A 112368-nucleotide genomic window follows, 5' to 3' on the forward strand; every position below is an offset into this window, starting at 1 on the left:
CCCCCCCCCCCCCCCCCCCCCCCCCCCCCCCCCCCCCCCCCCCCCCCCCCCCCCCCCCCCCCCCCCCCCCCCCCCCCCCCCCCCCCCCCCCCCCCCCCCCCCCCCCCCCCCCCCCCCCCCCCCCCACTGCTCTCCCCGGGCCGGCCCGTGACCCCGGCCGCCACCGGACGCAGGAGGAAGCCCGTGACCGAGCGATCGCGCCGCGGCCCCGGTGCGCGCACCTGGGCGGACGGCGGAGCCGCAGCTGCGGCTGATCACCCGCCGCGGCGAGTTCGCTCCCGCGGCCCGGTAGCTACGAGGACGACGTCGTCGCCTACGCGACCCTCGTGGCCACCCGCCCGGCCTGACCGGCGGCCCGAACCGCGGTGCGCCCTGCGCCTCACTCACGCGAAACGGGTGGCCGACCAAGTGGCCGGCCACCCGTTTGGCAGTTCTCTGCTGGATCAGCGGCGGCGGCTGAAGCGGTCGAACAGCCGCTTGAGCAGGTTGGCCTTGACGAGTCCGGACACGAGTCCCATGGCTGATCTCCTCGATCTCTCGACGGCAGACGCCCTCGGCTCCTACCCCGTTCGCCCAGTGGTCATGTGGGCTCCCCGGACCGTCCGGTCGACGGCGGGTGCCCGCCGGGCCGGACCGGGCCGGTCGGTTCCGCGGCGCCGTGCCTCCCCGTCCTAGACTGGCTGCACGACGGACGAGTCGGCTGGGCGGTCGCGTCGGCGGGGGAGACCCCGTCGCCGAGGAACGTCCGGGCTCCACAGGGCAGGGTGGTCGTTAACAGCGACCCGGGGTGACCCGCGGGACAGTGCCACAGAGAACAGACCGCCAGCGGTTCGCCGCTGGTAAGGGTGAAACGGCGGTGTAAGAGACCACCGCACACCGGGTGACCGGTGTGGCTCGGTAAACCCCACCCGGAGCAAGGTCAAGAAGGGACGACGGTTCGCCGTCGTCCTGCGCAGGCGTTCGAGGGCGGCCCGCCCGATGCCTGCGGGTAGACCGCTGGAGCCTGCCGGCAACGGCAGGCCTAGATGGATGACCGCCCATCGGGAGGCCGTGAGGCACCCGTGGACAGAACCCGGCGTACAGGCCGACTCGTCCGTCGCCTCACGCCGCCGCGTCGGCCACCGGCTGCCGCAGGATCGTCCTGAGCCTGGCGGGGTCCGTGCGCCGGGGGTCGCTGAGGTAGATCTCGTGGTGCCTGCCGGTCATCCGCAGCCCGCGGGACGGGATGACGTCGTGGTGCATGGCGTGCAGGACCGGGCCCTCGGCGTCGTAGGGCCCCACGTGCAGGGTCTGCACGCACAGCCCCTCCCCGAGCCGCTCGAGGCGCACCCGGTCCGGTGCCGGCGCCCGGCCGCGGGCAGCCGCCGTGCGCGCACGCTCGACGTCGTCGGCACCCAGCCAGTCGGGGACCAGGAGCAGCAGGGTCCAGTCCCACCGGCTCTTGTCCCGTGCCGTGGTGAAGGTGGACATGTCCTCCGCCCACCACAGCGCCTCCAGCGGCGGCACGGTGTAGTCGCGGCCCAGGTCCTGCTTGCTGGCGAACTTCAGCTGGTAGGCCACCGGATAGATGGAGGTGACCGCCTCCTGGTAGGCCGGCGAGCTGTTCGGATCGCCGTGCCCGTCGATCATCAGGTACTGCAGCGGCGGCACGTCGACGACGGCGAACTCGCCATGGGGGGCGGTGTAGGCGTCGATCCGCTTCTTCAGGTCGACCTTCATCGTGGCTGCTCCCGCCCCATCGACTCGTCCGGCGTCGTCAGGTCAGGCGCAGGCGTAGCACGCGGTACCCCACCCCGGCCAGGACGACCGCACAGCCGGCGGCGACGACCGTGGCGGGCAGGGTGACGACGAGGATCACGCAGCCGAGGGCGCCGACGACCTGCAGGAGCCGGGGCCAGCGGCGTCGCTCCGCCGACTGGGTGAAGGCGGCGACGTTGGCGACCAGGTAGTAGAGCAGCACGCCGAACGAGGAGAAGCCGATCGCCTCGCGAAGGTCGACGGTGAGCACGAGCGCGCTGACCACGAGCGCGAGGACGACCTCCGCCCGGTGCGGCACCCGGTAGCGGGGGTGCACCGCCGCCAGCGCCGACGGCAGGTCCGCCTCGCGGGCCATGGCCAGGGTGGTCCGGCCGATCCCGGCGATCAGCGCCAGCAGGGCACCCAGCGCTGCCGCGGCGGCACCGACGCGGATCACCGGTCCGGCCCAGGCGTACCCGGCGCCGGCGGCGGTAGCCAGCGGGTCCGCCGTCCCGGCGATGCCCACCGGTCCGAGTGCGGTCAGCAGCGTTCCCGCGACGACGGCGTAGACGACGACCGCGAGGCCCAGGGCCAAGGGGATCGCCCGGGGAATGGTCCGCTCCGGGTCGCGCACCTCCTCGCCCATCGTGGCGATCCGCGCGTAACCGGCGAAGGCGAAGAACAGCAGCCCCGCCGACTGGAGCACTCCGTACCAGCCCTGCTCGCCGTCCCAGGAGGTCAGCCCGGATGCGTCGGGCTCCCCACCGAGCAGCGCCGCCGCCACTCCGATGCCGAGCGCCAGCACCACCACGACGAGCAGGACCCGGGTGAGCCCGGCCGTCCGCGTGATCCCGTGGTAGTTCACGGCGGCCAGCGCCAGGACGGCTGCCACCGCAAGGGGCCGCTGCCAGGCGGCGGGCACGGTGTAGGCGGCGAAAGTGAGCGCCATCGCGGCGCAGCTGGCCGTCTTCCCCACGACGAAGCACCAGCCGGCGAGGAAGCCCCACCACTCGCCCAGCCGCTCGCGGCCGTAGACGTAGGTGCCGCCCGAGGCGGGGTACTGGGCGGCCAGTTGCGCCGAGGAGGTCGCGTTGCAGTACGCGACCAGAGCGGCCAGCGCGAGGCCCACCAGGAGCCCGGAGCCGGCCGCCTCTGCGGCCGGCGTGAACGCCGCGAACACACCGGCGCCGAGCATCGAGCCGAGACCGATGACGACGGCGTCGGCTGTCCCCAGCCGTCGGTTCAGGCCCGGTTGCGTGTCCATGGTCTCCCGTCCGAGCGCGCCTCCCGGCGTGCCCCCGCGCCGCACCGTACGAGACAGGGTGCACGTGGGGGATGACCCGCGGGTGAACGGTCGGGGTTGCGGTCCCTGAGCTGCTCCGGGGAGCCGGGTGGACCGAGGCTCCGGCGGGACGGGCGGCAGCGGCGGGGTGGCCGGGGCGACCGGCGATGTCCTGCCGAACCGGCGGTCGTCCCCGTGCGAGGGTGGCGCCGTGATCGGCACGTGTCCGGCTGGCGCCCGGTGACCGCAGTCGTGGTCGCAGTGGCGGTGGGAGCCGGCCTGCTCGTCGGCGCCGTGGTCAACCGGGCCGCGGCGGCCTTCCCGTGGGACGGCGCCGGAACGCGGGCCACGACGGCCGTGCGGCGACCGGCCCTCGAACTCGCGACGGCTGCGGTGTTCGCGCTCGTCGCCCTCCGCTTCGGCGCGGCCTGGGAGCTGCCCGCGTTCCTCGCCGGTGCAGGCGCGGGCGTGCTCCTGGCGGTGATCGACGTGCACCACCGGCTGCTGCCCGACAGGGTGGTGGTGCCCGCGCTCCTGACCGGCGGGCTGCTCCTCACCGGGGCGGCGGTCGCGGACGGGCGCTGGGACGACCTGCTGCGGGCCGGTCTCGGCGCGGGCGTGCTCTTCGGCGTGTTCCTGGTCCTGGCGCTGATCTCCCCGAGCGCTCTGGGCATGGGCGACGTCAAGCTCGCGGCCCTGCTCGGGCTGTACCTGGGCTGGCTCGGCTGGGACGCCGTGCTGCTGGGCGCGGCGGCGGGGTTCGTCGTCCAGGCGGTGCTGGCCCTCCTGCTCCTGGCCACGCGCCGCGTCGGCTTGCGCGGGGAACTGCCCTTCGGACCCGCGATGCTCCTCGGCGCGGCGGTCGCGGTCGGCTGGAGCGGCACGATCCTGGGCTGACCCTTTCCGCTCACTGAGCGTGAGATGCGAACCCGGGGGTCACCCGTCGGACGGGCCGGTGTCCCTGGACCGGGCGAAAGTGGCTCAAGTCACGCCCCGGGGCGTTCGACAACCCCTCCCAGCAGCCGCAGGGCCGGATCACCCGATCCGTGCCGGACGGCCGACACCTCAGGGAGCGCCTCATGATCAACGCCTACGCCGCCATCGCCAGCCTCGTCGCCTTCGCCCAGGACCGCCTCAAGCAGGACGAGAAGGGCGCCACCGCCGTCGAGTACGGCCTCATGGTCGGCCTGATCGCCGTCGTGATCATCTTCACCGTGTCTGCGCTCGGCGGGCAGCTCAACGGGCTGTTCGAGTCGGTGAGCGACGCGCTCCCCGGTGGCGAGGCCCCCGCGGCGGAGTGACCTCCACCTGCACCTGACGCGGCTGTGACGGCGCAGCGGCCCCTTTCCCGGGGCCGCTGCGCCGCGGCACGAGGAGAGGCGGTGAGCACGGGATGGACGGACGTCTGCGCGACGAGCGCGGTGCCAGCGCGGTGGAGTTCGCCCTCATCGTTCCGCTGCTGCTCGTGCTCGTGATCGGCATCGTCGAGTTCGGCCACGCCTTCCAGGTGCAGGGCACCCTCTCGGCGGCCGCCCGTGAGGGCGTGCGGGCCATGGCCCTGCGCAACGACCCGGTGGACGCACGAGCCGTCGCCCGCAACGCCGCCTCCTCGCTGAACCCGGCGATCACCGACGACCAGATCCACATCGAGATCGTCGACGGCACGGGAGACACCTGCCCCACCACCGGCGCCGGCGACACCGCCGTCCGCCTCACCATCACCTATCCCAAGCCGTATCTCACCGGCTTCTTCGGCTCGGACATCGAGCTCACCGGAACGGGGGTCATGCGATGCAACGGCTGACCGCCCGCATCTCCCGCCGGCTCGACGACGAGCGCGGCGCCACCGCGGTCGTCTTCGCGCTCCTGCTCGTGCCGATGCTCGGCTTCGCCGCCATCGCCGTCGACGTCGGCGCCCTGTACGCGGAGCGGGCCCGACTCCAGGTGGCCGCCGACGCGGCGGCCATCGCCGTGGCCCAGGACTGCTCCCGCGGCAACTGCGGCGACATGCTGGCGACGGCGCAGGAGCTGATCACCCACAACGACCCCGAGGGCACGGCCGGCATGCCCGTCCTCAGCAGCGACCCGCTCAGCGTCACCGTCACCGGCGGCGCCCCCAAGGAGCACTGGTTCGCGCCGGTCATCGGGCACGACTCCAGCCAGGTCTCGGCCACCGCGACCGTGGGCTGGGGCGCCCCCAGCGGGGGGACGGCGGTGCTGCCGCTGACCTTCTCGTGGTGCTCGTTCAAGGCGCAGACCGGCGGCGGACTGCCGTCGACCGAGACGCCCCAGACGATCATGTTCAGCAAGTCCGACGGCGTCGGCGGATGCACCGGCCCGTCCGGGAACTTCGTGCCCGGCGGGTTCGGCTGGGTCGTGCCCGATGCGGGCCGGTGCCACGCCACCTCCGCGATCGGCGAGCGGCTCGTCTCCGACACGGGCGTCTCGCTGCCCGCCGGCTGCAGCGAGGCCGACCTCACCGGGTGGCTGGGCCGGACGGTCCTGCTGCCGCTGTTCGACGAGTACGGGGCCGGCGGGAGCAACGGCTGGTACCGGGTCTACGGCTACGCCGCCTTCACGCTGACCGGCTACGCGGTCAACGGCTCCATCAAGAGCGGCAACAAGGTGTGCGGTCCCGGCACCAACTCCAGCGACCGCTGCGTGACCGGCTACTACACCCGCTTCGTCGAGCTGTCCGACGCCTGGGACTACAGCCCGGACGCGCCCCAGCTCGGCGCTTCGATCCTCCGACTGATCCGATAGGGGCGCCCACTCGTGAGACGTCGATTCCTGGCCGCCGTGGCGGCCCTCCTCCTCGTCGTCGCCGGCACCGTCGTCCTCCTGGGCTACGTGCGCGGCGCCGAGAACCGCGCGTTCGCCGGTGTGCGCACCGTCGAGGTGCTGGTGGCCGACGCCCTCATCCCCGCCGGGACCCCGGGCACGGCCCTGTCCGAGCTGGTGCGCCGCGAGGTGCTCCCGGCCAAGGCGGCGCTGCCCGGCCGCGTCACCGATCTCGCCGCGCTGGCCGACGGCGTGGCCAGCGTCGACCTGCAGCCGGGCGAGCAGCTGCTGGCCAGCCGCTTCCCGCGTCCCGACGAGCTGCCGGCACCCGGCACGGTGCCGGTACCGGAGGGCCTCCAGGAGGTCAGCATCCTGCTGGAACCCCAGCGCGCCGTCGGCGGCCGGCTGGCCGCCGGGGACGAGGTCGGCGTGCTGATCTCCCGGTCGGATCTGACGGCGACGCACGCGGTCCTGCACTTCGTCCTGGTCACCCAGATCCAGGGCGCCCCGGCAGCCGCCGTCGAGGCGGGGACGGAGACGGCATCGGCCGCCAGCACCCCCGCACCGGCCGGCAGCCTCATGATCACCCTCGCGGTCACCGCGGCCCAGGCCGAGGCCGTCGTCTGGGGGGCCGAGCACGGCTCCGTGTGGCTCTCGCTCGAACCCGAGGGCGCCGGCACCGGCGGCACGCAGGTGCTGACCCCGGACAACATCTACGGAAAGGCCTACTCATGAGCCGCGTCGTACTGGCCGGAGCGGCCGAGGACCTGATCCTGCGGGTGAAGCTGGCCACGGACGGCGACGTGCACGTCCTGCCGCCGGGGCGGCTGCCCAGCGATCCCGCCCGCCTGTTCGAGCAGTTGGTCGACGACGAGCTGCCCGACGTGCTGCTGGTCGGCCCGCACGTCCCGGCGCAGGAGGTCCTCGGCCTGGCGAGCCGGCTCGACGTCCAGTCGCCGGGGATCACCGTCGTGCTGATGGCCGACCCGTCGCCGGACATGTGGCAGGCGGCCATGCGCGCCGGCATCCGTGACCTGCTGCCGCCGGAGGCCGGCGTCGAGGAGATCGCGGCGGCCGTGGAGCGGGCGGGACGCGCCGCCGCCGGGCGACGGCGGGTGCTGCGGCCGGCCAGCGAGACCGACCGCTACGCCGGCCGGGTCATCACCATCGCCTCGCCCAAGGGCGGGGTCGGCAAGACGACGGTGTCGACCAACCTGGCGATCGGGCTGACCGCCGCGGCTCCGCAGTCGACGGTGCTGGTCGACCTCGACGTGCAGTTCGGCGACGTGGCGTCGGCCCTGGGTCTGGTGCCCGAGTACACGCTCCCCGACGCCGTCCACGGCCCGGCGAGCGAGGACACGATGGTCCTCAAGACCTTCCTCACCCAGCACCCCAGCGGCCTGTACGCCGTCTGCGGCGCGGAGTCGCCTGCCGCCGGGGACACGGTCAGCGGAGACGACGTCACCCGGCTCCTGGCCTCCCTGGCCCGCGAGTTCCGGTACGTCGTCGTCGACACCGCCCCCGGCCTGTCGGACCAGACGCTGGCTGCGCTGGACCGCGCCTCCGACGTCGTCATGCTCACGAGCATGGACGTGCCCGGCGTCCGTGGGCTGCGCAAGGAGCTCGACGTGCTGCGGGAGCTGGCCATGATCCCGGCGGGGCGGCACGTCGTCATGAACTTCGCCGACCCCAAGGGCGGGCTGACGGTGCGCGACGTGGAGACGACGATCGGCACCGGTGTGGACGTCGTCCTGCCGCGGTCGAAGACCGTGCCGGCCTCGACCAACCAGGGCGTCCCCATCCTGGCCAGTGGTGGCCGCCGCGACCCGATGGTGCGCGAGCTGCGCCGGCTGGTGTCCCGCTTCGCGGCGACTCCGCTGATGAAGACCGGTCGCTACCGGGCCAAGCACCGGGCTGCGTCGTGAACCTCGCCCAGCGGCTGGAGGCCGCGCGGGGAGGGCCCGGGACGGCCTCCGCCGCGGACCACCCGGTGGCGGCAGCATCACCGGTGGCCGCGGCGCCCGCGGTGGCCCCCGGCCGCGCCCTGCCCAAGCCCCGTGCTGTCGTGGCACCGGCGTCCGGGCCGCCGACCGATGCGCTGGCCCGGCTCAAGGACCGGGTCGGCAAGGCGCTGTTCGAGCGCATGGGCAGCCGGATGAACGACCCCTCGATGGCCGAGGACGCCCTGCGTGCGGTGGTGCTCAGCGAGCTCGACGAGGTGGTCGAGGAGGAGAACGTCCCGCTCAGCAGCGAGGAGCGTCAGCGGCTGACCGCCGAACTGGCCGACGACGTGCTCGGGTACGGACCCCTGCAGCGGCTGCTGGACGACGACGCGGTCAGCGAAATCATGGTCAACGGGCCGGACGCCATCTACGTGGAGCGCAGCGGCCGGCTGGAGCGCACCGCCACGCGGTTCACCTCCGAGGAGCACCTCCGGCGGGTCATCGACCGCATCGTCTCCCGGGTGGGACGACGGATCGACGAGTCCTCCCCGCTGGTCGACGCCCGGCTCGCGGACGGCTCCCGCGTGAACGCGATCATCCCGCCCCTGGCCTTCAGCGGCTCCACGCTCACCATCCGCAAGTTCTCCAAGGACCCGTTCACCGTCGAGGACCTGATCAACTTCGGGACCCTCTCGCCGGAGATGGCCGAGCTCCTGAACGCCTGTGTCGAGGCGCGGCTGAACGTGATCGTCTCCGGCGGTACCGGTACCGGGAAGACGACGCTGCTCAACGTGCTCTCCTCGTTCATCCCCGAGGGCGAGCGGATCGTCACCATCGAGGACGCGGTGGAGCTTCAGCTCCAGCAGGACCACGTCGTCCGGCTCGAGTCCCGGCCGCCCAACATCGAGGGCAAGGGCGCCATCAGCATCCGCGACCTGGTCCGCAACTCCCTCCGCATGCGGCCCGACCGCATCGTGGTGGGCGAGTGCCGCGGCGGGGAGTCGCTGGACATGCTCCAGGCGATGAACACCGGCCACGACGGCTCGCTGTCCACCGTCCACGCCAACACCCCTCGCGACGCGATCGCGCGGTTGGAGACCCTGGTGCTCATGGCCGGCATGGACCTGCCGCTGCGCGCCATCCGCGAGCAGATCGCCTCGGCCGTCGACGTCGTCGTCCAGATCACCCGGCTGCGCGACGGCACCCGCCGCGTCACCCACGTGACCGAGGTCCAGGGCATGGAGGGCGAGACGGTGACCCTGCAGGACGCCTTCCTCTTCGACTACGCCGCCGGCGTGGACGCGCACGGCAGGTTCCTCGGCAAGCCCGTGCCCACCGGGGTCCGCCCCCGGTTCACCGACAAGTTCGACGACCTCGGCATCAGGGTCTCGCCGCGTGTCTTCGGTGCTGTCGTGCCGGCCGCGGCCACGAGGTGGTGACCGTGTCCACGGTCCTCCTCGCCCTCGGCACGGGCGCGTTCGCGGCGGCGGCACTGATCGTGACCCTCGTCGTCCTCCCGGCCGGCCCGTCGCGGGTGCCGCTGAGCCGGCTCGACCCGTCGATGGCGCCCCCCACGTCGGCGCTGGCCGGTGCGGGTGCCGCCGCCGGAGCGGCCGTGGAGAAGGCGCTTCTCAAGCGGGGCCGGCTGGCCGCCGGCGCGGCGGCGCTGGATCGCGCCGGCATGTCGACGACGCTGCCGAACTTCGTCCTCGCCGTCGGGCTCACCACGGTCCTCGGCATGGTGATCGGCGCCCTGCTCGGTGGCCCGCTGCTGGCGCTGCTCGCCCTGGCGCTCGTCCCGTTCGGCGCCAAGCTGCTGCTCGGCTTCCGCGCGGGCAGGCGGCAGGCCGCCTTCGCCGACCAGCTCGACGACTCGCTCCAGCTGATGGCGAGCAGCCTGCGTGCGGGGCACAGCCTGCTGCGGGCGGTCGACTCGGTGTCGCACGAGGCCGAGTCGCCGACGTCGGAGGAGTTCTCCCGGATCGTCAACGAGACCCGCGTGGGCCGCGACCTCAACGACGCCCTGGACGAGGTCGCCGCGCGGATGGGCAGCGACGACTTCACCTGGGTCGCGCAGGCGATCGCCATCCACCGCGAGGTCGGCGGCAACCTCGCCGAGGTCCTCGACGCGGTCGGCACCACCATCCGCGAGCGCAACGCCATCCGCCGCCAGGTGAAGGCGCTGTCGGCCGAGGGCAAGCTCTCGGCGACCGTCCTGATGGCGCTGCCCTTCGGCGTGACCGGATTCCTCTCGGTCACCAACCCGGAGTACCTGGCGAAGTTCACCGAGAGCGTCGTCGGCTACGGGATGCTGGCGGCGGCGGCCGTGATGCTCCTCGTCGGGGCCCTGTGGCTCAAGAAGACCGTGGCGATCACGTTCTGATGACCACCGTTCCCGTTCCCGTGCTCCTCGCCGCGGTCGCCGTCTGCGCTGCGCTGCCGGTGCTGGGCTGGTCGCTGTTCTCCGGCGCGGGCGCCGCGAGCGTCCAGGCCCGCGAGAACCTCGTGCGCGGCATCGTGGCGCCCGGCCCGACCGGTTCGGTGGTCCGGACCGGTCCTGGCCCGCTGTCCCGACTCGTCCGGGGGCTGACCCCGCGCGGGACGGTCACCCGGCTGGACCGCCTGGCCGGCCGGGCAGGCCGGCCGGCGGCGTGGCCGGTGCCCAAGCTGGTGGCGGCCAAGCTCGTCCTGGGCCTGGTGGCGGCGGCTGTCGGGTTGTTCGTCGCGGCGTCCTCCCCGGGTCCGCTGACCGGCGGCGTCGCGATCCTCGGAACCGTCGTCTGCTACTTCCTCCCCGAGTTGCTGCTGTACAGCCGCGGGCAGGAGCGGCAGGAGGCGATCGCCCTCGAACTGGCCGACACGCTCGACCAGATGACGATCGCCGTGGAGGCGGGACTCGGTTTCGAGTCAGCCATGGCGCGGGCCGGCGACAACGGCAAGGGCCCGCTCGCCGAGGAGCTGGTCCGCACCCTGCAGGACATCGCCGTCGGCCAGCCGCGGCGGGACGCCTATCTGGCGCTCGCGGAGCGAACTGGGGTGGCCGACCTGCGCCGGTTCATCCGGGCCGTCGTGCAGGCCGACCAGTACGGCGTCTCCATCGCCGACGTGCTGCGCACCCAGGCGGCCGAGATGCGGCTCAAGCGGCGTCAGCGCGCCGAGGAGAAGGCGATGCAGATCCCCGTGAAGGTGATCTTCCCGCTCATCCTGTGCATCCTGCCGACGCTCTTCATCGTGCTGCTCGGCCCGGCTGTCATGGACATCGCCGAGGCCTTCAGCGGCTGACCACGGGACGTCGGCCGACGGCTCGGGACGACACCACCAGGTGCCGTCCCGAGCCGTCGCGGACGTCAGCCGGTGGAGCGGGGCTGGGCGGGGTTGGTCGGGTCGCCCTGGGACGGCGGGTTCATGGCGGGCCCGGTGGTCGCCTCGGACACCTTGGACCCCCCGGCCGCGTGCTGCGGATCGTCGGCGGCGGGCGCGGCCGGGTCGCCACCGGAGGGCTGCGCGCCCTCCTTCAGCGACGCCAGCCGGTTCTTCATGGTCTGCACCACCTGGATGCGGTTCGCGTGCCCCTGTTCGTAGTCGAGCAACGTCTGGAGGCCCTCGGCGTCCAAGGTCCGGATCCGCGAGGTCAGGGCTCCCGCCGGCAGCTGGTCGTAGTCGGGAATCGGCAACTGGTCGTGCTCGGTCATGCCAGGCGCCTACCCCCGGCCCCTGCCATCGACACCGGGTGTGAGGTCCGGGTCGGTGGGTAGGCGGCGAACACGACGACGTCGCGGTCCGCACAGCGGCCGCCACGTCTCCGAGATCTACCGAGGAGTTGCCTCCCCACCATGAACGTGTCCTTCCTGGAGCCGGTCTTCGCCGCCCCCGGTCCGTACGCCACCGTCTGCGCCGACGTCACCCACACCACCGAGAACGCCGACGCCGAGCTCGAGCTGCGCGTCCGGGCCCTCGCCGAGCAACTCACCGAACAGGGCGCTCCCGAAGCCGTCGTCGAGGCGGTGCGCGGACGGCTGCTCGAGGGCAACGACGGCGGCGAGGCAGGCACGCTCCGTGGACGGGCCGTCGTCGCCGCCGCCGACGGGTCGGTCGTCCTCGACGAGGTTCTGGCCGACGCCCCGGCGCAGGAGTTCGCCTCCTGGTCGCCGCACCCCGACGTCCTGCCGCTGCTGCGCCAGCTCGCCGCGCGGATCCCGCACATCGTCGTGATCGCCGATCGCGTCGGCGCCGACATCATCACCGTCAGCGACTCCGGTCAGCCGGCGGAGGTTGACCAGGTGGAGGGCGACGACTTCCACATGCGCAAGGTGAAGGTCGGCGGCTGGGCGCACAACACCTACATGCACACCGCCGAGAACCAGTGGGAGGAGAACCTCGGGCGGGTGGCCGACGCGGTCGACGCGCTGATCCGCCGCCAGCCCGTGCGCTTCGTCCTCGTCGCCGGCGACGTGCGGGCCCGCCAGATCTTCTCCGACAAGGCGGCCGCCGCGTGGGCGGATCTCGTGGTCTCCATCGAGGAGGGCGGACGCGCGGCGGGCGCCGACCGCGAACCCGTGACCCGGCGGACCGCCGAGCTCGTCGCCGAGCACGAGGCCCGGGACATCGCGCGGGCGGTCGAGCAGATCCAGGCCGCCGGCGCCCACGGACTCGCGGTCACCGGTACGCCGGCCGTCGTGGAGGCGCTGCGCAAGGGCCAGGTCGAGACCCTGCTGCTCGCCGATCCGTTCGACGCCGACGCCACGCTGCTGGTGGGCAACGGCCCCCTGGAGCTGGGCGTCGACCAGCACGACATGGACGCACTCGGGGTGCACGGCCAGGTGGTCCCGGCCACCAGTGCCCTCGTCGCCGCGGCCGTGGCCTCCGCCGCCGGTCTGGTCGTCGTGCCGCAGGCCGCGCTCCCGGAGCAGTCGGTCGCCGCCGTCCTCCGCTACACCGACGACTCGACGTCGTCGAACCAGTGACCCCGCACCATCCGCAGAAGGAGATCCCGTGACCGACCCGCACCAGGCCGCCACCTCGCCCGGCACCGACGAGGGTGACATCGAGCGCCGCGCGGCGCTCGCCGAGTCCCTGGGCAAGGAGGTGTGGCCGGCCGACCGCGACCAGCTCATCGCCAAGGCCCAGGAGGGCACCCCGCCCGACCGCGTGCTCGCCGACCTGCGCCGGCTCCCCGCCGGCGAGCAGTTCGAGAACATCCAGGACGTCGCCCGCGCCCTGGGCATCGGCACCGAGCAGCAGCGGTTCTGACGTGACCACGCAGAAGGAGCCGAGCCCCGAGGCCCTGGCCAACGTGACGGAGGCCAACATCGGGAGCCGGGCCGAACTCCTGCCCGAGGAGTCCGACCTGCGGGGCAGCGGCATGGAGCAGGTGGCCGCCGAGATCATCCTCGCCGAGTCGGAGGAGCGGACGGTCAACACCGATCCCGACGACGCCCAGGGCGGCCACCGGCAGTCGGCCGAGACCGCCGACCAGCCCTGACGGCACGAGAGCAGGCGCCGGCATTCTTCGCCGGCTTCGAGGAGTCGCGGGTCGACGTCGGCGACGGCGTCGACCTGCGGGTCCGGGTGGGCGGTGGCGGCCCACCGGTGGTGCTGCTGCACGGGCATCCGCGCACGCACACGACCTGGCACCGGGTGGCGCCCCTGCTCGTCGCCGCCGGGCACACCGTCGTCTGCCCCGACCTGCGCGGCTACGGCCGGAGCGCCACGCCGCCGTCCACACCGGACCACGCCCCGTACTCGAAGCGGGCCCTGGCCGGCGACGTCGTCGCGCTGATGCGGGCGCTCGGCCACCAGCGGTTCGCCGTCGTCGGCCACGACCGCGGCAGCTACGTCGCCCTGCGGACGGCGTTGGACCACCCGGAGGCCGTCACGCACCTGGCCGCGCTCGACTGCATCCCGATCGTCGAGCACCTGGAACGCGCCGACGCCCGCTTCGCCACCGCCTGGTGGCACTGGTTCTTCTTCGCCCAGCCCGGGAAGCCCGAACGGGCCATCTCCGCCGATCCCGAGGCCTGGTACGGCTCCTCGGCCCCCGGGCGGGCGGAGGCCATGGGGGAGGAGAACCACGCCGACCACCTCGCCGCCATCCGCGACCCGGCCACCGTGCACGCCATGCTCGAGGACTACCGCGCCGGGCTCGGCGTCGACCGGGCGGCCGACGAGGCGGACCGCGCGGCCGGTCGCCGGGTCGGCTGCCCGACGCTGGTGCTGTGGTCCGCCCGGGACGACCTGGAGGAGCTGGTCGGCGACCCGCTGCGGATCTGGGCGGACTGGACGACCGACCTGCGCGGCGGCGGGCCCCTCGACAGCGGGCACCACATGGCCGAGGAGGCCCCGCAGGAGCTGGCGGCCGCGCTGATCCCGTTCCTGGCGGGCTGAGCACGATCGGGTGAGCGTCGATGTGATCATGGCCGGCCGCCCGGGTAGGGCGAGGAGCGACACCCGAGGAGGAGAGGTCATGCCGAAGACCACGAAGAAGGGCGACGCCAAGAAGTCGGAGCTGCCCAGCACGCTGCAGCGGTCGCCGAAGAAGGCCCAGCGCACCTTCGCCAAGGCGCACGACTCCGCCGTCGACGAGTACGGCGACGAGCGGCGCGCCAACCAGGTCGCGTGGGCCGCGGTGAAGCACTCCTTCGAGAAGGTGGGCGACCACTGGGAGCGCAAGGAGAAGGGCAAGAAGGGCCCCTCGGACGCGCAGGCCAAGGGTGGCCGGGACACGAACCGGGAGACCAAGGGCGGGGTGGACGCCAACGCGTCCAAGTCCCACCTCTACGACCTGGCCAAGAAGCTGGACATCTCGGGCCGGTCGACGATGAAGAAGAAGCAGCTGGTCGACGCGATCCAGAAGGCCAGCACCAAGAAGACCGCGGACGCCCGCACCAAGAAGTCGAAGAAGTAGCCGAACCCGGCCGGCCGCTGCGGCGGTCAGCCGGCCGGGATGAGGACGAGCTCGGTCTGCCGGCGGTCGAGGTACTCGACACCGGCCGTGGTCAGCGCGATGCCCTGCTCCAGGCCCATGCGGACGCACTGCCCGCCCCATTCGGGCACCGGACGGCGGACGGCCAGTTCCAGGGCGTAGACGGTGTCGGTGTGCACCGCGTACTCCCCGGCGCCGGGGAGGTCGCCCTGGTCGTCCCAGTGGCCGATGGCCGGCCCCGCGCCGTGGCCGTGCGCGCCCACCGGGTGGGAGTAGACGTCGGCGTCGATGCCCTCGGCGGCCGCGGCGGACCGCGCGGCCGCCAGCACCTCGTTGCCCGTCCGGCCGGGCAGCAGTTCCGTGGTGGTGAGGTCCTGCATCCGGTTGCCCGCGTCGAGCAGTTCGCCGAGGCCGTCGGGGGCTGCGCGTTCACCCGGGCGCAGCACGTAGGCGTTGCGCTGGGTGTCGGTGTGCAACCCGAGGCTGGTCAGCCCGATGTCGCAGTGCACCAGGTCGCCCGGCTGGACGACGGCGTCGTAGGCGACCGCGGGCAGCAGCGCCCCGCTCTGCTCGACCAGCGGGACGCCGGCCCGCTGCAGGGTCACCGACGGCTGGAACCAGGGCTCGACACCCAGGTCGTGCAACCGCTGGCGCAGCCACCAGGCGAGGTCGATCGCCGTCGTGCTCCCGGGGACGACGGCGGTGGTGAAGGCTTCCGCGATCACGTCGTGGGCGAGCCGGTTGAGCGCGTGCAGGGCGGCGATCTCCTCCGGCAGCCGGGTCTCCAGCCAGCCGACCACCAGCCGTTCGGCCGGCACCAGGCGATCGGCGTGGTGGCCCAGGGCCTCGACCAGCTGCCCGTGCTCGGTGTGCGACAGGCCGTCGGCGAGCGCGAAGTCGGCCGACACGTCGACGCCGATCCGAGCCGGCCGTGCCTGGTCGACGAAGCGCCGCACCTCGTCCCACTCGGTCGCGGCACCGGCCGCCTCCTCGGCCGCAGCAGGCACGAACTGGCCGACGGGGTAGCGCGAGACCGCGACCGGGGTGACGCCGTCGTCGCTGCGGTGCAGCAGCAGCACGGTGCGCCGCCGGGCCGACAGCCAGGCCGCCGGCAGCAGGGTGGCCAGCACCGGGTCCTCGTTGTACTCCCGCCCGGCCACGATCCACAGGTCGATGCCGGCGCCGTCCATGAGGTCGGGGAGCAGGTCCAGCAGCCGCTGGGTCAGCCACCGGTCGCGGACGGCGGCCTGCTCGCGCAGCGGCAGGGGCACCGTCCGCGTCGGGTCGGGCTGGGCGGGGGACACGCCCTCAGCGAATCAGAGATCCGCCGAACCCACCGCTCGGGAGGTCCCCGGCCGTGCGACCGGGCCGGCCGCGTGCCCGCGCTGCCAGGTCGCCGCCTCCGCGAGGGTTGCGCGAGACCTCGGCCGGTCCGCGAGGGCGACGCGGTCGCGGCCGCTGCGCTTCGCGACGTACATGGCGGCATCGGCGCGGTCGACCAGCCGCCAGAGCGCCGCGACCGGGTCCTCGCCCTCCACCGGCCGCGCGACGGCGATCCCGACCGAGGCGGTCACCGCGTGGCCGTCCTCGCTGCGGGCACCGGCGACCGCCAGGCGGAGCCGTTCGGCGAGCCGGCGTCCCTCCGCGACGACGCCCACCGAGCCGAGGACCACGAGTTCCTCCCCGCCGGTCCGGGCCAGCAGGTCCGCCGGGCGGACGGCGCCGGACAGCGACCGGGCCACCGCGCGCAGGACCGAGTCGCCGACCGCGTGCCCGAACTCGTCGTTGAGCCGCTTGAAGTGGTCCAGGTCCAGCACCATGGCGCTGAGCTGGGCGCCGTCGCGTCGGGCCTGGCGCCACAGCCGGGGCGCCTGCTCGACCAGGTACCGGCGGTTGTACAGGCCGGTCAGCTCGTCCTGGTGGCTGATGGTCTCGGTGGCCACGAGCAGCCGCTGCACCCGGCGCCGGAGCAGGAACACCCCCATCGCGGCGGCGTTCAGGGTGCCGGCGCTCACCCCGGCCTGGACGACGAGACCCACGGCGCTGTCGTAGCTGGGCCACAGGGCAGCCAGGCAGATCCCGGTCGTCGCCACCATGTGCACGCACAGCGGCCGCAACGGGAGGAACCAGGCGCCGGCGAGTGCGGGGAACAGCAGCATGAGCGGTGTCGCGTAGCGCAGCGGGTCCTGGATGCAGAGCACGACGACCAGGTAGATGACGTCGCCCAGGAGCACCAGCCCGAAGGTGTAGGCCGGCCCGACCCGGCCGCGGTACGCCAGGTGCCCGGACAGTGCGAACAGCAGCAGCATGGTGGACGCGTAGGCCCACCGGCCGGCACCGTCGCGCAGGACCCCGTCGACGAGGAGGTTCAGCGACCCCATCAGCGCGCCGATCAGCAGGAGCGCCGCCAGGCAGAGCGCGGCCACCCGGGAGTCCAGCCCGGCGGGTCGACGCTGCTCGCTCTCCTCCTCAGCGGCACGGACGTGGGCAGCGGGCAGGAGCGGGCCGATCACTGCAGCAGGATGCCGTACCGCTCCGCATTTCGGGGATCTCCCTGCGTCATGTCCGGTCGGCCGGACCCTGCCCTCGGTGGAAGAGTGGGGGAACGACCAGCTGGAGGAGGCACGCATGGCCGAAGGGCCCTGGTTCTACTGCCTGAAGCACCGCGCCGTCGAGGACCGGGACGGCTGCGCCGAGCGGCACCGGCTCGGCCCGTACGCCACGCGCGAGGAGGCCGAGCGCGCGCTCGCCTCGGTCGCCGAGCGGGAGGAGCAGATCGAGGAGGAGAACCGGAAGTGGGAGGGCGACTGACGGTCGCACCCCGGCCCCCTGGATGATCGGTGCGGGTGCTGGGCCGTCCGGCGCCGCGGAAGGGGCTGACGTGACCGAAGGTCGTGCGGTGGAGGAACTGGTCGTCGGGATTCTCGGGGGCACCGGGCCGCAGGGCCGGGGGCTCGGCGTCCGCCTGGCCGCCGCGGGTCAGCGGATCCTGCTGGGCTCGCGCGATGCCGAACGCGCCGCCGAGGTGGCCGCAGAGATCGCCACCCGTGCGGCGACCGCCGCGGCCGGCGTCGAGGTCTCCGTGCAGGGCGGCTCCAACGCCGACGTGGCCGGTGCCGCCGACCTGGTGATCATCGCCGTTCCGTTCGCCGGCCACGCCGCGACCGTGGCCGAGCTCGCCGCGCCGCTGGCCGGCAAGATCGTCGTCGACTGCGTCGTCCCCATGGGGTTCGACGAGCTCGGCGCCTACGTGCTCGACGTCGAGGAGGGCAGCGTGGCGCAGCAGGCGGCCGCGCTGCTGCCCGACTCGCACGTGGTCGGGGCGTTCCACCACCTCTCGGCCCGGCTGCTCGAGGACCTGTCCAAGCCGACGATCGACGGCGACGTGATGGTCGTCGGGGACGACCGCACCTCCATGGACACCGTGCAGGCGCTCGCCGGCCGGTTGCCGGGGATGCGCGGCATCTACGCCGGGCGGCTGCGCAACGCCCGCCAGGTCGAGGCGCTGACGGTCAACCTGGTGTCGGTGAACCGCCGCTACAAGGTGCACGCCGGCATCCGGGTCACCGACGTCTGATCCGGCCGCGGCGATGACGGCCGACGAGCTGCGGGCGGTGCAGCTCGGCCGCCCGGGCTGGGGCAGGAAGGGCTACTCCACCGTGGAGGTGGAAGCCTTCCTGAGGCGTGCGGTCGAGGCCCTGACCGCGCTCGCCCTGCGGCGTGCTCCGCAGCTGACCGCGGACGAGGTGCGCGATGTCCGGTTCCGCACGGAGCCGTTCGGCCGCGGCCGGGGTTACGACGAGGACCAGGTCGACGCCCTGCTCGACCGGCTCGAGCACACCCTCCGCGCGGCGACGGCCTGACGCGCCGGTCGTCCGGGTCGCGTGGGACCGCAGCGGTCAGCAGCCGTCCGGCCGGCACCAGCCCAGGGACGTGGCGACGATGGCCGCCCCCACGATGGCCACGGAGGCGATGCCGGTGACCCAGTACAGGGCGACGGTGTGCCGCTCGGCCCAGTTGATGGCGTACGGGTGGCTCGCCCGGAGCCGGGCCCGGGTCACGATGCCGTCGAGCTCGGTGACCGGGGTGCCGGTCGCGTAGGCGAGCGACCGCAGCTGGGCGGAGTCCCAGTGCAGACCGTCCAGCCGCAGCAGCGCCCGCCCGTCCGCGTCCAGGAAGGACAGCAGCGTCGTGTCCGGAGCGCGCAGGCGCCGGTAGCAGGGGACGACCAGCACCGAGGCGATCGCGTCGTGCGGCACCCGGCGCACCACGCCGAGGAGGTTGCGCTTGAGCAGTGCGCCGTCCGCGGTGCGCACGTGGGCGAGCCGGAAGAAGAGCAGCAGCAGGACGCCGGCGACGGCCAGCGTGCCGCCGATGCTGACGACGTGGACCACCCAGGAGGTCCGGCCCTCGGACACGTTGCGCGCGGTGATCCCGATGGAGAAGGGCGCGTTGACCAGCACCGCCCACAGGTAGGCCCGCCCCGACGGCCGCAGCAGCGGGATGTCCGCCTCGCGGCCGGCCACGTCCTCGGTGGTCACGTCCGCGACGCTAGGAGGCGGAGTCGCGCGCCCGCGTACGCCCGCCGCCAGGACTACTCGAAGGAGTGGACGGACTCGCCGCTCGGTGCGGGGACGAGTGGTGCGCGGTACTCGACCTCATGCTCACCGGCGCGCTGCTCGCGGTCCGGTGGCCCCGGCTCGTCCTGCTCCACGCGCCGGTGGCGCTGGCGATCCTCGCCGTCAACCTGGCCGGCGCCGACTGCCCCCTCACCGATCTCGAGCTGGCGCTGCGGGAACGTGCCGGGCGGAGCCCTACGAGGGCGGCTTCCTCGGGCACTACGTCTTCGCACCGCTCGGGCTCGACGTCCGCGCCGCCGAGACGCAGCTGGGGGTGTACGGGACGGCGATCGGGTTGAACGCCATCGGCTACGGGCTGAGCGGCTACTCGAAGGAGTGCTCGGGGCCGGGGAAGGCGCCGCCGCGCACGTCGTCGGCGAACTCCTGCGCCGCGCGCAGCAGCTCGCCGCGCAGGTCGGCGTACTTCTTGACGAACCTCGGCACCCGGCCACCGTTGAGCCCGGCCATGTCCGGCCACACCAGCACCTGGGCGTCGCAGTCCACCCCGGCGCCGATGCCGATCGTGGGGATGGACAGCTCCTTGGTCACCTCGGCGGCGATCGCCGCGGGCACCATCTCCAGGACGACGGCGAACGCGCCGGCCTCCTGCACCGCCCGGGCGTCGGCGAGCAGCCGCTCGGCACCGGCCCCGCGGCCCTGCACCCGGAACCCGCCGAGGGCGTGCTCGCTCTGCGGCGTGAACCCGATGTGCGCCATGACCGGCATGCCGGCGTCGTGCAGCAGGCGGATCTGCGGGGCCACGCGGACGCCGCCCTCGAGCTTGACCGCCTGCGCACCGCCCTCCTTCATCATCCGGACGGCGGTGTCGAACGCCTGCTGCGGGCTCGACTCGTAGGAGCCGAAGGGCAGGTCGGCCACGATCAGCGCGCGCGTGGTGGAGCGGGTGACGGCCTTGGTCATCAGCAGGAGGTCCTCGACCGTCACCGGCACCGTGCTGCTGTGCCCGAGGACGACGTTGCCCGAGGAGTCACCGACGAGCATGACCGGGATGCCGGCCTCCTCGAAGATGGCCGCGCTGTAGGTGTCGTAGGCGGTGAGCATCGCCCACTTCTCGCCCCGCTCCTTGGCCGACTGCAGGTGGTGGATGCGCACCCGCGACGTCGACTTGCCGCCGTACAGCACCGACTCCGTCATTCCTGAGCTCCTTCGCGCACGTTCGGCAGGGTCTCCCGCCACCGGTTGGTCACGGGCAGCCGCCGGTCGCGGCCGAACGCCTTGAGGCTGATCTTGGTACCGGGAGCCGACTGGCGGCGCTTGAACTCCGCCGTGTCGATCAACCGCAGCACGCGGGCCACGATGTCGGGGTCGTGGCCGCGCTCCAGCAGCTCCGCCATGCCGAGGTCGCGGTCGACGTAGTCGGCGATGACCGCGTCCAGCACCTCGTAGGAGGGCAGTGAGTCGCTGTCGACCTGCCCGGGGGCGAGCTCGGCCGAGGGCGGCTTGTCGATCGAGTTCTGCGGGATCGGCTCGGTCTCGCCGCGGTCGCGGGCGTGCGCGTTGCGCCAGCGGGCCAGATCCCAGACCAGGGTCTTGGGCACGTCCTTGATCGGCGCGAACCCGCCGGCCGCGTCGCCGTAGAGCGTGGAGTAGCCGACGGCCACCTCGCTCTTGTTGGACGTGGCCAGCAGCAGGTGCCCGTGCTGGTTGGACAGCCCCATGAGCAGGGTGCCGCGCACCCGCGCCTGCAGGTTCTCCGCGGCCACGCCGGACAGCTCGACCGACGCCTCGTACGCGTCGACCATCGGCCCGATCGGGACGACCGAGTAGTGCATGCCCAGGCGGCGGGCGGAGTCCTCGGCGTCGGACAGCGAGTGCTCGCTGGACCACTTCGACGGCAACCCGACCCCGTGCACCCGGTCGGCGCCCAGGGCGTCGACGGCGAGCGCGGCGACGACGGCCGAGTCGATGCCCCCGGACATGCCGAGCACGACCGAGGGCATGCCGTTCTTGTCGATGAAGTCGCGCAGGCCGAGGACCAGCGCGCGCCACACCTCCTCGCAGTCGCTGAGCGGCTCGACCACCGTCGAGGGGCGCCGGTCGAACGCGGGCACCGGCTGCTCGGACACGACGTGCCGGGTGACGGTCATCGGCCCGACGCGGCCCTCGATGCGCTCCGGCACGGACGACGGGTCCAGGTCGAGGTCGACGGTCGCCAGGTGCTCGACGAACTGGGGGGAGCGGGCCAGCAGCGTGCCGTCGGGGGCGACGGCCATCGAGTCGCCGTCGAAGACCAGCTCGTCCTGACCACCGACCTGGTTGCAGTAGAGGATCGCCGCGCGCGCCTCGGCTGCGCGGCGGCGGACCAGCGGCAGCCGCAGGTCGTCCTTGGCCCGCTCGTACGGCGAGGCGTTGGGGGAGACGACCAGGTCGACCCCGGCCTGCCCGGCGACCCCGCAGGGACCGCCCTCCACCCAGAGGTCCTCGCACACGGTCAGCGCGACGTCGACGCCGTGCAGTCGCACCACCGGCAGCTCGGTGCCGGGCACGAAGTACCGCGCCTCGTCGAAGACGCCGTAGTTGGGCAGGTGCCGCTTGTAGTACCGGGCGACGACCTCGCCGCCGAACAGGAGCGCCGCGGCGTTGCGCGGTGCCCCCCGGCGCGGGTTGGCGTCCCCCGGGCGGTCCTCGTCGGCCGGGATCTGGTCGACCGGGGCCGGCCCTGCGCCCTGCGTGTGCGCGAGGTACCCGACGACGACGGCGATCCCGCCCAGCCCCCGGTCGGCGAGGGTGGCCGCCAGCTCGACCAGCGTGCGCTCGCTGGCGCGCGCGAAGGACTCCCGCAGGACGAGGTCTTCCGGCGGGTAGCCGGTCAGCGTCATCTCGGGGAAGACCACGAGGTGCGCGTCCTCCGCGGCCGCCGCGGCGGTCCACCGCACCACGAGGTCGCTGTTGCCCTGGAGGTCGCCGACCCGGGTGTCCACCTGGGCCATCGCCACCCGCATCTGCACCGGCCGTTGATCGCTCACGCCGCACAGTCTGGTCTCGGGGCCGGGCGGACGGCCAGGCGGGCACCTGTCCGGATGATCACGCTGACATCGGGCGGCCGGGCCGGGGCCAGCGCACGACACGCGGGCCCGCCAGGGGGATTGGCCGTGTACGGCTCCCTCCGAGGGGGCAGGCTGGGGACGCCCCGGCAGCGACGTCACATCCCGGAAACGAGCGGACGCGATCATGGCGAGCATGGATCGACAGCAGGAGTTCGTCCTGCGCACCCTGGAAGAGCGCGACATCCGGTTCGTGCGGCTCTGGTTCACCGACGTCTCGGGCTACCTCAAGGCGGTGGCGGTGGCGCCGGCGGAGATCGAGGCGGCCTTCGCCGAGGGCATCGGCTTCGACGGCTCGGCCATCGAGGGCTTCGCTCGCGTCTACGAGTCCGACATGCTCGCCAAGCCCGACCCCGGCACCTTCCAGGTGATGCCCGGCCGCGAGGGCCGGGCCAGCGACACCGCGCGGATGTTCTGCGACATCACGCTGCCCGACGGCTCGCCGTCGTGGGCCGATCCGCGGCACGTGCTGCGCCGGGCCCTGGCGAAGGCCTCGGACATGGGCTTCACCTTCTACACGCACCCCGAGATCGAGTTCTTCCTGCTCAAGGACCTGCCCTCGGACGGCACGCCGCCCCAGCCGGCCGACAACGGTGGCTACTTCGACCTGTCCACGCACAACGTGGCGCACGACTTCCGCCGGGAGGCGGTCTTCGCGCTCGAGGCCATGGGCATCTCGGTGGAGTTCAGCCACCACGAGGTCGCTCCCGGCCAGCAGGAGATCGACCTGCGCTACGCCGACGCCCTGTCGATGGCGGACAACATCATGACGCTGCGGCACGTCGTCCGGGAGGTGGCGCTGGCGCAGGGGGTGCACGCCACGTTCATGCCCAAGCCGTTCACCGAGCTCGCCGGCTCGGCGATGCACACCCACCTCTCGCTGTTCGAGGGCGACCGCAACGCCTTCCACGACCCGGCCGACCCGATGCGGCTGTCGACGACGGGCAAGCAGTTCATCGCCGGGCTGCTCACCCACGCCCGCGAGATGACCGCGGTCACCAACCAGACGGTGAACTCCTACCGACGGCTGCTGGCCGGGACGGAGGCCCCGACCGCGGCCACCTGGGGCCGGGCCAACCGCTCGGCGCTCGTGCGGCTGCCCGAGTACAAGCCCAGCAAGGCGCAGTCGGCCCGTGTGGAGGTCCGCTCGCCGGACTCCGCCTGCAACCCCTACCTCACCTTCGCCATGCTGCTCGCCGCGGGGCTGAAGGGCATCGAGCAGGGGTACGAGCTGCCTCAGGAGGCAGAGGACGACGTGTGGTCGCTCACCGACACCGAGCGCCGCGCCGCCGGCTACGAGGACCTGCCGGTCTCCCTCGGCGAGGCGCTGAGCGCGATGCAGAGCAGCGAGCTGGTGGCCGAGACCCTGGGCGAGCACGTGTTCGAGTTCTTCCTCCGCAACAAGTGGGAGGAGTTCAACTCCTACCGGCGCAACGTGACGCCCTTCGAGCTGCAGCGCTACCTGCCGGGCCTATGAACGCGGAAGCGCGGTCGGTCAGCGGAGGGCGATGCTGCCGACGACGCCGCCGGTGACGCACAGGCCGGTGTCCGGCTCCTGCGTGGTCATCCGCAGCGTCGCTCCTCCGCCGTCGAGGCGGAGGTAGAGCGTCCCCGTGCCCGCCCGAACGGGTGCCCGGACCTCCTCGCCGGGGCCCAGCGAGACGGTGAGGGAGCCGTCGCGGTCGGCGGCGTAGCGCAGCTCCGCCGTCCACTCGGCATCCGGCAGAGGCCCCTGCAGCGCGACCGCCGTGGCGTCGTCCGCGCCGATGGTCCAGCCGCAGCCGGGAACGGGGCCGTCGACCACGCGCGGGCCGGGGACGACCTGGGCCGGCCGCAGCCGTCCCGTGTCGTCGAGCATGCGCAGCTCGGTCGTCCAGGGCGCGAACGGCGGCCGGTCGTCCAGCGACGCGAACATCCGCGAGCTCCGGTTGGCCGGAGCACTCAGCCCCCACATCACGTCGGTCGGTACGGCCTGGTCCAGCAGCGGCTCCGGTCCGGCAGCAGCCAGCGAGGCGCGGGCGGTGTCCAGGTAGTCCCCGGTCCCTTGCTCCTGCCACGCCCGGTTGTGGCTGACCGTGGACACCACCGAGCCCAGGACGAAGCCCGCGGTCAGGACGACGACGACCGGCACGTGCCACCGGCGCCCGCTCCGCGGACCCCCGTCCCCGCCCTGGACCCCGGGGCGCGGGCGCCGGGCGGGGAGCGACGCCAGCAGCGCGATGGCGGCGGGGAGCACCACGGCTTCGGCCGGGAAGTAGCGGTACGCCAAGGGGAGCACGTGACCCCATCCGGCGCCCGACCGCCCGAGCGCGGCCATGAGCAGACCGGACCCGACGGTTCCGACCACCAGCGCCCAGACGGCCACCGCGCCCCGCAGACGGATCGACGTCCACACGCACGCGAGCAACGCCGCCGTTCCGCCGATCACCACCGCCCACGTCGGCGGCCAGGCCACCGGCGCACCCGCGCCGGACTCCCAGGTGAACGGACCGCCCAGGACTGCCGGTGCCAGCCCCTCGAAGCCGGTGGCGACGGTCCGGAGGACCTCACCGGCATCGCCGTCGTACATCGGGTCGCCCGTGCGCGTCTGCAGGTACGTGACCGCCCAGACGCCGAGCACCAGGACCGTGCCCGACCACAGCACCCAGCCGCGGCGCAGCGAGTCGCGGATCGGGGCGCGCGAGCCGTCCCGGAGCAGGACGACGGCGACCACGGCGAACGCGATCGGCGGCAGCAGCACCGCCTTGATGTAGAAGGCGAGCGCGAAGGCGACGGCCACCGTGCCGCTGACCGCGTGACGGCGGCGTCCGGTCTGCACCAGTCGCACGGCGTCGGCCACCAGCCAGGCCAGCCCGATCTGCAGGGGCATGGAGTTGAGGGCCGCCACCCACCAGGACGTCGAGCCCAGCGTCACGGGGCTGAACAGGCCGACGGTCAGCGGCACGAGCAGCACCGGGCGGTTCCCGAGCAGCACCCACAGCATCCGCAGCAGCGCCACCGACGCCAGCGCCTGCAGGACGATCAACGAGGTCGCGGCCGGCCACCACTCCAGCGGCGCCACGCGCTCGACCACCCCGCCGACGAACAAGGCGCCCGGCATGAGGTGACCGATGAAGTCGTAGAGCAGGAACGACGGGGACCACAGCGGGTACCGGTCGGCGAGGTCGAGGAGGCTGAGGTCGTCGGCGTAGTAGTGCCGTTGGGCGACCAGCCAGCCGCGCAGCCCCAGCTGGGAGACGATCAGCAGCGCCGCCACCCACAGCACCCAGCGGCCGCCCACGCGCGACCTCGGCGGGGGAGCGGTGACCGCCAGCCCGGTGTCCCGGGCCCGGGTGAGGGATGCGCCGCCGGTCACCTCGGCACTGCCTCGCCGACGACGCCCGCCTGGACGCACAGTGTGAGGCCGGGCGTCTGCGAGGTGATCTGCAGCGTCGACCCCTCGCCGGGCACCCGCACGAAGACGGTGTTGCTGCCCGCTGCGACCTCGGCGCGGACGGGCTCGCCCGGACCGAGCGCGACGGTGATCGAGCCCGCCCGGTCGGCGGTGTAGTCCAGCCGTGCCGTCCAGTCCCAGAGGACCGCCGCGCCGTCGAGTGCGATCGCGGTCCCGGCCCCGGGAGCGACCGGCCATCCGCAGGCCGGATCCGGCCCCGCGGCGAGGGGATAGCCGGGGACCACGTCCGCGGGGCGCAGGTTCCCGGCCTCGTCGAGCACCCGCAGCTCGCTGGTCCAGCTGGTGAAGGGAGGACGGTCCTCCAGCGGCGACAGCATCACCGAGAACAGGTTCGTCGGGTACGCCAGCGGCGGGATGATGTCCTCGGGGAACTGCTGATCGAGCATGGGAGCCGAGCCGGCGGCGGCCAGCGACTCGCGGGCGACCGCCAGGTACTCGCCCGTGCGGTCGGCCTGCCACGCCCGGGCCTGCTCGAGCGTGGACATCACCGCGGCGACCACGAACGCCAGCGTGGCCACGGCGGTGATCCCCACGGCCAGCGGCCTCCGTCCTGCCCGGCCCCCGGTACCTCCGTCGCCGGTGCCTCCGCCGCCGGTGCCTCCGTCGCCACGACGAGGCGGCAGCGTGGCCAGCAGCGCGCCGGCGACGGGGAGCAGCACGGCCTCGACGGGGAAGTAACGGCAGGCCAGGGGGGCGACGCTGCCCAGGCCGAGCCCCCCGCGCCCGATGCCCGCCAGCACCAGCCCCGCGGTCGGCACGACGAGGAACAGCGCCCACACGGCGGCCGCGCCGCGCCGGCGCACGCACGTCCACACGAAGGCGGCGAGCAGCAGGAGCGCGCCCACGTGGACCGTCCAGTCCGGCATGTAGAGGGCGGCGGGGGAGGCCGGGCGGACGTTCCACCAGCCGGACGGGCCACCCAGCACCGAGGCGGCGAGCACGCGGAAGCCGGCCACGACCGTCTCCACGACGTCGTCGACGCCTCCCCCGGACGACGGGGGGCTGGTGCGCGTGGCCAGGTAGGCCGCGGCCCAGGCGGCCGAGACCGCCAGCGAGGCGATCCACAGCGCCCGGCCGCGTCGCCAGGCCGCGACGATCGGCGAGCGCTGCCGGTCGCGGATGAGCACGAGCACGACCACCCCGAAGCCGGCCCAGGGGATCAGCACCGCCTTGAGGTAGAAGCAGAACGTGAGCGCCAGCGCCACGGTCCCGCTGACGGCGTACCGGCGCGACCCGGTCCGGGCGAGCAGGACCGCGTCGGCCAGGAACCAGGCCAGGCCGATCTGCACGGGCATCGAGTTCAGGGCCGCGGCCCACCAGGTGAACGAGCCGACGGTGATGGTCGTGAAGAGGCCGAAGGCGAGCGGCACGAGCAGCAGCGGCCGGTCGCCGAGCAGGACGCGGAGCAGGCGCAGCAGCGCGAGGGAGGCGAGCAGCTGCATGCCCACGAGCGTCAGCGCGGCCGGCCACCACTCCAGGGGTGCCACCCGCTCGACCAGCCCGGCGAGCAGCAGGCCCCCGGGCATGAACTGCCCGTCGTAGTCGTAGGTCAGGTAGGACAGGTCCAGCAGCCGGTTCTGGTCGGCCAGGGAGAGGATCCGCAGGTCGTCGCCGTAGTAGTTCCGGCCGGACACCACCCACGAGCGGATCGCCAGCTGCGCCAGGATCAGCAGTCCCGCGGCCGCCAGGACCCAGCGGCCCCGTGTCCTCGACGCGGGCACCGGGGACGGCGCCACGGCGTGCGTGTCCCGGACGATGGTCTCCACGTGCACCCCTCTGCCGACGGCTGGGGGAGTCTAGGCGGGCGCCGGTGCCGGCGTCGCGCGACAGCGCGGTCGCCCGCGTGCCACGCCGGGGCGGGCCCGGGCCGCCGGCGCGGCTAACCTGCACCGCGTGGCCCGTCTCCTCGTCGTCGTCCCGAGCGAGACCGACCCGCCCGCCCGCCTCGGCGGGTGGCTGGCCGATGCGGGGCTGACCCTCGACGAGCGGCGCCTCGGGCTGGGTCACGCCCTGCCCGGGACGCTCGACGGCCACGACGGGCTGCTCGTGCTCGGTGGCCCCCAGTCGGCGACCGACGACGAGGCGACCAGCCCCGAGCTGGCCGGTGTGCGAGCGCTGCTGCGCCAGGCGATCGCCACCGACCACCCCACGCTCGCCGTCTGCCTGGGCGCTCAGCTGCTGGCGGAGGCCGGGGGCGGCGCGGTCCGGGTGGGGGCCGAGGGCCCGGAGGTGGGCGCCACCCTGGTCGCCAAGCGCGATGCCGCCTACGCCGATCCGGTGTTCGGCCCGCTGCCGCTCACCCCCGACGTCCTCCAGTGGCACCACGACGAGATCGCCGCGCTGCCACCCGGCGCGACCCTGCTGGCGAGCAACGCGCACTACGAGAACCAGGCGTTCAAGGTGGGGGAGGCCGTCTACGGCATCCAGTTCCACATCGAGACGACGCCGGAGATGGTGCGCGCCTGGGCGGCCGCCGACCCGGTGGGCGTCGCGGCCGCGCCCGTCGACGTCGAGACGCTGTGCAGGCGTGCCGACGCCGTGCACGACGACCTCGCCGAGACCTGGGCGCCGTTCGCCGCGCGCTTCGCCGACCTGGTGCGGGCGCACGCCCGGCCGGAGGCCTGAGCCGTGGGTCCCGACGTGGAGATCCCGCGCCGCGCCGTCGTCCGCCTGGTGCGGTTCGGCTTCGAGGACGGCGAGCGCGCCGCCCGACTGCTGTCCCACCCCGACCTGGGCCTGTGGGACCTGGAGCGCAACGAGCCGGCCGACCCCGAGGCCGGGCCGGTCGTCGCCGCGCTGGCCCGCGCCGGCGACCCCGATCTCGCCGTCCGCTCCCTGCACCGCCTGGTCGAGGCGCTCGACGAGGCCGATGGCACCGGCGGGTCCGCGGCCTCGCTGCTGGCCCGCCTGCGGGGGTCGGCGCCGCTGCGCAGCCGGCTGCTCGCGGTGCTGGGCGCCAGCTCGGGGCTCGCCGACCATCTGGCCGCCCATCCGGACGACTGGACCGTCCTCGACGACGGGGACGCCGGCCCGAACCGGCCGACCCCGCAGGCGCTGCAGCGGGAGATGCTGGCCGCCGTGGGGGCCGATCCGGACGACCCGCCGTGGGGCGTGCGCCTGGGCAAGGGCGCTCCCGACGCCTCGCCGGCGCGGGTGGCCGCGCTCCGGCTGGCCAACCGGCGGGCCATCCTGTCCCTCGCCGGGCGCGACCTGGGCGACAACCTGCCGGTCGAGGAGGCCGCGGCCGAGCTGGCGGACATCGCCGCCGCCGTGCTCACCGCCGGGCTGGCACTGGCCGTGGCCGAGCAGCCGGCCGACGCCGCCGCCTGCCGGCTGGGCGTCATCGCGCTCGGCAAGACCGGTGGGCGGGAGCTGAACTACGTCAGCGACGTCGACGTGGTGTTCGTGGGCGAGCCGGTGGATCCCTCGGACTCCGAGAGCGCCGCCCTCGGCAGCGCGACCCGGGTGGCCGCGGCCCTCATGCGCATCTGCCGCGAGGCGGCCTGGGAGGTCGATGCGGCGCTGCGTCCCGAGGGGAAGGCCGGCGTGCTGGTGCGCACCGTCGCCGGCCACTCGGCCTACTACGAGCAGTGGGCCAGCACCTGGGAGTTCCAGGCACTGCTGAAGATGCGCCCGGTGGCGGGCGACCCCGACCTGGGCCGGGCCTACGTCGACGCGCTGTGGCCGCTGGTGTGGCGGGCCGGTGACCGGCCCGGCTTCGTCGGCGAGGTGCAGGCCATGCGGCGGCGGGTGGAGGAGAACATCCCTCCGGCCCAGGCCGAGCGGGAGCTCAAGCTCGGCCGCGGTGGCCTGCGCGACGTCGAGTTCGCCGTCCAGCTGCTGCAGCTGGTGCACGGCCGGGCGGACGCCACCCTCCGCGACGGCGGCACGCTCCCGGCCCTGCTGTCGCTGTCCTCCGGCGGGTACGTCGGCCGGGACGACGCCGCCACGCTCATCGCCTCCTACCGCTTCCTGCGCACCGTCGAGCACCGGCTCCAGCTGCTCCGGCTGCGGCGCACCCACCTGCTGCCCACCGACGAGCAGCAGCTGCGCTGGCTGGCCCGGTCGCTGGGCTACAAGCCCGACGCCCGCGGGGGCGCGGTCGACGTGCTCCGGGCGGAGCTGGCCCTGCACACCCGCGAGGTGCGCCGGCTGCACGAGAAGCTCTTCTACCGGCCGCTGCTCTCGGCGGTGGCCCGGGTGCCGGGGGAGCGGCTCCACCTGGGCTCCAAGGCGGCCGGCGACTGGCTGCGGGCCCTGGGCTTCGGCGATCCGGACGCGGCGCTGCGGCACCTCGGCGCGCTGACCGGCGGGGTGTCGCGCTCGGCGTCCATCCAGAAGTACCTCCTGCCGGTGCTGCTGCAGACCTTCGCCTCGTGCCCGAACCCCGACGCCGGGTTGCTGGCCTACCGGCAGGTCAGCGAGGCGCTCGGCGGCAACCAGTGGTACCTGCGGCTGCTGCGCGACGAGGGGCAGGTGGCCGAGCGGCTCGCGCAGCTGCTCGGCTCCAGCCAGTACGTCGCGGGGCTGCTGACCCGCACGCCGGAGGCGTTGCGCCTGCTGGCCGACGACGCCGAGCTGGAGCCGCGCGCGGTCGCGACCCTGACCAAGGCGTGGGGGCAGGCGGCCGGACGGGCCGGGGACCCCCAGGCGGGTATCCGGGTGCTGCGCGGCCTGCGCCGGCAGGAGCTGCTGCGCATCGCCTGCGCCGATCTGCTGGGCCGGCTCGACGTGCTGCGCGTGGGGCAGGCGCTGACCGACGTCGCCGTCGCCACGCTGCGCACCGGTCTGGACGTCGCCCTGCGGGCCCACGCGCTGGACACCGGCACCCAGGTCACCGCTCTGCCGATGGACATGGCCGTCATCGGCATGGGCCGGCTCGGCGGCGGGGAGCTGGGGTACGGGTCCGACGCCGACGTCCTGTTCGTCCACCGTCCCCGGGCGGGGGCCGAGGAGGGCGCGGCGACGGCGGCGGCCAACGCCGTCGCGCACACGCTGCGCCGCCTCCTCTCCGAGCCCGCGCCCGACCCCGCGTTCGAGATCGACGCCGACCTCCGTCCCGAGGGACGGCAGGGCGCGATGGCACGCAGCCTGTCGGCCTTCCAGGCGTACTACGAGCGCTGGGTGTCGGTCTGGGAGGTCCAGGCGCTGCTGCGGGCGGCGCCGGTCGCCGGCGACGAGCAGCTCGGCGCCGACTTCGTCGAGATGATCGATCCGATCCGCTATCCCGCCGGCGGGCTGGCTGCCGAGCAGGTCGCCGAGATCCGGCGGATCAAGGCGCGGGTGGAACGGGAACGGCTGCCGCGCGGTGCCGATCCGGCGACGCACACCAAGCTGGGCAGGGGCGGGCTGGCCGACGTCGAGTGGACCGTCCAGCTGCTGCAGCTCCAGCACGGCGCCGACGTCGGTGAGCTCCGCGTGCGGCCCACCGTCCAGGCGCTCGCGGCCGCGGGCGATGCCGGGCTCCTCGGCCCCGAGGACGCCGATGCGCTGCGTTCGGCCTGGGAGCTCGCCACGCGGGCACGGAACGCGGTCTTCCTGGTGCGGGGCCGGCCGAGCGACCAGCTGCCCAGGCCCGGGCTGGAACTGGAGGGCGTGGCGCGTGCCTGCGGATACGGTCCGGACACCGAGCCGGGGCAGTTCCTCGACGACTACCACCGCACCACCCGGCGTGCCCGCGGCGTCGTCGAGCAGGTCTTCTACGGCCAGCAGCCGGGGGGCTGACGCGCCGTTCCCGGGCGATCCACATGTCGATCAGGTGACGTGTCCCCGGCGCACGTTCGACCGCGCGCCGGGTGGAAAGCCCTGCTGGGGTCACGGTCCCGGTCGGTCGAGAAAGGGTGGTTCCCGGTGCGTGTGCTCGTGGCGGGCGTCTGCACGGCGCTCGCGCTGACGGCCTGCGGCTCCTCCGACGACTCGTCGGGGCAGCCGGACGGGACCGCGGGGGCTCCGTCGACCTCCGCCGGGCCGACCTCGGCCGAGCCGACCGAGGGCCAGCCGTCCGGTCCGGGGGAGGAGCAGCCGGTGCAGCCGATCGCCGTCGGCGACGTGGACGAGTCGGCGGCGGAGAGCACCGGACCGCCGGTGACCCTCACCGACGTGCGGATCGGCGCCCACGAGGGCTTCGACCGCATCGTGTTCGAACTGGCCGGCGAGGGACAGGCGGGCTGGCAGGTCGGCTTCACCGGCGCGCCCCGGTCCCAGGGATCGGGCCGGCCGGTCGACGTCCCCGGGCACGCCGTCCTCGGGATCACGCTGACCAACATCGCGCTGCCGGGGGACGCGGTGCCCGGTGCGCGGCCGTGGGAGGGGCCAGACCGCCTGGGAGCCGACGAGGGCACCGTGCTCGACACCCTCGTCGTGGACACGCTCTTCGAGGGGTACTACACCTTCTTCGCCGGGCTGGACCAGCAACGACCGTTCGCCGTGGGGCAGCTGAGCTCCCCGCAGCGGATCGTGGTCGACCTGCTCGACGAGGAGCCGACGTCCTCGACGGAGCTGTCCCAGCGGTGCGAGAGCCCCGCCGGCTTCGCGATCTCCTATCCCGAGGGCTGGGCGGTCAACTCCGGGGAGACGGTCTCGGCGTGCACCCGGTTCGCCCCCGAGTCGTTCAGCGTGCCGCCGGCCACCGACGCCCGGGTGGGCTCGGTCACCGCGTCGGTGGAGACGATCCCCTTCGACCGCATCGCCTCCTCGCAGGCCGCCCAGGCGGAGGACCGGAGGGAGACCACCGTCGACGGGCACCGGGCGGTGCGCATCCAGCGGGTGTCCGCCGGCGAGGGGCTCTACCCGCCGGGCATCCGGATGACCAGCTACGTCGTCGAGCTGGAACCCGGCGACGACGGTCCCCGGACGCTCGTCGTGGACACCGTGGGGCTGCCGCAGTTCGACTACGCGCGCAACGTGCGGATGCTGGACCGGATGATCGAGACCGTGGAGATCGCCGGCTGACGTCGCCCCGCCGGGGGACGCCCCCGGGCGGTGGGTGTGCCCGGCGCGTCTGCCGGGCAGTGGAGTCGGGTGACGCAGCCTTCGCCCACTCCGTCCCGACCGTCCGGGGACCTCACTCCGCCCGAACCGTCCGACGACCCCGCTCCGGGCCGGGGCGCCACGATCACCCCCTACCGCGACGGGCCGCTCATCGTGCGCGGCGACTTCCGCCTCGTCGACCAGGACGGCGCCGAGATCGACCCCGGCCGCGGCACGATCGCGCTGTGCCGGTGCGGCAAGTCCGGCATCAAGCCCTTCTGCGACGGCTCGCACAAGCGGGCCGGCTTCTCCGCGCCCAGTGCGCCCAGCCGTCCCCGCCCCGCCGCGCAGCTGCGTCAGCAGGACTGAGCCGCCCCGCCGCGCGGCTGCGTCGGCAGGACCGCCGGCCGCGTCAGGCGGCCAGCGAGGGCTCGCGGCGCAGCGCGCTCCGGCCGGCGTCCCAGGCGTCCAGCAGGTGCCGGGCGGCGAGCCCGTCCATCGCCAGGGAGCTGCGGGCACCGAACAGGACGTCGGCGGTCAGTTCCGGGTTCTCCGCGACGAAGGCGCCGCACATGTCGACCGAGGCGATCTGCTCGTGGACGGCGTCGGCCTCCACGTGCTCGTCGTAGAAGACCGTCGTCGACTCGTCGAAACCCAGCCGGCGCAGCCCCGCCGAGTAGCGGCGGCTGGGCTCGGAGGAGGTCATCTCCACCGTCGCCAGGTGCCCCAGTGCGGCGCCCCGCCACCGGCGGTGCAGCCCGAACAGCGACATCGTGTTGACCGAGGAGAACGCGACGGCGGGGGCGTCGTCCCACAGCGCGCCGTAGGTGGAGTCCAGGTCGAGGTCGCGCATCAGCTCACCGAACAGCTCGCTGTGCATGCGCGCGGCCGAGCCGCCGCCGTACTCGTCGGCCTGGATCTCGACCATGGCCGCCTTCGTCCGCCCGCTGAGCCGGGGGATGGCGAAGGTGTGCGGGTCGCCCTCCTTGAGGTGGTACACCGACCGGAGCGTCAGGTACTCGCGCCACTGCGCGAGGGTGCCCTCCCGGGCCATGAACTTCGACAGCGACGGGCCGTCGTCCGCGGCGATGGCCGCCGTCAGCTGCACGTCGATCGGTTCGTCGGTCACCGCGACCGGTCCGACGAGGTCCTGGAGCGCGGACAGGTGCCACCCCTCCAGGAGGCCGCGCAGCCGGAGGAGATCCGGATCCCACTCCCAGGCGTCCCCGATCTCCTCGAAGCCGCGGTAGTGCAGCTCGTAGCAGATCGCCAGCGACAGCTGGAGGTCCTCGTCGGTGAGCGCGTCGAGCGGGGCATCGGCCAGGCGGGCGGCGGACTCCAGCGTCCCGGCCGACAACGCCGGTCCGGTGGCCAGGTCACGGACGAGGGACTCGCTGAGCGGACCGCGGGCAGCAGGCAGGTGCATGACCTCGGCATGCCCAGCACCAGCGGATTCGATGCCTGAGGCTGGCGATGTCCCCCGTGGGTAGGACCACAGCATGTCCCGAGGAAGCGAACGCGTCGTCGTCGTCTCCGGTGGCAGCGCCGGTATCGGCCGCGCCACCGTCGAGAAGCTGGTCACCGAGGGGGTGCGGGTGGTCACCTGCGCCCGCGACGGCGACCGCCTCGCGGAGGCGGTCGGGAGCCTGCCCGGGGTGACCACGGTGACCGCGGACATGGCCGACGCCGACGACCGCGTCCGCCTGATCGAGGCGACGCTGGCCGAGCACGGCAGGCTCGACGCCGTGGTCCTCAACGCGGGCCTGGGCTGGGCCGGCCTCGTGGAGGACATGCCGGACGACGTCGTGCCGGGCATGGTCGCGCTGAACCTGACCGGCGCCGTCGAGCTGACCCGGCTGGCGCTGCCGCACCTGCTCACCGCCGCCCGGGAACAGGGGAGGGGTGACGTCGTCGCGGTCTCCTCGGTGGCGGCGTGGTCGCAGGTGCCGCCGTTGACGGTCTACTCGGCGACCAAGGCCGGGCTCGCCGGTTTCGTGAAGGGCCTGCGTCGCGAGGTCACCGCCCGAGGAGTGCGGGTGCACACGGTCAACCCCTTCTTCGTGCGGACGGAGTGGCTGGCCCGCGGGCACGGGGACGCGCCGACGTCGGACGCGGACGCCCGCGGCCGGCTCTCCCGCGGCATCGCCCCGGAGCGGGTGGCTGACCGGGTCGCGGACTGCCTGCGGTCGCCGTGGTCGAGGACGGTCACGGTGCCGCGCTGGGCGGGGGCGGCGCGGCTGGGCGAGGTGACGCCGGTGAACCGGCTGCTGGACCTCGGGCTCTCCCGGCAGACCGGCCGGATCCGGCGGGCGGCCCGGCAGTCCGTGGACGCGCGGGTCGACCGAACGCCACCGGCCGACCCGACATGACGATCCGATGGACATACGGCTCGTCGCGTTCCGCGCGGTGGCCCGCAGGCTAGGAACCGGTTCCGGCACCCGACGGAAGCAGGTTCCCGCATGCGCGCGATGCTCGCCGGAGTGTGCGCACTGCTGGTGCTGACCGGCTGCGGCGGTGCGGACGCCGAGCCTGCCGCCGCGCCACCGGGGGCGTCCGGCACGGCGACTCCCGAGCCCGCGACCGTCGACGGTACGTCCGACTGCACCCATCCCGCCGGGTTCCGCGTGAGCCACCCCGCGGACTGGCAGGTCAACCCGGGGCGCGTGCTGCCGGTCTGCAGCTGGTTCGCCGAGGAGACGTTCACCGTCCCGGAGGCCAGCGGCATCCGGACCGCCGACATCACGTTCTCCGTCCGGCCCGTGGCGGAACTGCCGGTCCGGTGGCCGGACGAGACGGCTCGCTCGCGCGTCGAGGTCGACGGGCGGGCGGCGCTGCGCGTGGAACAGGTGGCGACCCTGGGCTTCTACCCGGCGGGTACCCCGATCACGGCGTACGTCCTGGACCTGGAGACCGACGGGACGGCCCTGGTCGCGAGCACCGTCGGTCTCCCGGGGACCGACTACGACCGGAACGTCGCTGTGCTCGACGCCATGATGGCCTCGCTGGTCCTCGATCCCGCGTCGGACGTCTGACCGCCCGGCTCCACGCCGCCTAGGCTCCGCTGGTGCGGCCGTTCCTCCTGCTCTCCACCCGCGCCGAGGACGGCGCCGCCGACGACGAGTACGCGGGGTTCCTGCGGGCCACCGGACTCGAGGAGCGCCACCTCCGCCGCGTCCGGCTCGAGGCCGAGCCGCTGCCGGAGATCGGGCTGGACGACTACGCCGGCGTCCTCCTGGGCGGCAGCCCGTTCACCACCAGCGACCCGGTGGCGGAGAAGTCCGACGTGCAGCTCCGGGTGGAGCACGAGCTGGGGCGGTTGCTGGACGCCGTCGTCGCCCGGGACTTCCCGTTCCTCGGTGCCTGCTACGGCATCGGCACCCTGGGCAGCCATCAGGGCGGCGTCGTCGACCGCACGTACGGGGAGCCGATCTCGGCGGTGCGGGTCGAGCTCACCGCGGCCGGACGCGCGGACCCGCTGCTGGCGGGCATGCCCGCGGCGTTCGACGCCTTCGTCGGGCACAAGGAGGCCTGCCGGGTCCTCCCGCCGTCGGCGACCCGGCTGGCCGGCTCGGCGGGCTGCCCCGTGCAGATGTTCCGGGTCGGGCGCAACGTCTACGCCACCCAGTTCCACCCGGAGCTCGACGTCCCCGGGCTGGTCACGCGGATGCACGTCTACCAGCACGCCGGCTACTTCCCGCCGTCGGAGCTCGACGAGCTGGTCGCCCGGGTCACGCCGTCGGTCGTGACCGAGCCGGCCCGGCTGCTGGCCGCCTTCGTCACCCGCTTCGGCTGAGACCCCACCGTCACTGTGCGCGAACCGTCGTCACCACGACCGGGAGACGACGGTTCGCGCACACTCGCGGCCGCGGGACCGCCGTCCTCCGATGCCCCCTCGCAACGGCGCCGGGTGATCGCGGTGCCGCTGCTGACCGGGCCCCAGCTCCGTCACCGCACGTTCACCATTTCGGCCATTACCGTATTGCCGGTCTCCTAATTCCCGGACATGTCCACGGGGTGCACTCAGGACACCCGCCGGCGCGGCCGGTGGGTGCTCCCTCCGCACCCGATAAGGACGTCCCATGCGCGTGCACGCTGCCCTGGCTCTCGCCGGATCCGCACTCCTGGTCACCGGCTGTTCCAGCAGCTCGGCCGCCGACACGGCCGACGCCGGTGACGGGGGCGCGAACGAGGTCATCCGCTTCGCCACCCTGCCCCTCGGCGATGACCCCAACGCCGTGACACCGGTCGAGACCCTGAAGGACATGATCGAGGCCGAGACCGGCATGACGGTGGAGCTCACGGACGTGCCGAGCTACTCGGCGGTCATCGAGGCCATCCGCAACGGGCACGAGGACATCGGCATCATGAGCGGTTTCCCGTCGGCGCTCGCGGTGAGCACCGGCGAGGTCGACTCGCTCGTGGCCTGGCCCGGGGAGGACGACCCGGTCTCCACCTGCCTGGTCCTCGACGACTCGCCCCTGCAGTCCCTGGAGGACATCGACTCCGAGACCGTCATCGCGTTCGCCGATCCCGCCTCCAGCTCCGGCTACTTCATGCCGACCCACATGCTGCACGAGGCCGGCCTCGAGGCCGACGAGGACTACGAGTCGCTCATGTCGGGCGGCCACGACCGCAGCTTCATCGCGCTCCAGAACGGCCAGGCGGACGTCGCCTGCACCTCCACGATCTTCCCCGCCATGGCCGGGCAGGGCTCGCCGCTCTTCCCGTTCGAGCCAGGGGAGACCCGCTCGATCGGGGAGAGCATCTCCATGCCGATCGCCATCACGGTGCTCGGCAGCACGAGCATGAGCGAGGAGAAGCGCGCCGCCCTGCTCGAGGCGATCCCCAAGGTCTTCTCGGCCGAGAACGCCGACGAGCTGGGCGTCTACGCCGAGGCCATCCCCGTCGGCGTCGAGCCGATCATCGAGCCGGACGACGAGCTGTTCCAGCCGTTCGTGGACATCGCCGCGATCGCCGACGTCGACATCTCGGACCTCGAGTGAGCGGGTTGCGCCTGGCGCGGCGGGCGGAACCGCGGAAGCCGGCCGAGCCGCAGGCCCCGGCTCTCCCGACGGGCCCGGGACGCCGGCCCGTCGAGGACCGCCGCGTCTGCGTGCGTGGCCTCGCGGTGCGCTACGCGGCCGGCGAGCCGTTCGTCCTCGACGGGGTCGACCTGGATCTGTACCGGGGCGAGACGGTCGCGCTGCTGGGCGCGTCCGGATCCGGCAAGTCCACGCTCATGAAGAGCCTGACCGGGTTCGCGCCCATCACCTCGGGCACGGTGCGCGCCGGCGACCACGACCTGACCGATCTCCGTCCCGGCCAGCTGCGGGAGGTGCGCTCGCAGATCGGCCAGGTGTTCCAGCAGTTCAACCTCATCGGCCGGCTGTCGGTGCTCACGAACGTCCTCACCGGGTCGCTCTACGACGCCGGAGCGGTCAACCTGCTGGGCACCTTCTCGAGCGCCCACCGCAGGCGTGCGCTCGAGCTGCTCGACCGCGTCGGGATCGCCCACAAGGCGGAGGACCAGGCGCGCACGCTCTCCGGTGGGCAGCAGCAGCGCGTGGCGATCGCCCGTGCGCTGATGCAGGACCCGCGCATCATCCTCGCCGACGAGCCGGTCGCCTCCCTCGATCCCAGGATGAGCCACACGGTGCTCGACCTGCTGCAGAGCATCGCGCGGGAAGAGGGCATCCCGGTGCTCGTGAGCCTGCACGTCGTGGCGCTCGCCGTCGAGCACTCCGACCGGATCGTCGGGCTGCGCCACGGCCGGGTGGTGCTCGAAGGGGCCACCGGCGAGCTCCACGCCGGGGACCTCGCGTCGGTCTACGACGTCGACGACGAGGACGGGGAGGAGTGATGTCGCAGCACACGACCGAGACCGCGGAACGCCCCGGTATCCCGACACCCCGGCGACGGGCGCCCCAGCCGGCCGCTCTCGACGAGGCGGCGCGCGCACGGCTGGAGCGTGCGTTCACCGCGCCGCGCGCACGGTTCACCACCGGCGTCGTCGTCGCGATCGCCCTGTTCACCTGGTCGTCGATCGGCGCCGAGTTCAACTTCGTCAAGCTCGGCGAGGGCGCCTCCAACATGGCCGAGTTCGTGTCGCGCATGTTCCCGCCGTCGTGGGACAAGTTCGACACGATCGTCAGGCTGCTCGTCGAGACCCTGCAGATGGCGATCGTCGGAACGGTGCTGGGCACCGTGCTGTCGCTGGTCTTCGCGTTCGGCGCCGCCTCGAACATCGCGCCGACGTGGCTCTACTACCCGTCGCGCTGGGCGATGAACGTGATCCGCTCGCTGCCGGACCTGGTGATCGCCCTCATGTTCGTGTCGGCGGTGGGCCTGGGGCCCTTCGCCGGCATCCTGGCCATGACCGTCGGCTCGATCGGCTCGATCGGCAAGATCTTCGCGGAGGCGATGGAGTCGGTCGACCGGCGTCCCATCATCGCGATGGAGGCGGTGGGCGCCTCGCGGCGCCAGATCGTCCAGTACGGCATCCTCCCGGAGGCCGCGCCCATGCTCACGAGCTACACGCTGCTGCTCTTCGAGGGCAACGTCCGGGGGGCGACGATCCTCGGCCTGGTCGGCGCCGGCGGGATCGGCCTCGAGCTCACCACCGCCATGAACATGTACGACTACGGCCACCTGAGCGCCATGGTCATCTGCATCGTCGTGCTCGTCACGGCGATCGACCAGGCCAGCGCCGTCATCCGGAGGAGGATCACATGAGCCTGGTCGACGACGCGCCGCGGTTCCCGCTGTCGGCGCCCGTGAACCTGCGTCACCTCGGCGGGATCCCGGTCCCCGGCGGCACCATCCGGGACGACTTCGTCATCCGTGCCGACGACCTGTCGCTCGCCGACGAGGACTCGGCCACCGGGCTCGTGGAGTCCGGCCTGGCCGCCGTCATCGACCTCCGGTCGGCCGCAGAGGTCGGTGTCACCGGTCGCGGACCGCTGGGGCGCATGCCGGTGGCCTACCACCACCTGCCGTTCCTGGCCTCGATCGGCTCGGCCACCCGGCCGGCGGCAGCGGATGTGCTCGACCAGTCGACGTTCGAGTCGATGTACATCCGCATGTACGAGGACGCGGCCCCGCGCATCGTCACCTCGCTCGCCGTCATCGCCACGGCGCCCGGCACGACCGCCTTCCACTGCGCGGCGGGCCAGGACCGGACCGGGGTGCTCGCGGCGTCCGTCCTGCTCGCGCTCGGCGCGGACCACGAGGCGATCGTCGAGGACTACGCCAGGACGAGCGTGAACTCGCAGGCGGTGATGGAGCGCATCGCGCCGGTCATGAGGTCCTTCCTGGCCGAGCTCGGCATCGACCTCGACGAGGCCGCCCGGGCCGCGATCCGCACGGAGTTCTCACCCGCCCCGATGCGCGGACTGCTCCGGCACGTCAGCAGCGCGTACGCCGACCCGCTGGCACCGTTGCGGGCCGCGGGCCTGACCGACGGGCTGGTCGGCATGCTGCGCGAGCGGGCGCTCAGCGCCTAGGGCAGGGAGGACGACGCCGTGGGAGGCACCACGGACACCCGGAACGGGGCCGGGCCGGCGGGCGATCCCCGCCGCCCCGGCCGCCCCCGCACCGAGGGGCTCGACCAGCGGATCCTCCAGGCCGCCCGCCACCTCGTGGACCGCGACGAGCCGGTCACCGTCCGAGCGGTCGTGGAGCTCAGCGGCGTGAGCCGGTCGGCCCTCTACCGACGCTGGCCGAGCATGACCGACCTCGTCGCAGCGGCGCTCGACCACGGGCGTCGCTACGCGCCGATCCCCGTCGACGGGGACCTCAAGCAGAACCTCGTCGATGCTCTCTTCGGGGACCCGCGAACCACCCACGGCACCACCTACTCGGAGCGGCGGTTCCGCCGCCGGCTCGTGCTCGGGCTCCAGGACCGCGACGTCCAGCGAGCGTCGTGGCGGTCGCACGTGGAGCGTCGCCGTGCGGCGACGGTGGCGGTCCTGCAGGCTGCTGTCGACCGCGGGGTGCTGCGGGCCGACACCGACATCGAGGCGTCGATCGACCTGATCAACGGGGTCTTCTACTACCAGTACGTCGTACGCGGCTGCATGTTCGACGACCCCGAGGCGCTGGCGCGCTGCCGCGAGGCGTTCGAGACCGCCTGGCGGGGCATGGCGGCGTCCTGACGCGGCGCGGCCGGCCTCGGACGCACCGCGGCCCCCGACCTCGGGCGAGGACGGGGGCCGCGGCGGCGACACGACTCAGATGTCGTAGTACATCGCGAACTCGTGCGGGTGCGGGCGCAGGCGGATCGGGTCGATCTCGTTGGCCCGCTTGTAGTCGATCCACGTCTCGATCAGGTCGGGGGTGAACACCCCGCCGTCGATGAGGTACTCGTGGTCGGTCTCCAGGTTGTTCAGCGCCTCGTCCAGCGACCCGGGGACCTTCTCGATGCCCAGGGCCTCCTCGGGCGGCAGCTCGTAGAGGTCCTTGTCGACCGGGGCCGGCGGCTCGATCTTGTTCTTCACGCCGTCGAGGCCGGCCATCAGCATCGCCGAGAAGGCGAGGTAGGGGTTGGCCGACGGGTCGGGCACGCGGAACTCGATGCGCTTGGCCTTCGGGCTGTCACCCGAGATCGGGATGCGCAGGCAGGCCGAGCGGTTGCGGGCCGAGTAGACCAGGTTGATCGGGGCCTCGTAGCCGGCCACCAGGCGGTGGTAGCTGTTCACCGTCGGGTTGGTGAAGGCCAGCAGCGACGGGGCGTGGGCCAGCAGGCCGCCGATGTAGTGGCGGGCCATGTCGGACAGCCCCGCGTAGCCGGTCTCGGCGTGGAAGAGCGGCTGGCCGTCCTTCCAGAGGCTCTGGTGGCAGTGCATGCCGGAGCCGTTGTCACCGAACAGCGGCTTGGGCATGAAGGTGGCGGTCTTGCCGGCGGCCCAGGCGGTGTTCTTGATGATGTACTTGAACAGCATCAGGCTGTCGGCCGAACGCAGCAGGGTGTCGAACTTGTAGTTGATCTCGGCCTGCCCGCCGGTGCCCACCTCGTGGTGCCCGCGCTCGAGCTCCAGGCCGGCCCCGATCAGGTTCTTCATCATGTCGGCGCGCAGGTCGCTCTGCTGGTCGTAGGGCTCGACCGGGAAGTAGCCGCCCTTGGGGCGGGCCTTGTAGCCGCGGTTGGGGCTGCCGTCGAGCTCGGTGGCGGCCCCGGAACGCCAGGAGCCCTCCTCGGACTCGATGTGGTAATAGCCCTCGTTGATCGAGGTGTCGTACCGGACCGAGTCGAAGACGTAGAACTCGGCCTCGGGGCCGAAGTACGCGGTGTCGGCGATGCCGCTGGCGGCCAGGTAGGCCTCGGCCTTCTTCGCCACGTTCCGCGGGTCGCGGCTGTAGGCCTCGCGCGTGATCGGGTCGTGGATGAAGAAGTTGACGTTCAGCGTCTTGTGCTTGCGGAACGGGTCCACGAAGGCGCTGTTGGCGTCGGGCAGCAGCAGCATGTCCGACTCGTTGATCGCCTGGAACCCGCGGATCGACGAGCCGTCGAAGCCCAGACCCTCGGAGAACGTGTCCTCACCGAACGTCGATGCCGGGATGGTGAAGTGCTGCATGACGCCGGGCAGGTCGCAGAAGCGCACGTCGACGAACTCGACGTCGTTGTCGCGGATGTAGCTGGCGACCTCGTCGGGACTGTTGAACATCGATCCTCCGGGATTGTGGACGGCCGAACGAAAGTTACGAGCCCGGAGTTGCCCCGGGGTATCCCGGGTGTTTCGGGGCGGTAACACCGCGGCCGGCGTGTCGTCGGCGCCGGCCGGCGCGCTCGAACGGTGCTCGTCGGCCAGGTCCTACGCTTGCGGTCATGGTCAGGGACGTGTCTCCACCCTCTCAGGAGCGGCCACGCGGCGCCTCCCTGGGGCTCCCCGGCGAGGGCGCGGGCTCGCTCGCCGCCTTCAGCACGCGCGTCGGGGCGTTCCTGATCGACTCCCTCGCCGCGGCGCTGGTCGCCGGACTGTTCACCGCCCCGGAGCTGCCCGGGAACTGGAGCCTGCTCTCCTTCGGCCTGATCACCGTCGTCGCCCTGGTGGTCGCCGGTCAGACGCCGGGCATGCGGCTGCTCGGCCTGCGCATCGCCCACCCGCGGCCGGGGGAGCGGCTCGCGCTGTGGCGGGCCGTCGTCCGCACGGGGCTGCTCATGCTGCTCGTCCCGGCACTGATCGTCGACGCCGACGGCCGTGGGTTGCACGACCGGCTCACCGGCACCGCCGTCGTCCGGGACTGACGCTCCGGAAAGCGGTGGACCGCCCTGCGGCGGCGTCGCACACTCCGCGCGTGATCGTCCGACGCGAGCGCCCCGCCGACCACGACGTCGTGCGGACCCTGCACCGCGCCGCCTTCGCCCGCGACCCGGCGACCGGGTCCCGCCGGGCACCCGACGACGTCGTCGAGGCACGGCTGGTCGACGAACTGCGGGAGGACCCCGGTTTCCTGCCGTACCTCTCGCTGGTGGCGGTGGTGGACGACGCGGTCACCGGGCACGTGATCGCCACCCGGGCCTGGATGGAGCCGACCGGAGCTCCCGTGCTGGGCCTGGGTCCGCTCGGCGTCCTGCCCCGGGCGCAGGGCCAGGGCATCGGAACGGTGCTGGTGCACGCGGTGCTGGCGGTGGCCGAGGCGGCCGAGGAGTCGCTCGTGGGGCTGCTCGGCGCTCCCGCGTACTACGCCCGGTTCGGCTTCCGGTCCGCCGCGGACCTCGGGGTCGCCGCACCTGACCCGCGGTGGGGAGTGCACTTCCAGGCCCGTCGGCTGACCGGGCGGACCGCCGGCGGGCGATTCCGCTACGCGGAGCCCTTCCGCCGGCTCGAGGGCTAGCGGCGGCGGACCTGCCGCTGGCTGATCGACATCTGGCGCCCACCGGGCAGGGGACCGCCGGGGACGGGCATCTTCGGGCCGCCCAGCGCGCTCATCCGGCGGCCCAGGCTGTTGACCTCTGCCGCGGTGAGGTTGCGGGGCAGCTTCATCACGTGCGAACTCAGCTTGGGCAGCGGCACCTGCCCCTCGTCGTCGCCGACGAGGATGTCGTAGATCGGGGCGTCGCCCACCACCCGGGCGACCTTCTTCTTCTCCTGGGCGAGCAGGCTGCGCACGCGGGCCGGCGAGCCCTCGGCGACCAGGATCACCCCGGGCCGGCCCAGCACCCGGTGGACGGCGTCGAGCTGCGTCGTGCCCGCGACGCCGGAGGTGACCCGCCAGTCACCCCGCATGCCTTCGAGGACCCAGGCGGCCGCACCGGGCTGCCCCTCCACCTGCCGGTAGGCCGAACCCTGCGCGCGGCGGCCGAACACGATGAGCGTGGCCAGGACGGCGAAGAGCAGGGCCAGCGGGATGAAGACCAGCGGCAGGCTGAGCAGGATGCCGATCAGCTCGACGACGGCACCGACGGCCACGAAGGTGATCAGCAGGATCCAGGGCAGCTTCGGGTCGTTCTTGGCCGTCAGCGAGTACGCCTGCTTGATCATGCGGACGTTGTTGCCGAGCTTCTTGAGCCGCCCGACCTTGGGGTTGCCCTTCTTGTCCAGCTTCAGCTTCGGGTTCGCGACCGAAGCGGCGGTCGAGCCGGACGAGGGCTTGCTGCGTGCCATGTCCCCAGGATAGGGCCGTGCCGGGTCAGGCCCGGGAGGTGAGCCCTCGGGCGGCCGCGGCCTGCTGGTAGAGGCGGCCGGCGCGGTAGGAGCTGCGCACCAGCGGACCGGCCAGCACGCCCGGGAAGCCGATCTCCTCGGCATCCGCCTGGAACTGCACGAACTCGTCGGGCTTCACCCAGCGCACGACGGGGTGGTGCCGCGGCGAGGGGCGCAGGTACTGGGTGATCGTGAGCAGGTCGCAGCCGGCGTCGTGCAGCGCCTGCATCGTCTCCCGCACCTCCTCGGGCTCCTCGCCCATGCCCAGGATCAGGTTGGACTTGGTCACCAGTCCGGCCTCGCGGGCAGCGGTGATCACGGCGAGGGAGCGCTCGAACCGGAACCCGGGGCGGATCCGCTTGAAGATGCGGGGCACCGTCTCGACGTTGTGCGCGAGCACCTCGGGCCGGGAGGAGAAGACCTCGGCCAGCTGGGCGGGGTCGGCGTTGAAGTCCGGGATGAGCAGCTCCACGCCGCAGCCGGGGAGCTGGGCGTGGATCTGCCGCACGGTCTCGGCGTAGAGCCAGGCGCCGCCGTCGGGCAGGTCGTCACGCGCGACGCCGGTGATGGTGGCGTACTTCAGCCCCATGGTGGCGACGCTCTCGGCGACCCGGCGCGGCTCGTCGGCGTCGAAGTCCGCGGGCTTGCCGGTGTCGATCTGGCAGAAGTCGCAGCGGCGGGTGCACTGGTCGCCACCGATGAGGAAGGTGGCCTCCCGGTCCTCCCAGCACTCGTAGATGTTGGGGCAGCCGGCCTCCTCGCAGACCGTGTGCAGCCCCTCGCGCCGGACCAGCGACTTCAGCTCGGTGTACTCGGGCCCGGTCTTCAGGCGGGTCTTGATCCACTCGGGCTTGCGCTCGATCGGCACCTGGCTGTTGCGCACCTCGAGGCGCAGCAGTTTGCGGCCGGCCGGCGCGATGGTGGAGTCCTGGGCGGGGACCGGGGACGCCGTCTCGCTCATGATCTCCACGGTACGCCCGGGAACGCCGCAGCCCCCGTCGCACGGGCGACGGGGGCTGCGGCGTGGAGCACAGGCGGGCGGATCAGACCTGCTTGTCGGCGGGGCCGGCGGTCGGGCCCTCGTCGGCGCCGCCACCCGAGGTGAACGGCTGCGGCGTGTTCGTGATGTCCTCGCTGGCGCTGTCGGCGCCGTCGCCGTCGACGAACTGGGCGTCGCGGACGCCCATGTCCGACTCCGGGGGAGCCGAGTCACTGGTCGTGTCGGCGGTGGAGACGGTCTTTCCGGAGAAGCTGTCGGAACTGGGCACGGGGTCCTCTCGGTAGCTCGGGACCGGGCCGTCGCCGGCGGGCGCGGGGGTCCAGTCGTCCTCCTGCTTGCGCCGCAGGAAGACGAACGCGGCCGTACCCAGCGCGAGGGCCAGGAACACCCACGGCCAGCGGCGGCGCGGCTCGGGCTCCGCGCCGGCCCTCCGCTTCACCGTCGCCGCGGTGGCCAGGGCGGCCTTCTCGAACTCGCGGTGCTTCCGGCCTGCGTTCTTGCGGGCCTTCTTCGCGGCCTTGCGTGCCTTGCGCCCGGACTCGGCGGCGGCGGCGGCGAACTCGGCCCGCCGGGCGTCGAGCTCGCTACGGGCGCTGTCGACTCCGGCGGCCAGCGTCTCGCGAGCGCTGTCCAGCGCCGGCGAGACGACGTCGCGGGCGGCGGTCACCCGCGGGGTGGCGTAGGCCAGGGCGGCGACCTGGGCGGCCTCGAGCCGGGGCGCGACGTCGTCCCGGAGCGCCTTCTGCCTCATCTGGGCCGCCTTCTGCGCAGCCTCCACCCGGGGCGCCAGGTCCGCGGCGGCCTTGGCGGCTGCCGCCTGGGCGGAGGCCACGGCGGCTGCGGCGCGGGGACCGGCGGCGTCGAGGTGCGGAGTCAGCGCGTCGCGCGCCGCCTCCACACGGGGGGCGAGCGTGTCGCGGGCGGTCGCCACGGCCGGAGCCGCGGCGGCGACCGCGGCGGCGACCTTGGGGACGACGGCCACCTTGGCGGCCTCGTATGCGGGTGTGGCTGCCTCGCGGGCAGCCGCCACCCGGGGGCTCACCTGCTCAGCTGCGAGACGGCCGGCCTGGGTGGCCGCCACCCCGAGGTGGGTGAAACCCTCCTGCAGTTCGGCGCCGATGACCTGACCGCGCGTCTTCTTGCGGAACACGAGCTGCACCCTTCGTTCGTCCTCGTCCTGTGCTCTCCCCTGTACCTCAGGAAGAGTCCTGTGCTCTCCCCTGTACCTCAGGAAGAACGATCTTGAACATCTACGACAGACTACGGCCGGTGGCAGCCGAGCGCAGCCTTCGGCCGAGCCCTGTTCTCGGCTGCGGGCACCCTCCGGTACGCCTCGGCGTCACTGACGATTCCATTTCCCAGGACGACGGAAAGGCCCGGTCCGGGAGATCGATCTCCCCAGCAGTCGTTCGCCATCCGCAATTGCGCTCCGGCCTGGCTGGACATGCCTTCCCGGTGTCCGCGGCCGATGAGCAAGCGGCGCGAGCTTCCTGACGACGACACGTCTCGTACGCCCCTCGTGCCGCCCCGCCGGGCGACCGGAATCCTCTCAGGGCTCGGCATTCTTGCATCGGGAAGCGGATGGGTATTCCACTCGACGCGCAGAAGGTCAGCCGCCGGAACGCCAGCGGATCGTTGAATGCAATGTTCATGTCGGCGATAAACGCCGAGGAATGTGATACAAATCCGTCGAGCAGTAATCGACGTGAGGAGCACACCATGGCGCAGACCACCCGCGTTCTGATCGTGGACGACCTGGACGGAAACGAGCTTCCCGAGGGCCAGGGCCAGACGGTGACGTTCGCGCTGGACGGCACCAGCTACGAGATCGATCTGAGCAAGAAGAACGCCGACAAGCTCCGTGCCGACATCAAGCGGTATGTGGACGCTGCCCGCAAGGTCAGCCGTCGGGGCTCGGTGCCGGGGCCGCGCAAGAGCCGCGAGGACAGCAGCGCGATCCGTGAGTGGGCGAAGAAGAACGGCCACGAGGTCAGCGAGCGCGGGCGCATCCCGACCGCGGTGATCGAGGCGTACGAGGCGGCCAACTAGCCCACACGCTACGAGGAATCCCTCCGGCTGCCCCTGTGGCGGTCGGGGGGATTTCTTCGTTCCAGGGCAGTCGTGGCGTCGGTGCAGAATGCGTCCACGGCGTCATGCCTCGACGAGCACATGCTTCGGCCGACTGCCGTTCCCGCCCAGCCGGGGAAGGTCAGGGCCGAGAATCGCCTGACCTGATTCCCCACGGAGCGTGACCGAGTGCCTGGAAGGTGGTCGTTCCGTTCGCGCCCGGCGCACCCGCACGCGGGGTGACGGGATGTCCTCAATTCCCGGTCATCGCTCGTCGACCATCCCGCCCGCTCCGGACGGTGCGCCGACCTCCGACGCCCCCGTGGGAGGGCGAGCGGGCGCCGGGATGGCTAGCGTCGCACCGTGCAGCTCCGCATCTTCACCGAACCGCAGATGGGCGCCACCTACGACGACCTGCTCGCCGTGGCCCGGCGCGCCGAGGAGACCGGCTTCGACGCCTTCTTCCGGTCCGACCACTACCTGACCATGGGCGGCGACGGCCTCCCCGGTCCCACCGACGCGTGGCTCACCCTGGCCGGGCTGGCGCGGGAGACCAGCCGCATCCGGCTCGGCACGCTCATGACGGCGGGCACCTTCCGGCTGCCCGGGCCGCTGGCGATCTCCGTCGCCCAGGTCGACCAGATGAGCGGCGGCCGGGTCGAGCTGGGCATCGGCTCGGGCTGGTTCGAGCGGGAGCACACCGCCTACGGCATCCCCTTCCCGTCGCTGGGCGAGCGCTTCGACCGGTACGAGGAGCAGCTGGCGATCATCAGCGGGCTGTGGAGCACGCCCCCGGGGAAGACGTTCGACTACACCGGGCGCCACTACCGGCTGGCGGACTCCCCGGCGCTGCCCAAGCCGGTGCAGGCCGGCGGGATCCCGATCCTCGTCGGTGGTGGGGGCAAGAAGCGCACGCCGCGGCTGGCCGCGCGGTACGCCGCCGAGTTCAACGTGCCGTTCATGTCCGCTGCGGACAACGCCCGGCTGTTCGCGGGCGTGCGGGAGGCCTGCGACGAGGCCGGCCGCGACCCGTCGTCCCTGGTGTACAGCTCGGCGCTGGTGCTGTGCGTGGGCAGGGACGAGGCGGAGCTCGCCCGGCGGGCGGCCGCGATCGGCCGCGAGGTGGACGAGCTGCGCGCCCACGGGGTCGCCGGCACGCCGGCGGAGGCCGTCGACATCCTCGGCCGGTACGCCGAGGCGGGGGCCCAGCGGGTGTACCTGCAGGTCCTCGACCTGGCTGACCTCGACCACCTGGACCTGGTCGCCGCCGAGGTCGCGCCGCAGCTGGGGTGACCGAGGTGCTGCGCGGGTGACCCCGCCGGCACGAGCCACGCCCGTGCCGGTCGGGTCCGCCGCCACCCCTGCGGAGTAGCATCGCCCGCGTGACCAGGCGGCTCCTGCTTGCCAGGCCGTGCTGACCTCCAGACCTCCTGTCAGCACGGCGACCCCTCCTGTGTGAGGGGTTTTTTGATGTCCGCCGCCGGTACGAGTCCCCGGGAGCACGAACGATGAGCCAGACGGCCGACCAGCCCAGCGTCGAGCAGGTGGCGGGAGACGTACCCCCGCACCGGTACACGCCCGCCCTGGCCCAGCAGATCGAGCTCTCCTGGCAGGACCGCTGGGAGGCCGACGGCACCTTCCACACGCCCAACCCGACGGGGCGGCTGAGCGCGGGCTTCGAGCGGGTCGCCGACCGGCCCAAGTTCTTCGCGATGGACATGTTCCCGTACCCCTCGGGCGCCGGGCTGCACGTCGGCCACCCGCTGGGCTACCTGGGCACCGACGTCACCAGCCGGTTCCGCCGGATGGACGGCGACAACGTGCTGCACCCGATGGGCTACGACGCCTTCGGCCTGCCCGCGGAGCAGTTCGCCGTGCAGACCGGGCAGCACCCGCGGATCACGACCGAGGCCAACATCGCCGCGATCAGCGCGCAGCTGCGCCGGCTGGGCGTCGACCACGACCAGCGGCGCACCTTCGCCACGATCGACCCGGGCTACTACAAGTGGACCCAGTGGATCTTCCTGCAGATCTTCGGCTCCTGGTTCGACGAGGACGCGAACAAGGCGCGCCCGATCGAGGAGCTGGTCGCGGAGCTCGACGCCGGCACCCGCGAGCCCGCCGCCGGCACCAACCCGTCGGGCCGGCCGTGGGCGGAGCTGGACGAGCGCGAGAAGAAGGCCGTCGTCGACGCGCACCGGCTGGCCTACCTGAACGAGGCGCCGGTCAACTGGTGCCCCGGTCTGGGCACCGTGCTGTCCAACGAGGAGGTCACTCCCGACGGGCGCTCCGAGCGGGGCAACTTCCCGGTGTTCCGGCGCCCGCTCAAGCAGTGGATGATGCGGATCACCGCCTATGCCGACCGGCTGCTGGCCGACCTGGACCGGCTGGACTGGTCGGACTCGCTGAAGCTGATGCAGCGCAACTGGATCGGCCGGTCCACGGGCGCGAGGATCCGGTTCGGCGCCGGCAGCGAGACGATCGAGGTCTTCACCACCCGCCCCGACACCCTGTTCGGCGCCACCTACATGGTGCTGGCGCCGGAGCACCCGCTGGTCGAGACGCTGACCGCTGCCGCCTGGCCCGACGGCGCCGACGAGCGCTGGACCGGTGGGGCCGCGAGCCCCGCCGAGGCGGTGCGCGAGTACCAGCGGCAGGCCTCCCGCCGCTCGGAGCTGGACCGTCAGGACGCCGGCCGGGAGAAGACCGGCGTCTGGCTGGGCGTCACCGCGGTCAACCCGGTGAACGGCCGCGAGCTGCCGGTGTTCATCGCCGACTACGTGCTGACCGGCTACGGCACCGGCGCGATCATGGCGGTCCCCGGCGAGGACCAGCGCGACTGGGAGTTCGCGAGGAAGTTCGGCCTGGAGATCGTGCCCACGGTCGAGCGGCCCGAGGGCTTCGACGACGACAGCGGCGCGTACACGGGCCCGGGCCGCATGATCAACTCCGCCAACGACGAGATCTCGCTGGACGGCCTGGACAAGGCCGAGGCCATCGAGCGCATCACCGCGTGGCTGGTCGAGCGCGGTGCCGGCGAGGCCACCACCACCTACAAGCTGCGGGACTGGCTGTTCAGCCGGCAGCGGTACTGGGGCGAGCCGTTCCCGATCGTCTACGACGAGGACGACCGCCCGGTCGCCGTCCCCACCTCGATGCTGCCGGTGCTGCTGCCCGAGGTCGACGACTACTCGCCCAAGACCTTCGCCGACGACGACGCCGACTCGGCTCCCGAGCCGCCGCTGTCGCGCGCCACGGAGTGGACGACGGTCGAGCTGGACCTGGGCGACGGTCTGAAGAAGTACCGCCGCGAGACCAACACGATGCCCAACTGGGCGGGCTCCTGCTGGTACTACCTGCGCTACCTGGACCCGGGCGACGACGCGCGCATGGTCGACCCGGAGCTGGAGCGGTACTGGATGGGTCCGCGCGGCGAGGGCGACACCGGCGGCGTGGACCTCTACGTCGGCGGGGTCGAGCACGCCGTGCTGCACCTGCTGTACGCCCGCTTCTGGCACAAGGTGCTGCACGACCTGGGCCACGTCTCCAGCGAGGAGCCGTTCCGCCGGCTGGTCAACCAGGGCTACATCTCCGCCTACGCCTACACCGACGAGCGCGGCTTCTACGTGCCCGCCGCCGACGTCGTGGAGCGCGACGGCCAGTTCCTGTACGAGGGCAAGCCGGTCAACCGCGAGTACGGGAAGATCGGCAAGAGCCTCAAGAACATGGTCACGCCGGACGAGATGATCGGCGCCTACGGGGCCGACACCTTCCGCGTGTACGAGATGTCCACCGGCCCGCTGGAGCAGTCGCGGCCCTGGGAGACCAAGGCCGTGGTCGGCTCGCAGCGGCTGCTGCAGCGCATCTGGCGGGTCGTGGTCGACGAGCAGAGCGGCGCGGTGCGTGCCGCCGACGACGTCGAGCCGGCCGAGGAGACGCTGCGCGCGCTGCACAGGGCGATCGACGGCGTCCGCGACGGCTACGGCACCCTGCGCTTCAACATCGCCATCGCACGGATCACCGAGCTGACCAACCACCTGACCCAGGCCTACGGGGCCGAGTCGCCGGTGCCGCGGTCGGTGGTCGAGCCGCTGGTGCTGCTGGTGGCGCCGCTGGCACCGCACCTGGCCGAGGAGCTGTGGTCGCGGCTGGGCGGCGAGGGCTCGGTGGCCTGGGCCCCGTTCCCGGCCGCCGACCCGCGCTGGCTGGTCGAGGACACCGTGCAGGTCGCCGTCCAGGTGAACGGCAAGGTGCGCTCGCAGGTCACCGTGCCGGCCGACGCGGATGCCGCCGCGCTGGAGGCCGCCGCCCGCGCCGACGAGAAGATCGCCGCATACCTCGACGGCGCGACGATCCGCCGGGTCATCGCCGTCCCCGGGCGGCTGGTCAACTTCGTGCTGTGACACTGCGATCCTCCGGATCGCACCGCGACCACGTGCCGTCCTGACCTGCGCTGAGCGTCTCCGTCACGCCTGCGCGGACCCCTCCGGGGCCCACTCGGCGCGACAATCCGCTTGCCTGCGGCGGTAGAACGGGCGGGTGACCCCTGCCGATCTCCGCCTGGTCGAGCTCGGGCCGGACGACGCCGCGTTCGCCGCGTGGTGCGGCGTCTGGGCCGCCACCGAGGCCGCCGACCGCCCGGCGGATGCGCCCCGCCCGGCGAGCGACCACGTCGCCCTCGCCCGGCAGCTGGTCGGGCCCGGTGGCTCCCGGGACGGCACGCACCGCGCGGCGGTGCTGGGCGACGACGTCGTGGGGGTGCTGCGGCTGCTGTTCCCGTTGCGGGACAACACGTCGGTCGCCGTCGTCGACGTCGCGGTACACCCGGAGCACCGTCGGCGGGGCATCGGCGGAGCTCTCCTCGAGGAGGCACTGCGGCTGGCCGCGGCGGCGGGCCGCAGCGACCTCATCGCCGAGATCGACGAACCGGGCCCGGACACCGCGGGACGTCTGTTCGCGCTCCGGCACGGCTGGACGTGCGACCTGCTGGAGACCCGCCGCGACCTCGTCCTCCCACCCGACGAGACGCGGCTGTCCGCCGTCGAGGCCGAGGCCCGGCAGGCGGCGCGCGACTACGAACTGGTCGCCTGGCGGGACTGCACCCCGGACGCGCTGCTGGACGACCGGGCGGTGCTCGAGGAGCGGATGAGCACCGACGCCCCGCACGGGGAGCTCCCGGTGGGGGAGGAGCGGTGGGACGGCGCCCGGATCCGCGAGTACGAGGCCTCCACCGTGGCGCGTGGGCGGACGGTGCTCTCTGCCGGCGCGGTGCGGGACGGCAGGCTGGTGGCGTTCACCGACCTGCACGTGCCGCTGGCCCGCCCCGAGCACGCCCGCCAGGGGGCCACGCTGGTGCTGCGTGAGCACCGGGGCCACCGGCTGGGGGCGCTGGTCAAGGCGGCCGCGCTCCGGGAGCTGCGGACGTCCTTCCCGCAGGCGCGGCGGATCACCACGTACAACTCCGAGGACAACGCGCCGATGGTGGCGGTGAACCGGGCGCTGGGTTTCGAGCCGGCCGGGCAGGTCTCCACGTGGTCGACACGGTGGGGTGCGGGCGGGCCCGCGGGGTGATCCCGGCGGTCAGCCGGCGGTGGCGGGCACGCCGGCCAGCACGGCCCGCATCGCCGTCTCCACCGGGTCGATCGCCTCGGCCACGGGGACGTCGCGGCCCAGCTCGGCCGAGAGCGACGTGACCCCGGCGTCGGGGATGCCGCAGGGCACGATCGAGCCGAAGGCGCCGAGGTCGGGATCGCAGTTCAGCGCGAAGCCGTGCATCGTCACGCCGCGGGCGACGCGGATACCGATGGCGGCGACCTTCCGCTCCGGGCGGTATCCCTGCCCCGGCTCGTCGGCGGGCAGCCACACGCCGCTGCGGCCCTCGACCCGGCCGGCGGTCACGCCGAGCTCGGCGCAGACGTCGATGAGCGCGCCCTCGAGCCGCCGCACGTACGCGACGACGTCGACCGGGTCGGGCAGCGCCACGATCGGATAGCCCACCAGCTGGCCGGGGCCGTGCCAGGTGATCTTCCCGCCGCGGTCGACGTCGACCACCGGGGTGCCGTCGGCCGGGCGCTCGTGGGCCTCCGTGCGCTTGCCGGCCGTGTAGACCGACGGGTGCTCGAGCAGCAGGAGCGTGTCCGGCCCCTCGCCGGCGACCCGCCGCGCGTGCATCTCGCGCTGCATCTCCCAGGCCCGCTCGTAGGGGACGACGCCCGCCCGGATCACCTGCAGCTCGGTCATGGGACCAGCCTAGGCCCGGCGTCCGACATCGGGGGCGGCGTCAGGGCGACGTCGGCCCGCCCGCGGGACGGAGCCGGCGCAGCACTGCCCGGGCGGTGCGGGCGCCACTGGCCATGGCGCCCTGGATGGAGGGGGTGTCGCGGTGGTCGCCGCAGACGAACAGCCCGTCGCCGAGATCCACGGGGCGACGCAGCTCCAGCGGCGGCAAGGCGGCCGGCTGCGCGCGGGGGACGGTCACGGTGGTCAGGTGGGTCAGCTCGCTGGTGGCGATGCCGTGCGCGCGGGCGACCTCCTCGCGGACGTCGGGCTCACGGGTGTGCTCCAGCGTGGAACTCGCGACCAGCGCGCGGCCGTCGGGGCTGTAGCGGGGTTGGGCGTCGGTGAGGACGGCGCTGTTCACCAGCACGCCTCCGGGCCGGCCGAGGACCAGGAGCGGCTCGTCCCACGGCGAGGACGGCAGCACGTGCAGGTGGGTGGTGACCTGCCGCGGTGCCGACGCGGTGAGCCCGGGGAGCAGATCGGCGGCCGTCGTCGGATCGGTGGCGACGACGACGGCATCGGCCGTGACCCGTCCGAGCTCGGTCTCGACCGTGCCGCCTGCGACGCCGGTGACCCGGCAGCCCAGGTGCACGGATCCGGCGGGCAGCCGGTCGGCCAGTTGCTCGCCGACCGACTGCATGCCGCGGGCAGGGAGGCCGATGCGTCCCCGGACGAAGCTCCGCCACAGCAGGTCCAGGTAGCGGCTGGAGGTCTCCAGCCGGTCCTCGAGCAGCACCCCGGCGAGGAAGGGGCGGAGGAACCGGTCGAGTGCGGTGCCGGCCAGGCCGGCACGGTGCAGCGCTTCCGCGGCCGTGCGTTCGGGGGCCGCGAGGAGCCGCGCCACCGGGAGGTAGCCGGCCCGCGCCGAGAAGGCCGCGAGCGCCGCCTTCTCCCGCAGCGACCCGATCGGCGCCGTGGCGGTCGCCGGCAGGGCCGTCGGCCGGCTGCGCGGGTCGACGACGCGATGGGCCCGGCCGTCCACCCACACCCGGGCGCCGGTGAGGAACCAGCCCATCCCGAGAGCGTCCACGTCGAGGTCGGCCACCCGCGGGTAGCCGGTGTTGAGCACCTGGAAGCCGCGGTCGACGAGGAAACCGTCGACCCGGTCGGTCGCCAGCCGGCCCCCGGCGTGCTGGGCGCCCTCCAGCACGTGGACGTCGCAGCCCGCGGCGGCGAGCCGGGTCGCCGCCGCGAGACCGGCCAGGCCCGCACCGATCACCACGACCTCTGCACGCGCGGGCACGGTCACCGCCCCAACCTAGCCAGCGGGCCGGCCGGCCACCTGTGGACAACGGGGACGCCGCCCGGCCGGTCCTGCCTAGGGTCCCGTCATGCCTGTCGCCGAGCCGGTCGCTGCGCCTCCCGTCGTCCCCGGCTACACGGTCCAGGAGCTGCTCGGGCGCGGCGGCTCCGGTGAGGTGTGGCGTGCCGTGCCCCGCCGCGGCGGCCCGCCGGTGGCCGTCAAGGTGCTGGTCGAGGGGGAGCCGGAGCGGCAGGCGCGGGAGGCCGCGCTGCTCGGCGAGCTCGACCACCCGCACCTCGTCCGGCTGGTCGAGGTGGTGCACCAGCCGCGTCGTGGTGGGGCGGCCCGGGTGGCCCTGGTCCTGGACCTCCTCGAGGGCGGCAGCCTCGCTGCTCTCCTGGCCGCGCGTGGTCGGCTGAGCGCCGGCGAGGTGGTCACGGTGTGCGCCCCGGTCGCCGCCGCCCTGGCCCACGTGCACGGCCACGGCGTCGTCCACGGGGACCTCTCGCCCGGCAACATCGTGTTCACCGCCGAGGGCCGGCCGGTGCTCACCGACCTCGGCGTCGGCCGGATCATCGGTGAGACCGCCGCCGCCGAGGTGACCCCCGCCTACGTGGACCCGGCGGTGGCGCGCGGTGGTGCACCCGGGCCGGCGTCGGACGTGTTCGGCGTCGCCGCCGCGGCCTTCCACGCGCTCACCGGCATCGCGCCGTGGAATGCGGCCACGCCGGCCGACACGTTGGTCGTCGCCGCGCACGGCCGGCTGCCCGACCTCGCCGAGCTGGCGCCCGAGGCGCCGCCGGCGCTGCTGGAGGTCATCGGCCGCGGGCTCGCGGCGGACCCGCACGAACGGGGGTCGGCCGCCGCCTTCGCCCTGGACCTCCGGCACGCCTGCCGTCCCGAGCCGGTGTCCCTCACGCCCGGCGCCGCGGTCCGCACCGGCGGGGAGCCGCGTACCGAGCTCACCCACGTCGTCCCGGGACGCCGCCCGCGGCCGGCGCCGGTCGTGGTCGAACGGGCCGGCCGGCTGGAGCGGTGGCGGGCCGTCCTGGCCGATCACCGTCCGGCCGTGCCGGTGCGCGTCCTGGCGGGCACGACGGCGGTCCTCGCGGTCCTCGCGCTCACCGGCTGGCTCGCGGTCCGCTGGGGGAGCGGCGACGGGCCGGGCACGACCGTCGCTGCGGCCACCGCCCCGGCGACGGCCCCCGTCGACCAGCCGGCGGCGGGCGGCGAGCCCGCCCGGCCGGCTCCCGCCCCCGAACCGGTCACCGCCCAGGAGTGGGCCGCCGTCGTCGCCGACCTCTACCGGCTCCGGGCACAGGCCTTCGCGACCGCGTCCCCGGACCTGCTCGGGGACGTGTGGGCGGAGGACAGCCCGCAACGGTCCGCCGACGAGGCACACGCCCGTGCCCTCGCCGGGGCGGGGGAGCGGCTGCGCGGCTTCGCGCCGACCGTCGAGGACGTCACGGTGGTCACCCGCACCGCCCAGCGGGCCGAGCTGCGGCTCACCGACGGCTGGGCCGCCTACGAGGTGGTGGCCGCGGACCAGCCGGAGGGACCGCTCCTGCGCACTGGACCGGCCCGGGCGGCCACGCCTGCTCGCGTCGTGCTCACGCACACCGCCGAGGGCTGGCGCCTCGCGAGCGCCGAGCGGCTCGGCTGAGGTCGGCGGCTCAGTCCCGGCCCAGCGCGCTCCGCAGGGTGTTCTCGAGGTCGGTGTCGGTGAAGGCGTACCCGGAGTCCAGCAGCGTCGCCGGAACGGCCCGCTGCCCACCGATGACGCTGGCCCGGCCGAACTCGCCGAGCCCCGTCGACACCGCGAACGCCGGCACCGGCAGGGGCGTGGGCCGGTGCAGCACGCGTCCGAGCACGCGGGTGAACTCGGCGTTCGTCACCGGCGCGGGCGCGGCCAGGTTGACCGGTCCGGACACGTCCGCGGTCAGCAGGTGGCGCATGGCACCGATCTCGTCGGCCAGGCTGATCCACGGCCAGTACTGCTTCCCGGACCCCAGCCGGCCGCCCAGCCCGAGCCGGAACACCAGTCCCAGCACCTTGACCAGCATCGCGCCGGGGCCGAGCACCAGGCCGGTGCGGAGGAGCACCACCCGCACGCCGGCGTCGGCGGCCGCGACGGTGGCTCCTTCCCACCGGACGCACAGCTGGGCCAGGAAGTCCGAGCCGGGAGGAGCGTCCTCGCGGATCTCCGCCGCACCCGTGTCGCCGTAGTAGCCGATGCCGGACGCGTTGAGCAGCACCCGTGGCCGGGACGGATCAGCGGTCGCGGCGACGGCGAGCGCCTGACTGATCGTGGCCGTGGCGTCCAACCGGCTGGTGACGAGCGCCTGCCGGTAGCTCCGGGTCCAGGGGCGCGGCCGGATGGGTGCGCCGGCGAGATTGATCACCGCGTCGACGTCGCGCAGCACCGCGGGGTCGATCCTGCGGTGCTGGGGGTCCCACCGGTGCTCGTCGGCGGTCCGCGGGGTGCGGCGCACCAACTGCAGCACCTCGTGCCCGTCGGCGCGCAGGGCGGGCACCAGGGCGCCTCCGATGAGGCCGGAGGCTCCGGCCACGGCGATCTTCACGAGCTACCTCCTTCGGTCCCCCCGGACACGGTCAGGGCCCCGGCTTCCGCCGAGGCCCTGATCGAGGTGCTGTCAGGCGAGCCCGAGCTCGCCCTGGAACTGCCCGGACTCCAGCCGTTCCTTCACCGTGGTGAGGAAGCGGGCGGCGTCCGCGCCGTCGACGATGCGGTGGTCGTAGGTCAGCGCCAGGTAGACCATCGACCGGACGGCGATGACCTCGCCGAGCTCGTCGTCCTCCATGACCACCGGCCGCTTGACGACCGAGCCCACGCCGAGGATCGCGACCTGCGGCTGGTTGATGATCGGCGTGTCGAACAGGGCGCCGCGGCTGCCGGTGTTGGTCAGCGTGAAGGTGCCGCCACCGAGCTCGTCGGGGGTGATCTTGTTGGAGCGGGTCCGCTCCGCGAGGTCGGCGATCTTGCGGGCGAACCCGCCGAGGCTCAGGTCACCGGCGCCGTGGATGACCGGCACCAGCAGACCGCGCTCGGTGTCCACCGCGACGCCCAGGTTCTCCGCGTCGTGGTAGGTGACGGTGCCCGCCTCCTGGTCGATCGAGGAGTTCACCGACGGGTGTGCCTTGAGCGCCTCGACGGCCGCCTTGGCGAAGAACGGCAGGAAGGACAGCTTGACGCCCTCGCGGGCCTCGAAGTCCCCCTTCACCTGCTGGCGCAGCTGCGCGATGCGGGTGACGTCGACCTCGAGGACCGTCGTCAGCTGCGCGCTGACCTGCAGCGACTCGACCATCCGCTTGGCGATGACCGTCCGGAGCCGCGACATCTTCTCCGTGCGGCCCCGCAGGGAGGTGTCCGGCGTGGCGGCCGCCGAGGGAGTCCGCTGGCCCGAGGAGGACGCCGCGGCAGGCGCAGCAGCCGGAGCGGGCGCGGACGCCTTCTCTGCCGCCGCGAGGACGTCCTGCTTGCGGATCCGGCCACCGACGCCGCTGCCGGTCACCGAGCCGAGGTCGACACCGCGCTCGGCAGCCAGCCGGCGCACCAGCGGGGTCACGTAGTTGCTGCCACCGTCGCCGCCGGAGGAGGACTGACCGGCCGGAGCCTGCGGCGCGACCTGCGGCGGAGGTGCGGACGTCGGGGACGCCGCGGGCTGGGCCCCGCTCGCGCCGTAGTCGCCGCCGGGCTGCGCCGTCGCGGTCGCGGCGGGCTTCGCCTGCGGTGCGGCCTGCGGCTCCTCCTCGGCGGCTTCCTGCTCCGGGGCTTCTTGCTTCGGGGCCTCCTGCGCGGGAGCGGCCGAGCCACCGCCGGACCCGGAGCCGATGACGGCCAGCTGCGCGCCGACGTCGACCGTCTCGTCCTCGTTCACGGTGATCTCGAGCAGCGTGCCGCTCACCGGCGCCGGGATCTCGGTGTCGACCTTGTCGGTCGAGACCTCCAGCAGCGGCTCGTCGGCGGTGACCTCGTCGCCCACGGCCTTCAGCCAGCGGGTGACCGTGCCCTCGGTGACGCTCTCGCCCAGCGCCGGCATGGTGACCGGGGTGCCCTCGCCCCCACCGCCACCGCCACCGGAGTCGCCGGAGGGGGCCGCCGGGGGCTCCTCCGGCTGCGCGGCCGGCTGCTCGGTGTCGCCCGCGTCGGTGTCCTCGACCTGCTGGTCGGGGGTCTGCGAGGTCTCGCTGTCCTCGGCGGACGCCGGCGGAGCCGCGTTCCCACCGCCGTCGCCGTCCCCACCGATGACGGCGAGCTCGGCGCCGACGTCGACGGTCTCGTCCTCGGCGACGAGGATCTTGGTCAGCACGCCCGCGGCGGGCGAGGGGATCTCGGTGTCGACCTTGTCGGTCGACACCTCGAGGAGGGGCTCGTCGACCTCGACCTGCTCACCCTCCTGCTTGAGCCATCGGGTGACCGTGCCCTCGGTGACGCTCTCGCCCAGGGCGGGCATGGTGACGGACGTCGGCATCGGGGCAGGACTCCTTCGGTGGCGCTGGCAGGTGGGTGTGCGGGTCAGCCGTGGACGTGCAGCGGCTTGCCGGCGAGGGCGAGGTGGGCCTCGCCCAGCGCCTCGCTCTGGGTCGGGTGCGGGTGGATGAGGCTGGCGACGTCGTCGGCCTCGGCCTCCCAGTTGTAGATGAGCTGCGCCTCGGCGATGAGCTCGCCGACCCGGCTGCCGACCATGTGGATGCCGACGACGGGACCGTCGGGCGCCTGGATCAGCTTCACCGCGCCGGTGGTCTTGAGGATCTGGCTGCGGCCGTTGCCGGCGAGGTCGTAGGTGAGGGTCTTGACCTCGCCGTAGCGCTCCTTGGCCTGTGCCTCGCTGAGGCCGACCGAGGCGACCTCGGGGTCGGAGTAGGTGATCCGCGGGACCCCGGCGTAGTCGATGGGCGCCGGGTTCAGCCCGGCGACCCGCTCGGCGACGAGGATGCCCTCGCCGAAGCCGACGTGGGCCAGCTGGAGGGTGGGGATGAGGTCGCCCACGGCGGAGATCGTCGGGACGCTGGTCTGGCAGTACTCGTCGACGAGGACGTACCCGCGGTCCATCTGCACGCCGGCCTCCTCGTACCCGAGGCCCTCGCTCACCGGCCCGCGGCCGACGGCGACGAGCAGCAGCTCGGCCTCGATCTCCTTGCCGTTCTCCAGCGAGACCTTCACGCCGTTGTCGGTGTGCTGGACGCCGGAGAAGCGGCTGCCCAGCTCGAAGGCGATCTTGCGACGGCGGAACGCGCGCTCCAGCAGCTTGGAGGAGGACTCGTCCTCGAGCGGGACCAGATGGGGGAGCGCCTCGACGATCGTGACGTCCACGCCGAAGGACTTCCAGGCGCTGGCGAACTCGCAGCCGATGACGCCGCCGCCGAGGATGATCGCCGAGGCGGGCACGCGGTCCAGGTTGAGCGCGTGGTCGCTGGTGATGACCTTGGTGCCGTCGACGTCGAGGCCGGGCAGGCTGCGGGCGTAGGAGCCGGTGGCGAGCAGGACGTGCTTGCCCTCGTAGCTCTGGCCGTTCACCTCGACGGTCGTCGGGGAGGTGAGGCGGCCCTCGCCCTCGACGTAGGTGATCTTGCGTGCCTTCACCAGGCCCTGCAGGCCCTTGTAGAGCTTGGCGATGACGCCGTTCTTGTAGTTGTTGACGCCGTCCATGTCGATGCCGGCCAGCGAGGTCTTCACGCCGAACTGCTCGCCCTCGCGGGCCAGGTCGGCCACCTCGCCGGCGTGCAGCAGGGCCTTGGTCGGGATGCAGCCGCGGTGCAGGCAGGTGCCGCCGACCTTGTCCCTCTCGATGAGGACGACGTTCAGGCCGAGCTCCGAGGCCCGGAACGCCGCGGCGTAACCACCCGAGCCACCGCCGAGGATGACCAGGTCGGCGGGGGACGTGGGTGCGCTCACGTGTGCTGCTCCTCTGCTGCGGTGTCTGGCCCCGCTCGAGCGGGCGGGGCCTCGGGTCCATCCTGCCACTCCGGGAACGACCCGGCCGGGAGCGCCGTTGCCTTCCCGAGCGTGCCGATGATCACGAGCGCGGTGGACGAGGGGAGAGAGGCCATGGGCCTGTTCGACCGGTTGCGTGGCCGGGGGCGTCGTCGTCCCGGCCGGGCGGGGGACGACGGGCGGCGGGGGACCCTCGACCGCGGCTCGCACCGCACCGACCTGACGCACCTCGAGCAGTTCGTCGCCTCGCGCCGCGGCGTCGAGGGGTACGTCGAGCCGCGGACGGCGGTCACCGAGACGACCATCGTGCTCGTCGCGGCCGACGGGGAGTGGACGCGGCGGCGCATCGACGGGCCCGACGTCGCCCGCAAGCTCTCGCGCGACCTGTCGATCCCGGTCTACGACGCGCAGGTCACCGGCTACCCGCAGCGGATGCGCGACTGGAGCTCCCGCCAGAAGGGTCTGTAGGCGCCGTCCTCCCTCACCGCAACGCGTCCTCCCTCACGGTGGGCGGTGAGGGAGGACGCGCCATGATCAGGTCACCTGATCCCAGCGGCCGTCAGTCGGCGATGAGGGCCTCGATCGTCGCGAGCAGGGTGCGCACCGGGACGCCGGTGCCGCCCTTGGGCGTGTAGCCCCAGGGTCCGCCGGTGTTGAAGCTCGGCCCCGCGATGTCGATGTGCGCCCACGGCAGGTCTGCCGGCACGAACTCCTTGAGGAAGTGGCCGCCGACCAGCATGCCGCCCATGCGGTCGGCGTTGGCGTTCACGAAGTCGGCGACCGGGGAGTCGAGGCCGCGGCGGAGCTCCGGGGGCAGCGGCATCGCCCACATGGACTCACCGGAGCGCTTCGACGCCGCGACGACGGCGTCCCGCAGGTCGTCGCTGCCCATGACGCCGGAGGTGCGGGCGCCGAGCGCGACCATCTGGGCGCCGGTCAGCGTCGAGGTCTCCAGCAGCGCGTCCGGCCCGTCCTCGGCCGCCCGCGCGATGGCGTCGGCCAGCACGACGCGGCCCTCGGCGTCGGTGTTGGTGATCTCGGCCTTCTTGCCGTTCCGGAAGGTGACGACGTCGGCCGGGCGGTAGGCGGTCCCGCTGGGCAGGTTCTCGGCCATGGGCACCGTCGCGGTGACCTCGACGGGCAGCCCGAGCTGGGCGACCAGGCAGATGGTGGCGATCACGGCGGCGGCGCCGGCCATGTCGCTCTTCATGTCCTCCATCTTCGCGGCGGGCTTGATGGAGATGCCGCCGCTGTCGAAGGTGATGCCCTTGCCGACCAGCGCGATCTTCTTGCGCGCGCCCTTGCCCGTGTAGGTCAGGCGCAGCAGCCGCGGCTTGCGGGTGGAGCCCGAGCCGACGGCGAGGATGCCGCCGTAGCCACCGGCGGCCAGCGCGTCCTCGTCCAGGATCTCCGACGTCAGCCCGAGCTTCTCGCCGGCCGCCGCACCACGGGCGGCGAACTCGGCGGGGTAGAGGTCGTTGGGCGGGGTGTTGACCAGGTCGCGCACGAGGGTGACGGCGTCGGCGACGGCGCGGGCCCGGCGCAGTGCGGCCTCGGCCTCGCCGGTGCCGGGGACGACGACGGTGAGCTGCTGCGGCGGCAGCGGCCGGTTCGCGGGCAGGTCGGACTTGTAGGCGGTGAACTCGTAGGCGCCCAGCAGCGAGCCCTCGCCGACGGCGTGCAGCCGCTCGGCGTCGGGCGCACCCCCGACGGCGGCCAGCAGGCTGACCACCGACCGGCGGCCGGTCAGCGCGCGGCTGGCGGCACCCGCGGCGCGCCGGACCGCTTCCGGCGCATAGCTGCCGTCGGCGTCGGGCGCCCCGAGGCCGGCGACGGCGACGACCGGGAACGGCCCCTGGCCGAAGGACGCCAGCCGGGTGACCTCGTCCTCACCGCCCCGCGCGCCGAGGTCGGCCAGCGCGGCGAACAGCCGGCCGCCCAGCAGTCGGTCGACCGCTTCGGCTCCCGGCGTCGGCAGTGGTCCGTCGGGGCCCTTGCCCACCGCGACGACGACGGCGTCGCCGGTGAGCTTCTCGAGGGGCTGGTCGGTGGCGGTGATCGTCGGCGGCACGGCTCGATCGTAGGGCTCCCGATAGCGTGCGCAGCGTGAGCCCGCTGACCTCGCCCCTGCACGACCGGCACGTGACCGCCGGCGCCAAGCTCGCCGACTTCGGTGGCTGGTCGATGCCGATCGAGTACGCCGGGGGTGGCGTGCTCGCCGAGCACACCGCCGTCCGGGAGGGCGTCGGGTTGTTCGACGTCTCGCACCTGGGCACCGGCACGGTGCGCGGGCCGGGTGCGGCGGCGTTCGTCGACTCCTGCCTGACCAACGATCTCGGCCGCATCGGCCCCGGCCAGGCGCAGTACACGCTGTGCTGCCTGCCCGACGGCGACCCGCGCGCCGGGGGAGTGGTCGACGACCTGATCGTCTACCTGCACGGGCCCGACGACGTCCTGCTGGTGCCCAACGCCGCCAACGCCGCCGACGTGCTCGGCCGGCTGGTCGCCGAGGCACCCGCCGGTGTGACCGTGGAGAACCGGCACGCCGACGTCGCCGTGCTCGCAGTCCAGGGACCGCGGTCGCTGCAGGTGCTGGAGCTGCTGGGCCTGCCGGGGGAGCTCTCGTACATGTCCTTCGTGACCGGGTCCGGCACCGGTGGCGCCGAGGTCACGGTCTGCCGCACCGGCTACACAGGCGAGCACGGCTACGAGCTGCTCGTCGCCGCCGACCGGGCCGGCGCGCTGTGGGACGCACTCCTGGAGGCGGGCCAGGACCTCGGCATCCGTCCGTGCGGTCTCGGCGCGCGCGACACGCTGCGTACCGAGATGGGCTACCCGCTGCACGGCCACGAGCTGTCGCACGACATCACGCCGGTGCAGGCGCGCTCGGGCTGGGCCGTGGGTTGGAAGAAGCCGGCCTTCTGGGGGCGCGAGGCGCTGCTGGCCGAGCGCGAGGCCGGCCCGCGGCGACTGCTGTGGGGGTTGAAGGCGACCGGCCGCGGCATCCCGCGTGCCGGTATGGCCGTGCTCGACGCGGCCGGGAAGCCGGTCGGCGAGACCACCAGCGGCACGTTCTCGCCGTCCCTGAGGACCGGGATCGGCCTGGCGCTGATCGACTCTGCGGCCGGCGTCGGCGAGGGCAGTGAGCTCTCCGTCGACGTCCGCGGCCGGCCGCAGGCGGTCGAGGTCGTCAAGCCGCCGTTCGTGCCCTCGCGCGTGCGCTGACGGCGGTCAGGGCGCGTTCTTGCGCGTCGGGTCGCCGTCGCCCTTGTCCGGCTCGGCCTTGGCCGGGAGCGTGTCGGCCTTCACGGCGTTCCGCTGACCCATCGGCGCCGGCTCGCCGTCAGTCGTGTCCAGGCCGGTCTGGTGCTCGGCCTCGGAGTTGATCTCGGCGCCCAGCAGCACGAGGTAGCAGGTGATGTACAGCCACAGCATCAGCACGATGACGCCGGCGATCGCCCCGTAGGTCTCGTTGTAGGACCCGAAGTTGTTGACGTAGAAGGTGAACCCGAGGCTGACGACGGCCCAGGCGACGGTGACCACGATCGAGCCGAGGCTCACCCAGCGGAATCGAGGTGCGTCCCGGTCCGGCGCGACCCGGTAGAGCACCGCGAGGGACCCGGTGACGACGACGAGCAGGGCGATCCAGCGCCCGACCTCGGCGAACACGGCGCCGACACCTCCCAGCGGGAGTGCGTCGAGCACCACGGGCAGGACGGCCACCAGGCCGATGGTGATCACCACGAAGAAGATCGCGCCGAGGGTCAGTACCAGGGACAGCGCGCGCAGCTTGACGAAGTTGCGCGTCTCGACCTCGTCGTAGGCGATGTTGACCGCCTTGACCATGTTGTTGACGCCGCCCGAGGCGGTGAAGAGCGCGGCGAGCACCGATACGACCAGGCCCCACGTCAGGGCCTCGCCGGCGTCGGCGATCGTGGTGACCTGCTCGGTGATCAGCCGGCGGGCGTCATCCGGGAGGCCGGCGGTGAGCTCCTCGACCTGGCTGGCGGCCTGCTCCCGCGAGGCGATCAGCCCGTAGATGGAGATGAGCGCGATCAGTGCGGGGAAGATGGAGAGGAACGCGAAGAAGGCCACGCCGCCGGCGATGATGGGCATGTTGTCGGCGTTGTTCTCCGCCCAGGCGCGCTTGACGATCTGCTTCCAGCCGCGGGCCGGGATGCCCATCGGCGTCGCGGCGTCGATCCCGGGGAGCTGGTCGGGCCCCGGGGCTCCCGGGGGCAGCCGGTCCGGGTGCGGCGGCGTGCGGCCGTCGGCCGCCGCCTTGGCCGCCGCCGCCCGCCGAGCGGCCTTCTCCTCGACCCGCTCGCGGATCCGGTCGACGGCGCTCTCGCGGGGGCGGGTGCCGGTCACTGCTTCTCCCTGGTGGAGGGCCGTCGTCCGGCCTGGGTGGAACGGGGTGGTGCCGGTGGCCGGGACGGGTGTCCGGGCCACCCCGGGGGATCAGTCGCCCGGCCAGGCCCCGGTGAGCTTGGTGAAGCCCTCTGCGCCGAGGCGGTCGATGGTCGCCTTGGTGGCCGCGAAGATCGCGCCCTGGAGCGCCGCGGAGACGATGATCTCCCACATCGGGTACTCGCTCTGCATGGCGTCCGGGGCGTCGTCCTCGCCGCTGATGCGCTTCCACACCTGCTTGAAGACCGCACCGGAGACCGCACCGGCCGCGATACCGGCGGCCAGGCCGATCGGCCGGTAGGCGAGCTTGGCACCCTTGCTCAACGCTTCCTCCTCGACGTGCGACGGGCCTTCTTCTGGGCCCTCTTGGCGGACTTCCGGGCGTCCTTCTCGGCCTGCTCGGCGGCCTTCCGCGCGTCCTTCCGGGCCGACGTGGCGGCCTTGCTCGCGGCGGCGCGGCGGGCGGCCAGCTCCTTGCGCGCCCGCTTCGCCTCGCGCTTGCGTCCCACGCGCGCCCCGACCAGGAGCTCCTCGGTGCTGGCCCGGCGCCGCGCCCGGCGCCGGCGCCAGAGGACGAGCCCCATCAGGGCGGCCAGCCCGGCACCGGCACCGGCGAATGCCGGAGGGCTCTCGCGGTAGGTCTCGACGGCGGTGTCCTTGGCGCGCGCCGCGCCCTCCTTGGCGCGGGCCGGCACGTCGAGGCGCTGGCTGAGCTCGTCCACCGTGCGGCCCAGCTCCTCGCGGGTCGCCTCGATGTCGGCCCTGATCGCGTCGGGGTCCGTGGGGCCGTTGCCGGCCGGCTGCTGCGCCTGCCCGTCTCCGGGGCGGTCGCCACTCGGGGTACTCACCGGCGCGCACTCTCCTTCACGGTCGCGATGTCGGTCTTCACGCTGGAGATCGCCTCGGTCGGCACGGGCGGCGAACCCTTGTCGACGTCCTTCTTGCCGACGAGCGCGAGCACCCCGGCGATGACGAAGAGCACGACGGCGACGATCAGCGCGGCCAGCCAGGCCGGCAGCACCAGGTCCAGCGCCAGGACGGCGGTGGCGACCAGGACGGCCAGGCCGAGGAAGGCGAAGAGGCCCGCTCCACCGAACAGCCCGGCGCCGACGCCCAGCCGCTTGGCCTTCTGGGTCATCTCGGCCTGGGCGAGGCGTGCCTCGTCCCGGACCAGGCGGCTGATCTGCTCGGTGAGCTGGCCTATGAGCTGCCCGGTCGACGCGTTCTCGGGTGCGGGCTGCTGGTCGGCGCGGGTCGCGCCGGTGGGGTTCTGGGCGTGGGGTGCAGTCATCGGTCCTCCGGGTGGACGTGTCGGTGCACTGCCATGCCCGGCCGACGACGGCGGTAATCCGGAGGATGATCACGTCACGGCAACGAGCGCACTAGCCTGCGGGCATGAGCTGGCACTGGCGCCTGGAAGATCCCACCGGGGCGACCGTCGAACCGTCGTCCATCGGGGTCGAGATCCCGCCCGCGGACAACCAGGGCGACGCGGAGTCGTGGCTGGGCGAGAACTGGCGCGACCTGCTCGACCGGGGCGTCGCGACGGTCACCCTGTTCGAGGACGACCGGAAGGTCTACGGGCCGATGGGGCTGACCCCGGCCTGACCCTCCACCTCAGGTAGAGGGTGGTTCCTGGCCTCCCGTGGGCGGGAGGCCAGGAAGCCGAGGTCAGGCGCCGCGCTGCACCTTGGACGGGTCCCGCTCGACGACGTCGCCGAGCGCCTGGTCGATGCGGGCCAGGACGTCGGCGTCGAGCGTGACGCCGGCGGCCTTGACGTTGTCCTGCACCTGCTCGGGCCGGCTGGCACCGATGATCGCGGCGGCGACGTTCTGGTTCTGCAGCACCCAGGCGACGGCCAGCTGCGCCATGGACAGGCCCAGGTCCGCCGCGATCGGGACCAGGTCCTGGACGCGGGTGAGGAGCTCCTCGTTCCTGAGGAACCGCTTCATCGACCCGCCGGCCTCGGCGTGGCCGCCCCGCGAGTCGGGCGGCGGCTGCTGACCAGGCAGGTACTTGCCGGTGAGGATGCCCTGGGCCAGCGGCGACCACACGATCTGCGACAGGCCGTGCTTCTCCGACGTGGGCACGACCTCCTCCTCGATCACCCGCCAGAGCATCGAGTACTGCGGCTGGTTGCTGATGAGCTGGATGCCCAGCTCGCGCGCCATCTCGGCGCCGGCGGCGATCTCCTCGGCGTTCCACTCCGAGACGCCGATGTAGAGCACCTTGCCCTGCCGCACCAGGTCGGCGAACGCGGTCATCGTCTCCTCGAGCGGCACCGACGAGTCGTAGCGGTGCGCCTGGTAGAGGTCGACGTAGTCGGTCTGGAGCCGCTTCAGCGAGGCGGTGCAGCTCTCCATGATGTGCTTGCGGGACAGACCGCGGTCGTTCCGGCCGGGGCCGGTGGGCCAGTAGACCTTGGTGAAGATCTCCAGCCCCTCGCGGCGCTGGCCGGCGAGCGCGCGGCCGAGGACGGACTCCGCCTTCGTACCGGCGTAGACGTCGGCGGTGTCGAAGGTGGTGATGCCTTCGTCGAGAGCGGCGCGCACGCAGGCGTGGGCGGCGTCCTCCTCGACCTGGCTGCCATGGGTCAGCCAGTTGCCGTAGGCGATCTCGGAGATGGTCAGGCCGGAGCGGCCGAGGCGTCGGAATTCCACGCTCGCCGACGTTAGGCCCCTCCGGCGCCGGCCGCCCGTCCGCCCCGGTCAGGCCGTCGCGGAGCGCCGGGCGGGATCGATCTGCAGCTCCGCGCCATCGGGCAGCACCCGGGCGCCGTGCTGCGCCAACCGCCCGGCCAGCAGGCCGGCCGGCGGGTTGTGGTGGCTCAGGTGCACGGCCACGACCTCGGTGCCGTCGGTGACCGCGCCGGCGGCGCGCAACCGGGCGAGCTGCGCGGGGAACGTGGAGAGGTCGAGGTGGTGGGTGCCGTGGTCGAGCCGGTCGCCGAAGGTCTCCTCGAGCAGGACGACGTCGAACGCGGCCCCACGCGCCGCCTCGACCGCCGCCTCGGGCAGCGGACCGGTGTCGGTGGCGTAGAGCAGCCGGGCCCCGTCGGGACCGGTGACGTCGTAGAGGACGGCCGGCACCTCGTGGTCGGCCGGCAGCACCCGGATGTCGTAGCCGCGCGCGTGCAGCGTGCGCCCCGGCTCGACCTCGACCAGCTCGACCGGGGCGTCCGGCGCCAGCCACGGGCGGCACTCGGCCAGCACGGCGGCGGGGCCGGCGACGGTCAGCGGCTCGCCGGGAGCTACCCAGTGCCGCCAGAGCAGGGCGAACGGTGCGCAGTGATCGGGGTGCGCATGGGTCACCAGGATCGTGTGCACGCCGGCCAGCGAGACGCCGCCGGGTGGCAGCGCGGGGGAGAGGTCGAGCAGCACGGCGTCGTCGACGAGCACCGACGTCTGCCGCCGGGACTCACCGCGGACGCGGGCGTCCGAGCAGGACGCGCAGGAGCACCACGGGTTCGGCCAGCCGTCGGCCGCGCCGGTGCCGAGCAGCCGGACGCGCACGGGGTCCGGCGGTCAGACGTCGGCGCCGAGCGGCACCTCGGGCTTGGGGAACCGCCAGCGGCGGATCATCGTCGCGCGGGTGACGCCGTACCACCAAGCGCCACGGGTCTTCTCGGTCCCCGCCGGGAACCGGTCGGCCAGCGTCCGCTTGATCTTCCGGCTCAGGACGACGGAGTCGACGATCAGCAGGATGAAGAAGCCGAACAGCAGGAAGCTGGCGTACCCGCGGACCGCGGTGCTGGGCACGAACGTGCCGACCAGGGCGACACCGGCGATGACCAGGAACCAGCTGCCCACGTTGCGCCGGCTGTCGACGATGTCGCGCACCGTCCTGCGGACCGGACCCCGGTCGCGCGCGGGCAGGAAGGCCTCGTCACCGCGCGCCGCTGCTCCGCGGGCGTCGGACCGGCGGGCGGCCTGCTGCTGGCGCATCCGGCGGTAGGCCTCCTTGCGCGTGGTCGGCGGCGGCGGGGGCGGCCCCGGGCGGCGACCCTGCGCCTCGTTGCGGCGCGGGGTGGGACGGCCCTTGCCCGAGGTCTTCACGACGTGCGCGCCCGAGTCGGCCGAGGGGGCGGTGTCGGTCGTCTCGGCGGCGTTCCGGCGGCCGGGCAGGCGGAGCTTCACAGGGCGGGAGTCTACGTGGACCGCCGCGGGCCCTCGGGAATCGTGCGACGGCGCCGTACAGTGGAAGAAGCTCCGCCACGGCGGCGTTGGTCTGCCGCAGATGGTGCGCAGCAGACACCTCGGATGCAGGAGGACACGGATATGACGGTGCAGGACACCACGACTCTCGACGGTGGCACGGCCGGATCCACGGGCGTGCTGCTCAGCGACCCCGCGGCCGCCAAGGTCAAGGCGCTGCTGGACCAGGAGGGCCGCGACGACCTGCGTCTGCGCATCGCCGTCCAGCCCGGCGGCTGCTCGGGCCTGCGGTACCAGCTCTTCTTCGACGAGCGGTACCTCGACGGGGACCAGACCTACGAGTTCGGTGGGGTCGAGGTCATCGTCGACCGGATGAGCGGCCCTTACCTCGGCGGTGCCACGATCGACTTCGTCGACTCGATCGAGAAGCAGGGCTTCACGATCGACAACCCCAACGCCGGCAGCTCCTGCGCCTGCGGCGACTCGTTCAGCTGATCACCAGCGCCTGAACGGACCAGCGCCCGGTCTCCCGCGAGGGAGACCGGGCGCTGTCGCGTTCGACCCGTCTTCTCGCGCCCACATCGCCGATGTGGGTGCGAAAGGCGCCCGGTGAGGACCACATCGCCGATGTGGGCGCTGGGGGAGGCGGGGTTACAGGCGGACGGGGTAGACCGTCTGCGGGATCTCCGGGCGGATGCGCCCCTCGACGAAGATGCCGTGCCAGATCATGAAGACCAGCAGCGTCCAGAGCTTGCGCGAGTAGTCGACCGGGGAACCGGTGCGCTGGTTCTGCCGGTGCGCGGCCAGCATCGCCAGCACCTGCTGCTTGTCCAGCCACTCGTCGGTGTGGCTGGCCTCGATCACCGAGCGCGCCCAGTCGTGCAGGTCCTCGGCCAGCCAGTGGCGGGTGGGCACCGGGAAACCGAGCTTCCGGCGGTTCAGCACGTGCGCCGGCACGATCTGCTCCAGCGCCCGGCGCAGCGCGTACTTCGTCGTCTCCCTGGTCACCCGCTGGTCGACCGGCAGCGTCCCGGCGACCCGGAACACCTCGGGGTCGAGGAACGGCACCCGCAGCTCCAGCGAGTTGGCCATGGTCATCTTGTCGGCCTTGACCAGGATGTCCCCGCGCAGCCAGGTGAACAGGTCGACGTACTGCATGGCGGTGACGTCGTCGTAGCCGGCGGCGCGGGTGCGCTCGTACAGCTCCCGGGTGACCGTGACGTGCGAGAGGTCCGCGTCGTGCGTGCGCAGCAGACCCAGCTCGTCGTCCCGGAACAGGCGGGCGTTCCCGTAGTAACGCTGCTCCAGCGGGATCGACCCGCGGCGCAGCAGGTCCTTGCCGCGCATCCCGTCGGGCAGCTTCGCCGACAGGGCACCCAGTGCCCGCCGGACGCCCGACGGGAGCTTCTCGAACGCGGCCAGCGACAGCGGCTCGCGGTAGATGTTGTAGCCCCCGAACAGCTCGTCGGCGCCTTCCCCCGACAGCACGACCTTCACGTGCTTGCGGGCCTCGCGGGCGATGAAGTAGAGCGGGACCAGCGCGGGGTCTGCGACCGGGTCGTCGAGGTACCAGACCACCAGCGGGATGGCATCGGCGAACTCCCCGGCGCTGACCACCTTGGTGATGTGCTCGACGCCGATCGCGGCGGCCGACTCCGCGGCGACGTCGATCTCGGAGAAGCCCGAGCGCTCGAAGCCGGTGGTGAACGTGAGCAGGTTCGGGTTGTAGCGCTTGGCGAGCGCGGCGATGGCCGTGGAGTCGATCCCGCCGGACAGGAACGAGCCCACCGTCACGTCGGCCCGCATGTGCACGCGCACCGAGTCGTCAAGCACCTCGGCGATGCGGTCGTAGAGAGCCTGCTGGTCGTCCTTCGCCACCGGCCGGATCGGGAAGGTGGGGTGGAAGTAGCGCGTCGTCGTCAGCTCGCCGTCCGCGACGGTGAAGCTGGTGCCGCTCTCGATGCGCCGGATGCCGCGGTGCAGCGTCGCGGGCTCGGGGACGTACTGCAGCGTGAGGTAGTGCTGCAGCGACGCGGCGTCGACCCCACCGGCCGCCGCGCTGCCCCCGAGCAGCTCCAGCAGCGCCTTCTTCTCCGAGGAGAAGGCGAGCGCGCCGTCGGCCAGGCGGGTCACGAACAGCGGCTTGATGCCGAACGGGTCACGGGCCCCGAAGACGGTCTGCTTCTCGGTGTCCCAGATGAGGAACGCGAACATGCCCCGGAGCCGGTGGACCACGTCCTCGCCCCACAGGTGGAAGCCGGCGACGATCGCCTCGGTGTCGCCCTCGGTGGCGAACGTCGCGCCCGCTGCCTTCAGCTCCTCCCGGAGCTCCAGGTAGTTGTAGATCTCGCCGTTGAAGACGATCCGGTAGCGGCCGTCGGCGTAGGGCATCGGCTGGTGGCTGTGCTCGATGTCGATGAACGACAGCCGGTTGAAGCCGAACACCGCGCGGCCGTCGGACCACTGCTCGGTCTCGTCGGGGCCACGGTGCCGCAGGCAGTGCTGGGCCGCCCGCACCGCCGAGACGGTGGTGTCGTCGACGCGGTCGGCGTCGGTGGAGAAGTAGGCGAGCAGGCCGCACATGAGGGGCAGGTCTCCGGGGATAGCAGGGGAAGGGCAGGGCCGGCGGGGGTCAGACCCGCTCGCCGGCGCGCATCTTCGCCGTGACGCGCCGCTCCGCGAAGAAGGAGAGCACCGGCACCGTCCCGGCGATCACCGTGAGCAGGAAGCCCTTGAGGGTCCACTTGGCGCGCAGCGCGAGGTCCACCGTGGACAGGAAGAACAGTCCGTAGAGCCAGCCGTGCGCGGTGCCCAGGACCGTGGACGGCCCGGGGACGTCGGCCAGGTGGTTGAGCGGCACGGCGACGAAGATCAGGGCGATGAGCAGGACGCCGACGACGGTCGCCATGACCCGGTAGCGCAGCATCGCCTGGCCGATGGCCTCGTCGGAGTTGCGTGACGAGACCGTGCGCTCAGTGGCCACTGCTGCTCCGCTGCCCGAGTGCCCGCTCGTTGAGCTCGGCGAGGTAGGCGTTGTAGGCGGCCAGCTCGGGGTCGCCCGTGGTGTCGATCCGCGGCCGCTGGTACAGGACCACTGCACGTCCCGGCAGGTCCTCGTCCGGGTCGCGGCGCAGCTCGTCGCGCACCATGCGGATGTAGAACCACAGGCCCATCGCCCCGTAGAGCGGCCACTGCAGCGCGTAGCTCCAGTTCACCGCCCCGCCGCCGGCCTCGGCCTTGGTCAGCTGCCAGTACCCGAGGAAGAAGGTCGCGACGAAGAGCGCGGCCACCAGCAGATGCAGGAGCACCCACTTCGGGGTGAGCAGGCGGGACCACACGCCTCGACTCTAACCGCCCTGACCGACCGGCCCCGTCGTCGTGGGCGCGTCCTCGGCCACAGGGACCGCGACCCGCCGGGTGGGCGTCTCCGGTGGTCGACCGCCGAGCGACGTCGGCTAGTCTCGGCACACACTGTGATCGGCGTGGACGCCGCCTGCCGAAACCGGCTCGTGGACCCGCTGGAAGGACCGTCCGGGCGCACCGGACGGAGGACGAGGAGGCAACGAGCAGTGGCTCGAGGCAGCAGGCTCGCGCGGCTGGCCGCGCTCGGTCTCCTGGGGGTGTTCACCCTCAGCGGGTGCGACATGCCCAACAACGAGTTCTGGCGATTCGGATGGCCCGAGGGCATCACCGAAGAGTCCGAGGCGATGCGCGAGCTGTGGACCGGGTCGGTCATCGCCGCGCTGATCGTCGGCATCGCGGTGTGGGCGCTGATCTTCTACTCGATGGTGGCGCACCGGAAGCGCAGCGACGAGCTGCCCCGGCAGACGGCCTACAACCTGCCGCTGGAGATCGCGTACACGATCGCGCCGTTCCTGATCATCGCCGGTCTCTTCTTCTTCACCGTGGTGACCCAGAACAACGTCCTGGAGCGCAGCGAGAACCCCGACGAGACGATCGAGGTCAACGCCTTCAAGTGGAACTGGCAGTTCGTCTACCCGGAGACGGCCGGCGAGGACGGCGAGCCGGTCGACACGATCGGCACCAGCACCGAGATCCCGGTCCTGGTCCTGCCGACCGACCGGACGATCCGCTTCGAGGTCGCCTCCGCGGACGTCATCCACTCCTTCTGGGTGCCTGAGTTCCTCTTCAAGCTCGACGTCATCCCCGGCAACGAGAACGGGCGCGACAACGTCTTCGAGGTGACCGTCCGCGAGGAGGGTGCCTACGTGGGCCGGTGTGCCGAGTTGTGCGGGACCTACCACGCGTACATGAACTTCGAGGTGCGCGCGGTCTCCGGGGACGAGTACGACGACTACCTCGCGGCGCGCGAGTCGGGCCTGGGCACCTACGAGGCGCTGGCGGAGATCGGGCAGCCGGGTGCCGCCACGTCGACGACGCCGCTCGAGCTGTTCCAGGACAAGAACCTCGAGCAGCTGCGAGAGACCGGTGGCTGACCGCCGGACGCACCCGGTCCGCATCGTCACGACGCCTGAGGAGGCACGGCCATGAAGGTCGAGGCGCTCATCTTCAACATCATCGCGTTCTTCTGCGTGGTGGCGGCCGTGGTCTACGGCGTCTGGGCCAGGGAGCCGATCGGCACGACGGCGCTGGTGCTCTCGGGTGGCCTGACCGGCATGATCGGCGCGTTCTTCTGGTTCGTGTCGCGGCGGATCGACGCCCGTCCCGAGGACCGCAAGGACGCCGAGATGGCCGACGGCGCCGGTGAGCTCGGGTTCTTCAGCCCGGCCAGCTACTGGCCGTTCGCGCTCGCGCTCTCCGTGGGCCTGACGGGCCTGGGACTGGCCTACTGGTACTTCTGGCTGATCGCGATGGGGGCGGTCGCCGTCCTGTGCACGGTCGGCGGGCTGCTGTTCGAGTACTACGTGGGGCAGAACGCCACGCAGAGCTGAGTCCGGTCCGGTCCGAGGGCCCCTTCCGCTGCGGCGGGAGGGGCCCTCGTCCGTCCTGGGTGGGGACCCAGGCCGGCCCGGACGAGCGGCGCCGGGACTGTCCACGTGCGGCGGCCCGGCCGTCCAGGCGGGCGTACAGCAGGCCGCCGCCAGCGCCGCCGGGTGGCTGAGCGGGCGTCCGCGTACAGCGTCGCGGCCGGCGCACGGTCTCCCGCCTCCTCGAGCGGTGGGGCAGCCGGCTGCAGACCGCCTGTGGACCACGCGACCGATGGACCCGGGCAGCCCATCACGCGGGCGGTCGTGGGTGTCCTGGCTCGACGGTCCGACGGCGGCGGTTCGAGACCCCGGGGCGATGCGCATCGGTGGTGTCGACGACGACGAGCTGGCAGCGCTCCGGGCAAGCAGGCGGCGAGGTGGAGCCACTGGCCGTCGACGTACCGGTGGACTGCGCCGGGGGAGTGCTCCAGAGCCACAGGAGCGCGAGGAGCGCCCGCGATGCCGGGGCGTCGGCTCGCGGCCTGTGCTGTCGCTGTACCAGGGTGGGCGGTCCTGCAACGCTTACCCACGCTGAGAAGGGCGCCACCGCGGCGGTGGCGCCCCGAGGCCGGCCGGCGAGCGCGGCTACGGCGGGGGAAGGTGCGCGGGTGCGGCGCAGCGGGACGGCGGGCCGGCGATGTCGAGGGCGCCGGCCGGTGCGCGCGGTCGAGGGACTGCCGGTGGGGTGGAGCCCGCGTCGGGAAACGCTGCACGGTCCGCGGGAGCCCTGGGAACGACCTGGGTGCCGGGGGAGGGGGCGAGCCCGAAGGGAGCCGCCCCGACATGCAGCAGGGCCCCGGTGGACGGATCCACCGGGGCCCTGCCTACGTGCGATGCCGACGTCAGTCGCGCGGCTCCTGCGGACGGCCACCCTCGGAGGGCCGGCCGGACGAGGTGAGCTCGCGGCTCTCGTCGGCCGCCAGCCCGCGGCCTTCGCGACGCTGCTCGAGCTCTACCTGGGCCGGCTCCTCGATCGGTCGGAAGAAGCCGCGGATCGCGCGCCGTGCGCCGCCGATCTGGTTCATCTTCTTGGGCACCGGAGCCCCGCCGTAGGCGAGAGCGCCGTGACCGTGCTCGTCCACCGGGCCGAGCGGCTGGTGCACCTCGATGAACTCACCGTGCGGCAGGCGCCGGATGACGCCGGTCTCGATGCCGTGCTCGAGCACCTCGCGGTCGTGCATCTGCAGGCCCAGGCAGATGCGGTACGTGATGACGTAGACGAGCGGCGGCAGGACGATCACGCCGAGCCGGCCGAACCAGGTCATCGCGTTGAGGCTCACATCGAACTTGTCCGCGAAGACGTCGTTCCCGCCGGAGAGCATCAGCACGCCGTAGAACGTCAGGCCCATCATGCCCAGCGAGGTCCGCACCGGGACGTCGCGCGGACGCTGCAGCAGGTGGTGGGAGGCGGTGTCCCCGGTCAGCTTGCGCTCGATCATCGGGTAGAGCGCGAGCACGGTGAACATGGCGCCGGCGATGACGACCGTCGGCCAGAACAGCGCCGGGATCGTGTAGTCGCCCGGGAGGTTGATGTCCCACGCGGGGAAGATTCGCGTCGAGCCGTCCAGGAAGAGGATGTACCAGTCCGGCTGCGAGGCGGCCGACACCTGCGCCGGGTTGTACGGGCCCCACAGCCAGACCGGGTTGATCTGGACGAGACCGCCCAGGGCGGCGACCACGCCGAACACGATGAAGAGCAGTCCGGTCGCCTTCGCCGCGAACGTGGGGAAGAGCCGGTTGCCGACCACGTTGTGCTCGGTGCGCCCCGGGCCGGCGAACTGGGTGTGCTTCTGCTTGACCAGGATCAACAGGTGCACCGCGATCAGGGCCAGCAGGATCGCCGGGATGATGAGCACGTGCGCGATGTAGAAGCGCCCGATGATCAGCTCGCCGACGAAGTCGCCACCGAAGACCGCCCAGTGCGCCCAGGTCCCGATCACCGGGATGGACAGGATGATCGCGCTGATGATCCGCAGCCCGGTGCCGGAGAGCAGGTCGTCGGGGAGGGTGTACCCGGTCACGCCCATGAGCAGGGCGAGCACGAGCATGACCACGCCGATCAGCCAGTTGGACTCACGCGGCCGACGGAATGCGCCGGTGAAGAAGATGCGCAGCAGGTGGAGCACGATCGCGGCGACGAACAGCAGCGCCGCCCAGTGGTGGACCTGCCGCATGAACAGGCCGCCGCGGATGTCGAAGGAGAGGTCCAGCGTCGAGTCGTAGGCCGCCGACATCGTCACGCCGCGCAGCGGGGCGTAGGAGCCCTCGTACACGACCTCGCGCAGGGACGGGTCGAAGAAGAACGTCAGATAGGTCCCGGACAGCAGCGCGATGAGGAAGGCGTAGAGCGCGATCTCACCGAGCAGGAACGACCAGTGGTCGGGGAAGACCTTGTTGAGCGTCCGCCGCAGGGGGCCGGCGACGATCAGCCGGTCGTCGAACTCGGTCGCGGCCTTGCCGAGCCGGGTGGTCGGAGCCCCCGGGGCCGTGGCGGTTGCTGCCATCAGATGCGCTCCCGGTTCCAGTACGTGGGGCCGACGGCCTCAGGGTAGTCGCTGCGGGCGACGAAGAAGCCCTCGTCGTCGACCGTGATCGGCAGCTGGGGGAGGGCGCGCGTCGCCGGCCCGAAGACCGGCTTGGCTCCCTGGGTCACGTCGAACTGCGACTGGTGGCACGGGCAGAGGATCCGGCTGGTCTCCTGCTCGTACAGCGACACCGGGCAGCCGGCGTGCGTGCAGATCTTGGAGTAGGCCACGTAGTCGCCGTAGCCGTAGTCAGCCTGGCCCTCGCGTGGCCTGTCCTCTGCGAGCTGCGCCGGACGGAGGCGGATGAGCATCGTGGCCGCATCGGACTGGTGGTTGCCGCCCGGTACCGCCGGGAAGACCGTCTCCAGGGAGCCGGGCTCCTGGTCGCCGGGGCGGATCGGGCTGCCGTCGTAACGGACCAGCCGCACGCCCTCGGCCCACGACGTGCGGCCGAGCGGGTTGCCCGTGTTCGGGTTCTTGATCAGGCCGCCGAGCGGCATGAGCAGCATGAGGCCCAGGCCGCCGCCCATGAAGCCGAGCGACCGGGTGATGAGCTTGCGGCGGGCGAGCCCGCTGTTGTGCAGGCCGCCGACGAGCGTGGCGCCGGTGGTGACCCGGTCGAAGTGCGAGCCGTCGTGCTTGTCCTGGACCGCTGTCTCGTGCGGCAGCAGCTTCTTGCCGTAGACGACCAGCCCGACGCCGACGAGCGCCAGGGACAGGCCCATCGTGGCGCCCAGCAGGGGGGTGAAGATGGTGCTCCAGCCGGTGTCGGCGACGTCCCACTGCCAGTCGGGGAAGAACCAGCCCGACCCGACGTAGACGACGACGAACGCGAGCGCGGAGAGCCCGGCGAGGGTGAACAGCAGGCCGACCTGGCGCACCGCCCGCTTCTCCATCGGGGAGCCGGGCTCGGGGCCCGGGTCGACGTGCAGGATCTCGACCCCGTCGTACCGGGCGCCGAGCCGGTCGAGGTCCTCCCGCGGCATCGCCGCGAGCTGCTCGGGCGTGTAGTCCTCGTCGGGGCCGCCGTGCAGCGGTCCCGGCGTGTCCGCACCGCCGGCGGAGCCGGGGCGGGTGTCGTGCGTCGTCACGCCTTGCTCCCCATCCAGAAGATTCCGAACATCAGCACGCCGACCCCGACCACCCAGATGACCAGACCCTCGGCGACCGGGCCCATCCGCCCGACGCCGGCGCCACCGGGGTCGGCCTGGTTGTTCACCGTCTGGATGTAGGCGATGATCGAGCGCTTCTCCTCCGGCGTCAGCTGGTTGTCACCGAACACCGGCATGTTCTCCGGCCCGCTGAGCATGGCCGTGTAGATCTCGAGGTCGTTGGCGTCGTTCAGGCTCGGGGCAGCCTTGCCCGAGGAGAGAGCGCCGCCCTCGCCGACGAAGTTGTGACACGAGGCGCAGTTCAGGCGGAACAGCTCGCCACCCTCGGCGATGTCCCCGTCGCGCAGGTCGCCGCTCGGCAGCCGGGGGCCGCCGCCGTTGGCCTGGATGTAGGCCATCAGCTGGTCGATCTCCTCGTCGGAGAAGACCGCGGGCTTGTCGGCGGCGTCGGCCTCCTGGCGCGCCAGCGGCATGCGACCGGTGTGCACCTGGAAGTAGACGGAGGCCTCGCCGACGCCGATCAGGGAGGGCCCGCGGTTGGGCACGCCCTCGAGGTTCTCCCCGTGGCAGGTGATGCAGCTGCGGGTGTACAGGTCACGGCCGGCCGCCTCGGCGGCGGACTCGCTGGCGCCCTGGGCCGGGGCGGCCTGGGCGGGGCTGAACACCGAGTACAGCGCCCCGGTGAGGATCAGCCCGGCCATCAGCGCGGCGACGTTCGCCACGCGACGGCGGTGCTTGCTGCGCCGGCGGGCGCGGGCCCGGGCGAGCGGGCTGGTGGTCGCGGTGTCGACGGCGGAGGACTCGGCGTCGGACTGCGGGTGCGTGGTGGACACCGTTCCCCTAGCGGATCAGGTAGATCGTGGCGAAGAGCCCGACCCACACGACGTCGACGAAGTGCCAGTAGTACGAGACCACGATCGCCGCGGTCGCCTGTGCCGGCGTGAATCGGCCCATGGTGGACCGGATGAGGATGTACACGAAGGCGACCAGGCCGCCGATCACGTGCAGCGCGTGGAACCCCGTGGTCAGGTAGAAGACGGAGCCGTAGACCGACGACGAGATGGTCGTGCCGTGGTGGACCAGTTCGCGGTACTCGTTCATCTGGGCCACGACGAAGATCAGGCCCATCACGAAGGTGATCGTGAACCAGCGGCGGAGGCCGTAGACGTTGCCGCTCTCGGCCGCGAAGACGCCGAACTGACAGGTGAACGACGAGGCCACCAGGATCAGCGTGAAGAACGTCGCGTACGGGAGGTTCAGCTCCGTCGGCTCCGGCGGCCACCCGTCGATGGCCCGGGCTCGCGCGGTGAAGTACATGGCGAACAGACCGGCGAAGAACATCAGCTCGCTCGAGAGCCAGATGATCGTGCCGACGCTGACCATGTTCGGTCGGGTCAGGGAGTGCACCCGCGAGGTGTCGAAGGTGCTGCTCGCCACGGGGGCCGTTGTCACCCGGTCATCATGGCATCGGGTCCGGACCGTTTCGACCTCGGGTCGGCCCGGCGTGGCGCGCACGCGGACTCTCCCGGTCCCCGCCGCGGCCGCCCTCCCCGGAGAGTGCCGGGCGTACCACTAGGCTCGCCCGCGTGAGCCCAGCCGGAACCCCCGACGCACCGGCCACCGTGCTGGTCTACAGCTCCCGTGCCGAGACCCGCGAGGCCGTTCTCACGGCCGTGGGGCGGCGCCCCGCCCCCGACGTCGGCCCGCTCACCTGGGTCGAGTGCGCCACCGGCGACGAGGTGGTCGCCGCCGTCGGCGGAGGTGGGATCGCGCTGTGCATCCTCGACGGGGAGGCCCAGCCCACCGGTGGGCTGGCGCTGGCGCGACAGCTCGACCAGGAGGTGCCCGACCGCCCGGCCGTGTGCGTCCTCATCGCCCGGCAGCCCGACCGCTGGCTGGCGCACTGGTCGCGTGCCGAGGGCACGCTGCCCCTGCCCGTCGACCCGCTGACCGCGCCCGGGCTGGTCGCGGACCTGCTGCGCAGCTCCGCACGCCGCCCCGCCGTCCGGTGACCGCGCGGTGACTGCCGCTCCTCCGGCCCGGCCGTCCTGGCCGGGGCTGCTCAACCGGCTGCTGGCCGGGCAGGACCTGGCGGCCGCGGACACCGCGTGGGCCATGCGCGAGGTCATGACCGGCGAGGCCACGCCCGCGCAGATCGCCGGCTTCGCCGTGGCTCTGCGCGCCAAGGGTGCGTCGGCGCAGGAGGTCTCCGGTCTGGCGGCGGAGATGCTGGCCCAGGCGACGCCGGTCGCGCTGCCGCTGGCGTGCGTGGACATCGTCGGCACCGGGGGCGACGGCGCGCACACGGTGAACATCTCCACGATGGCGGCGGTCGTCGCCGCCGCGGCGGGGGCGCCGGTCGCCAAGCACGGCGGCCGCGCGGCGTCGTCCTCCTCGGGGGCGGCGGACGTCCTCGAGGAGCTGGGCGTGGTCATCGACCTGCCCGCCGTAGGGGTCGCCCGCTGCGTGCAGGAGGCCGGTATCGGGTTCTTCTTCGCGCCGGTGTTCCACCCCGGCATGCGGCACGCCGGTGCGCCGCGGCGCGAGATGGGCATCGCCACCGTCTTCAACTTCCTCGGGCCGCTGACCAACCCCGCGCGGCCGGTGGCCGCGGCCATCGGTTGCGCCGACCGGCGCATGGCGCCGGTGCTGGCCGAGGTCCTGGCCGCCCGCGGTGCCCGGGCGGTGGTGTTCCGCGGGGACGACGGCCTGGACGAGCTGACGACGGCGACGACGTCCTCCGCGTGGGTGGTCCGGGACGGCGTCGTCGTGCCCGACCGGGTCGACCCGGTCGCCCTGGGGATCCCGGCATCGGCTCCCGACGCCCTGCGCGGCGGGTCACCCGCCTACAACGCGGACGTGTTCCGGCGGGTGGTGGACGGCGAGCGGGGCCCGGTGCGGGACGCCGTCGTGCTGAACGCGGCCGCGGCGCTGGCCGCCTTCGACGAGCACTCCGACGGCCTGCACGAGGGGCTCGCCGCCGGACTGGCCCGGGCGAACGCGGCGATCGACGAGGGCCTTGCCGCGGCCCTGCTGGACCGCTGGGTGACGGTGAGCCGCGCTGTGCGCGACGGGTCGGCCGGCTGAGCCGTCAGTCGGCCGACTCGAACCCGATCGCGAACGCCGACTCGAGGTCGTGGCGGGAGTACGCCCGGAAGGCGATGTGCGTCTCGGTCTCGAGCACGCCGGGGACCTTGCTGATGCGGCCGGCGATCACCTCGGCGATCTGGTCGAACTCGCGCACCCGGACGAGGGCGATGAGATCGACCTCGCCGGCGGTGGAGTAGACCTCGCTGACCCCGTCGAGGTCGGCGATCGCCGCGGCCACCTCGGGGATCGAGTCGGTGGCGGTATCGATCATCACGATGGCGGTGATCACGCCGGCGATGCTAGCCGGGCCCGCGGAGCGGCGCCTCCGCCCGTGGTGATCCGGTCCGGCCGGGCACGCGTGCCCAGCGAGCGGCCGTCGGCGAACGGATCGCGGCCGGCACCGCTGCCGTCGGCCATCGCGAGGAACCGGCTGAAGGGGCCCGTGCCCGGGGCCGGGCTGGCGAGCGTGCCGTCCAGCTCGACCAGTCGGGTGCCCGGCTTCTCCATCCAGCGCAGGACGAGCTCGGTCTCGTCGACCGACGCCGCGATCTCGCCGTCGGGACCGATCGGGGTCTCCGCGGTGCTGAGCAGGCCGGCGAGGGTGCCGCGGACCGACGCGCCCCGCGGGGCCACCCCGGCGGAGACCAGCCGGCCGCGGCGCACGACGGACAGCTCCCAGCCGCCCGCGCCGTCGGAACGGGCGAGCACGAGCTCGGCGACGGCTGCGAGCGACTCCAGCCGCTGCCGCCGGCGGACGGCGCGGAGCAGGACGGCGACGCGGTCGCGGAGGACGGCGGCGTCCTCGTAGCGCTCCTCCGCGGCCAGGCGCTCGACGCGGTCCAGCAGCGGCCTGACCAGCGCGGTGGGATCGCACGCGACCGCCGCACGCAGCACCGCGGCGACGTCGGCGTACGCCGTCACGGACTGGGCGCCCGTGCAGGGGGCGCCGCAGCGGCCCATGTCGAACAGCGCGCAGGCCGAGCCGGTCGGGGCGCGCGCCGGGATGCGGGCGGTGCACTGCCGCAGCGGCAGCGCCTCGTGCACGGCCGCGACCGCGGCGTCGGCGGCCCGCCGGTCGGGGAAGGGGCCGAGGAAGACCCCGGCGCCCGGGCGCACGCGGCGGACCACGGAGAGCCGGGGGAAGGGCTCGTCGGTGAGGCGGACCCACAGGGCCCGTTCGGGGAAGCGGGAGCGGCGGTTGTACCGCGGCTTGTGCTCGGCGATCAGCCGCAGCTCGCGCACCGCCGCCTCCAGCGCGTGGGCGCACGGGATCGCTTCGACGCGCTGGGACAGCGCCACCATCTCGGTGATCCGGCTGCGCTGCTCACCGGAGGTGAAGTAGCTGCGCACCCGGGTGCGCAGATCGGTCGACGTGCCCACGTAGAGCGGCTCGTCGCGCGGACCGCGGAAGAGGTAGACGCCGGGGCCGTGCGGGACGGCGTCGGCCAGGTGGCGCTTGCGCCGGCGCTCGGGATCGACCTGCCGGGTGAGCCCGGTCAGCTCCTCGAGCGAGGAGACACCGAGCGGTCCGAGCCGCTCGAAGAGCCCGTGCAGGACGTCGACGGTGGCCCGGGCGTCGTCCAGCGCGCGGTGCGTGGGAGAGGTGGTGGCGGAGAAGAACGGCGCGAGGGTGGCCAGCTTGCAGTTGGGCACCTCGTCGCGGCTGAGCAGCCTGCGCGCCAGCACGGCGGTGTCGACCGACGCGGCCGGCGGCCACGGCACCCCGTTCCCCGCGCACGCCGCCTTGAGGAACCCGAGGTCGAAGGGGGCGTTGTGCGCGACCAGCACCGCGCCGCGGGCGAACTCGAGGAACGCGGGCAGCACCGTGCCGATCCGGGGTGCCGCGGCGACCATCGACGTCGTGATCCCGGTGAGCACGCTGATGTAGGGCGGGATGGCCCTTCCCGGGTCCACCAGCGTCTGGAACTCGCCCAGCACCACGCCGCCGCGCACCTTCACCGCCCCGATCTCGGTGATCGCGTCGTCCTTCGGCGAGCCCCCGGTGGTCTCCAGGTCGACGACCACGAAGGTGACCTCGGCCAGCGGCGTGCCCAGTTCCTCGATCGTGCCCTGCACGTAGCGAGGAAGGGTGGGGGAGGAGCTCACGGGCCGGACGTTAGGTCGGGGTGCCGACAGTCCCGGGGACGCCGCGCCGACCCGGTCCGCCCCGGCAACGCGGCACGATTCGCCCACCCGGGCGGCAACAGGGCCGCCCACCTGGCGCTATGCCGGTGATCGGGACAACATTCCAGCGGTGGGCGACCAGGCCCAGATCCGCAGAGGTGGTCCGATGTCCCCGCGCTCCCCGTGGCGCTCCCGGCGGCCCGGGGCCATGCGTCACGGCCGCGGCCGTCCGGCGCGGCTGCTCGTGCCGCTGGCCGCCCTCGCGCTGATCGGGACCGGAACCCCTGCGTCGGCCGCACCCAGCGACCAGCCGGGAGGCACCTCCGGCGTCCTCGACAGCCGCGCTCTGGACGCGCTGCAGCAGCGCGCCTCGGAGGTGCAGCGCGGTCTCCAGGAGCAGCAGGGCGAGGTCGTGGCCGCGCGCGAGTCGCTCGCCGCGGCCGAGGATGCCGTGGCCGACGCCGAGGCGGTGCTCGGCGACGCGGAAGGGGAGCTGGCCGGGCACCAGCGGCTCGTCGCCCGGTACGCCGCCGCCGTCTACCGCGACGGCGGGGCGCTGACGCCCTTGACGCTGCTGCTCAGCGGTGGGGACCCCGGCGACGTGGTGTCGGCGATGAGCTTCCTCGACGTCGTCGACCGGCACGCCGCCGCGGTGATCGGTGCGGCGGAGGAGCAGCGGCGGGCCGCCGTCGCGCAGCAGCAGCAGGCCGCGGCAGCGCTCGAGCAGGCGCGGACCCGTGCCGACGAGGTGGGCGCCCGGGTGGCCGAGCTGGAGGCGGCGGCCTCGGCGGTGACCGACGAGCTGGACGCCGCGCTCGGGGCGGTGGACCGCCAGCTGGCGCAGCTCCAGCGGGAGCAGGTCGAGGTCAACGACCGGACGGCGGCGAGCTGGCGGGCCTACCTCGACCAGCTGACCGCCGCCGGGATCGTCCCGCCGCCGTCGGCGGAGCTGGGCGACCCCGCCGCCGGCCTGCCCGCGCGCCTGGTGCCGGTCGGTGCCGCCGGCGGAGGTGCCCAGCGCGGAGCCGCACAGCTCCCCGGCCGGCCCGCATCCCTGCTCGTGCTGCCCGCCGAGACGCTCGCGGCGGTGACCGCGGCCATGGACGCGCTGGGACTGCCCTACGCGCCCGGTACCGCCGGTCCCGAGTCCTGGGACTGCGGCTCGCTGGTGCAGTCGGTCTACGGGCGGGCCGGCGTCGCGCTGCCCGGGAGCCAGGCGGAGCTCTTCGCCGTCACGGCGCCGGTCGCTGCCGCCGACGTGCTCCCCGGTGACCTGGTCTTCCTCGGCACCCCGGAGGCCGGGCTCGGGCACGTGGGGATCGCGCTCGACCCGCGCACCATGCTCGCGGCCGACGCCAGGGCGGGCGCCGTCGTGGTGCGCACCCTGCCCGCCGACGAGGTGCTCGGTGTCGGCCGGCCGAGCCTCGGTCGGCGCGCGCCCGCGGTGGCGCCGGGGCCGACGGGGGACGCCCTGCGCGTGGAGTGCGGCAACGCGGTCTACCCGCCCAGCTACGGCGGGGCGCGGCAGTGGGGCGGGTACCCCAACGGGCTCATCCCGCCCAGCGCGATGTGCCCGCTGGGCGCGGCGGGGCACTCGCTGCGCTGCGACGCCGCTGCGGCCTACCGGGCCATGTCGGCGGCCTACGCCGCCGCGTTCGGCGGGCCGCTCTGCATCACCGACTCCTACCGGACCTACGCCGGCCAGGTGAAGCTCTACGGCGAGAAGCCCGCGCTGGCCGCGGTCCCCGGGACGAGCAACCACGGCTGGGGGCTGGCCGTCGACCTGTGCGGCGGCATCGAGACCTTCGGGACGCCGCAGTACGGCTGGATGGCGGCCAACGCCGGGCGGTTCGGTTTCCTGCACCCGACGTGGGCCGACCCGGGCAACGGTCGCGAGGAGCCGTGGCACTGGGAGTACGCAGGCAGCTGACCGTCCGGGACGGGATTGTCGGTGGCCGCTCCTACCGTGCGCATGACTCACGGAGGAGAGACATGCTCATCGACTGCGATACCTGCACCGTCCGGGGCGCCGGCTGCGCCGACTGCGTCGTCACCGTGCTGCTCGGTGCTCCACCAGGGTGGGAGGGCGTCGACCCGGTCGTGGTGCCGATGGCCGGCCGCGCCCGCAGCGGCGGCCCCGCGCCGGCCGCCGAGGACGTCGTCGTGCCACCGCCCGGTGTGGTGGTGGAGTTCGACGACGTCGAACGCCGGGCCGTCCGCGCGCTGGCCGAGTACGGGCTGGTGCCGCCCCTGCGTCACCGCGACGGCTCCGGGGCGGCCGACGACGGCGGGATCTCGCCCGACCGACGTACCGGCTGACGCACTCGCCGGCGAGCTCAGTGGCTGCGGACCGTGCTTGTACCCCTACTCTCGGCTGCCACTGTGGAGGCGCGCGGAGAGGGTCGAGATTCTCGTCACAGGTTTAACTGCTGTCTCCGTTTGTCACGGACACATCACGAACGTAGGGTCGTCGCGTCCGACCGGGTGGTCGTCATCCGCAGACGGGTGGCCTCGGCCGGACACCGCCGAATCACCGCACGACGTCCGACCGGTCGTCCGAGGTGAACCGGGGACCCACCGCAGTCCTGGGGTGAGTTCTCCTGTGAGGGCCGGTCCGCCGGTGAGCAGGAGATAGGGCCGTTTCTTCCCCGCCCGAACCCGTCAGCTAACTCGGTAGGCGGTGACGAGGAAGAAATGGAGAGCCGCCGCTCGTGGCGACCCCGCACGCTTCACCGACGCATGTCCTCGCACCCTTCCGCCCCGATCCTCCGGCCGGCTCCGCCCGCCGGGTGGGCCGCCTCCGCGCCGGCCTGCTCATCGGGGCCACCACTGCACTGACCTTCACCATGGTCCCGGGCACCGCCTCCGCGGAGCCGGGCCGCGCCACCAGCACCGCCGAGGCCGCGCAGATGGTCGCCGAGGCCAGCCACGAGCTGGAGGTCGTGTCCGAGCAGCTGAACGAGGCGAAGGTGCAGCTCGAGCGCCAGCAGGCGGCCGTGGAGAGCGCCGCCCTCGCCGCCTACGCGGCCGACGTCGAGCGCGCTGCCCTCGACGGGCGGATCCGCCAGCTGGCTCGCACCGCCTACACCGGCGGCGGCAGGGCCCTCACCCAGCTCGACGTCATGCTGACCAGCGATTCGGCCGACGAGTTCGTCTCCCAGCTCGGCACGCTGGACGCCATCGCGGGGCGTACCAACGCCGCCGTCGGCGAGGTCGCCGAGGCCTCCGAGCGCGCCGAGGCCGCCCGCGCCGAGGCGCAGGAGGCTCGCGAGCAGGCCGAGGAGAGCGTCGAGCAGATCGAGGCGAAGCAGGACGACCTCGAGGTCAGGATCGCGGACTACCAGCGGCAGTACGCGGCTCTGGACGCCGCACAGCGCGCTGCCGTCGAGCGCGCCCACGCCGACGAGCAGTTGGCCCGGGCCTCGCGGTCCGAGCGCACCGCCCCCTCGTCCGCCGCCTCCTCGTCCGCCGCCTCCTCGGCGGGCAGCAGCGCCCCGGCGGCCCCCGCGCCGAGAGCTGCCGCGCCCAGCGGTGCCGCCCAGGTGGCGGTGAACACCGCACTGGCCCAGGTCGGGGACCGCTACGTGTGGGGCGCCGGCGGGCCGGACGCCTTCGACTGCTCGGGCCTGACGTCCTACGCCTACCGCGCCGCGGGCATCTCGCTGCCGCACTCCAGCCGCAGCCAGTCGCAGATGGGCCGGCCGGTCTCCCGGGGCGAGCTCCAGCCCGGCGACCTGCTGTTCTTCTACAGCCCGGTCAGCCACGTGGCCATGTACATCGGGAACGGCAAGATGGTGCACGCCTCCACCTCGAGCCAGCCGGTGAAGGTCGACAACGTCGACTCCTTCCCGAGCTACAACAGCGCCCGCCGCGTCGTCTGACGGACACGCGACCCGCTCGACGAGGGCCGGCGATCTCCCGCGCGGAGGTCGCCGGCCCTCGTCGTCCGGTCGTCGTGGCCCGTCCGGGGCCTCCGGAAGGCCACGAGCGGGAGGGCGATGCGAGCCGTCACTAGGATCGAGGCCGTGCGTGCCGGTGCCCCGTGGTGATGACGCCGCGGACCCGGCAGACCGGCGTCGCAACGGAGGCCGGATGACCGGCCGTCGCGCTGCGCTGGCGACCGCGGTGGTGCTCCTCGCCGCATTCGCCGTCGTCGTCGCCGTCGGCACCCCCTGGCAGACGCTGTCGGAGCCGCCGGGCGGGGCGACCCCGATCGACCCGACGGCCGGGTTGTCGGCCGAGCAGGTCGACCGCGCGGAGGCCTTCGCCGCCGCGATCCGGCCCGCCTCGCTCGCCTCCCTGCTGCTGGGGCTGACCGTCTCCGCCGTGCTCGGCCTGACGCCTCTCGGCGCGCGCCTGGTGCGCGGGCTCCCCACCCCCCGGCGGTGGCGCTGGGGCTGGCAGGTGCTGCTCGGTGTGTTCGCTCTCGCCGTGATCGGCCGGCTGGTCACCCTGCCGTTGTCGGCCTACGGCGAGGTGGTCCGCCACCGGTACGGGCTGTCCACCCGGAGCTGGGGGCTGTGGGTGCGGGACGTGGCGACGTCGACGGCGATCGACGCCGCCCTGACCGCCCTGGCGGTGGTGGCCCTCGTCTGGCTCGCCCGCCGGGCCTCGCGCCTGTGGTGGGCCTTCGCGGCCGCGGGCGCCACCGTGCTGGTGGTCGTGGGCTCCTTCCTGTGGCCGGTCCTCGTCGAGCCGGCCTTCAACAGCTTCGAGCCGATGCCCGCCGGGCAGCTGCGCAGCGATCTGCTCGCCCTGGCCGAGGAGAACGGCACCCCGGTCCAGGACGTGCTGGTCTCCGACGCCTCGCGCCGCACCACGGCCCTGAACGCCTACGTGTCGGGCTTCGGGTCCACCCGCCGCATCGTCGTCTACGACACGGTGCTCGAGCGACTGCCCGACGAGCAGATCGAGTCGATCACGGCCCACGAACTCGGCCACGTCGCCGCCGACGACGTCCTCACCGGCACCCTCCTCGGCGCGCTGGGGGGTGCAGGCGGGGTCGCCCTGCTCGGCTGGGCGCTGACGTCCCCGCGACTGCTCCGCCGGGCCGGGGCCGAGGGTCCGGCGGACCCGGCGGTGGTGCCGTTGGCCCTGCTGCTGGTCGCGGTCGGGACGCTGGTCGCGACGCCCGTGCAGAACCTGGTCTCCCGCCAGATCGAGGTGCGGGCCGACGTGGCCGCGCTCGACCTCACCGGTGATCCCGCAGCGTTCATCGCCATGCAGCGCGGCCTGGCCGGCAGCAATCTGTCCGACCCCGATCCGCCCGCGGCGTGGCACTGGTTCTTCGGCTCGCACCCCACGGCGGCCGAGCGGATCGCGCTGGCGCAGGACTGGGCCCGTTCGGAGCGCGAGCCGTGACCCGGACCCTCGTCGTCACCAACGACTTCCCGCCCCGCCAGGGCGGCATCCAGACCTTCGTCGCCGCACTGCTGGAACGCCGGCCCCCCGACTCGCTGGTGGTGCTCGCCTCCGACCACCCCGGCTCCGCCGAGCACGACGCAGCGCTGCCCTATCCGGTGGTGCGCCGGCCCACGGGCATGCTGCTGCCCACGCGGGCCACCGCGCGGGCCGCGGTCGACCTGGTCCACCGGTACGGCTGCGACAGCGCCTTCTTCGGCGCCGCGGCGCCGCTGGGCCTGCTCGCCCCCGCGCTCCGCCGGGCCGGCGTCGGGCACCTGGTCGGGGCCACGCACGGGCACGAGACCGGCTGGGTGGCGCTGCCCGGGAGCCGGCAGCTCATGCAGCGCATCGCCGACGGGCTCGACGTGCTCACCTACCTCACCGAGTACACCCGCGGACGGCTCGCCCCGGCGCTCGGCGGGCGCACCCGGCTCGCGCAGCTGTCCCCGGGGGTCGACGTCGACCGGTTCACCCCGGACGCCGACGGCGCCGCGGTCCGGCACCGGCACGGGCTGGGGGAGGCCCCGGTGGTCGTCTGCGTCTCCCGGCTGGTGGCCCGCAAGGGGCAGGACGTGCTGGTCGAGGGGTGGCCGCAGGTGCTCGCCCGGCATCCCTCCGCCCGGCTGCTCCTGGTCGGCGGCGGACCCGACGAGGCGGCGCTCCGGCGCGCTGTCGCCGCGCGCGGCCTGGGGCACTCCGTCGTCCTCACCGGAGGCGTCGACTCCGCCGAGCTCCCGGCCTACTACGCGGCCGGGGACGTGTTCGCCATGCCGTGCCGCACCCGCCGCGCCGGGCTGGACGTCGAGGGCCTGGGCATGGTCTTCCTGGAGGCGGCCGCCTGCGGACGGCCCGTCGTGGCGGGGACGTCGGGCGGCGCGCCGGAGGCGGTGCGGGAAGGCGTCACCGGCCACGTCGTGGACCCGCGGTCACCCACCGCGGTGGCGACCACGATCGCCGACCTCCTGGACGACCCGGCGCGGGCTCGCGCCATGGGTGCGGCCGGGCGCGCGTGGGTGGAGCAGAGCTGGTCCTGGACGACGATCGCGGCGACCTTCGCCGACCTGATCGAGCCCTGAACGCTCCCCCCCCTGAACGCACGCCGAGGCCCGCCCCGCGGTGCGGGACGGGCCTCGGGGCGGGGTGCCTCAGCGCGTGTAGAGCGCCTCGACCTCGTCGCCGAACTCCTTCATGACCACCGAGCGCTTGAGCTTGAGGCTCGGGGTGAGCATCCCGTTGTCCTCGGTGAAGTCCGTGCCGAGGATGTGGAACTTCTTGATCGCCTCGGCCTGCGAGACGGCCTTGTTCGCATCCTTCACGGCCGCGTCGATCTCGGCCTTCAGGTCGGCGTCCTCACGCACCTGCTCGAGCGTCTGGTCGGCGGGCTTGCCCTTGGACTCCAGCCACTGGGGCAGCGCCTCCTCGTCGAGGGTGATCAGCGCCGCGATGAACGGCCGCTGGTCGCCGACGACGATGCACTGGCTGACCAGCCGGTGGGAGCGCAGCCGGTCCTCGAGCACGGCGGGGGCGACGTTCTTGCCACCCGCGGTCACCAGGATCTCCTTCTTGCGGCCGGTGATCTTGAGGAAGCCGTCCGAGTCGAGCTCACCGATGTCGCCGCTGTGGAAGAAGCCCTCGGAGTCGATCGACTCCTTGGTGGCCTCCGCGTTGTTCCAGTAGCCGCGCATCACGATGCCGCCCTTGATGAGCACCTCGCCGTCGTCGGCGATCCGGAACGTGACACCGGGCAGCGGCTGCCCGACGGTGCCGATGCGCAGGGCCTCGTCGTGGTTGACCGAGGCGGCCGCGGTGGTCTCGGTCAGGCCGTAGCCCTCGAAGACGGTGACCCCGATGCCGCGGAAGAAGTGCCCGAGCCGCTCACCGAGCGGGGCGCCACCGGAGATGGCGCCCAGGCAGCGGCCACCCAGTGCGTCGCGCAGCTTGCCGTAGACCAGCTTGTCGAACAGGGCGTGCTGGACGCGCAGGCCGATGCCGGGGCCACCGGTGTCCTGGGCCCGCGACCAGTCGATGGCCACCTGGGCGGCCCTGTCGAAGATCTTGCCCTTGCCGTCGCCCTCGGCCTTGGCCTTCGCCGAGTTGAACACCTTCTCGAAGACACGGGGGACGGCCAGCACGAAGGTGGGCTTGAACTCGCCGAGGTCCTCGAGGAGGTTCTTGACGTCGGGGGTGTGCCCGATGACCGTGCGGTTGTAGATCGCGCCGACCTGCAGGACGCGGGCGAGGACGTGGGCCAGCGGGATGAACAGCAGCAGCGAGCCCTGCACGCTCATGAACCGGTCCAGCAGCGTGATGCCGTTCTGGATCTCGAACAGGAAGTTGCCGTGGGTGAGCTCGCAGCCCTTCGGCCGGCCGGTGGTGCCGCTGGTGTAGATCAGGGTCGCCAGGCTGTCGGCGTTCAGCGTCGCCCGGCGGGCGTCGAGCTCGGAGTCCGGGACGTCCTTGCCGGCCGCGATCAGGGCGCCGACGGCGTCGTCGTCGATGACGTGGACCGACTGCAGGGCCGGTGCCTGGCTGCGCACGGACTCGACGGCCGTGGCGTGCTCGGGGCTCTCGACCACGATCGCCGTGGCGCCGGAGTCGGAGAGGATCCAGGCGACCTGGTCGGCGCTGCTGGTCTCGTAGACGGGGACGACGACCGCGCCGGCGGTCCAGATCGCGAAGTCGAAGACCGTCCACTCGTAGCGGGTCTTCGCCTGCAGGGCCACGCGGTCGCCGGCGGCCACGCCGGAAGCGATGAGGCCCTTGGCCACGCCGCGCACCTCGTCGCCGAACTGCTGCCACGTGACGTCCCGCCACTGGCCGTCGCGCCGTCGCCGCAGACCGACCTCGCTACCGTGACCGGCCACGTTCTCGGCCAGCATGTCGGTCAGCGCCGCGTCGGGTCGCACCTCGGTGGTCACAGGAACGGTGAACTCGCGCACGCCTGCCCCTCTCCTCCCTGGCCGCCGCCGGGCACCGTCGCCCAGCGGTCCGTGACCAGGATCGTTCCGGCCAATCTAGCGGGCGGCCCCTACCGGTGAGTAGCGGAACGGGTGACGGACCGCCTCCGCGGCGATCCCGAGCCGCTAGCCTGCTGACCATGGCCGACCAGTCCACGCAGTCGATCGTCGTCGAGGCACCCGCTGCCGACGTCATGGCGGTCATCGCCGACTTCCCCGCGTACCCGGAGTGGGTGGCCGCGGCCAAGCAGGTCGAGGTGCTGGAGGAAGGCCCGGACGGACGGGCCCGCCGGGTGCACTTCGTGCTCGACGCCGGCGCGGTGAAGGACGACTACGTCCTCGACTACACCTGGGACGACGACCGCAAGGTCAGCTGGACGCTGGTCACCGGCCAGATGCAGAAGCGCCAGGACGGCTCCTACACGCTGGTCGAGACCGGCGGCCGGACCGAGGTGACCTACTCGATCACCATCGACCTCTCCATCCCGATGCTCGGCATGATCAAGCGCAAGGCCGAGAAGGTCATCCTCGACACGGCTCTCAAGGAGCTCAAGAAGCGCGTCGAGGGCTGACCCGGCGTGCAGACCCTGATCGTCACCGGCCCCGGTGGGGCCGGTACCTCCACCCTGGCCGCGGCCGCCGCGGTGCGCGCGGCCGGCGCGGGACGCACGACGCTGCTGCTCACCCGTCAGCCGTTCCCGGTCGCCGGCCTGGCCGGCGTGCCTGGCCTCGAGGTGCGCACGGTGGACGCCGGAGGAGCGGTCGAGCGGTTCTGGGCCGGGACGGTCGTCCCGGCGGCGGGATCGCTGCCGCAGGTCCCGCTGCCCCCGGCGTCCTCGGTGGCGTCGCTGCCCGGGACGGCCGAGCTCGCGCTCTTCGCCGAGCTCGGGCAGGCGAGGGCCGACCTGGTGGTCGTGGATGCCGGCTCGTCCGAGCAGGCCACCGCGCTGCTCGCGCTGCCTGCGACCCTGCGCTGGTGGCTGGACCGGCTGCTGCCGCCCGGGATGCGTGCGCTGGGCGCGCTCCGCTCGGCGGCGGTGACCTCCGGGGCCGCTCGCCGCGGTCCGGTCGACGCCGCCCTGGCGCTGGTGCCGCAGCTGGAGGCGCTGCTCGCGGCCGACCGGCTGGCCGATCCGTCCGGCACGGTCGTGTGCCTGGCAGCCGTGCCCCGCGCCGGCACGGCGGCGTCGCTGCGCGGGCTGGTCACCGCGCTGGGCCTGCACGGCCTGCGGCCGGCAGCCGTGCTCGCGCGGGTGCTGCCGGAGGACGACGCGGGGGAGTGGTGGCGCGCCCGGCTCCGGGAGCAGACCGCCGAGCTGACCTCGCTGGCCGAGCTGGCCCCGGTGCACCGGATCGCCGAGGGATGCACCGGACCCGCGGACGTCGCCGGCCTGGCCGCGCTCCTCGAGGACGTCGTCCTGCCGGAGGACGGCAGCCTGCCCGCGCCGGCGACCGAGCGGCTGGACGACGAGTGGCAGCTGACGGTCCCGTTGCCGTTCGCCGAGCGCGGCGCCGTCGGGCTGACCCGCTGGGAGGACGACCTGGTGATCACCGTCGCGGGCACCCGCCGGTCGCTGCGGCTGGACCCGCTGCTGCGCCGCTGCGAGGTCACGGGCGGGCGGATGGCCGATCCCGCGAGCGCGGACGCCCGGCTCGTGGTCTCCTTCCGACCCGACCCACAGCTCTGGCCGGCGGACCTGCTGGCCTCGGTGAGGAGAAGCTCATGACCACCGGTGCCGACTGGGCCGACTCCGCCCGCAGGCTGCTCGACGTCCTCCGCCCGCCCACGGGGGCACCGACCGGATCCGCCGAGGACTCCACAGAGGGAGGGCCGGCCCACGGGGCGGACTGCCGCTGGTGCCCCGTGTGCCAGGCGTCGGCGGTGCTGCGCGGCGAACGCCCCGAGGTGACCGCCGCACTCGCCGACGTGCTGGCCACGACCGCCTCGGTGCTGCGCGACCTCGCCGGGGAACCGGTCCGGTCCAGCGGTCCGGCGAGCGCTCCGGACGCACCCGGCGAAGGCGACGACCGGGGCGAGGACACCGCTCCCGGCGCGGGAGCGGTGCAGCGGATCGACATCGCGTGAGCGCGGCGGCACCCGAGTCCCTGGCCGCGCTGGGCATCGACATCGGCGGCACCAAGGTCGCCGGCGGGGTCGTGGCGCCCGACGGCACCATCCTGGCCACCGCGCGGCGGGCCACCCCCGGCGCCTCGGTGTCCGACACCGAGGACGCCATCGCCGCCGTCGCCGAGGAGCTGGCCGCCGGCCACGACGGCGAGCTGGTGGGGGTCGGCATCGGCGCCGCCGGCTGGTTCGACCGCACCGGTGACACCGTGCTGTTCAGCCCGCACCTGGCCTGGCGGCACTCCTCGCTCCGCAAGGACCTCGCGGCGCGACTGCAGCGCCCGCTGTGGGTGGGCAACGACGCCGACGCCGCGGCGTGGGCCGAGTACCGCTACGGCGCGGCGCGCGGGGCCGACCTGGCGCTGATGGTCACCCTCGGCACCGGCATCGGCGGCGGGATCGTGATGGACGGCCGGCTGCAGCGCGGAGCGCACGGTGTCGCAGGGGAGTGGGGGCACATGCGCGTCGTCCCAGACGGGCGGCTGTGCGCCTGCGGCAACCGCGGGTGCTGGGAGCAGTACGCCAGCGGCACGGCGCTCGGGCAGACCGCTCGCGAGGTGGCGGGCACCTCTCCGGCCGCAGCCGCGCTCCTGCTGGAGCGGGTCGAGGGCCAGGCGTCCCGCCTGACCGGCGAGGACGTCGCCCGGGCGGCCTACGACGGCGACCCGCTGGCGCTGGAGCTGGTCACCGAGGTCGGGGTGTGGCTCGGTCAGGGGATCGCCGACCTCGCCGCCGTCCTGGACCCCGAGGTCGTCGTCATCGGCGGTGGCGTCAGCGTGCTGGGCGAGATGGTCCTGGGGCCGGCGCGGGCCAGGCTCGACCGGGCGCTGCCCGGGCGTGGCTTCCGCCCGGGCCCGAGGATCGTGGCCGCCGAGCTCGGTGCGCAGGCGGGCATGGTGGGCGCCGCCGACCTCGTCCGCCGCGACATCGTCGCCCTCCGGGCGACACCGCGACCAGGGGCCGTCCCCCCGTCGCGCTGAGCCCCACCGTCGCCGCTGCGCGGAGCCCTCCGGGCCCCACTCGCGCCGACACCCGGTCACACGACGGCGCCGTCGTCCCCGTCGTGGTCGGAGCGGTCGCCCATCCTGGAGACCAGCATCGCCGCGCCACCGGCGATGGCGGCGACGCCGAGCACCAGCCCCAGGTCCGCGGACAGGCGCAGCCAGCCGGGGGTGGCGATGAGCACCAGCCCCAGCAGGACCAGCAGCCCGGCGTAGAGCGCGTGCGGTGCGGGAACCGGCACCGGCGGGGGCGGGGGCGGCTCGTAGTGCTCCTCGGGCAGATCGAGCACGGACACCTCGTGCGGAGGTGGCGGCGGCGCGTCCGAGGGCTGCTCGTCGACCACCGCCGCGCCGTGCTCGGCCTCGAAGGCGGCCACGATCCGCGACCACTCGGCGTCCTCGTCCAGGTCGGCACGCACGGGGACGGGCTCGGCGGGCCGACGCGGGTGCTCGTCGGCGTACCGCTCGACGAGCACGCGCGCCTCGGACTGACGGCCGCGGTCGACGAAGAGCCGGTCCGACGGGGGGCTCGGCAGCGAGACCTCCCGGGTGTAGGGCCCGACGTCGGCCGACGGGTCGAGGTAGGCGGCGATGCCGGCCGCCTCGAGGACGTCGAGGAGGTGCTCACCCACCCGCGGGTCGACGTCGCGCAGCGGGCTCCAGGACGTGGCCGGCAGCCCGTTGTCCCGCCGGCCCCTGCCGCGCGTCACGACGGTGCGCTCCCGGGCCGGGCGGCGGGAGTGCGCTCGCGGATCCAGGCCGCCGACCGCTCGAAGATCTGCGGGGCGTCGTTGTCGAGGGTGGCGACGTGGTAGCTGTTCCCGAGGACGACCTCGGTGGTGTCGCGGCTGGCGATGGAGGCGAGGAGCACCTCGCTGTTGGCCGGCTCCACCACGTGGTCCTCGATGCTGTGGAAGACGATGGTCGGCACGGTGACCCGCTGCAGGTCGGCACGGGTGAGGGCCCAGAGGGTGCGCAGCTGCAGCATCGCCCGCAGCGGCAGCCGCGGGTAGGCCAGCTCGGTGACGCCCGGCTTCTTGATGTCGCTGGCGATGGGGGCCCAGCTCGTGGTCAGCCGGGCGAGCAGCGGCAGCGCCCTGGCGTCGAGCCGCTGGGTGAACAGGGCCGGGTTGACGAGCAGGAGCCCGGCGAGGTCGCCGGAGCGCACCTCGGCCAGCCGGGTGGCCAGCGTGCCGCCCATGGACAGTCCCGCCACGAACACGCGGTCGCAGGTGGCGGCCAGCTCGTCGAAGGCCCCCTCGACCGCGGTGGTCCACTGCTCGTGGGTGCTGAGGTTGCAGTCCTGCCAGCTGGTGCCGTGCCCGGGCAGCAGCGGGCAGCTCACCGTGAAGCCCTCGGCGGCCAGGTGCTCGCCCCACGGGCGCATGCTCATCGGCGTCCCGGTGAAGCCGTGCACCAGCAGCACACCGGTGCGCCCCTGCTCGCCGCGGCCGGGGAACCGGAACGGCTCGGCTCCGGGCAGCACCGCGGGCGTCGGTGCGTTCGTTCCGGGCACGGGCGTCTCCTGGTAGTGCGGCGGCGGCTACTGCGAGTGATCCCTCGCACTGGACGCACCGATTGTCCTACGGCCCCCAGGCTCCCTAGTCTGGCAGTCCGCGAAGGAGGCGTGTTGTTCTACTGGTTCCTCAAGTTCGTCGGCATCGGCCCGGTCGTGCGCGTGCTCTTCCGTCCCCGCGCCGAGGGCCTCGAGCACGTGCCCGCCAGCGGTGCGGCCATCCTGGCGAGCAACCACCTGTCGGCGGCCGATTGGATCTTCATGCCGCTGTCGGTCAGGCGGCGGGTCACCTTCCTCGCGAAGGCCGAGTACTTCACCGGCACGGGCGTGAAGGGCTTCCTCCAGCGCTCCTTCTTCTCCGGCGCCGGGCAGGTGCCCATCGACCGCACCAGCGCATCGGCTGCCGAGGACGCCATCCAGACCGGGCTGCGCATCCTCCGGGACGGCCGGCTGCTGGGCATCTACCCCGAGGGCACGCGGTCCCCGGACGGGCGGCTGTTCCGCGGCAAGATCGGCGTGGCCCGGATGGCGCTGCAGACGGGAGTGCCGGTCGTCCCCGTGGCGATGTGCTACTCCAGCCGGAAGCTGCCGTTCGGCAAGAAGCTCATGCGCGTGACGGTGCGCTTCGGGGAGCCGCTGGACTTCTCGCGCTACGAGGGCCTGGCCGGTGACCGCTTCGTCGAGCGGTCCATCACCGACGAGATCATGTACGAGATCATGACGCTGTCCGGGCAGGAGTACGTCGACGTCTACGGCGCCACGGTGAAGAAGTCGATGACCGCGGGCAGCTCGAGCGCAGCGGACGCCGTCGCCACCCTGCAGCCGCCGGTGACCGAGGCGGCCGACCGCGCGCCCACGACGCTCGCGGGATGATGGCTGTCGCGCCGGGTGGGCCCGGAGGGTCCGCGCAGGCGCGACGAAGGGGCTCGACGTGTCGGGGGACGGCAGTGGGCCGCGGTGCGATCCGGAGGATCGCAGTGTCATCGCGGTGTCGGCCGGAGGCCGACGAGGTCATCGCGCGGCGAGCCGGTCCAGGATCTCTCGGAGCAGCTCGAGCAGTTCGGTCCGGCTCATCGTCGGCTCGTCGGCCCAGGAGCCGACGAGGTCCTCGGTGAAGGCGAACCAGGCGAGCACCAGCTGCCGGCGCCGGGCGTCGTCGGGCAGCTCCAGCGCGGTCAGCGCGACCTCGACCAGCCGCTCCCGCGTCTCCTCGTAGACCTCGGCCACCCACGGGTCGCCGCCGCTCGCGCCGCGCACGAACGCCAGGTGGCTTTCCCGGAAGGTCTCCACCCACCCGACGTAGCGGTCCAGCATCCCGGTCACCTGCTCCTCCGGCGACGTGCCGGGGGGAGGCAGGAGGTGGTCGAGCATGAAGTCGGCCGCCGCCCGGGTGACCGCGGTGTAGTACTCGCGCTTGGACGCGAAGTAGTGGAACAGCAGGCTGCGGCTGATGCCCGCCCGGCGGGCCACCTCGTCGATGGTGAGCTCCTGCACGGGGGTGGTCGGCAGCAGCTCGAGGCCGATCTGCACCAGCTGCGCCCGGCGGTCACCCGCCGTCCGGCGCAGCCGGGGTGACCCGGGCGTGGAGGACGCCGCCATCACCGGGCGGTCAGGCGGCGTGCCGGCCGGCGGTCGCGGCGGCCAGCAGCCGATCGATCGCGTCGGCCACCAGCCGCGGCCGTTCCTGGATCAGCATGTGCCCGGTGCGCTCGGCCACGTGCAGCGCGGCGCCGGGCAGCGTCTCGGCCAGCTGCCGGCTGTGCCGCTCGGGCGTCAGCTTGTCGCTGTCGCCGACGAGGACCTCCACCGGCACCCCGGTCAGCGCCGTCAGCTCGCTGCGCTTGTCGTGCTCGCCCAGCGCCGGGTAGAAGGCGGCGAACGCGCGCACGGTCGAGGCGTGCATGATCTCCGCCCCCGCGGTCACCATCTCGTCGGTCGCGTCGGCCCCGTACAGCAGCTCGCGGACGATCTTCCGGTGGCGGGGGTGCGCCGGCGGCACCAGCTGACGGATCCGCTCGACGGCCCGCGCGCCGCCGATCGCCACCGTGACCATGCCGGGCACCAGCTTCAGCTGCAGCCGCTCGGCCAGCTTCTCGCCGGACGGCGCGAGGTCCCCGGCCGACGTCGACACCAGCGCGACGCCCCGGACCCGGCTGCCGAAGAGCTCGGGCCGGGCCGCGGCCAGGCACATGACCGTCATGCCGCCCATGGAGTGCCCGCCCAGCACCACGGGCCCGGCGGGGACGAGCTGGTCGAGCAGGTCGCCGAGGTCCGCGCCGAGCTGGTCGATCGAGAGCTCGCGGACGTCGTCGGCGTAGCGGCCCCAGGTCGAACGGCCGTGGCCGCGCTGGTCGTAGCGGATCAGCCGCAGCTCACCGGCGGCGACCTTCGGCGTGAGCAGGTGCGCGACGTCGTCCCAGGAGGCCTGCGCGAGCGTCCAGCCGTGGGCGAGGACCAGGGTGACCGGCGCGTCGTCGGACCCGTCGACGACGGCGTGGATCAGCGCGCCGTCCCCGGTGCGGACGGCGGCGACGCGGCGGAGGACGGTGCCCGCGCTCATGCCGCCACCTCCGGCGTGCTCGCGGGCGCACCGGCCGGGACGCCGACGTAGTTCTCGCGATCCAGCTTCTTCGTGAGCTTGCGGAACCGGAAGGTGAAGTCCGGCCACAGCGTCGTGTTGTGGCCGTGCTCGTCGAGATACCAGCTGGCGCAGCCGCCGCCGAGCCAGACGGTGCCCTTCGACTTCTCGGCGATGAGGGTGCGGTAGGCCTCCTGCGCCTCGCGCGTGGTCTCCAGGACCTCCAGGGCCTCGGCGTCCATCGTGCGCAGGGCGTCGTCCACGTAGTTCACCTGCGACTCGATCATGTAGACCATCGATGTGTGGCCGACGCCGACGTTCGGGCCCACCAGCAGGAACAGGTTGGGGAAGCCCGCGACGGTGGCGCTGCGGTTGCTCACCATGCCGTCCGCCCAGACCTCGGCCAGGCTCCGGCCGTCGCGGCCGCGGATCCTCTCCGCGATCGGCAGGTCGGTCACGTGGAAGCCGGTGGCCAGCACGATGGTGTCGGTGGGCCGCTCGACGCCGTCCCTGCTCACGATCGAGCGCGGGCGGACCTCGGCGATGCCGGCCGTGACGAGTTCGGCGTTGGGCGCGGCCACGGCCGGGAAGTAGTCGTTGCTGATGAGGATCCGCTTGCAGCCGATGGTGTAGTCCGGCGTCAGCGCCTTGCGGAGCTTCGGGTCGCGCACCTGGCGCTCGAGGTGGGCCTTGGCCAGCTTGCCGACCGGCTTGAGGAAGCGCCGGTTCTTCGCCATGCCGATGACGAGGAACTCGCGGAAGAGGTAGAGGCCGCCGCGGATCGCCTTCTGCATGCCGGGGACGGAGCGGTAGAGCCGGCGCATGAGCGGCTTGACCGGGTGGTCGGTGCGGGGGACCACCCAGGCGGGCGTCCGCTGGTAGACGGCGATGTTCTCGACGATCGGCTGGATCGCCGGGACCACCTGGATGGCCGAGGCGCCGGTGCCGATGACGGCGACCTTCTCACCGGCCAGGTCGTGCTCGGCGTCCCAGCGGGCCGAGTGCATGACGGTGCCGGTGAAGGTGTCCAGGCCCGGGATGTCGGGATAGGTCGGGTCGGCCAACGCGCCGGCGGCCGAGACGAGGATGCGGGCCCGGAACTCGCCGGCCGTCGTCGAGACCAGCCAGCGCCGCGCCGCGTCGTCCCACCGGGCGGCGGTGACCTCGGCGCCGAAGACGCAGTGCCGGCGGACGTCGAAGTCCTTCGCGACCCGCTGCAGGTAGGCCTGGATCTCCGGCTGCTCGGAGTAGGAGCGCCCCCAGTCGGGGTTCAGCGCGAAGGAGAACGAGTAGAGGTTGGACTGCACGTCGCAGGCCGCACCCGGATAGGTGTTGTCCCGCCAGGTCCCGCCGACGTCGTGCGCCCGCTCCAGGAGCGCGAAGTCCGTCTCGCCCCGTCGCTTCAGGGCGATCGCCATGCACAGACCGGCGAAGCCCGATCCGATGATCGCCACGCCCACGTCGCGGACGTGCCCCGAGGGCTCCCCGGTGGGCGTGGACTGGGTCTCGAGCGTGCTGGTCACCGATCGGCTCCTTCTCGGTCCTACGTCGCGATGCCCGGCTTGCTGAGCAACGCTCAACAAGCTACAACGACTGCTGAGCAGTGCTCAATTCGAGCGCCCGGATCCCGAGGAGCCGACGATGGCCTTCCGCACGCAGCGCACCCGCACCTCCCTGGTCGGGAAGTCGGTGCTGATCACCGGCGCGGCACGCGGCATCGGCGCCGCCCTCGCGCGCAAGGCCGCCGCACGGGGCGCCCGCGTCGCGCTGGTCGGCCTGGAGCCCGACGAGCTGGCCCGCGTGGCGGACGAGCTCGGCCCCGAGCACCTCTGGGTGGAGGCCGACGTCACCGACCCCGAGGCGCTGAAGGCCGCCGTGCAGCGGACGGTGGACACCTTCGGCGGGCTGGACGTCGTCGTCGCCAACGCGGGCATCGCCCCCCTGACCACGGTGATGACGTCGTCGGCGCACGCGCTGGCCCGCACGATCGAGGTCAACCTGACCGGCACCATGCTGACCGCGCACGCCGCGCTGCCGGAGATCGCGAAGCGCAAGGGGCACGTGCTGCTGGTCAGCTCCGCCGCGGCGTTCACCGTGCTCCCGGGGATGAGCGCCTACTGCGCCTCCAAGGCCGGTGTCGAGCGCTTCGGCGACGTGCTGCGGCTGGAGGTGGCGCACCGCGGCGTGACCGTGGGCAGCGCGCACCCGACCTGGATCGACACCGACATGGTGCGCGACACCGAGGCCGCGCTGCCCACCTTCAAGGCCGTCCGCGCGCAGCTGCCCGGGCCGCTGGGCGCGTTCACCTCGGTCGACGCGTGCGCGGAGGCGCTGGTGGAGAACCTCGAGACCCGCGGCCGCCGGGTGTTCGTGCCGCGGTCGGTCGGCACGATCGCGGCGCTCCGTCAGTTCGTCACGGGCGCGATCGCGGAGAAGATCGTCATGAGGGCCTCGGCCACCCAGGTGCCGCAGCTCGAGCGGGACATCGCCGCGCTGGACGGCCGCGAGTTCGGCACCAACTCCGTCGGCGACCGCTCCAAGGGCGCCGCCTGATCTCTGTTCTTCCGCGGAGAAGCGGCCTGCACGTCCGCGGAGAAGCAGGGCGCTTCTCCGCGGAAAGACAGGTCCTCAGCTGGTCCAGGAGCCGGCGCGGCCGACGGCGTCCCTCCAGCGGTCGTGCCGGCCGTCGTCCCGGAGGCCGTGGGTCGGCTCGAACCGGCGGTCCAGCGCCCAGGTCTGCGCCAGCTCGTCGGTGGAGCCCCACACCCCGGTGCCGAGCCCGGCGAGGAACGCCGCACCCAGCGCCGTCGTCTCGGTGATCTTCGGACGGCGCACCGGCACGCCGAGCTGGTCGGCCTGCAGCTGCAGAAGCAGGTCGTTGGCGCTGGCGCCGCCGTCGGCCGACAGCTCCGGCACCGAGAGGCCGGCCTCGTCGACCATCACGTCGACGACGTCGCGCACCTCGAAGGCGAGCGCCTCGAGCGTGGCCCGCGCGATGTGCGCCCGGGTGGTCCCGCGGGTGATGCCGAGGATCGCGCCGCGGGCGTGCGGGTCCCAGTGCGGCGCGCCCATGCCGGTCAGCGCGGGCACGAAGACGACGTCGCCGGAGTCGGGGACGGTGCGCGCCAGCCCCTCGATCTCGGCCGCGGAGTCGATGAGCCCGAGCCCGTCGCGCAGCCACTGCACCGCGGCACCGGTCACGAAGATGGCGCCCTCGAGCGCGTAGACCAGCCCGTCCCCGAGGTCCCAGGCCACCGTGGTCAGCAGGCCGGCGCCGGAGCGGACCGGCGTCGGGCCGGTGTTGGTGAGCACGAACGAGCCGGTGCCGTAGGTGCACTTGCTCATACCGGGGGAGAAGCACGCCTGCCCGAACAGCGCCGCCTGCTGGTCACCGGCCATGCCGGCGATCGGCAGCGACAGCCCCAGGAAGGAGTCGGGGTCGGTGGTGCCGACGACGCCGGAGTTGGGGACCAGCTCGGGCAGCGCCGACCGGGGGACGTCGAACAGGTCGCAGAGCTCGTCGGACCAGGCGCCCTTCTCCAGGTCGAACAGCAGCGTGCGGCTGGCGTTGCTGGGGTCGGTGACGTGCACGGCGCCACCGGTCAGGCGGGCGATCAGGTAGGAGTCGACGGTGCCCAGGGCCAGCGCGCCGTCGCGCACGTCGGACCAGAGCCGGGGCTCGTGCTCGGCGAGCCAGGCGTACTTGGTGCCGGTGAAGTACGGGTCCAGGCGGAGACCGGTCAGCCGGGAGACGCGTTCCTCCTCCCCGCGCAGCCGGTCGCAGATGCCGGTGGTGCGGCGGTCCTGCCAGACGATCGCAGGGCGGGGGGAGTGCAGCGTGCGCCGCTCCCAGGCGACGGCGGTCTCCCGCTGGTCGGTGATCCCGATGCAGGTCGGCTGGTCCTCGGTGCCGGCCAGCGCCTCGCGGCAGGCCGCGACCGTCGCCGTCCAGATGTCGTCGGGTTCGTGCTCGACCCATCCCGGTCGGGGGAAGAGCTGGGCGAACTCGCGGTAGCCGCGGGAGAGGACGTGGCCGTCCTCGCCCACGACCAGGGCCGTCACCCCGGTGGTTCCTGCGTCGATGGCCAAGACCGGCATGGCGGCGAACCTAACGCCTGAGCCGGGGGCCGGGCACCTGCTCCGGACGACACCGGTCCGCCGGTGACCCATGATCGAGGCCGTGACCACAGGCATCGAGCTCGTCCGCCCGCCGACGCTCTGCACCTCCGTCCCGTACGCGTACGCCGCCGTCACCGATCCCGGCCGCATGGTCTTCACCGCCGGCGCCTGCCCCCTGGACGCCGACGGCGCCACGGTGGCCGTCGGCGACGTCGCCGGCCAGGCGCGGCAGGTCGTGGCCAACCTGGCGACGGCGCTGGAGGCCGCCGGGGCCGGGCTCGACGACGTCCTGAAGACGACGGTGTACGTGGCGACGACCGACCGCTCGGACCTCCTCGCTGCCCGGCAGGTGGTGCGGGACGCCTTCGGCGACCACGACGCGCCCAGCACCCTGGTCGGCGTGACCGTGCTCAGCCACCCCGATCAGCTCGTCGAGGTGGAGGCGGTGGCCGTGCGCGACAGCTGGAACGAGCCGGCCCCGCCGCACGACGGCGACACGGGGACCGCATGAGCGTGCGGCGCTTCTTCTACGACACCGAGTTCATCGAGGACGGCACCACCATCGACCTCGTCTCCATCGGTGTGGTCGACGAGACGGGACGGGAGTTCTACGCCGTCAGCACCCAGTTCGACGAGCGCAAGGCCATCCCGTGGGTGCGGCGCAACGTGCTCGACCAGTTGCCCCCTCCGGCGGACAAGGCGTGGCGCAGCCGCGAGCGCATCCGCGAGGACCTGCTGGCCTTCCTCACCGGCCCCGGTGAGGAGATCGAGCTCTGGGCGTGGTTCGCCGCCTACGACCACGTCGCGCTGGCCCAGCTGTGGGGCGCGATGCCGGCCCTGCCCCGATCCATCCCGCGGTTCACCCGCGAGCTCCGCCAGCGCTGGGACGACCGCGGGCAGCCGCCGCTGCCGCCCAAGCCGGCGGGCACCCACGACGCGCTGGTCGACGCCCGGTACAACCTGGCGCGCTGGCAGGCGATGGAGGAGCAGCGCGGCTGATCGCCCGCCGCCCGCTGGCGTGCGGCGGGCAGGTCCGGAACGCTGCAGACGTGGCAGAGATCAGCGTCGTGCAGGCGCGCACCGTGCTGGCCCGCGCCTTCGCCGACGACCCGCTGATGGTGTGGTTCTTCCCGGACGCCGACGTGCGGCCGCACGCGTGCGCCGCGATGTTCGGGCTGCTGGCCGAGCACTACCTCGCCGACGGCCGGGTCGACGTCGCCTCGCGCCCCGCGCCGGTGGCGGTGGCCATGTGGCGGTGGCCGGAGCCGGACACGGACGACGAGGCCGGGCCGGAGGAGCTGCCCTCGATGGGCGGGCTGCTCACGGCCTTCATGGGGGCCACGCGGGCGCAGGAGGTGGGCGTGGCGATGGGCACGCTCGCCGCGTTCCGGCCGCCGGAGCCGCACGCCTACCTGCACCTGCTCGGCGTCTCCCCGGACGCCTGCCGGCAGGGCATCGGCGGCGAGCTCCTCGAGCGGGGGCTGGATGCCGTGCGCGCGGCCGGTCTGGTCGCCTGCCTGGACACGATGAACCCGGTCAACGTGCCCTTCTACGAGGCGCACGGCTTCTCGGTCCGCGCCGAGGTGGAGCTCGGTCCCGACGGCCCCACGACCTGGTCGATGGCCACCGGCTGACCGCTCAGCCGCGCAGGTGCGCCCAGTCCTCGGGGTGCGTACGCAGCTGTTCGGCGACCGTGCGTGCGGGGTGCCCGGTCAGCCGGGGGACGACGTCGGTGACGGTCGCCAGCTCGCCGGCGGCGATGGCCAGGTAGCTGCTCACCCACCCCTCGATCTCCCAGTCGGGGTGACCGGAGGGCCGGCGGGTCTCCCAGGCCTGCGCCTCGGTCTGCTCCCGGTACTCCGCGGGCCGGCCGGTCACCTCGGCCAGCACCGCAGCGGCCTCGGCCAGCGTGAGCGCCTCGGGCCCGGTGACCTCGAGCGCCTCCCCGTCCAGCTCGCGGTCGTCCCGCAGCAGGACCGCGGTGCCGACGTCGGCCAGGTCGTCGCGGGACACGAACCCGGTCCGGCCGTCCCCGGCCGGTGCGGCGATCACCGCGCGGTCACCCTCGGCGACGGCGAAGAAGGGGACGAAGTCGGCGTACATGCTGTGCCGGAGGATCGTGTGCCGGATCCCCGTGGCGCGGATGGCCTCCTCGGTGGCGCGGTGCTGGCGCACCAGCGTGAACGTCGGCTCGGACCGGTCGGCGCCGACGAACGAGGTGTAGACGATCCGCTGCACCCCCGCGGCGGCGGCCGCCTCCACGGCGCTCAGGTGCTGCTGCAACCGGTCCTCGGCCTCGGCCGCCGACACCAGGTACAGCGTGTCGACGCCGGTCAGCGCCGTCGTCAGGCCGGCGCCGTCGGCATAGCCGCCAGGGGCCGCCACGACCTCGGCGCCGGCGAGGGACGGGGCGCGCGAGGGATCGCGGACGACCAGCCGCAGGGGCGCGCCGGCCGCGGAGAGCCGCGCCGCCACCCGACCGCCCAGCGCTCCGGTCGCGCCGGTCACCGCGATCGTGCGCGTGCGGTCCTTCGAAGGCTCTCCCTGCGGCATCATGACCGGCGACAACCCCCCAGCGGGCCGGCTGCTTCCCGGAGGTACGCGTGCGCATCGGCATCCTGACCGGGGGCGGCGACTGCCCCGGGCTCAACGCGGTCATCCGTGCGGTGGTCCGCAAAGGCATCGGCCGGCACGGCGACGAGATCGTCGGCTTCCGGGACGGCTGGCGCGGTGTGCTCGAGGGCGACACGGTGCCGCTCGACCTCGCCGCCGTGCGCGGGATCCTGCCGCGCGGCGGCACGGTGCTGGGCACCTCGCGCACCAACCCCTACGCGGTGGAGGGCGGGCCCGAGCGCGTGCTGGCCACGCTCGACCGGCTGGGCATCGACGCGCTGATCCCCATCGGCGGCGAGGACACCCTCGGGGTGGCCACGCGGCTGGCCGAGGCAGGCGTGGCCGTCGTCGGGGTGCCGAAGACGATCGACAACGACCTCGACGCCACCGACTACACCTTCGGCTTCGACACCGCCGTCGGCGTCGCCATGGAGGCGATCGACCGGCTGCACACCACCGGCGACAGCCACCACCGGACGCTCGTGGTCGAGGTGATGGGGCGGCACGCCGGCTGGATCGCCCTGCACGCCGGCATGGCCGGGGGCGCCAACGTCGTCCTCATCCCGGAGAAGCCCTTCGACGTCGACGCCGTCGTCGCCCACTGCCTGTCGCGGTTCGAGTCGGGGTTCTCGCCGATCGTCGTCGTCTCCGAGGGGGCGGCCCCGAAGGACGGCGGCCTGATGCTCGCCGCGGGGGAGAAGGACGCGTTCGGCCACGTCCGCCTCGGGGGGATCGGGGCGGCGCTGGCCGCGGTCCTGGAGGAGCGCACCGGCCGCGAGGCGCGGGCGGTCGTGCTCGGGCACGTGCAGCGCGGCGGCACCCCGTCGCCCTTCGACCGCGTGCTGGCCACCCGCTTCGGGCTGGCCGCGATCGACGCCGTCCACGACGGCCAGTCGGGGATCATGGTGGCGCTGCGCGGCACCGACATCGTCCGCGTGCGGCTGAGCGAGGCCACCGCGCAGCTCAAGCTCGTGCCTCCGGAGCGCTACGCCGAGGCCGAGGTGTTCTTCGGGTGAGGCGTCTCTCTCGGGCGCGACGGGCCCGCGCCGTACCCTCGGGTACGTGACTCTCACCGATCCCGCCGAGCTGGTTCCCGGTCTGGACCGGTGGCGGGAGCTGCCCGCCGCCCAGCAGCCGGCGTGGCCCGACCGCCCGGCGCTCGACGCGGTGCTCGGCACGCTGTCGACCGTGCCGCCGATCGTCGCGCCGAGCGAGGTGGACGCCCTGCGCGCCCAGCTCGCCGACGTGGCCCGCGGCAAGGCGTTCCTGCTCCAGGGTGGCGACTGCGCGGAGACCTTCGACCTCAACACCGAGCCGCACCTGCAGGCCACCACGCGGACGCTGCTGCAGATGGCCGTCGTCCTCACCTACGGGGCCAGCGTCCCGGTGGTCAAGGTCGGCCGGGTGGCCGGTCAGTACGCCAAGCCGCGCTCGTCGGACACCGACGCGCTGGGCCTGCCCTCCTACCGCGGCGACATGGTCAACGACCTGGAGCCGGTGCTGGAGAAGCGCATCCCCGACCCGTACCGGCTGGTGCGGGCGTACGCGAACTCCGCGGCCGCGATGAACATGATCCGCGCCTACGCCAAGGGCGGGCTGGCCGACCTGCACGCCGTGCACAACTGGAACCAGGACTTCGTGGCCAGCTCCCCGGCCGGGGTGCGGTACGAGGTCATCGCCCGCGAGATCGACCGGGCGCTGGCGTTCATGAAGGCCTGCGGCGTCGACTCCGAGGCCCTGCGCGCCGTCGAGCTGTACAACTCGCACGAGGCGCTGATCCTCGACTACGAGCGGGCGCTGCTGCGCATGCACGAGGGCCGCCCGTACGCGCTCTCCGCCCACTTCGTGTGGGTGGGGGAGCGCACCCGGCAGATGGACGGCGCGCACATCGAGTTCGTGTCGAAGCTGGCCAACCCGATCGGGGTCAAGATCGGCCCGACGACGACGCCGGAGCAGGCGACCGAGCTCGTCGAGCGGCTCGACCCCGACGGCGTGCCCGGCCGGCTGACGCTGATCAGCCGGATGGGCAACGGCAAGATCCGCGACGTGCTGCCGGCGATCGTGGAGAAGGTCACCGCCAGCGGGCACGAGGTCGTGTGGCAGTGCGACCCGATGCACGGCAACACCCACGAGTCGCCCAGCGGCTACAAGACCCGCCACTTCGACCGCGTCGTCGACGAGGTGCTCGGCTTCTTCGACGTGCACCGCGGGCTGGGCACCTGGCCCGGCGGCATCCACGTCGAGCTGACCGGCGAGGACGTCACCGAGTGTCTCGGCGGAGCCATGGAGATCAGCGACGCGGACCTCAACAGCCGGTACGAGACGGCCTGCGACCCGCGGCTGAACACCGGCCAGTCGCTGGAGCTGGCGTTCCTGGTCGCGGAGATGCTCCGGGGATGACCGACGCCCCCGACCTGGTCGATCTGCGCTCGGACACGGTCACCCGGCCCACGGCCGGCATGCGGAAGGCCATGGCCGAGGCGGAGGTCGGGGACGACGTCTACGCCGAGGACCCGACGACGACCGCGCTCGAGGAGCGCGTCGCGGACCTGTTCGGCGCCGAGGCGGCGCTCTTCGTGCCGAGCGGGACGATGGGCAACCAGATCGGCATGCGGCTGGTCTGCGAGCCGGGCCAGGAGGTGCTCTGCGACGCCGACGCGCACGTGGTCACCTACGAGATGGGTGCCGCGGCGGCGATCTTCGGGATCTCGACGCGCACCGTGGTGTCCTCCGGTGGCCGGCTCGACGCGCAGCAGCTGATCGACCAGGTCCGGCCGCACGACAACTGGCACCTGACGGCCACCGCCGCGATCGCCGTGGAGAACACCCACAACCGCGGCGGCGGGCTGGTCCAGCCGCTGGACCAGCTGCAGGCGCTGTGGGACTGGTCCCGGCAGGCCGGCGTCGCGGTGCACCTGGACGGCGCGCGCATCTGGAACGCCTCCGTCGCCGCCGGCGTCGACCTGGCCACCTACGGCCGGCTGGCCGACACCGCGTCGGTCTGCTTCTCCAAGGGTCTGGGGACGCCGGTCGGCTCGGTGCTGCTCGGCTCGGCGGAGCGGATCGCGACCGGCCGGCTGTGGCGCAAGCGGCTGGGCGGCGGCATGCGCCAGGTCGGCGTGCTGGCCGCGGCGTGCCTGTACGCGCTGGACCACCACCTGCCGCGGCTGCACGACGACCACGAGCACGCGCAGCTGCTGGCCAAGCGCCTGGGCGTGGATCCCGCGTCCGTGGAGACGAACATGGTCGTGGTGGACGACGTGAACGCACCGGTCGTCGCCGAAGCGGCCAAGGCCCAGGGCGTACTGGTCTCGCAGGTCAGCGCCCGCAAGCTCCGCCTGGTCACGCACCTGGACGTCGACCGCGCCGCGATCGACCGCGCCGCCGACGTCCTGACGGAGCTGCTCGCCCGCTGAGCAAGCGGACCGAACAGCCGCGCCGGGGTGGACCGGTCGTCCACCGCCTGGTCGAGGACGTCGAGCAGGCGCCGCTCCTCGTAGCCGAAGTGCGACTCCATGACGGCTTGGATCCCGTCGAGGTGGCGCAGCTTCTCCGCAGTGGAGGCGCCGCCGTCCAATGCTGCGCCCAGCCCGCCGAGCAGGTGCTCGATCATCGAGTGGTCCTGCCTGGGCTGACCGATGACCGCCGCGAGATCGGGGCGTGTCCCGGCCAGCTGCGGGAACAGGGCCTCGTCCTCGGCGCGGTGGTGGCCGGAGAGGGCGGCGCAGAAGCCCCAGCAGTACAGGAGCAGCTCGCGGGACGGCGGGTCGACGTCGCCGCCGTCCTCCAGCTGCTCCCAGGACAGGGCCAGCGCCGCCCGGAGGCGGGTGTGCACGGCGCGCATCTCGGCGCTCCAGGCCCGGGCGCGCTGGGATGTGGGGTGCTCGGAGATGGCCGCGGCCACCTGTCGCTCCCGCGCCTCCATGCCTGACGCGGTCCGTCACCGGCACGCGACGCTGCCGGCACCCTACCGGCTCAGAAGCCGTGGGTGACGATCGCCGGCATGCCACTGTCCAGGGCCGCGATCACCTGCAGCTCGTGCGGCACCACCGGTTCGGGCAGGGCGTCGAGGTCGAACCAGCGCAGCTCGGCGGACTTGGCCGGCTCCAGCCTCGCCGGTTCACCGCTCCACCGCCGGCACTCGAAGAAGAAGTCGACGCGCTCGTCGACGGGACCGTGCGGCGCGACCGTCCGGTGCATGGCACACAGGGGGACGAGGTCGGCCGGGTCGATCGCGATGCCGAGCTCCTCGGTAGCCTCCCGCACCGCGGCGTCCAGGACCGACTCGCCGGCCTCGACGTGGCCCGCGGCGGCCGCGGCCCAGTGGCCGTCCATGTAGCCGGTGGCCTGCCGCAGCTGGAGCAGGAGCTCTTCACCCCGGTCGGAGCGCCGTCGCAGCAGCACGTACGCCGCCGGGACCACCTGGAACCGCATCGGGCCTCCTCGCGTCGCCGACTTATGCGAACTCGTGGTGATCGAGGGTCGATGGCCACGAGTTCGCATGGTTCGTGGCGCGGTGGGGCGGGATCAGGCAACCCCGGCGTCGGTCTCCGGGATCAGGGAGTTGAGCAGCTTGATGTCGGCGGCGTGGCCACCGCACGGATCGCCGTCCTTGAGGCTGGGCGTCTCCACGACGACGGGGACGCCGGCCGTCGCGGGGTGGGCGAGCAGCTCCGCGAACGGTGCGACGCCGATCGAGCCCTCGCCGATCGTGGTGTGCCGGTCGCGCTTGGACCCGCACCCGTCCAGCGAGTCGTTGGCGTGCACCAGCCCCAGCCGCCCGGGCCCGACCGTCGCCTCCAGCAGGTCGAGGGTGGCCGTCATGCCGCCCGGCGTCGCCAGGTCGTGCCCGGCCGCCCAGATGTGGCAGGTGTCGAAGCAGACGCCGACGAGCGGGTGGTCCTCCAGCGCCGCGAAGTAGGGACCCAGCTCCTCGACGGTGGCCGCCAGTGCCTTGCCGCCACCGGCCGTCGGCTCGATCAGCAACCGCGGCCCGGCCGGGTCGGCCGCCTCGAGCACCGGGAGCAGCCGTTCCCGCAGCTGCGCCAGGGCGTCCTCGTAGCGGTCCTCGCCGACGGCGGAGCCGGCGTGCACGACGACGCCCTCGCAGCCCAGCTGGGCACCGCGCCGCAGGTTGTGCGCGATGGAGGCCACGGACTGCTCGACGGTCGCCTCGGTGGGCGATCCGACGTTGACCAGGAACGGGGTGTGGATGAACGACGGGATCCCGCGCTCGGTGCACCCGGCCGTGAACAGCGCGTCCTGCGCCGGGTCGCCCGGGGTGAGCTTCCAGCCGCGGGGGTTGCCGACGAACACCTGCACGGCGGCGGCACCGACGGCGTCGGTGTAGGGGAGACCGCCCTTGGCCAGGCCGCCCTTGATCTGGATGTGCGCGCCGATCGGCGGCACACGTCGCGGAGCAATCACAGCGCGACTATCCGAAGGTGAGCAGGATCGTGACCTTGGTGCCCTGCTCGACGGTCTCCCCGGGGTTCACGCTCTGCCGGAAGACGCGGTCGCCGAAGAAGCGCGTGGACTCCACCTGCAGGCCCACGGCCTGCAGTGCGGCCGTGGCCTCGGCCTCGCTCATGCCGACGACGTCGGGCACCGTCACCAGTGGCACGCCGGCGGAGACCCGGATCTTCACGGTGCTCCCGTAGGGCGCCTGCCGACCCGGGGCCGGGTCGACCACCATGACCTCGCCCTTGTCCACGTCGGCGCTGCGGCCGTCGGAGCCGCGGGTCACCTCGAAGCCGAGCTCCTTCAGGTTGGCGGTCGCCTGCTCGGGGGTCTGGCCGGTCACGTCGGGCACCGCCACCGGCGCCCGGCCCTTGCTGACCAGCATGGTGACCACCTGCTCGCGCTGCAGCTGGCTGCCCGCCGGCGGGTCGAAGCCGGTGACCATCCCGACGGGCACCTGCTCGTCGAACACCTCGGTGCGGGTGACCTGCACCGGGACGGTCTCCTGCAGCTCCGCCTCCACCTCGTCGGCCGGGCGGCTGACCAGCTCCGGGGCGATGACGTAGCGCTCGGGGCCCTTGGACACCACGACCTCGACGTCGGTGCCCCGGATGGCCTCGCCGCCGGCTCCGGGGTCGATGGAGATCACGGTCCCGGCGGGGACGGTCTCGCTCCACTCCTCGACGACCGGGTCCGGGTCGAGGCCGGCTTCCTGCAGCAGGTCCACGGCCGCTTCGCGGGACTTGCCGACCAGCTCCGGCACGTCGGTCCACCGGCCGCTGCCCAGCCACCAGCCGACGGCGCCGATGGTGATGGCCAGGAGCAGCACGAGGGCGACCGCGAAGCGGGCCCGGCGGCGGCGGATGTGCTGCGGCACGCCGGGGCGCGCGCGGTCCACCCCGGGGCGGCGTCCGCCGACGTCGGTGGTCGGGCCGGCGCCCATGCCCGGCAGCGTGCTCGTGCGGCCGCTGCGCTGGGCGCCGAGGACGGCGGTGCCCGGGTCGCTGGGGTGGCGCGGGCGGGTCGGGCGGTTGGTGGGGCGCAGCGTGCCGGGCCCGGCGGTGCTGCGCCCGGTCGGCACGGGGACCGATTCGATGCCGAGGTCGCGGCGCGCGTCGAGCAGCTCGGCGAGGAAGGCGCCGGCGTCGATGGGCCGGCCCGCCGGGTCGCGGCGCGTGCCGCGGCCGACCAGCTCGTCGACCTGCCAGGGCAGCCCGGGCACCTCGGCCGACGGCGCGGGCACGTCGTGGTGCACGTGCTGGTAGGCCACCG

Annotated in this window: 111 protein-coding genes, 1 other RNA gene, 1 pseudogene and 1 riboswitch (1 of these 114 only partly in view); of the genes and pseudogenes, 64 read left to right on the plus strand and 49 right to left on the minus strand. The window is 73.6% G+C overall.

The features are described from left to right. Positions 1 to 692: 692 nt before the first annotated feature. Positions 693 to 1096, plus strand: an RNA gene (rnpB, locus tag ACI793_RS12315) — RNase P RNA component class A. A gap of 5 nt (positions 1097 to 1101) precedes the next feature. Here the strand turns inward: rnpB and ACI793_RS12320 are convergent. Beyond that, entirely contained in the window at positions 1102 to 1719 is a 618-nt protein-coding gene (locus tag ACI793_RS12320) for a GyrI-like domain-containing protein (protein WP_456606658.1), read from the minus strand. Positions 1720 to 1756: 37 nt separating this feature from the next. Then, the gene (locus ACI793_RS12325) at positions 1757 to 3001 is read right to left on the minus strand and encodes an APC family permease (RefSeq protein ID WP_456606659.1); all 1245 of its coding nucleotides are present in this window, start codon (positions 2999 to 3001) and stop codon (positions 1757 to 1759) included. A 258-nt stretch (positions 3002 to 3259) separates the two neighbouring features. On the opposite strand from ACI793_RS12325, the gene ACI793_RS12330 reads away from it, so the two are divergent. The 9 genes from ACI793_RS12330 (at position 3260) to ACI793_RS12370 (ending at position 11025) form a co-directional block, all read left to right on the plus strand. Then, positions 3260 to 3916 (plus strand): prepilin peptidase, encoded by a 657-nt coding sequence (locus ACI793_RS12330; protein ID WP_456606660.1) that lies wholly within the window; start codon positions 3260 to 3262, stop codon positions 3914 to 3916. A 182-nt stretch (positions 3917 to 4098) separates the two neighbouring features. After that, positions 4099 to 4320 (plus strand): Flp family type IVb pilin, encoded by a 222-nt coding sequence (locus ACI793_RS12335; RefSeq protein ID WP_456606661.1) that lies wholly within the window; start codon positions 4099 to 4101, stop codon positions 4318 to 4320. 92 nt (positions 4321 to 4412) lie between these two features. Further along, a complete protein-coding gene (locus ACI793_RS12340; RefSeq protein WP_456606662.1) occupies positions 4413 to 4823 on the plus strand; it encodes a TadE/TadG family type IV pilus assembly protein in 411 nt (136 codons plus the stop codon). Beyond that, on the plus strand, positions 4811 to 5782 hold the full coding sequence (locus tag ACI793_RS12345) for a TadE/TadG family type IV pilus assembly protein (protein WP_456606663.1): 972 nt from the start codon (positions 4811 to 4813) through the stop codon (positions 5780 to 5782). The genes ACI793_RS12340 and ACI793_RS12345 overlap by 13 nt, the downstream gene beginning before the upstream one ends. 12 nt (positions 5783 to 5794) lie before the next feature. Beyond that, positions 5795 to 6535, plus strand: a complete 741-nt coding sequence (gene cpaB / locus ACI793_RS12350) for a Flp pilus assembly protein CpaB (RefSeq protein ID WP_456606664.1) — start codon at positions 5795 to 5797, stop codon at positions 6533 to 6535. Then, complete coding sequence (locus ACI793_RS12355; RefSeq protein WP_456606665.1) at positions 6532 to 7725, plus strand: AAA family ATPase; 1194 nt, start codon at positions 6532 to 6534, stop codon at positions 7723 to 7725. The genes cpaB and ACI793_RS12355 overlap by 4 nt, the downstream gene beginning before the upstream one ends. Then, the gene (locus ACI793_RS12360; RefSeq protein ID WP_456606666.1) at positions 7722 to 9182 is read left to right on the plus strand and encodes a CpaF family protein; all 1461 of its coding nucleotides are present in this window, start codon (positions 7722 to 7724) and stop codon (positions 9180 to 9182) included. Before ACI793_RS12355 ends, ACI793_RS12360 begins: the two co-directional genes overlap by 4 nt. A 2-nt stretch (positions 9183 to 9184) precedes the next feature. Then, positions 9185 to 10126, plus strand: coding sequence for a type II secretion system F family protein (locus ACI793_RS12365; protein ID WP_456606667.1), 942 nt, complete (start codon positions 9185 to 9187; stop codon positions 10124 to 10126). Then, complete coding sequence (locus ACI793_RS12370; protein WP_456606668.1) at positions 10126 to 11025, plus strand: type II secretion system F family protein; 900 nt, start codon at positions 10126 to 10128, stop codon at positions 11023 to 11025. The genes ACI793_RS12365 and ACI793_RS12370 overlap by 1 nt, the downstream gene beginning before the upstream one ends. 65 nt (positions 11026 to 11090) lie before the next feature. Here the strand turns inward: ACI793_RS12370 and ACI793_RS12375 are convergent, their stop codons facing one another. Further along, the gene (locus ACI793_RS12375) at positions 11091 to 11435 is read right to left on the minus strand and encodes a hypothetical protein (protein WP_456606669.1); all 345 of its coding nucleotides are present in this window, start codon (positions 11433 to 11435) and stop codon (positions 11091 to 11093) included. 141 nt (positions 11436 to 11576) lie between these two features. Between ACI793_RS12375 and ACI793_RS12380 the strand changes: the two genes are divergently transcribed. From ACI793_RS12380 to ACI793_RS12400, 5 genes are all read left to right on the plus strand, one after another. Beyond that, on the plus strand, positions 11577 to 12707 hold the full coding sequence (locus tag ACI793_RS12380) for a baeRF2 domain-containing protein (RefSeq protein WP_456606670.1): 1131 nt from the start codon (positions 11577 to 11579) through the stop codon (positions 12705 to 12707). 28 nt (positions 12708 to 12735) lie between these two features. Next, positions 12736 to 12993 carry a DUF2795 domain-containing protein gene (locus ACI793_RS12385; protein ID WP_456606671.1) on the plus strand — a complete coding sequence of 86 codons (258 nt, stop codon included), beginning with the start codon at positions 12736 to 12738 and terminating at the stop codon, positions 12991 to 12993. A 1-nt stretch (position 12994) separates the two neighbouring features. Then, the gene (locus ACI793_RS12390; RefSeq protein ID WP_456606672.1) at positions 12995 to 13225 is read left to right on the plus strand and encodes a hypothetical protein; all 231 of its coding nucleotides are present in this window, start codon (positions 12995 to 12997) and stop codon (positions 13223 to 13225) included. Positions 13226 to 13332: 107 nt separating this feature from the next. After that, positions 13333 to 14127 (plus strand): alpha/beta fold hydrolase, encoded by a 795-nt coding sequence (locus ACI793_RS12395; protein WP_456606673.1) that lies wholly within the window; start codon positions 13333 to 13335, stop codon positions 14125 to 14127. Positions 14128 to 14206: 79 nt separating this feature from the next. Continuing rightward, positions 14207 to 14647 carry a ChaB family protein gene (locus ACI793_RS12400; protein ID WP_456606674.1) on the plus strand — a complete coding sequence of 147 codons (441 nt, stop codon included), beginning with the start codon at positions 14207 to 14209 and terminating at the stop codon, positions 14645 to 14647. A 26-nt stretch (positions 14648 to 14673) separates the two neighbouring features. On the opposite strand, the gene ACI793_RS12405 is transcribed toward ACI793_RS12400, so the two are convergent. Further along, the gene (locus ACI793_RS12405; RefSeq protein ID WP_456606675.1) at positions 14674 to 15969 is read right to left on the minus strand and encodes a M24 family metallopeptidase; all 1296 of its coding nucleotides are present in this window, start codon (positions 15967 to 15969) and stop codon (positions 14674 to 14676) included. A gap of 12 nt (positions 15970 to 15981) precedes the next feature. After that, on the minus strand, positions 15982 to 17178 hold the full coding sequence (locus ACI793_RS12410; protein ID WP_456606676.1) for a diguanylate cyclase: 1197 nt from the start codon (positions 17176 to 17178) through the stop codon (positions 15982 to 15984). A gap of 115 nt (positions 17179 to 17293) precedes the next feature. Here ACI793_RS12410 and ACI793_RS12415 point away from each other — a divergent pair, with 115 nt between their 5' ends. The 3 genes from ACI793_RS12415 to ACI793_RS12425 all read left to right on the plus strand — a co-directional run bounded on the left by ACI793_RS12415 (position 17294) and on the right by ACI793_RS12425 (position 18528). Continuing rightward, the gene (locus ACI793_RS12415; RefSeq protein WP_456606677.1) at positions 17294 to 17476 is read left to right on the plus strand and encodes a hypothetical protein; all 183 of its coding nucleotides are present in this window, start codon (positions 17294 to 17296) and stop codon (positions 17474 to 17476) included. Between the two features lie 70 nt (positions 17477 to 17546). Next, complete coding sequence (npdG, locus tag ACI793_RS12420; protein WP_456606678.1) at positions 17547 to 18242, plus strand: NADPH-dependent F420 reductase; 696 nt, start codon at positions 17547 to 17549, stop codon at positions 18240 to 18242. 13 nt (positions 18243 to 18255) lie between these two features. Further along, positions 18256 to 18528, plus strand: coding sequence for a DivIVA domain-containing protein (locus tag ACI793_RS12425; protein ID WP_456606679.1), 273 nt, complete (start codon positions 18256 to 18258; stop codon positions 18526 to 18528). A gap of 36 nt (positions 18529 to 18564) precedes the next feature. Here the strand turns inward: ACI793_RS12425 and ACI793_RS12430 are convergent, their stop codons facing one another. After that, complete coding sequence (locus ACI793_RS12430; RefSeq protein WP_456606680.1) at positions 18565 to 19206, minus strand: hypothetical protein; 642 nt, start codon at positions 19204 to 19206, stop codon at positions 18565 to 18567. Between the two features lie 119 nt (positions 19207 to 19325). Here ACI793_RS12430 and ACI793_RS12435 point away from each other — a divergent pair, with 119 nt between their 5' ends. Beyond that, complete coding sequence (locus ACI793_RS12435) at positions 19326 to 19583, plus strand: DUF2784 domain-containing protein (protein ID WP_456606810.1); 258 nt, start codon at positions 19326 to 19328, stop codon at positions 19581 to 19583. 25 nt (positions 19584 to 19608) lie between these two features. On the opposite strand, the gene panB is transcribed toward ACI793_RS12435, so the two are convergent. Both panB and ACI793_RS12445 read right to left on the minus strand, forming a co-directional pair. Then, a complete protein-coding gene (gene panB, locus ACI793_RS12440; protein ID WP_456606681.1) occupies positions 19609 to 20439 on the minus strand; it encodes a 3-methyl-2-oxobutanoate hydroxymethyltransferase in 831 nt (276 codons plus the stop codon). Beyond that, on the minus strand, positions 20436 to 22271 hold the full coding sequence (locus tag ACI793_RS12445; protein ID WP_456606682.1) for an NAD+ synthase: 1836 nt from the start codon (positions 22269 to 22271) through the stop codon (positions 20436 to 20438). The genes panB and ACI793_RS12445 overlap by 4 nt, the downstream gene beginning before the upstream one ends. 214 nt (positions 22272 to 22485) lie before the next feature. Between ACI793_RS12445 and ACI793_RS12450 the strand changes: the two genes are divergently transcribed. Beyond that, on the plus strand, positions 22486 to 23826 hold the full coding sequence (locus ACI793_RS12450; RefSeq protein ID WP_456606683.1) for a glutamine synthetase family protein: 1341 nt from the start codon (positions 22486 to 22488) through the stop codon (positions 23824 to 23826). Between the two features lie 18 nt (positions 23827 to 23844). On the opposite strand, the gene ACI793_RS12455 is transcribed toward ACI793_RS12450, so the two are convergent. Both ACI793_RS12455 and ACI793_RS12460 read right to left on the minus strand, forming a co-directional pair. Next, entirely contained in the window at positions 23845 to 25704 is a 1860-nt protein-coding gene (locus ACI793_RS12455) for a hypothetical protein (protein WP_456606684.1), read from the minus strand. Beyond that, the gene (locus ACI793_RS12460; protein ID WP_456606685.1) at positions 25701 to 27569 is read right to left on the minus strand and encodes a hypothetical protein; all 1869 of its coding nucleotides are present in this window, start codon (positions 27567 to 27569) and stop codon (positions 25701 to 25703) included. The genes ACI793_RS12455 and ACI793_RS12460 overlap by 4 nt, the downstream gene beginning before the upstream one ends. A 127-nt stretch (positions 27570 to 27696) precedes the next feature. Here ACI793_RS12460 and ACI793_RS12465 point away from each other — a divergent pair, with 127 nt between their 5' ends. The 4 genes from ACI793_RS12465 to ACI793_RS12480 all read left to right on the plus strand — a co-directional run bounded on the left by ACI793_RS12465 (position 27697) and on the right by ACI793_RS12480 (position 33141). Beyond that, the gene (locus ACI793_RS12465) at positions 27697 to 28428 is read left to right on the plus strand and encodes a type 1 glutamine amidotransferase (protein WP_456606686.1); all 732 of its coding nucleotides are present in this window, start codon (positions 27697 to 27699) and stop codon (positions 28426 to 28428) included. A gap of 3 nt (positions 28429 to 28431) precedes the next feature. Continuing rightward, positions 28432 to 31527 carry a bifunctional [glutamine synthetase] adenylyltransferase/[glutamine synthetase]-adenylyl-L-tyrosine phosphorylase gene (locus tag ACI793_RS12470; protein ID WP_456606687.1) on the plus strand — a complete coding sequence of 1032 codons (3096 nt, stop codon included), beginning with the start codon at positions 28432 to 28434 and terminating at the stop codon, positions 31525 to 31527. A gap of 126 nt (positions 31528 to 31653) precedes the next feature. Then, positions 31654 to 32754 (plus strand): AMIN-like domain-containing (lipo)protein, encoded by a 1101-nt coding sequence (locus ACI793_RS12475; protein ID WP_456606688.1) that lies wholly within the window; start codon positions 31654 to 31656, stop codon positions 32752 to 32754. A 69-nt stretch (positions 32755 to 32823) separates the two neighbouring features. Continuing rightward, positions 32824 to 33141: a CDGSH iron-sulfur domain-containing protein gene (locus tag ACI793_RS12480; protein WP_456606689.1), complete on the plus strand. Its 318-nt coding sequence runs from the start codon at positions 32824 to 32826 to the stop codon at positions 33139 to 33141. Positions 33142 to 33184: 43 nt separating this feature from the next. On the opposite strand, the gene ACI793_RS12485 is transcribed toward ACI793_RS12480, so the two are convergent. After that, the gene (locus tag ACI793_RS12485) at positions 33185 to 34198 is read right to left on the minus strand and encodes an iron-containing redox enzyme family protein (protein ID WP_456606690.1); all 1014 of its coding nucleotides are present in this window, start codon (positions 34196 to 34198) and stop codon (positions 33185 to 33187) included. Positions 34199 to 34271: 73 nt separating this feature from the next. Here ACI793_RS12485 and ACI793_RS12490 point away from each other — a divergent pair, with 73 nt between their 5' ends. From ACI793_RS12490 to ACI793_RS12525, 8 genes are all read left to right on the plus strand, one after another. After that, complete coding sequence (locus tag ACI793_RS12490) at positions 34272 to 35141, plus strand: SDR family oxidoreductase (protein WP_456606691.1); 870 nt, start codon at positions 34272 to 34274, stop codon at positions 35139 to 35141. A gap of 90 nt (positions 35142 to 35231) precedes the next feature. Continuing rightward, complete coding sequence (locus ACI793_RS12495; RefSeq protein WP_456606692.1) at positions 35232 to 35804, plus strand: hypothetical protein; 573 nt, start codon at positions 35232 to 35234, stop codon at positions 35802 to 35804. A gap of 32 nt (positions 35805 to 35836) precedes the next feature. Continuing rightward, entirely contained in the window at positions 35837 to 36565 is a 729-nt protein-coding gene (locus ACI793_RS12500) for a glutamine amidotransferase (RefSeq protein WP_456606693.1), read from the plus strand. 286 nt (positions 36566 to 36851) lie between these two features. Beyond that, positions 36852 to 37775 (plus strand): phosphate/phosphite/phosphonate ABC transporter substrate-binding protein, encoded by a 924-nt coding sequence (gene phnD / locus ACI793_RS12505; protein ID WP_456606694.1) that lies wholly within the window; start codon positions 36852 to 36854, stop codon positions 37773 to 37775. Positions 37776 to 37885: 110 nt separating this feature from the next. Next, positions 37886 to 38632 (plus strand): phosphonate ABC transporter ATP-binding protein, encoded by a 747-nt coding sequence (gene phnC / locus ACI793_RS12510; RefSeq protein ID WP_456606695.1) that lies wholly within the window; start codon positions 37886 to 37888, stop codon positions 38630 to 38632. Further along, positions 38632 to 39504 carry a phosphonate ABC transporter, permease protein PhnE gene (gene phnE / locus ACI793_RS12515; RefSeq protein WP_456606696.1) on the plus strand — a complete coding sequence of 291 codons (873 nt, stop codon included), beginning with the start codon at positions 38632 to 38634 and terminating at the stop codon, positions 39502 to 39504. Before phnC ends, phnE begins: the two co-directional genes overlap by 1 nt. After that, positions 39501 to 40274 (plus strand): tyrosine-protein phosphatase, encoded by a 774-nt coding sequence (locus ACI793_RS12520; RefSeq protein ID WP_456606697.1) that lies wholly within the window; start codon positions 39501 to 39503, stop codon positions 40272 to 40274. Before phnE ends, ACI793_RS12520 begins: the two co-directional genes overlap by 4 nt. Positions 40275 to 40292: 18 nt before the next feature. Further along, entirely contained in the window at positions 40293 to 40925 is a 633-nt protein-coding gene (locus ACI793_RS12525; RefSeq protein ID WP_456606698.1) for a TetR/AcrR family transcriptional regulator, read from the plus strand. 75 nt (positions 40926 to 41000) lie between these two features. Here ACI793_RS12525 and glnA read toward each other — a convergent pair whose 3' ends face one another. Next, positions 41001 to 42434 (minus strand): type I glutamate--ammonia ligase, encoded by a 1434-nt coding sequence (gene glnA / locus ACI793_RS12530; RefSeq protein WP_456606699.1) that lies wholly within the window; start codon positions 42432 to 42434, stop codon positions 41001 to 41003. Positions 42435 to 42607: 173 nt separating this feature from the next. Here glnA and ACI793_RS12535 point away from each other — a divergent pair, with 173 nt between their 5' ends. Next, positions 42608 to 43015 (plus strand): RDD family protein, encoded by a 408-nt coding sequence (locus tag ACI793_RS12535; protein WP_456606700.1) that lies wholly within the window; start codon positions 42608 to 42610, stop codon positions 43013 to 43015. A gap of 50 nt (positions 43016 to 43065) precedes the next feature. Continuing rightward, positions 43066 to 43605, plus strand: coding sequence for a GNAT family N-acetyltransferase (locus tag ACI793_RS12540; protein ID WP_456606701.1), 540 nt, complete (start codon positions 43066 to 43068; stop codon positions 43603 to 43605). Here the strand turns inward: ACI793_RS12540 and ACI793_RS12545 are convergent. The 3 genes from ACI793_RS12545 to ACI793_RS12555 form a co-directional block, all read right to left on the minus strand. Further along, positions 43602 to 44375, minus strand: coding sequence for a DUF4191 domain-containing protein (locus ACI793_RS12545; RefSeq protein ID WP_456606702.1), 774 nt, complete (start codon positions 44373 to 44375; stop codon positions 43602 to 43604). The genes ACI793_RS12540 and ACI793_RS12545 overlap by 4 nt on opposite strands. A 25-nt stretch (positions 44376 to 44400) precedes the next feature. Continuing rightward, the gene (lipA, locus tag ACI793_RS12550) at positions 44401 to 45375 is read right to left on the minus strand and encodes a lipoyl synthase (RefSeq protein ID WP_311345094.1); all 975 of its coding nucleotides are present in this window, start codon (positions 45373 to 45375) and stop codon (positions 44401 to 44403) included. An 82-nt stretch (positions 45376 to 45457) separates the two neighbouring features. Beyond that, positions 45458 to 46573, minus strand: coding sequence for a hypothetical protein (locus ACI793_RS12555; RefSeq protein WP_456606703.1), 1116 nt, complete (start codon positions 46571 to 46573; stop codon positions 45458 to 45460). A 560-nt stretch (positions 46574 to 47133) separates the two neighbouring features. Between ACI793_RS12555 and ACI793_RS12560 the strand changes: the two genes are divergently transcribed. The 4 genes from ACI793_RS12560 (at position 47134) to ACI793_RS12575 (ending at position 53052) form a co-directional block, all read left to right on the plus strand. After that, positions 47134 to 47463: a histone-like nucleoid-structuring protein Lsr2 gene (locus ACI793_RS12560; RefSeq protein WP_456606704.1), complete on the plus strand. Its 330-nt coding sequence runs from the start codon at positions 47134 to 47136 to the stop codon at positions 47461 to 47463. A gap of 381 nt (positions 47464 to 47844) precedes the next feature. Continuing rightward, positions 47845 to 48774: an LLM class F420-dependent oxidoreductase gene (locus ACI793_RS12565; protein ID WP_456606705.1), complete on the plus strand. Its 930-nt coding sequence runs from the start codon at positions 47845 to 47847 to the stop codon at positions 48772 to 48774. Between the two features lie 215 nt (positions 48775 to 48989). Then, positions 48990 to 51884, plus strand: coding sequence for a leucine--tRNA ligase (gene leuS, locus ACI793_RS12570; RefSeq protein WP_456606706.1), 2895 nt, complete (start codon positions 48990 to 48992; stop codon positions 51882 to 51884). Positions 51885 to 52020: 136 nt separating this feature from the next. Next, positions 52021 to 53052, plus strand: a complete 1032-nt coding sequence (locus ACI793_RS12575; protein WP_456606707.1) for a GNAT family N-acetyltransferase — start codon at positions 52021 to 52023, stop codon at positions 53050 to 53052. 9 nt (positions 53053 to 53061) lie between these two features. Here ACI793_RS12575 and lipB read toward each other — a convergent pair whose 3' ends face one another. Both lipB and ACI793_RS12585 read right to left on the minus strand, forming a co-directional pair. Further along, complete coding sequence (lipB, locus tag ACI793_RS12580) at positions 53062 to 53721, minus strand: lipoyl(octanoyl) transferase LipB (protein ID WP_456606708.1); 660 nt, start codon at positions 53719 to 53721, stop codon at positions 53062 to 53064. Positions 53722 to 53761: 40 nt separating this feature from the next. Further along, a complete protein-coding gene (locus tag ACI793_RS12585; protein ID WP_456606709.1) occupies positions 53762 to 55009 on the minus strand; it encodes an FAD-dependent oxidoreductase in 1248 nt (415 codons plus the stop codon). An 82-nt stretch (positions 55010 to 55091) separates the two neighbouring features. Here ACI793_RS12585 and ACI793_RS12590 point away from each other — a divergent pair, with 82 nt between their 5' ends. Next, positions 55092 to 56666, plus strand: coding sequence for a protein kinase domain-containing protein (locus tag ACI793_RS12590; protein WP_456606710.1), 1575 nt, complete (start codon positions 55092 to 55094; stop codon positions 56664 to 56666). 10 nt (positions 56667 to 56676) lie between these two features. On the opposite strand, the gene ACI793_RS12595 is transcribed toward ACI793_RS12590, so the two are convergent. The 3 genes from ACI793_RS12595 to lpdA all read right to left on the minus strand — a co-directional run bounded on the left by ACI793_RS12595 (position 56677) and on the right by lpdA (position 60920). After that, the gene (locus tag ACI793_RS12595) at positions 56677 to 57585 is read right to left on the minus strand and encodes a TIGR01777 family oxidoreductase (RefSeq protein ID WP_456606711.1); all 909 of its coding nucleotides are present in this window, start codon (positions 57583 to 57585) and stop codon (positions 56677 to 56679) included. A 72-nt stretch (positions 57586 to 57657) separates the two neighbouring features. Further along, a complete protein-coding gene (sucB, locus tag ACI793_RS12600) occupies positions 57658 to 59496 on the minus strand; it encodes a 2-oxoglutarate dehydrogenase, E2 component, dihydrolipoamide succinyltransferase (RefSeq protein WP_456606712.1) in 1839 nt (612 codons plus the stop codon). A 44-nt stretch (positions 59497 to 59540) separates the two neighbouring features. Continuing rightward, positions 59541 to 60920 carry a dihydrolipoyl dehydrogenase gene (lpdA, locus tag ACI793_RS12605; protein WP_456606713.1) on the minus strand — a complete coding sequence of 460 codons (1380 nt, stop codon included), beginning with the start codon at positions 60918 to 60920 and terminating at the stop codon, positions 59541 to 59543. Positions 60921 to 61037: 117 nt separating this feature from the next. Between lpdA and ACI793_RS12610 the strand changes: the two genes are divergently transcribed. Continuing rightward, positions 61038 to 61427, plus strand: a complete 390-nt coding sequence (locus tag ACI793_RS12610; protein WP_456606811.1) for an oxidoreductase — start codon at positions 61038 to 61040, stop codon at positions 61425 to 61427. A gap of 91 nt (positions 61428 to 61518) precedes the next feature. On the opposite strand, the gene ACI793_RS12615 is transcribed toward ACI793_RS12610, so the two are convergent. Continuing rightward, positions 61519 to 63030 carry a leucyl aminopeptidase gene (locus tag ACI793_RS12615; RefSeq protein ID WP_456606714.1) on the minus strand — a complete coding sequence of 504 codons (1512 nt, stop codon included), beginning with the start codon at positions 63028 to 63030 and terminating at the stop codon, positions 61519 to 61521. Positions 63031 to 63065: 35 nt separating this feature from the next. Between ACI793_RS12615 and gcvT the strand changes: the two genes are divergently transcribed. Beyond that, complete coding sequence (gcvT, locus tag ACI793_RS12620) at positions 63066 to 64184, plus strand: glycine cleavage system aminomethyltransferase GcvT (RefSeq protein WP_456606715.1); 1119 nt, start codon at positions 63066 to 63068, stop codon at positions 64182 to 64184. 6 nt (positions 64185 to 64190) lie between these two features. On the opposite strand, the gene ACI793_RS12625 is transcribed toward gcvT, so the two are convergent. The 4 genes from ACI793_RS12625 to ACI793_RS12640 all read right to left on the minus strand — a co-directional run bounded on the left by ACI793_RS12625 (position 64191) and on the right by ACI793_RS12640 (position 66660). Further along, on the minus strand, positions 64191 to 65330 hold the full coding sequence (locus tag ACI793_RS12625) for a YihY/virulence factor BrkB family protein (protein WP_456606716.1): 1140 nt from the start codon (positions 65328 to 65330) through the stop codon (positions 64191 to 64193). 90 nt (positions 65331 to 65420) lie between these two features. Continuing rightward, complete coding sequence (locus ACI793_RS12630) at positions 65421 to 65693, minus strand: DUF4235 domain-containing protein (RefSeq protein ID WP_456606717.1); 273 nt, start codon at positions 65691 to 65693, stop codon at positions 65421 to 65423. Continuing rightward, on the minus strand, positions 65690 to 66217 hold the full coding sequence (locus ACI793_RS12635; RefSeq protein WP_456606718.1) for a DUF3618 domain-containing protein: 528 nt from the start codon (positions 66215 to 66217) through the stop codon (positions 65690 to 65692). Before ACI793_RS12635 ends, ACI793_RS12630 begins: the two co-directional genes overlap by 4 nt. Beyond that, positions 66214 to 66660, minus strand: a complete 447-nt coding sequence (locus ACI793_RS12640) for a phage holin family protein (RefSeq protein WP_456606719.1) — start codon at positions 66658 to 66660, stop codon at positions 66214 to 66216. The genes ACI793_RS12635 and ACI793_RS12640 overlap by 4 nt, the downstream gene beginning before the upstream one ends. Positions 66661 to 66764: 104 nt before the next feature. Here ACI793_RS12640 and ACI793_RS12645 point away from each other — a divergent pair, with 104 nt between their 5' ends. Then, on the plus strand, positions 66765 to 66977 hold the full coding sequence (locus ACI793_RS12645) for a hypothetical protein (protein WP_456606720.1): 213 nt from the start codon (positions 66765 to 66767) through the stop codon (positions 66975 to 66977). A 63-nt stretch (positions 66978 to 67040) separates the two neighbouring features. On the opposite strand, the gene ACI793_RS12650 is transcribed toward ACI793_RS12645, so the two are convergent. Genes ACI793_RS12650 through ACI793_RS12660 form a run of 3 tightly spaced genes read right to left on the minus strand, consistent with a single transcriptional unit; the run spans position 67041 to position 69506 of the window. After that, on the minus strand, positions 67041 to 68030 hold the full coding sequence (locus ACI793_RS12650; protein ID WP_456606721.1) for an aldo/keto reductase family protein: 990 nt from the start codon (positions 68028 to 68030) through the stop codon (positions 67041 to 67043). Positions 68031 to 68078: 48 nt separating this feature from the next. Continuing rightward, positions 68079 to 68882, minus strand: coding sequence for an MBL fold metallo-hydrolase (locus ACI793_RS12655; RefSeq protein ID WP_456606722.1), 804 nt, complete (start codon positions 68880 to 68882; stop codon positions 68079 to 68081). A 12-nt stretch (positions 68883 to 68894) separates the two neighbouring features. After that, the gene (locus ACI793_RS12660) at positions 68895 to 69506 is read right to left on the minus strand and encodes a DUF3043 domain-containing protein (protein WP_456606723.1); all 612 of its coding nucleotides are present in this window, start codon (positions 69504 to 69506) and stop codon (positions 68895 to 68897) included. A gap of 141 nt (positions 69507 to 69647) precedes the next feature. On the opposite strand from ACI793_RS12660, the gene ACI793_RS12665 reads away from it, so the two are divergent. Continuing rightward, positions 69648 to 70019, plus strand: a complete 372-nt coding sequence (locus ACI793_RS12665; RefSeq protein WP_311346722.1) for a HesB/IscA family protein — start codon at positions 69648 to 69650, stop codon at positions 70017 to 70019. A 156-nt stretch (positions 70020 to 70175) separates the two neighbouring features. Here the strand turns inward: ACI793_RS12665 and asnB are convergent, their stop codons facing one another. From asnB to ACI793_RS12680, 3 genes are read right to left on the minus strand one after another with little or no spacing between them, the layout of a single operon-like run. Continuing rightward, positions 70176 to 72107, minus strand: a complete 1932-nt coding sequence (gene asnB / locus ACI793_RS12670; protein WP_456606724.1) for an asparagine synthase (glutamine-hydrolyzing) — start codon at positions 72105 to 72107, stop codon at positions 70176 to 70178. Between the two features lie 49 nt (positions 72108 to 72156). Beyond that, positions 72157 to 72507, minus strand: a complete 351-nt coding sequence (locus tag ACI793_RS12675) for a DUF3817 domain-containing protein (RefSeq protein ID WP_456606725.1) — start codon at positions 72505 to 72507, stop codon at positions 72157 to 72159. Continuing rightward, positions 72497 to 72862: a metalloprotease gene (locus ACI793_RS12680; protein ID WP_456606726.1), complete on the minus strand. Its 366-nt coding sequence runs from the start codon at positions 72860 to 72862 to the stop codon at positions 72497 to 72499. The genes ACI793_RS12675 and ACI793_RS12680 overlap by 11 nt, the downstream gene beginning before the upstream one ends. 231 nt (positions 72863 to 73093) lie before the next feature. Between ACI793_RS12680 and ctaC the strand changes: the two genes are divergently transcribed. Beyond that, positions 73094 to 73981: an aa3-type cytochrome oxidase subunit II gene (gene ctaC, locus ACI793_RS12685; protein WP_456606727.1), complete on the plus strand. Its 888-nt coding sequence runs from the start codon at positions 73094 to 73096 to the stop codon at positions 73979 to 73981. Between the two features lie 51 nt (positions 73982 to 74032). Continuing rightward, on the plus strand, positions 74033 to 74437 hold the full coding sequence (locus ACI793_RS12690) for a cytochrome c oxidase subunit 4 (RefSeq protein ID WP_456606728.1): 405 nt from the start codon (positions 74033 to 74035) through the stop codon (positions 74435 to 74437). A gap of 878 nt (positions 74438 to 75315) precedes the next feature. Here the strand turns inward: ACI793_RS12690 and qcrB are convergent. The 4 genes from qcrB to ctaE are packed head-to-tail and all read right to left on the minus strand — an operon-like array spanning position 75316 to position 79547. Further along, positions 75316 to 76977 (minus strand): cytochrome bc1 complex cytochrome b subunit, encoded by a 1662-nt coding sequence (qcrB, locus tag ACI793_RS12695; RefSeq protein WP_456606729.1) that lies wholly within the window; start codon positions 76975 to 76977, stop codon positions 75316 to 75318. Then, the gene (qcrA, locus tag ACI793_RS12700; RefSeq protein ID WP_456606730.1) at positions 76977 to 78089 is read right to left on the minus strand and encodes a cytochrome bc1 complex Rieske iron-sulfur subunit; all 1113 of its coding nucleotides are present in this window, start codon (positions 78087 to 78089) and stop codon (positions 76977 to 76979) included. The genes qcrB and qcrA overlap by 1 nt, the downstream gene beginning before the upstream one ends. Beyond that, positions 78086 to 78943 carry a cytochrome bc1 complex diheme cytochrome c subunit gene (gene qcrC / locus ACI793_RS12705; RefSeq protein WP_456606731.1) on the minus strand — a complete coding sequence of 286 codons (858 nt, stop codon included), beginning with the start codon at positions 78941 to 78943 and terminating at the stop codon, positions 78086 to 78088. Before qcrC ends, qcrA begins: the two co-directional genes overlap by 4 nt. A 7-nt stretch (positions 78944 to 78950) precedes the next feature. Next, on the minus strand, positions 78951 to 79547 hold the full coding sequence (gene ctaE, locus ACI793_RS12710) for an aa3-type cytochrome oxidase subunit III (RefSeq protein ID WP_456606732.1): 597 nt from the start codon (positions 79545 to 79547) through the stop codon (positions 78951 to 78953). 149 nt (positions 79548 to 79696) lie between these two features. Here ctaE and ACI793_RS12715 point away from each other — a divergent pair, with 149 nt between their 5' ends. Next, complete coding sequence (locus tag ACI793_RS12715; protein WP_456606733.1) at positions 79697 to 80122, plus strand: hypothetical protein; 426 nt, start codon at positions 79697 to 79699, stop codon at positions 80120 to 80122. Between the two features lie 7 nt (positions 80123 to 80129). Further along, positions 80130 to 81197: an anthranilate phosphoribosyltransferase gene (gene trpD / locus ACI793_RS12720; RefSeq protein ID WP_456606734.1), complete on the plus strand. Its 1068-nt coding sequence runs from the start codon at positions 80130 to 80132 to the stop codon at positions 81195 to 81197. Positions 81198 to 81201: 4 nt separating this feature from the next. Here trpD and ACI793_RS12725 read toward each other — a convergent pair whose 3' ends face one another. After that, entirely contained in the window at positions 81202 to 81489 is a 288-nt protein-coding gene (locus ACI793_RS12725) for an Lrp/AsnC family transcriptional regulator (RefSeq protein WP_311346710.1), read from the minus strand. Then, positions 81486 to 83306 (minus strand): DEDD exonuclease domain-containing protein, encoded by a 1821-nt coding sequence (locus ACI793_RS12730; RefSeq protein WP_456606735.1) that lies wholly within the window; start codon positions 83304 to 83306, stop codon positions 81486 to 81488. Before ACI793_RS12730 ends, ACI793_RS12725 begins: the two co-directional genes overlap by 4 nt. A 184-nt stretch (positions 83307 to 83490) precedes the next feature. On the opposite strand from ACI793_RS12730, the gene ACI793_RS12735 reads away from it, so the two are divergent. From ACI793_RS12735 to ACI793_RS12755, 5 genes are all read left to right on the plus strand, one after another. Next, entirely contained in the window at positions 83491 to 85254 is a 1764-nt protein-coding gene (locus ACI793_RS12735) for a D-alanyl-D-alanine carboxypeptidase family protein (protein ID WP_456606736.1), read from the plus strand. A gap of 62 nt (positions 85255 to 85316) precedes the next feature. Next, positions 85317 to 85643: a hypothetical protein gene (locus tag ACI793_RS12740; RefSeq protein WP_456606737.1), complete on the plus strand. Its 327-nt coding sequence runs from the start codon at positions 85317 to 85319 to the stop codon at positions 85641 to 85643. Between the two features lie 194 nt (positions 85644 to 85837). Continuing rightward, positions 85838 to 86019, plus strand: a riboswitch (cyclic di-AMP (ydaO/yuaA leader). A 94-nt stretch (positions 86020 to 86113) separates the two neighbouring features. Further along, positions 86114 to 87205, plus strand: coding sequence for a C40 family peptidase (locus ACI793_RS12745; protein ID WP_456606738.1), 1092 nt, complete (start codon positions 86114 to 86116; stop codon positions 87203 to 87205). A gap of 211 nt (positions 87206 to 87416) precedes the next feature. Further along, complete coding sequence (locus ACI793_RS12750; RefSeq protein ID WP_456606739.1) at positions 87417 to 88685, plus strand: M48 family metallopeptidase; 1269 nt, start codon at positions 87417 to 87419, stop codon at positions 88683 to 88685. After that, on the plus strand, positions 88682 to 89803 hold the full coding sequence (locus ACI793_RS12755) for a glycosyltransferase family 4 protein (protein ID WP_456606740.1): 1122 nt from the start codon (positions 88682 to 88684) through the stop codon (positions 89801 to 89803). Before ACI793_RS12750 ends, ACI793_RS12755 begins: the two co-directional genes overlap by 4 nt. 69 nt (positions 89804 to 89872) lie before the next feature. On the opposite strand, the gene ACI793_RS12760 is transcribed toward ACI793_RS12755, so the two are convergent. Beyond that, entirely contained in the window at positions 89873 to 91666 is a 1794-nt protein-coding gene (locus tag ACI793_RS12760) for an AMP-dependent synthetase/ligase (RefSeq protein WP_456606741.1), read from the minus strand. A gap of 158 nt (positions 91667 to 91824) precedes the next feature. Between ACI793_RS12760 and ACI793_RS12765 the strand changes: the two genes are divergently transcribed. Genes ACI793_RS12765 through ACI793_RS12780 form a run of 4 tightly spaced genes read left to right on the plus strand, consistent with a single transcriptional unit; the run spans position 91825 to position 94789 of the window. Next, entirely contained in the window at positions 91825 to 92256 is a 432-nt protein-coding gene (locus ACI793_RS12765; RefSeq protein WP_456606742.1) for an SRPBCC family protein, read from the plus strand. 6 nt (positions 92257 to 92262) lie between these two features. Continuing rightward, complete coding sequence (locus tag ACI793_RS12770; protein WP_456606743.1) at positions 92263 to 93411, plus strand: ArsA family ATPase; 1149 nt, start codon at positions 92263 to 92265, stop codon at positions 93409 to 93411. Next, positions 93408 to 93770, plus strand: coding sequence for a hypothetical protein (locus ACI793_RS12775; RefSeq protein WP_456606744.1), 363 nt, complete (start codon positions 93408 to 93410; stop codon positions 93768 to 93770). Before ACI793_RS12770 ends, ACI793_RS12775 begins: the two co-directional genes overlap by 4 nt. After that, complete coding sequence (locus ACI793_RS12780) at positions 93767 to 94789, plus strand: ROK family glucokinase (protein WP_456606745.1); 1023 nt, start codon at positions 93767 to 93769, stop codon at positions 94787 to 94789. The genes ACI793_RS12775 and ACI793_RS12780 overlap by 4 nt, the downstream gene beginning before the upstream one ends. Before the next feature lie 56 nt (positions 94790 to 94845). On the opposite strand, the gene ACI793_RS12785 is transcribed toward ACI793_RS12780, so the two are convergent. Beyond that, positions 94846 to 95520 (minus strand): hypothetical protein, encoded by a 675-nt coding sequence (locus ACI793_RS12785; RefSeq protein WP_456606746.1) that lies wholly within the window; start codon positions 95518 to 95520, stop codon positions 94846 to 94848. After that, positions 95517 to 96326, minus strand: a complete 810-nt coding sequence (locus ACI793_RS12790) for an alpha/beta hydrolase (protein WP_456606747.1) — start codon at positions 96324 to 96326, stop codon at positions 95517 to 95519. The genes ACI793_RS12785 and ACI793_RS12790 overlap by 4 nt, the downstream gene beginning before the upstream one ends. A gap of 111 nt (positions 96327 to 96437) precedes the next feature. On the opposite strand from ACI793_RS12790, the gene ACI793_RS12795 reads away from it, so the two are divergent. Beyond that, a complete protein-coding gene (locus ACI793_RS12795; RefSeq protein ID WP_456606748.1) occupies positions 96438 to 97199 on the plus strand; it encodes a lysophospholipid acyltransferase family protein in 762 nt (253 codons plus the stop codon). A gap of 138 nt (positions 97200 to 97337) precedes the next feature. Here the strand turns inward: ACI793_RS12795 and ACI793_RS12800 are convergent, their stop codons facing one another. From ACI793_RS12800 to ACI793_RS12810, 3 genes are read right to left on the minus strand one after another with little or no spacing between them, the layout of a single operon-like run. Beyond that, on the minus strand, positions 97338 to 97925 hold the full coding sequence (locus ACI793_RS12800) for a TetR/AcrR family transcriptional regulator (RefSeq protein ID WP_456606749.1): 588 nt from the start codon (positions 97923 to 97925) through the stop codon (positions 97338 to 97340). A gap of 10 nt (positions 97926 to 97935) precedes the next feature. Beyond that, on the minus strand, positions 97936 to 98886 hold the full coding sequence (locus tag ACI793_RS12805; RefSeq protein WP_456606750.1) for an alpha/beta fold hydrolase: 951 nt from the start codon (positions 98884 to 98886) through the stop codon (positions 97936 to 97938). Next, entirely contained in the window at positions 98883 to 100427 is a 1545-nt protein-coding gene (locus ACI793_RS12810) for a flavin-containing monooxygenase (RefSeq protein ID WP_456606751.1), read from the minus strand. The genes ACI793_RS12805 and ACI793_RS12810 overlap by 4 nt, the downstream gene beginning before the upstream one ends. A 118-nt stretch (positions 100428 to 100545) precedes the next feature. Here ACI793_RS12810 and ACI793_RS12815 point away from each other — a divergent pair, with 118 nt between their 5' ends. Beyond that, positions 100546 to 101457 (plus strand): SDR family oxidoreductase, encoded by a 912-nt coding sequence (locus ACI793_RS12815; RefSeq protein ID WP_456606752.1) that lies wholly within the window; start codon positions 100546 to 100548, stop codon positions 101455 to 101457. A gap of 75 nt (positions 101458 to 101532) precedes the next feature. On the opposite strand, the gene glpK is transcribed toward ACI793_RS12815, so the two are convergent. Continuing rightward, complete coding sequence (glpK, locus tag ACI793_RS12820; protein ID WP_456606753.1) at positions 101533 to 103002, minus strand: glycerol kinase GlpK; 1470 nt, start codon at positions 103000 to 103002, stop codon at positions 101533 to 101535. A gap of 82 nt (positions 103003 to 103084) precedes the next feature. Between glpK and ACI793_RS12825 the strand changes: the two genes are divergently transcribed. Genes ACI793_RS12825 through ACI793_RS12835 form a run of 3 tightly spaced genes read left to right on the plus strand, consistent with a single transcriptional unit; the run spans position 103085 to position 104657 of the window. Beyond that, a complete protein-coding gene (locus ACI793_RS12825) occupies positions 103085 to 103534 on the plus strand; it encodes a RidA family protein (protein ID WP_456606754.1) in 450 nt (149 codons plus the stop codon). Continuing rightward, positions 103531 to 104022 carry a polyadenylate-specific 3'-exoribonuclease AS gene (locus tag ACI793_RS12830; protein WP_456606755.1) on the plus strand — a complete coding sequence of 164 codons (492 nt, stop codon included), beginning with the start codon at positions 103531 to 103533 and terminating at the stop codon, positions 104020 to 104022. Before ACI793_RS12825 ends, ACI793_RS12830 begins: the two co-directional genes overlap by 4 nt. A gap of 50 nt (positions 104023 to 104072) precedes the next feature. Further along, entirely contained in the window at positions 104073 to 104657 is a 585-nt protein-coding gene (locus tag ACI793_RS12835; protein WP_456606756.1) for a GNAT family N-acetyltransferase, read from the plus strand. 4 nt (positions 104658 to 104661) lie between these two features. Here ACI793_RS12835 and ACI793_RS12840 read toward each other — a convergent pair whose 3' ends face one another. Next, positions 104662 to 105579 (minus strand): NmrA family NAD(P)-binding protein, encoded by a 918-nt coding sequence (locus tag ACI793_RS12840; RefSeq protein ID WP_456606757.1) that lies wholly within the window; start codon positions 105577 to 105579, stop codon positions 104662 to 104664. A 47-nt stretch (positions 105580 to 105626) separates the two neighbouring features. Here ACI793_RS12840 and ACI793_RS12845 point away from each other — a divergent pair, with 47 nt between their 5' ends. The 3 genes from ACI793_RS12845 to ACI793_RS12855 are packed head-to-tail and all read left to right on the plus strand — an operon-like array spanning position 105627 to position 109052. After that, positions 105627 to 106652: a 6-phosphofructokinase gene (locus ACI793_RS12845; RefSeq protein WP_456606758.1), complete on the plus strand. Its 1026-nt coding sequence runs from the start codon at positions 105627 to 105629 to the stop codon at positions 106650 to 106652. A gap of 46 nt (positions 106653 to 106698) precedes the next feature. Then, the gene (locus ACI793_RS12850) at positions 106699 to 108036 is read left to right on the plus strand and encodes a class II 3-deoxy-7-phosphoheptulonate synthase (protein ID WP_456606759.1); all 1338 of its coding nucleotides are present in this window, start codon (positions 106699 to 106701) and stop codon (positions 108034 to 108036) included. After that, positions 108033 to 109052: a threonine aldolase family protein gene (locus ACI793_RS12855; RefSeq protein ID WP_456606760.1), complete on the plus strand. Its 1020-nt coding sequence runs from the start codon at positions 108033 to 108035 to the stop codon at positions 109050 to 109052. The genes ACI793_RS12850 and ACI793_RS12855 overlap by 4 nt, the downstream gene beginning before the upstream one ends. 71 nt (positions 109053 to 109123) lie before the next feature. Here the strand turns inward: ACI793_RS12855 and ACI793_RS12860 are convergent. The 4 genes and pseudogenes from ACI793_RS12860 to pknB form a co-directional block, all read right to left on the minus strand. Continuing rightward, a pseudogene (locus tag ACI793_RS12860) lies at positions 109124 to 109561 on the minus strand (hemerythrin domain-containing protein); the annotation flags it as partial. A gap of 50 nt (positions 109562 to 109611) precedes the next feature. Further along, positions 109612 to 110070, minus strand: coding sequence for an NUDIX hydrolase (locus ACI793_RS12865; protein ID WP_456606761.1), 459 nt, complete (start codon positions 110068 to 110070; stop codon positions 109612 to 109614). A 93-nt stretch (positions 110071 to 110163) separates the two neighbouring features. Further along, complete coding sequence (locus tag ACI793_RS12870) at positions 110164 to 111063, minus strand: deoxyribonuclease IV (RefSeq protein WP_456606762.1); 900 nt, start codon at positions 111061 to 111063, stop codon at positions 110164 to 110166. A gap of 7 nt (positions 111064 to 111070) precedes the next feature. Further along, a protein-coding gene (gene pknB, locus ACI793_RS12875) for a Stk1 family PASTA domain-containing Ser/Thr kinase (RefSeq protein ID WP_456606763.1) crosses the window boundary here: on the minus strand, positions 111071 to 112368 show its 3' portion. 676 nt of this gene lie beyond the right edge of the window; only the last 1298 of its 1974 coding nucleotides appear in the window; its start codon lies beyond the right edge, outside the window; its stop codon occupies positions 111071 to 111073.

Source organism: Blastococcus sp. SYSU DS0617 (assembly GCF_054051075.1).

Excerpts from the sequence above, each read along its gene's own strand:
- ACI793_RS12320 (WP_456606658.1), bottom strand. The coding sequence starts at position 1,719 with ATGAAGGTCGACCTGAAGAAGCGGATCGACGCCTACACCGCCCCCCAT.
- ACI793_RS12325 (WP_456606659.1), bottom strand. The coding sequence starts at position 3,001 with ATGGACACGCAACCGGGCCTGAACCGACGGCTGGGGACAGCCGACGCC.
- ACI793_RS12335 (WP_456606661.1), top strand. The coding sequence starts at position 4,099 with ATGATCAACGCCTACGCCGCCATCGCCAGCCTCGTCGCCTTCGCCCAG.
- ACI793_RS12340 (WP_456606662.1), top strand. The coding sequence starts at position 4,413 with ATGGACGGACGTCTGCGCGACGAGCGCGGTGCCAGCGCGGTGGAGTTC.
- ACI793_RS12345 (WP_456606663.1), top strand. The coding sequence starts at position 4,811 with ATGCAACGGCTGACCGCCCGCATCTCCCGCCGGCTCGACGACGAGCGC.
- ACI793_RS12355 (WP_456606665.1), top strand. The coding sequence starts at position 6,532 with ATGAGCCGCGTCGTACTGGCCGGAGCGGCCGAGGACCTGATCCTGCGG.
- ACI793_RS12370 (WP_456606668.1), top strand. The coding sequence starts at position 10,126 with ATGACCACCGTTCCCGTTCCCGTGCTCCTCGCCGCGGTCGCCGTCTGC.
- ACI793_RS12375 (WP_456606669.1), bottom strand. The coding sequence starts at position 11,435 with ATGACCGAGCACGACCAGTTGCCGATTCCCGACTACGACCAGCTGCCG.
- ACI793_RS12380 (WP_456606670.1), top strand. The coding sequence starts at position 11,577 with ATGAACGTGTCCTTCCTGGAGCCGGTCTTCGCCGCCCCCGGTCCGTAC.
- ACI793_RS12400 (WP_456606674.1), top strand. The coding sequence starts at position 14,207 with ATGCCGAAGACCACGAAGAAGGGCGACGCCAAGAAGTCGGAGCTGCCC.
- ACI793_RS12415 (WP_456606677.1), top strand. The coding sequence starts at position 17,294 with ATGGCCGAAGGGCCCTGGTTCTACTGCCTGAAGCACCGCGCCGTCGAG.
- ACI793_RS12425 (WP_456606679.1), top strand. The coding sequence starts at position 18,256 with ATGACGGCCGACGAGCTGCGGGCGGTGCAGCTCGGCCGCCCGGGCTGG.
- ACI793_RS12435 (WP_456606810.1), top strand. The coding sequence starts at position 19,326 with ATGCTCACCGGCGCGCTGCTCGCGGTCCGGTGGCCCCGGCTCGTCCTG.
- panB (WP_456606681.1), bottom strand. The coding sequence starts at position 20,439 with ATGACGGAGTCGGTGCTGTACGGCGGCAAGTCGACGTCGCGGGTGCGC.
- ACI793_RS12450 (WP_456606683.1), top strand. The coding sequence starts at position 22,486 with ATGGATCGACAGCAGGAGTTCGTCCTGCGCACCCTGGAAGAGCGCGAC.
- ACI793_RS12485 (WP_456606690.1), bottom strand. The coding sequence starts at position 34,198 with ATGCACCTGCCTGCTGCCCGCGGTCCGCTCAGCGAGTCCCTCGTCCGT.
- ACI793_RS12490 (WP_456606691.1), top strand. The coding sequence starts at position 34,272 with ATGTCCCGAGGAAGCGAACGCGTCGTCGTCGTCTCCGGTGGCAGCGCC.
- ACI793_RS12495 (WP_456606692.1), top strand. The coding sequence starts at position 35,232 with ATGCGCGCGATGCTCGCCGGAGTGTGCGCACTGCTGGTGCTGACCGGC.
- phnD (WP_456606694.1), top strand. The coding sequence starts at position 36,852 with ATGCGCGTGCACGCTGCCCTGGCTCTCGCCGGATCCGCACTCCTGGTC.
- phnE (WP_456606696.1), top strand. The coding sequence starts at position 38,632 with ATGTCGCAGCACACGACCGAGACCGCGGAACGCCCCGGTATCCCGACA.
- ACI793_RS12520 (WP_456606697.1), top strand. The coding sequence starts at position 39,501 with ATGAGCCTGGTCGACGACGCGCCGCGGTTCCCGCTGTCGGCGCCCGTG.
- glnA (WP_456606699.1), bottom strand. The coding sequence starts at position 42,434 with ATGTTCAACAGTCCCGACGAGGTCGCCAGCTACATCCGCGACAACGAC.
- ACI793_RS12545 (WP_456606702.1), bottom strand. The coding sequence starts at position 44,375 with ATGGCACGCAGCAAGCCCTCGTCCGGCTCGACCGCCGCTTCGGTCGCG.
- lipA (WP_311345094.1), bottom strand. The coding sequence starts at position 45,375 with ATGAGCGAGACGGCGTCCCCGGTCCCCGCCCAGGACTCCACCATCGCG.
- ACI793_RS12560 (WP_456606704.1), top strand. The coding sequence starts at position 47,134 with ATGGCGCAGACCACCCGCGTTCTGATCGTGGACGACCTGGACGGAAAC.
- leuS (WP_456606706.1), top strand. The coding sequence starts at position 48,990 with ATGAGCCAGACGGCCGACCAGCCCAGCGTCGAGCAGGTGGCGGGAGAC.
- lipB (WP_456606708.1), bottom strand. The coding sequence starts at position 53,721 with ATGACCGAGCTGCAGGTGATCCGGGCGGGCGTCGTCCCCTACGAGCGG.
- ACI793_RS12590 (WP_456606710.1), top strand. The coding sequence starts at position 55,092 with ATGCCTGTCGCCGAGCCGGTCGCTGCGCCTCCCGTCGTCCCCGGCTAC.
- sucB (WP_456606712.1), bottom strand. The coding sequence starts at position 59,496 with ATGCCGACGTCCGTCACCATGCCCGCCCTGGGCGAGAGCGTCACCGAG.
- ACI793_RS12610 (WP_456606811.1), top strand. The coding sequence starts at position 61,038 with ATGATCACGAGCGCGGTGGACGAGGGGAGAGAGGCCATGGGCCTGTTC.
- ACI793_RS12640 (WP_456606719.1), bottom strand. The coding sequence starts at position 66,660 with ATGACTGCACCCCACGCCCAGAACCCCACCGGCGCGACCCGCGCCGAC.
- ACI793_RS12645 (WP_456606720.1), top strand. The coding sequence starts at position 66,765 with ATGAGCTGGCACTGGCGCCTGGAAGATCCCACCGGGGCGACCGTCGAA.
- ACI793_RS12665 (WP_311346722.1), top strand. The coding sequence starts at position 69,648 with ATGACGGTGCAGGACACCACGACTCTCGACGGTGGCACGGCCGGATCC.
- asnB (WP_456606724.1), bottom strand. The coding sequence starts at position 72,107 with ATGTGCGGCCTGCTCGCCTACTTCTCCACCGACGCCGACCGCGTCGAC.
- ACI793_RS12690 (WP_456606728.1), top strand. The coding sequence starts at position 74,033 with ATGAAGGTCGAGGCGCTCATCTTCAACATCATCGCGTTCTTCTGCGTG.
- qcrB (WP_456606729.1), bottom strand. The coding sequence starts at position 76,977 with ATGGCAGCAACCGCCACGGCCCCGGGGGCTCCGACCACCCGGCTCGGC.
- ACI793_RS12735 (WP_456606736.1), top strand. The coding sequence starts at position 83,491 with ATGTCCCCGCGCTCCCCGTGGCGCTCCCGGCGGCCCGGGGCCATGCGT.
- ACI793_RS12740 (WP_456606737.1), top strand. The coding sequence starts at position 85,317 with ATGCTCATCGACTGCGATACCTGCACCGTCCGGGGCGCCGGCTGCGCC.
- ACI793_RS12750 (WP_456606739.1), top strand. The coding sequence starts at position 87,417 with ATGACCGGCCGTCGCGCTGCGCTGGCGACCGCGGTGGTGCTCCTCGCC.
- ACI793_RS12765 (WP_456606742.1), top strand. The coding sequence starts at position 91,825 with ATGGCCGACCAGTCCACGCAGTCGATCGTCGTCGAGGCACCCGCTGCC.
- ACI793_RS12775 (WP_456606744.1), top strand. The coding sequence starts at position 93,408 with ATGACCACCGGTGCCGACTGGGCCGACTCCGCCCGCAGGCTGCTCGAC.
- ACI793_RS12800 (WP_456606749.1), bottom strand. The coding sequence starts at position 97,925 with ATGGCGGCGTCCTCCACGCCCGGGTCACCCCGGCTGCGCCGGACGGCG.
- ACI793_RS12805 (WP_456606750.1), bottom strand. The coding sequence starts at position 98,886 with ATGAGCGCGGGCACCGTCCTCCGCCGCGTCGCCGCCGTCCGCACCGGG.
- ACI793_RS12815 (WP_456606752.1), top strand. The coding sequence starts at position 100,546 with ATGGCCTTCCGCACGCAGCGCACCCGCACCTCCCTGGTCGGGAAGTCG.
- glpK (WP_456606753.1), bottom strand. The coding sequence starts at position 103,002 with ATGCCGGTCTTGGCCATCGACGCAGGAACCACCGGGGTGACGGCCCTG.
- ACI793_RS12830 (WP_456606755.1), top strand. The coding sequence starts at position 103,531 with ATGAGCGTGCGGCGCTTCTTCTACGACACCGAGTTCATCGAGGACGGC.
- ACI793_RS12840 (WP_456606757.1), bottom strand. The coding sequence starts at position 105,579 with ATGATGCCGCAGGGAGAGCCTTCGAAGGACCGCACGCGCACGATCGCG.
- ACI793_RS12855 (WP_456606760.1), top strand. The coding sequence starts at position 108,033 with ATGACCGACGCCCCCGACCTGGTCGATCTGCGCTCGGACACGGTCACC.
- ACI793_RS12865 (WP_456606761.1), bottom strand. The coding sequence starts at position 110,070 with ATGCGGTTCCAGGTGGTCCCGGCGGCGTACGTGCTGCTGCGACGGCGC.